89 protein-coding genes and 2 tRNA genes (2 of these 91 running past the window's edge) are annotated in these 115343 nt (G+C 44.1%); 54 read left to right on the top strand and 37 right to left on the bottom strand.

What is annotated here, in order from left to right:
* From rsmA to KO473_RS12360, 3 genes are all read left to right on the top strand, one after another.
* Positions 1 to 537: the 3' portion of a 16S rRNA (adenine(1518)-N(6)/adenine(1519)-N(6))-dimethyltransferase RsmA gene (gene rsmA / locus KO473_RS12350; RefSeq protein WP_122130274.1), read on the top strand. Its footprint begins 306 nt before the window's first position; the window shows 537 of its 843 coding nt (coding positions 307–843); its start codon lies beyond the left edge, outside the window; it ends in the stop codon at positions 535 to 537.
* 74 nt (positions 538 to 611) lie between these two features.
* Positions 612 to 1952: a magnesium transporter gene (gene mgtE / locus KO473_RS12355; protein WP_122130275.1), complete on the top strand. Its 1341-nt coding sequence runs from the start codon at positions 612 to 614 to the stop codon at positions 1950 to 1952.
* 118 nt (positions 1953 to 2070) lie between these two features.
* Positions 2071 to 3921 (top strand): DUF349 domain-containing protein, encoded by a 1851-nt coding sequence (locus KO473_RS12360; protein WP_122130276.1) that lies wholly within the window; start codon positions 2071 to 2073, stop codon positions 3919 to 3921.
* A gap of 192 nt (positions 3922 to 4113) precedes the next feature.
* Here KO473_RS12360 and KO473_RS12365 read toward each other — a convergent pair.
* A tRNA-Gln gene (locus KO473_RS12365) sits at positions 4114 to 4184 on the bottom strand.
* Between the two features lie 302 nt (positions 4185 to 4486).
* On the opposite strand from KO473_RS12365, the gene rsfS reads away from it, so the two are divergent.
* The 3 genes from rsfS to KO473_RS12380 are packed head-to-tail and all read left to right on the top strand — an operon-like array spanning position 4487 to position 7738.
* A complete protein-coding gene (rsfS, locus tag KO473_RS12370) occupies positions 4487 to 4846 on the top strand; it encodes a ribosome silencing factor (protein WP_122130277.1) in 360 nt (119 codons plus the stop codon).
* 48 nt (positions 4847 to 4894) lie between these two features.
* Positions 4895 to 6883, top strand: a complete 1989-nt coding sequence (ftsH, locus tag KO473_RS12375) for an ATP-dependent zinc metalloprotease FtsH (RefSeq protein ID WP_122130302.1) — start codon at positions 4895 to 4897, stop codon at positions 6881 to 6883.
* A gap of 15 nt (positions 6884 to 6898) precedes the next feature.
* Entirely contained in the window at positions 6899 to 7738 is an 840-nt protein-coding gene (locus tag KO473_RS12380) for a phosphatidate cytidylyltransferase (protein WP_122130278.1), read from the top strand.
* Positions 7739 to 7848: 110 nt separating this feature from the next.
* Here KO473_RS12380 and KO473_RS12385 read toward each other — a convergent pair whose 3' ends face one another.
* The 3 genes from KO473_RS12385 to surE form a co-directional block, all read right to left on the bottom strand.
* On the bottom strand, positions 7849 to 8589 hold the full coding sequence (locus KO473_RS12385) for a NigD-like protein (RefSeq protein WP_122130279.1): 741 nt from the start codon (positions 8587 to 8589) through the stop codon (positions 7849 to 7851).
* An 88-nt stretch (positions 8590 to 8677) separates the two neighbouring features.
* Positions 8678 to 9811, bottom strand: coding sequence for a lipid-A-disaccharide synthase (gene lpxB / locus KO473_RS12390; RefSeq protein WP_122130280.1), 1134 nt, complete (start codon positions 9809 to 9811; stop codon positions 8678 to 8680).
* A complete protein-coding gene (gene surE / locus KO473_RS12395; protein WP_005775478.1) occupies positions 9808 to 10575 on the bottom strand; it encodes a 5'/3'-nucleotidase SurE in 768 nt (255 codons plus the stop codon). The genes lpxB and surE overlap by 4 nt, the downstream gene beginning before the upstream one ends.
* A gap of 504 nt (positions 10576 to 11079) precedes the next feature.
* Here surE and KO473_RS12400 point away from each other — a divergent pair.
* The 5 genes from KO473_RS12400 to KO473_RS12420 all read left to right on the top strand — a co-directional run bounded on the left by KO473_RS12400 (position 11080) and on the right by KO473_RS12420 (position 17254).
* Positions 11080 to 11847 carry a ParA family protein gene (locus KO473_RS12400; RefSeq protein ID WP_005784850.1) on the top strand — a complete coding sequence of 256 codons (768 nt, stop codon included), beginning with the start codon at positions 11080 to 11082 and terminating at the stop codon, positions 11845 to 11847.
* Between the two features lie 8 nt (positions 11848 to 11855).
* Positions 11856 to 12746: a ParB/RepB/Spo0J family partition protein gene (locus KO473_RS12405; RefSeq protein WP_005775476.1), complete on the top strand. Its 891-nt coding sequence runs from the start codon at positions 11856 to 11858 to the stop codon at positions 12744 to 12746.
* Positions 12747 to 13616, top strand: coding sequence for a DUF5683 domain-containing protein (locus KO473_RS12410; RefSeq protein ID WP_005775474.1), 870 nt, complete (start codon positions 12747 to 12749; stop codon positions 13614 to 13616). It abuts the gene before it with no gap.
* A gap of 24 nt (positions 13617 to 13640) precedes the next feature.
* A complete protein-coding gene (locus KO473_RS12415; RefSeq protein WP_032537329.1) occupies positions 13641 to 14939 on the top strand; it encodes a lytic transglycosylase domain-containing protein in 1299 nt (432 codons plus the stop codon).
* Positions 14940 to 15007: 68 nt separating this feature from the next.
* A complete protein-coding gene (locus tag KO473_RS12420) occupies positions 15008 to 17254 on the top strand; it encodes a bifunctional (p)ppGpp synthetase/guanosine-3',5'-bis(diphosphate) 3'-pyrophosphohydrolase (protein WP_122130281.1) in 2247 nt (748 codons plus the stop codon).
* A 48-nt stretch (positions 17255 to 17302) separates the two neighbouring features.
* Here KO473_RS12420 and KO473_RS12425 read toward each other — a convergent pair whose 3' ends face one another.
* Positions 17303 to 17668, bottom strand: a complete 366-nt coding sequence (locus KO473_RS12425) for a MerR family transcriptional regulator (RefSeq protein ID WP_005784840.1) — start codon at positions 17666 to 17668, stop codon at positions 17303 to 17305.
* Between the two features lie 13 nt (positions 17669 to 17681).
* Positions 17682 to 18650, bottom strand: coding sequence for a M23 family metallopeptidase (locus tag KO473_RS12430; RefSeq protein WP_005818329.1), 969 nt, complete (start codon positions 18648 to 18650; stop codon positions 17682 to 17684).
* A 103-nt stretch (positions 18651 to 18753) separates the two neighbouring features.
* Here KO473_RS12430 and alaS point away from each other — a divergent pair, with 103 nt between their 5' ends.
* A complete protein-coding gene (gene alaS, locus KO473_RS12435; RefSeq protein ID WP_005818328.1) occupies positions 18754 to 21372 on the top strand; it encodes an alanine--tRNA ligase in 2619 nt (872 codons plus the stop codon).
* Positions 21373 to 21619: 247 nt separating this feature from the next.
* On the opposite strand, the gene KO473_RS12440 is transcribed toward alaS, so the two are convergent.
* Positions 21620 to 22474 (bottom strand): AraC family transcriptional regulator, encoded by an 855-nt coding sequence (locus KO473_RS12440; RefSeq protein WP_005818326.1) that lies wholly within the window; start codon positions 22472 to 22474, stop codon positions 21620 to 21622.
* Between the two features lie 149 nt (positions 22475 to 22623).
* Here KO473_RS12440 and KO473_RS12445 point away from each other — a divergent pair, with 149 nt between their 5' ends.
* The 8 genes from KO473_RS12445 to KO473_RS12480 all read left to right on the top strand — a co-directional run bounded on the left by KO473_RS12445 (position 22624) and on the right by KO473_RS12480 (position 38547).
* Positions 22624 to 23817: a multidrug effflux MFS transporter gene (locus KO473_RS12445; RefSeq protein WP_005818324.1), complete on the top strand. Its 1194-nt coding sequence runs from the start codon at positions 22624 to 22626 to the stop codon at positions 23815 to 23817.
* Between the two features lie 501 nt (positions 23818 to 24318).
* Positions 24319 to 26520 carry a GH92 family glycosyl hydrolase gene (locus tag KO473_RS12450; RefSeq protein ID WP_005818322.1) on the top strand — a complete coding sequence of 734 codons (2202 nt, stop codon included), beginning with the start codon at positions 24319 to 24321 and terminating at the stop codon, positions 26518 to 26520.
* A gap of 15 nt (positions 26521 to 26535) precedes the next feature.
* Positions 26536 to 27090, top strand: a complete 555-nt coding sequence (locus tag KO473_RS12455) for an RNA polymerase sigma-70 factor (protein ID WP_005818320.1) — start codon at positions 26536 to 26538, stop codon at positions 27088 to 27090.
* Between the two features lie 52 nt (positions 27091 to 27142).
* Positions 27143 to 28141 carry a FecR family protein gene (locus KO473_RS12460; protein ID WP_005818319.1) on the top strand — a complete coding sequence of 333 codons (999 nt, stop codon included), beginning with the start codon at positions 27143 to 27145 and terminating at the stop codon, positions 28139 to 28141.
* A 29-nt stretch (positions 28142 to 28170) separates the two neighbouring features.
* A complete protein-coding gene (locus KO473_RS12465; protein WP_122130282.1) occupies positions 28171 to 30438 on the top strand; it encodes a GH92 family glycosyl hydrolase in 2268 nt (755 codons plus the stop codon).
* Between the two features lie 336 nt (positions 30439 to 30774).
* Positions 30775 to 33045 (top strand): GH92 family glycosyl hydrolase, encoded by a 2271-nt coding sequence (locus KO473_RS12470; RefSeq protein WP_216035123.1) that lies wholly within the window; start codon positions 30775 to 30777, stop codon positions 33043 to 33045.
* Between the two features lie 330 nt (positions 33046 to 33375).
* On the top strand, positions 33376 to 36792 hold the full coding sequence (locus tag KO473_RS12475) for a SusC/RagA family TonB-linked outer membrane protein (RefSeq protein WP_216035124.1): 3417 nt from the start codon (positions 33376 to 33378) through the stop codon (positions 36790 to 36792).
* 21 nt (positions 36793 to 36813) lie between these two features.
* Positions 36814 to 38547, top strand: a complete 1734-nt coding sequence (locus KO473_RS12480; protein ID WP_122130284.1) for a SusD/RagB family nutrient-binding outer membrane lipoprotein — start codon at positions 36814 to 36816, stop codon at positions 38545 to 38547.
* 96 nt (positions 38548 to 38643) lie between these two features.
* Here the strand turns inward: KO473_RS12480 and KO473_RS12485 are convergent, their stop codons facing one another.
* Complete coding sequence (locus KO473_RS12485) at positions 38644 to 40062, bottom strand: ATP-dependent RecD-like DNA helicase (protein WP_032539586.1); 1419 nt, start codon at positions 40060 to 40062, stop codon at positions 38644 to 38646.
* Between the two features lie 96 nt (positions 40063 to 40158).
* Here KO473_RS12485 and KO473_RS12490 point away from each other — a divergent pair, with 96 nt between their 5' ends.
* The 3 genes from KO473_RS12490 to KO473_RS12500 are packed head-to-tail and all read left to right on the top strand — an operon-like array spanning position 40159 to position 42168.
* Complete coding sequence (locus tag KO473_RS12490; RefSeq protein ID WP_005810469.1) at positions 40159 to 40842, top strand: hypothetical protein; 684 nt, start codon at positions 40159 to 40161, stop codon at positions 40840 to 40842.
* 7 nt (positions 40843 to 40849) lie between these two features.
* Positions 40850 to 41644 (top strand): DUF3822 family protein, encoded by a 795-nt coding sequence (locus tag KO473_RS12495; protein WP_005810471.1) that lies wholly within the window; start codon positions 40850 to 40852, stop codon positions 41642 to 41644.
* Positions 41635 to 42168: an RsmD family RNA methyltransferase gene (locus tag KO473_RS12500; protein WP_032537232.1), complete on the top strand. Its 534-nt coding sequence runs from the start codon at positions 41635 to 41637 to the stop codon at positions 42166 to 42168. Before KO473_RS12495 ends, KO473_RS12500 begins: the two co-directional genes overlap by 10 nt.
* 17 nt (positions 42169 to 42185) lie before the next feature.
* Here the strand turns inward: KO473_RS12500 and cls are convergent, their stop codons facing one another.
* The 3 genes from cls to KO473_RS12515 all read right to left on the bottom strand — a co-directional run bounded on the left by cls (position 42186) and on the right by KO473_RS12515 (position 47171).
* Positions 42186 to 43625 carry a cardiolipin synthase gene (gene cls / locus KO473_RS12505; protein WP_005810475.1) on the bottom strand — a complete coding sequence of 480 codons (1440 nt, stop codon included), beginning with the start codon at positions 43623 to 43625 and terminating at the stop codon, positions 42186 to 42188.
* A gap of 156 nt (positions 43626 to 43781) precedes the next feature.
* The gene (locus KO473_RS12510; RefSeq protein ID WP_122130285.1) at positions 43782 to 46694 is read right to left on the bottom strand and encodes a TonB-dependent receptor; all 2913 of its coding nucleotides are present in this window, start codon (positions 46692 to 46694) and stop codon (positions 43782 to 43784) included.
* Positions 46695 to 46766: 72 nt separating this feature from the next.
* Complete coding sequence (locus tag KO473_RS12515) at positions 46767 to 47171, bottom strand: hypothetical protein (RefSeq protein WP_005810481.1); 405 nt, start codon at positions 47169 to 47171, stop codon at positions 46767 to 46769.
* 136 nt (positions 47172 to 47307) lie between these two features.
* Here KO473_RS12515 and aroB point away from each other — a divergent pair, with 136 nt between their 5' ends.
* The 3 genes from aroB (at position 47308) to KO473_RS12530 (ending at position 50282) form a co-directional block, all read left to right on the top strand.
* On the top strand, positions 47308 to 48369 hold the full coding sequence (aroB, locus tag KO473_RS12520) for a 3-dehydroquinate synthase (protein WP_122130286.1): 1062 nt from the start codon (positions 47308 to 47310) through the stop codon (positions 48367 to 48369).
* 445 nt (positions 48370 to 48814) lie between these two features.
* Positions 48815 to 48888: transfer RNA gene (locus KO473_RS12525), tRNA-Pro, on the top strand.
* Between the two features lie 305 nt (positions 48889 to 49193).
* A complete protein-coding gene (locus tag KO473_RS12530; RefSeq protein ID WP_005818312.1) occupies positions 49194 to 50282 on the top strand; it encodes an acyltransferase in 1089 nt (362 codons plus the stop codon).
* A gap of 521 nt (positions 50283 to 50803) precedes the next feature.
* Here KO473_RS12530 and KO473_RS12535 read toward each other — a convergent pair.
* From KO473_RS12535 to KO473_RS12545, 3 genes are all read right to left on the bottom strand, one after another.
* Positions 50804 to 52765: a family 20 glycosylhydrolase gene (locus KO473_RS12535; protein ID WP_122130287.1), complete on the bottom strand. Its 1962-nt coding sequence runs from the start codon at positions 52763 to 52765 to the stop codon at positions 50804 to 50806.
* Positions 52766 to 53042: 277 nt separating this feature from the next.
* Complete coding sequence (locus KO473_RS12540; protein ID WP_005810502.1) at positions 53043 to 54212, bottom strand: HAMP domain-containing sensor histidine kinase; 1170 nt, start codon at positions 54210 to 54212, stop codon at positions 53043 to 53045.
* Positions 54213 to 54223: 11 nt separating this feature from the next.
* Positions 54224 to 55099 carry an AraC family transcriptional regulator gene (locus tag KO473_RS12545; protein WP_005810504.1) on the bottom strand — a complete coding sequence of 292 codons (876 nt, stop codon included), beginning with the start codon at positions 55097 to 55099 and terminating at the stop codon, positions 54224 to 54226.
* 284 nt (positions 55100 to 55383) lie between these two features.
* On the opposite strand from KO473_RS12545, the gene aroA reads away from it, so the two are divergent.
* Positions 55384 to 56622, top strand: a complete 1239-nt coding sequence (gene aroA / locus KO473_RS12550) for a 3-phosphoshikimate 1-carboxyvinyltransferase (RefSeq protein ID WP_122130288.1) — start codon at positions 55384 to 55386, stop codon at positions 56620 to 56622.
* Between the two features lie 172 nt (positions 56623 to 56794).
* Here the strand turns inward: aroA and KO473_RS12555 are convergent, their stop codons facing one another.
* From KO473_RS12555 to KO473_RS12575, 5 genes are read right to left on the bottom strand one after another with little or no spacing between them, the layout of a single operon-like run.
* Positions 56795 to 60448, bottom strand: coding sequence for a glycoside hydrolase family 2 TIM barrel-domain containing protein (locus KO473_RS12555; protein WP_181996027.1), 3654 nt, complete (start codon positions 60446 to 60448; stop codon positions 56795 to 56797).
* Between the two features lie 18 nt (positions 60449 to 60466).
* Positions 60467 to 61918, bottom strand: a complete 1452-nt coding sequence (locus KO473_RS12560) for an alpha-L-fucosidase (RefSeq protein ID WP_122130289.1) — start codon at positions 61916 to 61918, stop codon at positions 60467 to 60469.
* A 28-nt stretch (positions 61919 to 61946) separates the two neighbouring features.
* Positions 61947 to 62900 (bottom strand): discoidin domain-containing protein, encoded by a 954-nt coding sequence (locus tag KO473_RS12565; RefSeq protein ID WP_181996028.1) that lies wholly within the window; start codon positions 62898 to 62900, stop codon positions 61947 to 61949.
* Positions 62901 to 62921: 21 nt separating this feature from the next.
* Positions 62922 to 64604 (bottom strand): RagB/SusD family nutrient uptake outer membrane protein, encoded by a 1683-nt coding sequence (locus KO473_RS12570; protein ID WP_122130291.1) that lies wholly within the window; start codon positions 64602 to 64604, stop codon positions 62922 to 62924.
* A gap of 13 nt (positions 64605 to 64617) precedes the next feature.
* Positions 64618 to 67803 (bottom strand): TonB-dependent receptor, encoded by a 3186-nt coding sequence (locus KO473_RS12575; RefSeq protein ID WP_122130292.1) that lies wholly within the window; start codon positions 67801 to 67803, stop codon positions 64618 to 64620.
* Between the two features lie 466 nt (positions 67804 to 68269).
* Between KO473_RS12575 and KO473_RS12580 the strand changes: the two genes are divergently transcribed.
* On the top strand, positions 68270 to 68452 hold the full coding sequence (locus KO473_RS12580; RefSeq protein WP_147346474.1) for a hypothetical protein: 183 nt from the start codon (positions 68270 to 68272) through the stop codon (positions 68450 to 68452).
* A gap of 131 nt (positions 68453 to 68583) precedes the next feature.
* Here the strand turns inward: KO473_RS12580 and KO473_RS12585 are convergent, their stop codons facing one another.
* The 4 genes from KO473_RS12585 to KO473_RS12600 all read right to left on the bottom strand — a co-directional run bounded on the left by KO473_RS12585 (position 68584) and on the right by KO473_RS12600 (position 75908).
* Entirely contained in the window at positions 68584 to 71250 is a 2667-nt protein-coding gene (locus KO473_RS12585; RefSeq protein ID WP_005818298.1) for a kelch repeat-containing protein, read from the bottom strand.
* 40 nt (positions 71251 to 71290) lie between these two features.
* Complete coding sequence (locus tag KO473_RS12590) at positions 71291 to 73576, bottom strand: GH92 family glycosyl hydrolase (RefSeq protein WP_005818297.1); 2286 nt, start codon at positions 73574 to 73576, stop codon at positions 71291 to 71293.
* A gap of 150 nt (positions 73577 to 73726) precedes the next feature.
* Positions 73727 to 74899, bottom strand: a complete 1173-nt coding sequence (locus tag KO473_RS12595) for a hypothetical protein (RefSeq protein ID WP_005784772.1) — start codon at positions 74897 to 74899, stop codon at positions 73727 to 73729.
* 7 nt (positions 74900 to 74906) lie between these two features.
* A complete protein-coding gene (locus KO473_RS12600; protein ID WP_005818295.1) occupies positions 74907 to 75908 on the bottom strand; it encodes a M28 family metallopeptidase in 1002 nt (333 codons plus the stop codon).
* 102 nt (positions 75909 to 76010) lie between these two features.
* Here KO473_RS12600 and KO473_RS12605 point away from each other — a divergent pair, with 102 nt between their 5' ends.
* From KO473_RS12605 to KO473_RS12620, 4 genes are read left to right on the top strand one after another with little or no spacing between them, the layout of a single operon-like run.
* Positions 76011 to 76433, top strand: coding sequence for a hypothetical protein (locus tag KO473_RS12605; protein ID WP_005775423.1), 423 nt, complete (start codon positions 76011 to 76013; stop codon positions 76431 to 76433).
* A 38-nt stretch (positions 76434 to 76471) separates the two neighbouring features.
* Positions 76472 to 77281, top strand: a complete 810-nt coding sequence (locus tag KO473_RS12610; RefSeq protein WP_005810522.1) for a metal ABC transporter permease — start codon at positions 76472 to 76474, stop codon at positions 77279 to 77281.
* A 14-nt stretch (positions 77282 to 77295) separates the two neighbouring features.
* A complete protein-coding gene (tsaE, locus tag KO473_RS12615) occupies positions 77296 to 77715 on the top strand; it encodes a tRNA (adenosine(37)-N6)-threonylcarbamoyltransferase complex ATPase subunit type 1 TsaE (protein WP_005784762.1) in 420 nt (139 codons plus the stop codon).
* Positions 77716 to 77726: 11 nt separating this feature from the next.
* Positions 77727 to 77951: an immunity 17 family protein gene (locus KO473_RS12620; RefSeq protein WP_005796270.1), complete on the top strand. Its 225-nt coding sequence runs from the start codon at positions 77727 to 77729 to the stop codon at positions 77949 to 77951.
* Here the strand turns inward: KO473_RS12620 and KO473_RS12625 are convergent.
* The 8 genes from KO473_RS12625 to KO473_RS12660 form a co-directional block, all read right to left on the bottom strand.
* Positions 77943 to 79253 (bottom strand): DUF58 domain-containing protein, encoded by a 1311-nt coding sequence (locus KO473_RS12625; protein WP_005784758.1) that lies wholly within the window; start codon positions 79251 to 79253, stop codon positions 77943 to 77945. The two genes, KO473_RS12620 and KO473_RS12625, sit on opposite strands and share 9 nt — an antisense overlap.
* A 2-nt stretch (positions 79254 to 79255) precedes the next feature.
* Positions 79256 to 80251: a MoxR family ATPase gene (locus KO473_RS12630; RefSeq protein ID WP_005818293.1), complete on the bottom strand. Its 996-nt coding sequence runs from the start codon at positions 80249 to 80251 to the stop codon at positions 79256 to 79258.
* Positions 80252 to 80314: 63 nt separating this feature from the next.
* Positions 80315 to 81562, bottom strand: coding sequence for a DUF4350 domain-containing protein (locus tag KO473_RS12635; RefSeq protein ID WP_005818291.1), 1248 nt, complete (start codon positions 81560 to 81562; stop codon positions 80315 to 80317).
* Positions 81559 to 82182, bottom strand: coding sequence for a DUF4129 domain-containing protein (locus KO473_RS12640; RefSeq protein ID WP_005784753.1), 624 nt, complete (start codon positions 82180 to 82182; stop codon positions 81559 to 81561). Before KO473_RS12640 ends, KO473_RS12635 begins: the two co-directional genes overlap by 4 nt.
* A 10-nt stretch (positions 82183 to 82192) precedes the next feature.
* On the bottom strand, positions 82193 to 83125 hold the full coding sequence (locus tag KO473_RS12645) for a hypothetical protein (protein ID WP_005818289.1): 933 nt from the start codon (positions 83123 to 83125) through the stop codon (positions 82193 to 82195).
* The gene (locus KO473_RS12650; protein WP_005784748.1) at positions 83106 to 84068 is read right to left on the bottom strand and encodes a stage II sporulation protein M; all 963 of its coding nucleotides are present in this window, start codon (positions 84066 to 84068) and stop codon (positions 83106 to 83108) included. Before KO473_RS12650 ends, KO473_RS12645 begins: the two co-directional genes overlap by 20 nt.
* A gap of 155 nt (positions 84069 to 84223) precedes the next feature.
* Positions 84224 to 84931 carry a response regulator transcription factor gene (locus KO473_RS12655; RefSeq protein ID WP_005775412.1) on the bottom strand — a complete coding sequence of 236 codons (708 nt, stop codon included), beginning with the start codon at positions 84929 to 84931 and terminating at the stop codon, positions 84224 to 84226.
* A 3-nt stretch (positions 84932 to 84934) separates the two neighbouring features.
* Entirely contained in the window at positions 84935 to 86287 is a 1353-nt protein-coding gene (locus KO473_RS12660) for a sensor histidine kinase KdpD (RefSeq protein ID WP_005818287.1), read from the bottom strand.
* A gap of 1128 nt (positions 86288 to 87415) precedes the next feature.
* Between KO473_RS12660 and KO473_RS12665 the strand changes: the two genes are divergently transcribed.
* From KO473_RS12665 to KO473_RS12710, 10 genes are all read left to right on the top strand, one after another.
* The gene (locus KO473_RS12665) at positions 87416 to 88657 is read left to right on the top strand and encodes a hypothetical protein (RefSeq protein WP_232303405.1); all 1242 of its coding nucleotides are present in this window, start codon (positions 87416 to 87418) and stop codon (positions 88655 to 88657) included.
* A 20-nt stretch (positions 88658 to 88677) separates the two neighbouring features.
* Positions 88678 to 89361 (top strand): hypothetical protein, encoded by a 684-nt coding sequence (locus KO473_RS12670; protein ID WP_232303403.1) that lies wholly within the window; start codon positions 88678 to 88680, stop codon positions 89359 to 89361.
* 254 nt (positions 89362 to 89615) lie between these two features.
* Entirely contained in the window at positions 89616 to 91142 is a 1527-nt protein-coding gene (locus KO473_RS12675) for an O-antigen ligase family protein (protein ID WP_232303401.1), read from the top strand.
* A 6-nt stretch (positions 91143 to 91148) separates the two neighbouring features.
* Entirely contained in the window at positions 91149 to 91346 is a 198-nt protein-coding gene (locus KO473_RS12680; protein ID WP_157195906.1) for a hypothetical protein, read from the top strand.
* Positions 91347 to 91477: 131 nt separating this feature from the next.
* Entirely contained in the window at positions 91478 to 91771 is a 294-nt protein-coding gene (locus KO473_RS12685) for a hypothetical protein (protein ID WP_005775404.1), read from the top strand.
* Positions 91772 to 91845: 74 nt separating this feature from the next.
* On the top strand, positions 91846 to 92397 hold the full coding sequence (locus tag KO473_RS12690) for a hypothetical protein (protein WP_065739787.1): 552 nt from the start codon (positions 91846 to 91848) through the stop codon (positions 92395 to 92397).
* Positions 92398 to 92958: a stage II sporulation protein M gene (locus KO473_RS12695; protein ID WP_005775402.1), complete on the top strand. Its 561-nt coding sequence runs from the start codon at positions 92398 to 92400 to the stop codon at positions 92956 to 92958.
* Positions 92959 to 93520: 562 nt separating this feature from the next.
* Positions 93521 to 94762: an ABC transporter permease gene (locus KO473_RS12700; protein ID WP_005823434.1), complete on the top strand. Its 1242-nt coding sequence runs from the start codon at positions 93521 to 93523 to the stop codon at positions 94760 to 94762.
* Entirely contained in the window at positions 94762 to 95841 is a 1080-nt protein-coding gene (locus KO473_RS12705) for an efflux RND transporter periplasmic adaptor subunit (RefSeq protein ID WP_005775399.1), read from the top strand. Before KO473_RS12700 ends, KO473_RS12705 begins: the two co-directional genes overlap by 1 nt.
* Positions 95842 to 95986: 145 nt before the next feature.
* A complete protein-coding gene (locus KO473_RS12710) occupies positions 95987 to 96718 on the top strand; it encodes an RDD family protein (RefSeq protein ID WP_005775397.1) in 732 nt (243 codons plus the stop codon).
* 230 nt (positions 96719 to 96948) lie between these two features.
* Here the strand turns inward: KO473_RS12710 and KO473_RS12715 are convergent, their stop codons facing one another.
* Genes KO473_RS12715 through dnaE form a run of 3 tightly spaced genes read right to left on the bottom strand, consistent with a single transcriptional unit; the run spans position 96949 to position 101479 of the window.
* Entirely contained in the window at positions 96949 to 97284 is a 336-nt protein-coding gene (locus KO473_RS12715; RefSeq protein ID WP_005810535.1) for a hypothetical protein, read from the bottom strand.
* A gap of 26 nt (positions 97285 to 97310) precedes the next feature.
* The gene (gene trxA / locus KO473_RS12720; RefSeq protein WP_005775395.1) at positions 97311 to 97625 is read right to left on the bottom strand and encodes a thioredoxin; all 315 of its coding nucleotides are present in this window, start codon (positions 97623 to 97625) and stop codon (positions 97311 to 97313) included.
* Positions 97626 to 97684: 59 nt separating this feature from the next.
* Entirely contained in the window at positions 97685 to 101479 is a 3795-nt protein-coding gene (gene dnaE / locus KO473_RS12725; protein ID WP_032530229.1) for a DNA polymerase III subunit alpha, read from the bottom strand.
* A gap of 163 nt (positions 101480 to 101642) precedes the next feature.
* Between dnaE and KO473_RS12730 the strand changes: the two genes are divergently transcribed.
* The 3 genes from KO473_RS12730 (at position 101643) to KO473_RS12740 (ending at position 103403) form a co-directional block, all read left to right on the top strand.
* A complete protein-coding gene (locus tag KO473_RS12730) occupies positions 101643 to 102329 on the top strand; it encodes a phosphatidylserine decarboxylase family protein (RefSeq protein WP_005823436.1) in 687 nt (228 codons plus the stop codon).
* Positions 102330 to 102339: 10 nt separating this feature from the next.
* The gene (pssA, locus tag KO473_RS12735) at positions 102340 to 103050 is read left to right on the top strand and encodes a CDP-diacylglycerol--serine O-phosphatidyltransferase (RefSeq protein WP_005823437.1); all 711 of its coding nucleotides are present in this window, start codon (positions 102340 to 102342) and stop codon (positions 103048 to 103050) included.
* A 62-nt stretch (positions 103051 to 103112) separates the two neighbouring features.
* Positions 103113 to 103403 (top strand): DUF4834 family protein, encoded by a 291-nt coding sequence (locus KO473_RS12740; RefSeq protein WP_005823438.1) that lies wholly within the window; start codon positions 103113 to 103115, stop codon positions 103401 to 103403.
* Positions 103404 to 103415: 12 nt separating this feature from the next.
* Here KO473_RS12740 and KO473_RS12745 read toward each other — a convergent pair whose 3' ends face one another.
* Both KO473_RS12745 and KO473_RS12750 read right to left on the bottom strand, forming a co-directional pair.
* The gene (locus tag KO473_RS12745; protein ID WP_005775390.1) at positions 103416 to 103853 is read right to left on the bottom strand and encodes a nucleoside deaminase; all 438 of its coding nucleotides are present in this window, start codon (positions 103851 to 103853) and stop codon (positions 103416 to 103418) included.
* 4 nt (positions 103854 to 103857) lie between these two features.
* Entirely contained in the window at positions 103858 to 104091 is a 234-nt protein-coding gene (locus tag KO473_RS12750) for a hypothetical protein (RefSeq protein ID WP_005784731.1), read from the bottom strand.
* Between the two features lie 82 nt (positions 104092 to 104173).
* Between KO473_RS12750 and KO473_RS12755 the strand changes: the two genes are divergently transcribed.
* The 4 genes from KO473_RS12755 (at position 104174) to KO473_RS12770 (ending at position 107023) form a co-directional block, all read left to right on the top strand.
* The gene (locus KO473_RS12755; protein ID WP_005810543.1) at positions 104174 to 104539 is read left to right on the top strand and encodes a YraN family protein; all 366 of its coding nucleotides are present in this window, start codon (positions 104174 to 104176) and stop codon (positions 104537 to 104539) included.
* A 5-nt stretch (positions 104540 to 104544) separates the two neighbouring features.
* A complete protein-coding gene (locus KO473_RS12760; protein ID WP_005823440.1) occupies positions 104545 to 104901 on the top strand; it encodes an MmcQ/YjbR family DNA-binding protein in 357 nt (118 codons plus the stop codon).
* Positions 104885 to 105640: a biotin--[acetyl-CoA-carboxylase] ligase gene (locus KO473_RS12765; RefSeq protein WP_122130294.1), complete on the top strand. Its 756-nt coding sequence runs from the start codon at positions 104885 to 104887 to the stop codon at positions 105638 to 105640. The genes KO473_RS12760 and KO473_RS12765 overlap by 17 nt, the downstream gene beginning before the upstream one ends.
* Before the next feature lie 69 nt (positions 105641 to 105709).
* Positions 105710 to 107023 (top strand): zinc-dependent metalloproteinase lipoprotein, encoded by a 1314-nt coding sequence (locus KO473_RS12770; protein ID WP_122130295.1) that lies wholly within the window; start codon positions 105710 to 105712, stop codon positions 107021 to 107023.
* 23 nt (positions 107024 to 107046) lie between these two features.
* Here KO473_RS12770 and KO473_RS12775 read toward each other — a convergent pair whose 3' ends face one another.
* On the bottom strand, positions 107047 to 107730 hold the full coding sequence (locus tag KO473_RS12775) for a lipopolysaccharide assembly protein LapB (RefSeq protein ID WP_005810547.1): 684 nt from the start codon (positions 107728 to 107730) through the stop codon (positions 107047 to 107049).
* 137 nt (positions 107731 to 107867) lie between these two features.
* Here KO473_RS12775 and KO473_RS12780 point away from each other — a divergent pair, with 137 nt between their 5' ends.
* The 5 genes from KO473_RS12780 to KO473_RS12800 all read left to right on the top strand — a co-directional run.
* Positions 107868 to 109187 (top strand): MATE family efflux transporter, encoded by a 1320-nt coding sequence (locus tag KO473_RS12780; protein WP_005775382.1) that lies wholly within the window; start codon positions 107868 to 107870, stop codon positions 109185 to 109187.
* 73 nt (positions 109188 to 109260) lie between these two features.
* Positions 109261 to 109971 carry a UMP kinase gene (pyrH, locus tag KO473_RS12785; RefSeq protein ID WP_005775381.1) on the top strand — a complete coding sequence of 237 codons (711 nt, stop codon included), beginning with the start codon at positions 109261 to 109263 and terminating at the stop codon, positions 109969 to 109971.
* 755 nt (positions 109972 to 110726) lie between these two features.
* Positions 110727 to 111575: a nucleotide exchange factor GrpE gene (gene grpE / locus KO473_RS12790; RefSeq protein WP_005823306.1), complete on the top strand. Its 849-nt coding sequence runs from the start codon at positions 110727 to 110729 to the stop codon at positions 111573 to 111575.
* Positions 111576 to 111614: 39 nt separating this feature from the next.
* On the top strand, positions 111615 to 113204 hold the full coding sequence (locus tag KO473_RS12795; protein ID WP_005775379.1) for an Hsp70 family protein: 1590 nt from the start codon (positions 111615 to 111617) through the stop codon (positions 113202 to 113204).
* Between the two features lie 27 nt (positions 113205 to 113231).
* Positions 113232 to 115343, top strand: partial view of an SH3 domain-containing protein gene (locus tag KO473_RS12800; protein ID WP_005810550.1) — the 5' portion only. Its footprint extends 684 nt past the window's final position; the window shows 2112 of its 2796 coding nt (coding positions 1–2112); the start codon lies at positions 113232 to 113234; its stop codon lies off the right edge, out of view.

Raw genomic sequence — 115343 nt, forward strand, 5'->3', positions numbered from 1 at the left:
ACCGGAAACTATCCATATAACATATCCAGCCAGATATTTTTCAAAATGTTGGATAACAAAGACTTGATTCCTTGCTGTACAGGAATGATCCAAAAAGAAGTAGCCGAACGCATTGCGGCCGGGCCGGGCAGTAAAACGTATGGCATTCTCAGCGTTCTGATACAAGCCTGGTATCATGTAGAATATCTTTTCACTGTAAGTGAACATGTGTTCAATCCACCTCCAAAAGTGAAGAGTGCAGTCATACGAATGACACGCAACGAAGTACAAGATCTTGGTTGTGATCCGAAACTATTCAAACAGGTAGTGAAAACAACTTTCAACCAGCGTCGAAAGACATTACGAAACTCCATCAAACCGATCTTGGGTAAAGATTGCCCGTTGACAGAAGACGTTCTATTCAACAAACGTCCTGAGCAACTCTCGGTACAGGAGTTTATAGACCTGACAAACCAGGTGGAGCAAGCACTGAAATCTCCGATAAAAACAACTTCTCCAAAAGAAAGCCAAAATCGGGAAGCCGGATTATCGGACTGAACAAACATAGTTAGGAAACGTAGTATACTAAACGTGTCTTCCTCGATTTACAGGAAGCAGGTAAGGATGCAATTATGAACGAAGAATACATTGACAACGTAAAAGAACTTATCGGAGAAAAAGATGCCGATAAAGTAAAAGAGCTTCTTATTGATCTACACCCTGCCGATATAGCAGAGTTATGTAACGAATTGAATCCGGAAGAAGCCCGCTTCGTCTATCGATTACTTGATAATGAAACTGCCGCGGACGTACTTGTAGAAATGGACGAGGATGTTCGTAAAGAGTTTCTTGACATCCTGCCATCAGAAACCATTGCCAAACGTTTCGTTGACTATATGGATACGGACGATGCCGTAGATTTGATGCGCGAACTGGATGAAGACAAGCAGGAAGAAGTACTTTCGCACATTGAAGACATCGAACAGGCAGGAGACATTGTCGACCTGTTGAAATATGACGAGAATACCGCCGGTGGTCTGATGGGTACGGAAATGGTAACAGTCAACGAAAACTGGAGTATGCCCGAATGCCTGAAAGAGATGCGTCAACAGGCAGAAGAACTTGATGACATCTACTATGTGTACGTGATAGACGATGACGAACGTCTCCGCGGAATATTTCCACTGAAAAAGATGATTACGTCACCCTCTGTATCCAAAGTAAAACATGTGATGCAGAAAGACCCAATCTCCGTACACGCAGATACACCTATCGATGAAGTGGCACAAATTATCGAAAAGTATGACTTGGTTGCTATCCCCGTTCTCGACAGCATCGGTCGGCTGGTAGGACAGATTACCGTCGACGATGTCATGGACGAGGTTCGTGAACAATCGGAGCGCGACTATCAATTGGCATCCGGTCTCTCGCAGGATGTAGAAACAGACGACAATGTACTTCGTCAGACTACAGCCCGCTTGCCCTGGCTATTAATCGGTATGATTGGTGGCATAGGTAACTCTATGATATTGGGTAATTTTGATTCTACTTTCGCCGCACATCCCGAGATGGCTCTTTACATACCGTTAATTGGAGGTACGGGTGGAAATGTGGGAACTCAATCATCGGCACTCGTCGTACAAGGCTTGGCAAACAGTTCTCTCGATGCTAAAAACACGTTCAAGCAAGTCAGCAAAGAAGCTGTAGTTGCCTTGATTAATGCCACAATCATCTCTTTACTGGTATATACCTATAATTTCATTCGTTTCGGTGCGACGGCCACTGTTACTTATTCGGTATCCATCAGCCTGTTTTCAGTAGTGATGTTTGCCTCCATCTTCGGTACTCTGGTTCCAATGACGCTGGAAAAGATGAAAATAGATCCTGCCATAGCTACAGGACCGTTTATTGCCATAACAAATGACATCATTGGTATGATGATGTACATGGGAATTACGGTGTTATTATCGTAAAAAACGGCTATAATGAAAAAAAATAAAGGAAAATAGTATGAAGTAATCATTTTATTTCATTAATTTGTGACCTAATGGATTTAAAGACAAATCCTGTTTTCCTAAAAACGAATATACAATGATGGACTCTCATGACACTAACCAACCTTTAAAACAAGGGGAATTAGAAGAAGAAAAAAAAGCAGTTGAGGTTTCTGAAGAGATTACAGAAACTCCGGCTGAAGAAACGATTGCTGAAAAATCAACCGAATCAGGTTCAAAACTGAACACAAAAGAAGAAGTGCTGTCCCGATTAAAAGAAGTTGCCCAAGATGCTGAAAATGCAAGTAAACAGGAACTGGATGGTTTGAAGCAGACTTTCTATAAAATTCATAATGCCGAACTCGAGGCTGCGAAAAAGTTATTCGTAGAAAATGGTGGTGCCGAAGATGAATTTATTGCACAGCCTAACGGCGTAGAAGAAGAATTCAAAAATTTAATGGCAGCCATCAAAGAGAAGAGAAGTGCTTTGGCTGCTGAGATTGAAAAACAGAAAGAAGAGAATCTTCAGGTCAAGCTGTCGATTATCGAAGAATTAAAAGAACTGGTGGAATCACCCGATGACGCCAATAAATCCTACAATGAATTTAAAAAGCTACAGCAACAGTGGAATGAAGTAAAGCTGGTACCACAGGCTAAAGTAAACGAGTTGTGGAAGAATTATCAACTGTATGTCGAGAAGTTCTACGATATATTAAAACTGAATAATGAATTCAGGGAATATGATTTCAAGAAGAACTTGGAAATCAAGACACACCTTTGTGAGGCTGCAGAGAAACTGGCTGACGAACAAGATGTAGTCTCCGCTTTCCATCAATTACAGAAACTACATCAAGAGTTCCGCGATACCGGCCCGGTTGCCAAAGAATTGCGTGACGAAATATGGAACCGCTTCAAAGCAGCCTCTACGGCTGTTAATCGTCGCCATCAGCAACATTTTGAAGCGCTAAAAGAGAGCGAACAACATAATCTGGATCAGAAAACAGTTATTTGCGAAATAGTAGAAGCAATCGAATTCGATCAACTGAAAACATTTGCTGCATGGGAAACTAAGACGCAAGAAGTAATCGCCCTGCAAAACAAATGGAAAACAATCGGTTTCGCTCCACAAAAAATGAACGTGAAGATCTTTGAGCGTTTCCGTAAAGCTTGCGATGAGTTCTTCAAGAAGAAAGGAGAATTTTTCAAATCTCTGAAAGAGGGCATGAATGCCAATCTGGAAAAGAAAAAAGCATTATGCGAAAAGGCAGAGGCACTGAAAGATAGTACCGATTGGAAAGAAACAGCCGAAATCCTGACTAAACTACAAAAAGAATGGAAAACAATCGGTCCTGTTTCCAAAAAATATTCGGATGCAGTCTGGAAACGTTTCATCACTGCATGTGATTACTTCTTTGAACAAAAGGGCAAAGCCACCTCTTCCCAACGTTCTGTAGAACAAGAAAACCTGGAAAAGAAAAAAGCAATCATAGCCCAATTAACCTCAATTGACGAAACAACAGACGCTGATGAAGCAAGCAAAGAAGTTCGTGAATTGATGAAAGAATGGAATAACATCGGCCATGTTCCTTTCAAAGAGAAAGATAAGCTTTATAAGCAATATCACGGTTTGATTGACCAGCTTTTCGACCGATTCAATATCAGTGCATCGAACAAGAAACTGAGTAATTTCAAATCTTCTATCGGTAATATTCAAAGTGGAGGTTCGCAATCTCTTTACCGTGAACGTGAAAAATTGGTTCGCACGTACGAGAATATGAAAAGTGAGCTCCAGACCTATGAAAACAACTTGGGCTTCCTCACTACCTCTTCCAAAAAGGGAAACAGCCTTTTGACCGAAATCAACCGTAAGGTAGAAAAGCTCAAAGCTGATCTGGAATTAGTATTGCAGAAAATAAAGGTAATTGATGAATCAATCAAAGAAGAATAAAAGAAAATAATTTTAAGTTTTATGTAAAGCGAATCTGAGAGCATAAGCCCCTTTGATTCGCTTTTTTCTCTGTCACCGAGAATGTCACCGAATAGCTGTCAACTTTCATCGGATAGGCCTAACCGGACAAAAAAAAATCCCCCTAAAACTACGGTTTTAGAGGGGGTTTCACTTGTTTATAAGGATAATATGTTGGGCTATCTGGACTCGAACCAGAAATGACAGGACCAGAATCTGTAGTGTTACCATTACACCATAGCCCAATGCTGCTTAACGATCTACATCCTTTGTTTCTCGTTTGCGGTTGCAAAGGTACAAAGTTTTTTTTAATCACAAACACTTTTCGCTCTTTTTTTGCAAAAAAATATCTAATACACCAGATTCCAAATAGATGCATCCCTAAAAAAAAACAAAAAATGAAATAGATTTAGCAGATAACTTTCCTTGATACAATAAATCAGCGTATATTTGTAAAAAATATCACGTTTATGACAGGAAAACAAAGAATACCCCTTCCTTGTTATAAACAGAAACTAAACATTGATTATTTAATTTCAACCTATAAATGAACGAAACGAAAGTATTAATAGAAAAGATAACCGAAGGTATACAAGAAAAAAAAGGTAAAAACATTGTCATAGCAGATCTGACAAACATTGACGACACGATATGCAAATACTTTGTAATCTGTCAGGGGAACTCCCCCAGCCAGGTCGTTGCCATCGTAGATTCCATAAAAGAATTTACCCGAAAAGGTGCCGGCACTAAACCCTCTGCCATCGACGGACAACGAAATGCAGAGTGGGTCGCTATGGACTTTTCTGACGTATTAGTACACGTATTCCTGCCGGAGGCCAGAAACTTTTATAATTTGGAACACCTATGGGCAGATGCCAAGCTAATTACTATTCCCGACATTGATTAATCTATCAGTATGGACAATAACAGCAAGAAAACCAACAATAAAGTAAATATGCCCAAGTTCAACCTGAACTGGATGTATATGATTATCGCCCTGATGCTTTTAGGGCTGTATTTCGCTAACGGAAACAGTTCTGTTAACAAGAACATCTCTTACGATGAATTCCAGCAATACGTACGTGACGGGTATGTCAGTAAAGTGATTGGCTATGATGATAACTCAGTTGAAATTTATATTAAACCACAGTATGTAGGAGCTGTATTCAAACAAGATTCTACACGTGTAGGCCGGAATCCGATGATTACCACCGAAGCTCCTTCACGCGAAAATCTGGATAACTTCCTGCAAAAGGAGAAAGAAGAAACACATTTTGACGGCTCTGTCAGCTATGATAAAAAGAAAGACTATTTCAGCGCAATACTTTGGAATGTGCTGCCGATTGTCTTTCTGATCGCCTTGTGGATATTCTTCATGCGCCGCATGGGCAGTGGTGCCAGTGGTGGAGCAGGTGGCGTATTCAACGTAGGAAAATCGAAAGCACAACTTTTTGAGAAAGGTGGATCCATCAAAGTGACATTTAAAGATGTAGCCGGACTGGCAGAAGCCAAACAGGAAGTAGAAGAGATTGTCGAATTCCTGAAAGAACCCCAGAAATATACGGATTTGGGAGGTAAAATTCCTAAAGGCGCCTTGTTGGTAGGCCCTCCGGGAACAGGTAAAACATTGCTTGCAAAGGCTGTAGCCGGTGAAGCCAATGTACCTTTCTTCTCTTTGGCCGGTTCCGATTTCGTTGAAATGTTTGTCGGTGTAGGTGCATCCCGCGTACGCGACCTTTTCAAACAGGCTAAGGAAAAGGCTCCCTGTATTGTTTTCATCGATGAGATTGATGCCGTAGGACGTGCCCGAGGCAAGAATCCTGCGATGGGCGGCAATGATGAACGTGAGAACACGTTGAACCAGCTGCTAACTGAAATGGACGGTTTCGGCTCAAACAGCGGTGTTATTATTCTGGCAGCCACTAACCGTGTGGATGTACTCGATAAAGCATTACTCCGTGCCGGACGATTCGACCGGCAAATTCATGTAGATTTACCGGATCTTAACGAACGTAAGGAAGTATTTGGTGTGCATTTGCGACCCATCAAGATAGACGATACAGTAGATGTAGATCTGCTTGCCCGTCAAACCCCCGGATTTTCGGGAGCTGACATTGCAAACGTATGCAACGAAGCAGCCCTGATAGCTGCACGACATGGAAAGAAATTCGTAGGCAAACAGGATTTTCTGGATGCTGTAGACCGTATCATCGGTGGACTTGAAAAGAAAACCAAAATCACCACGGAAGCCGAACGCCGCTCTATTGCTTTGCATGAAGCCGGACACGCAAGCATCTCTTGGTTATTGGAATATGCCAACCCATTGATTAAGGTAACCATCGTTCCTCGTGGACGCGCATTGGGAGCTGCATGGTATCTGCCGGAAGAAAGGCAAATTACCACCAAAGAGCAAATGCTCGATGAGATGTGTGCCACTCTGGGAGGACGCGCAGCAGAAGATCTCTTCATTGGCCGCGTATCCAGTGGAGCTGCCAATGACCTTGAACGTGTGACCAAACAGGCTTATGGCATGATCGCCTACCTGGGAATGAGTGAAAAGTTGCCGAACTTATGCTATTATAATAATGATGAGTATTCGTTCCAACGTCCGTATAGCGAAAAGACTGCCGAACTGATTGACGAAGAGGTGAAAAGAATGGTTAACGAACAATATGAACGTGCCAAACAAATCCTCTCGGAACACAAAGAGCAGCACAACGAATTGGCGCAGCTACTGATCGATAAAGAAGTGATCTTTGCCGAAGACGTAGAACGTATCTTCGGTAAACGTCCTTGGGCTTCCCGTTCGGAAGAGATCATGGCAGCCAATAGCAAACAAGAAAATACCGCCCACTCTACGGATGGAGAAGATACCGATACTCCACAAGCAACAGAGTCGCAAGAAGATAATACGCAACAAGAACCGGCGGCATCACAAAACTAAAAACGTAACAGCACCTTGAAGAACAACTTTTTACAACGCGCCATAACAGGAATATTATTTGTAGCCATCATAGTGGGTTGTATACTGTACGATCCACTGGCTTTCGGGACACTTTTCGTTATTGTCAGTGCTTTGACCATACGTGAGTTCGGCCATCTTGTCAATCAATCGGGGGAAGTAGCCATCAACCGGACCATCACCATGCTGGGAGGGGCTTATCTATTTCTTGCTCTCATGGGATTCTGTATCGATGCTGCCGATTCCAAAATATTCATTCCTTATCTGGTATTGCTCATTTACCTGATGGTAAGCGAACTATACCTTAAGAAAAAGAATCCGGTACTCAACTGGGCTTATTCCATGTTGAGCCAAGTGTATATCGCTCTCCCTTTTGCTTTACTGAATGTACTTGCTTTCCAAAATGATCCGGAAACAACCAGCGTCTCTTATAATCCGATATTACCGCTTTCCATATTTGTATTTCTATGGCTGAATGATACGGGCGCCTACTGCTTTGGCTCTCTGTTTGGCAAGCATCGTTTATTCGAACGTATTTCTCCGAAGAAGTCATGGGAAGGTTCTATCGGCGGCGGTATCGTAGCCATTGCCGCTTCGTTTGCATTTGCCTATTTCTTTCCGGTCATGACTTGGGCTGAGTGGGCCGGGTTGGCACTGGTCGTTGTTATTTTCGGAACTTGGGGAGACTTAACGGAGTCACTTCTGAAACGTCAATTGCAAATTAAAGATTCTGGAAGCATTTTGCCGGGACACGGTGGTATGCTCGATCGCTTCGACAGTTCGCTTATGGCCATACCGGCAGGAGTTGTCTACTTATATGCACTGACCCTGTTCTAAAATCGATAAAAAAATAATAGCCGCAAATAAAAACGGGCTACAAACGTAAAGCATCTCGCAGAATATAGCGAAACTTCCGTTTGTAGCCCGTCATTTACAACTCACCCTTTTTACATTACCTGAACTTCGTTTGAAAGCTCTATATTCTTTGCACCCTCGGGTATCGGCTGTTCTTTTACATCAAAGACTACCTCAACTTCTCCGTTTTCAACAGAATTCAGTTTCACTTTAATGCCTTTCTTACCAGTCAGATCCAACGAATTCAAATTAAAAGATACCGCACCGTTTAAACAACGCTTAGTCACATCACCATACGTATTATAACGATATTCCAAATGGATATACCCGTCATCACCATCTTTAGTCATGTTTCGCGTATCGCGAACCAGACTGAAGCGATGTTTTTCTTTGGCCGGTAAGCACTGGCGAAAAATGATGTTCAGATATCCGCCTCCAATCCACATCATATCTTTATATACAAGAACAGGGTCATTGCCTATTTCCGCTTCATTGTCGGCAGTCAGGTCCTCTATTTGTTTGGTCAGGACGTCATAGTTACACTCTACTTTTACCCCATGATCGTATCCTCCATAATTATCATAAAGAGGATTGAAATAAGTAATCACACGCTGTCCGTCTATCGGCCTATAGCCCGGAATCGCGGTCGCAGCAGGCCAAAGACTTCCCCAGTGGTCGGCATTCAGTGCATAAGTATCGCCACCGACTACCCGGACTGTAGCCCAATCTCTTGCTATATCACCCAATGAATAACCGCTACCGTCATCACACGACTGCAATGCCGGCAGTATCAGCATCAGCATTGCCACCCAAAGTAGTTTAACTCTTTTCATATCTATTCTTAATTTATTCCTTTTACCCTATAAATAAAAAAACCGGGCATTTACTGCACCGGTTTCTGTCCTATTATTGAATAAAAAACTATTTTTTAAGCAATTTCACCATTTCGCGGGCAGCATGCCTCGGAGCTCCTGCCGGTCCGAGCAACCGTGCCATTTCTTCATAACCATCCAACATTTTCCGTCGATAGTCTTCTTGAAACAACAAACGTTTCAGCTCGTTCCGCATATTCTCCACCGTCATCGTATCAGCTACCAATTCCTTGACTACTTCCCGCCCGGCAATCAAATTGACCAACGAGATAAACTTCACCTTCAAGATATGTTTCCGGAGGAAAGACACCAGCTTCCCTACGGGAGTATGATAGCAAACCGCTTGCGGTACGCGGAAAAGTGCCGTCTCAAGAGTGGCAGTTCCGGATGTCACCAAAGCGACATCCGCCTGTTGAAGCAAGCGGTAAGTCCGGCCAAAGATTACTTGCAGATTTGTCCCTTTTACGAATTCAGCATAGTATTCCGGAGAAATGCCGGGAGCGGCAGCCAGCACAAGCTGATAATCCGGAAAAGCCGAGGCTGCCCGGATCATATCGGGGAGATTATCCTTAATCTCCTGCTTCCGGCTTCCGGCAAGCAAAGCAATGATAGGCTTATCCGCTAACTCATTATCACTGATAAAATCGGCAAATGTTTCCGGATTTGCAGCCTTGAAAGCGGTAACTTCATCCACCGTCGGATTACCAACGTAATGAATCGGGTATTGATGCCCCTCAAAGAACTCAACCTCAAAAGGGAGAATGGAGAAAAGCTCATCTACATCTCTTCTTATATTTTTGATGCGATATTCTTTCCATGCCCAAATCTTGGGAGAAATATAGTAGTAAACCGGAATCTTCGTTTTCGCATGCACAAACTTGGCAATATCGAGATTAAAGCCCGGATAATCCACCAAAATAACAACATCCGGCGACCATGCCACGATGTCCTCCTTACATCTCTTCATGTTGGCAAAGATGGTTCGCAGATGCAGCAATACAGGAATAAAGCCCATGTAAGCCAGCTCCTTATAATGCTTCACCATCGTTCCTCCTACAGCAGCCATCATATCACCGCCAAAGAAACGGAATTCAGCCCGCGGATCCTCCTCTTTCAGTGCAGCCATCAAGTGAGAAGCGTGCAAATCGCCCGAGGCTTCGCCAACAATCAGATAGTATTTCATAATTCCCAGGATTTCAATTCGTCCATAAAATGATAAGCAGTCATATCCACTACCGTCGGTGTGATGGCTACATATCCGTTGGCCAACGCCCAATGATCGTTCTTCTCGTTCTCCGGTTCGTGATCGATAAACTCTCCGGTCAGCCAATAATAATTCGTATCGTCTCTCCGTGGACAGGCCTGCCACTCTCCGCTCCAGTGCCCTTTGGCCTGTTCGCAGATTTTCACTCCCTTCAGTTCCGGAGTATTGGGAAAATTCACATTGAGGCAAGTCAGTGGCGGAAGTCCCTTCTCAAGAACCATTGCCGCTATTTTCCGCACATAAGGTCCTGCAGCATCAAAATCAGCTCCGGGGGCATGGTCACAAATAGAAAACCCGATAGAAGGAATCCCGTTAAGGCAACCTTCGATTACAACCCCCATCGTGCCGGAGTAGTGTACATTGGTAGCAGAATTGTCACCATGATTAATCCCACCGACAACCAGATCGGGTTCACGGTCAAGTATCTGATTTCGCGCCAGTTTTATACAATCGGCCGGCGTACCGGAACACTTATAAACAGTCAACCCCACATCTTTCTTTAATAACTGATAATGCACCGGCTGTGTCACCGTCAATGCACATCCACTGCCGGAACGGGGAGCGTCAGGAGCCATCACTACGATTTCGCCCAGCGGACGAAGAAATTTAATCAGTTCGCTAATACCTTTTGCCATAATACCGTCGTCATTGGAAACGAGGATCAAAGGCCTTTTATTTTCCATACAATCTTACCTTATCTATTATTTTATGTTTTCGAAATGCACAAAAGTAGCAAAAAGAACTTGTATCGACAACAGAACCAAATAGGAAAGCGAAGGTCTATTAATATTGTACTCACAACAGATAAGAAGCAAGAGTGGAAAACATCCGGATGTTCTTCACAATAACATCCGGATGTTGTTAGATATAACATGGGGATCTTGTTATCAAAAACATGGGGATGTTTTATCAGCTAACTCTTAATGGAAGTCTTGAAACCATCTGATGGTTAGCCATGCAGACTACCCGTTTACAAATCTTAATCTTCTGCAAGTGAGTAAAAAAAGGAATTGATATTCAATTTTAATACGTATATTTGCGAGCTAAAAAGAGAAAAAATGCCCGTATCTCGCCTGGCAGTTATTAACAAAACAGGTGACTTATCAACAGATTAAGCAAAGTTTCTATTTTTTAGTAGGCGCTCTGAGGATTTATCACTTATTTCGCTGCCAATAAATTTAGATAATATGGGAAAAATAATTGCTTTGGCCAATCAAAAAGGTGGTGTAGGAAAAACAACGACTACGATTAACCTCGCAGCTTCGCTGGCTACGCTTGAAAAGAAAGTACTGGTTGTTGATGCAGACCCACAGGCAAATGCCTCTTCCGGATTGGGAGTCGACATCAAGCAATCCGAATGTACTATCTACGAATGCATTATCGACAGAGCCAACGTACAGGACGCTATTCATGACACTGAAATTGATTCGCTGAAAGTCATTTCATCGCACATCAATCTGGTAGGCGCCGAAATTGAAATGCTAAATCTCAAAAACCGCGAAAAGATACTGAAAGAAGTGCTGACCCCGTTAAAGGAAGAGTATGATTATATTTTGATAGACTGTTCTCCTTCGCTGGGATTGATCACAATCAACGCCCTGACGGCAGCAGACTCGGTGATTATCCCCGTACAGGCAGAATACTTTGCCCTCGAGGGAATCAGCAAACTGCTGAATACCATCAAGATTATCAAATCAAAACTGAACCCGGCACTCGAAATAGAAGGCTTCCTGCTGACGATGTACGACTCACGCCTGCGCCAAGCCAACCAGATCTATGACGAAGTGAAACGCCACTTTCAGGAACTGGTGTTCAAAACCGTCATCCAGCGTAACGTGAAGCTCAGTGAAGCACCCAGTTACGGACTGCCCACCATCTTATATGATGCAGAATCTACCGGAGCAAAAAATCACCTGGCACTGGCTAAGGAACTAATAAGCAGAAATAGTAAATAAACGAAGATATGGCAACACAAAGAAGAAATGCATTAGGCCGCGGGCTCGACGCCCTGCTCTCCATGGAGGAGGTGAAAACCGAAGGTTCTTCGTCTATTAACGAAATAGAACTGTCGAAAATCTCCGTCAACCCCAACCAGCCGCGTCGCGAATTTGATGAAACGGCACTGGAAGAGTTGGCCGATTCGATCAGGGAAATAGGAATTATCCAACCCATCACCCTGCGCAAAGTCTCGGACGACGAGTACCAGATCATTGCCGGGGAACGTCGCTACCGCGCTTCACAGAAAGCCGGACTGGATACGATTCCTGCATACATCCGCACAGCCGATGATGAAAACGTGATGGAGATGGCGCTGATAGAAAATATACAGCGCGAGGATCTTAATTCGGTAGAAATCGCACTGGCTTACCAACACTTGATAGAGCAATATGACCTGACACAGGAGCGGTTAAGTGAACGTGTCGGCAAGAAACGCACAACCATTGCCAACTATCTGCGTCTGCTCAAATTGCCTGCACCGATACAAATGGCATTGCAGAACAAACAGATAGACATGGGACATGCCCGGGCATTGATCACACTGGGCGACCCGAAACTACAAGTTAAAATTTTCGAAGAAATTCTGGAACACGGATACTCTGTCCGCAAAGTAGAAGAAATAGTAAAATCACTGAGCGAAGGAGAAGCCGTGAAGAGCGGAACCAAAAAGATTACCCCGAAGCGGGCCAAACTGCCCGAGGAGTTCAACATGCTGAAACAACATCTATCGGGATTCTTTAACACCAAGGTACAACTGACTTGCTCTGAAAAGGGCAAAGGGAAGATCAGTATTCCTTTTAGTAATGAAGAGGAACTGGAACGTATCATGGAAATCTTCGACTCACTGAAGAAATAAATGACGAAAAAAAGTAAAACATATCAGCTATACATTGCCCTGCTTCTCTGTTTCTTTCAGGTAGCAGGGATTGATGTGTATGCACAGGAGCCTGTAAAAACAGTCCAGGATTCCATCTCTCCGGTCCGCGAGGCCCCTAAAGCACGGGCACGCCGCCATCGTGAACCGGTAGTTTCTTCGCCGGTCGCCGACAGTGTGAAAGTGGATAAAGCGGTTATCCTCCCGCCGATAGACAGTTTGGAAAACCGGAAACCCGCCATTGTTACGGCAGACAGCCTTGAGGAAGTCAACCGGCAGAACCTGGAAAAGATAGAAACACCTATCATTCCGTCAGTCGTAAAGACAGATAGCCTGCCGCCTCCCATCATGCCTAAAAAAATGTTCGTACCTAACCCGACGAAAGCAACCTGGTATGCCATCGTGTTTCCGGGTGGCGGACAGATATATAACCGCAAATACTGGAAACTACCTATTATATATGGTGGATTCGCCGGATGCGCCTATGCATTAAGCTGGAACGGGAAAATGTATAAGGACTATGCTCAAGCTTATATGGATATTATGGACAATAATCCAAATACGAACAGCTATCAGGATTTACTTCCGCCGAATCACAATTATACCGATACCCAACTGAAAGATATACTCCGCAAACGGAAAGATACGTACCGCCGCTATCGTGACCTCAGTATATTCGCTGTCATCGGCGTATATCTGATTTCCGTTATCGACGCCTATGTAGACGCGGAGTTATCCAATTTCGACATATCACCCGACCTAAGCATGAGGGTGGAACCTACTATTATAAATAATAACCCGTTACAACCCGGCAGTAAGTCGGTAGGCGTGCAATGCAGCCTCAGATTTTAACCCATGAAGATTGAACAAATAAGAATGAAGAAATTAGCAAACTATTGCCCCCTGATTTTATTGTTTTTGTTTGCCACCCCAAAGGTAAACGCACAGAGTGTAGACGTAGTGATTCGCGACAACGGCAAAGAACGCCAGGAAAGCATCGAGCTTCCGAAAAGTATGACTTATCCCCTCGATAGTCTGCTCAACGACTGGAAAGCCAAAAACTACATTGACTTAGGAAAAGATTGCAGTACGGCGGAAATCAATCCGTTGTTCAGTGACTCCGTATATATCGACCGCTTATCGCGCATGCCGACCGTAATGGAGATGCCATACAACGAAATCGTACGTAAGTTCATCGATATGTATGCCGGCCGCCTGCGAAATCAGGTATCTTTTATGCTGAGTGCCTGCAACTTCTACATGCCTATCTTCGAAGAAGCTCTCGATGCGTATAATCTGCCATTGGAACTGAAGTATTTACCTATCATCGAATCGGCTCTGAACCCGTCGGCAGTATCACGCGCAGGTGCAGGAGGTTTGTGGCAGTTCATGATAGGAACCGGCAAAATGTACGGGCTGGAATCGAACAGCCTGGTGGACGACCGTCGTGACCCGATAAAGGCAACTTGGGCAGCAGCACGCTACCTGAAAGATCTATATGATATTTATCATGACTGGAATCTTGTGATCGCAGCATACAATTGCGGACCGGGCACCATCAACAAAGCCATCCGCCGTGCAGGAGGAGAAACCGATTATTGGAGCATCTATAACTACTTGCCCAAAGAAACAAGAGGATATGTACCGGCATTTATAGCAGCCAACTATGTAATGACCTATTACTGCGATCATAATATCTGTCCGATGGAAACCGATATTCCGGAAAGCACCGATACGATTCAGGTAAACAAAAACCTTCACTTCCAACAGATTGCCGACTTGTGCAATGTTCCGATGGATCAAATCAGAAGTCTCAATCCACAATACAAAAAAGAGATAATCCCGGGTGAAAGCAAATCTTATACTTTGCGCCTTCCACAAAACGCTGTAAGTTCGTTCATCGATCGCCAGGACACTATTTACGCCCACCGTGCCGACGAATTATTCAAAAACCGGCGTACAGTAGCCATTAAAAATGACAGTCCTGCTTCCAGAAGGAAAGGTAGCTCTGCCAAAGCAGGCAATGGTACACCCACATATTATAAAATCAAAAATGGAGACACCTTGGGAGCTATTGCAGCAAAATATGGTGTACGCGTAAAAGATCTTCAAAGTTGGAACGGACTGCGGGGAACTAACATTTCCGCAGGAAAACGTTTGAAAATATACAAATAAATCCCCTTTCGCTTGCCTGATGTTTAAATTTGATTATTTTTGCAGAAAAGGAACGAAAGGACTAAATTATGGACACTGAGAACCAGAAAGAAATAGCTGAAGAGCAGATGATTGAACAAGCTTTTCAAGAATTGCTGAACGATTATCTTGCTACCAAGCACCGTAAACGTATTGAGATTATAACCAAGGCCTTTAATTTTGCCAATCAGGCACATAAAGGCATCAAACGACGCTCCGGGGAGCCTTATATCATGCACCCCATTGCCGTCGCAAAAATCGTATGTAACGAAATCGGGCTTGGTTCGACTTCCATTTGTGCTGCCCTTTTGCACGATGTCGTAGAAGACACTGACTATACGGTAGAAGATATCGAAAACATTTTCGGAGCTAAAATCGCACAAATTGTCGACGGGCTAACTAAAATTTCCGGAGGTATCTTCGGTGACCGCGCTTCGGCACAGGCAGAGAACTTTAAAAAGCTCCTGCTCACCATGTCCGATGACATCCGGGTGATCTTGATCAAAATAGCCGACCGTCTGCACAACATGCGTACCCTCGGCTCTATGTTACCCAACAAACAGTATAAAATCGCAGGCGAAACATTGTATATTTATGCACCTCTTGCCAACCGCCTGGGACTGTATAAGATTAAAACAGAGCTGGAAAACCTCAGTTTCAAATATGAACATCCTGAAGAATATCAGGAAATTGAAGAAAAGCTGAACGCAACAGCGGCCGAACGTGACAAGGTATTTAATGAATTCACCGCCCCGATACGCGAGCAACTGGATAAGATGGGGCTAAAATACCGTATCCTGGCACGCGTGAAATCAATCTACTCCATCTGGAACAAAATGCAAACCAAGCATGTTCCTTTTGAAGAAATTTATGACCTGCTGGCTGTACGAATTATCTTCGAACCACGCAATATGGAGGAGGAACTGAATGATTGTTTTGACATCTATGTTTCAATCTCTAAAATCTATAAACCCCACCCCGACCGCCTGCGCGACTGGGTGAGCCACCCGAAAGCCAATGGATACCAGGCACTACATGTCACCTTGATGGGAAACAACGGACAATGGATCGAGGTCCAGATACGTAGCGAACGGATGAACGATGTGGCCGAACAAGGATTTGCCGCCCACTGGAAATATAAAGAAGGAGGAGGCAGCGAAGATGAAGGTGAATTGGAAAAGTGGCTGCGTACCATTAAAGAAATACTCGACGATCCGCAACCGGACGCCATCGACTTCCTCGATACAATCAAATTGAATTTATTTGCTTCGGAGATTTTTGTCTTCACTCCGAAAGGAGAGCTTAAAACCATGCCACAGAACTCTACTGCGCTGGATTTTGCATTCTCCCTGCACACAGATATAGGAAGCCATTGCATCGGCGCCAAAGTCAATCATAAACTGGTACCCCTAAGCCATAAATTACAAAGTGGAGATCAGGTAGAGATACTGACATCCAAGTCGCAACGTGTACAGCCACAATGGGAAGTATTTGCCACTACTGCAAGGGCAAGGGCAAAGATTGCAGCTATTCTGCGTAAAGAACGAAAAACCTTCCAGAAAGAAGGAGAAGAATTATTGAACGAATTCTTTAAGGAAGAAGAGATCCGTCCGGAAGCAGCTATCATCGAGAAGTTATGCAAACTGCATAACATGAAGAATGAAGAAGAATTCCATGTAGCCATCGGCAACAAAACCATCGTATTGGGAGACGCCGACAAGAATGAACTGAAGGAGAAGCAAAGCAGTAACTGGATGAAGTATCTGACTTTCTCTTTTGGCAACAACAATAAAGACAAACAGCAGGAAGAAAAAGAACCGCAAGAAAAAGAGAAGATTAATACCAAACAGATTCTTAAACTGACGGAAGATGCCCTGCAAAAAAAATATATCATGGCCGAATGTTGTCATCCCATCCCCGGTGACGACGTACTGGGATATATGGATGAAAACGACCGCATCATCATCCACAAACGCCAATGTCCGGTAGCGGCTAAACTGAAAAGCAGTTACGGCAACCGTATCATTGCCACTGAATGGGATACGCACAAAAAACTTTCGTTCCTCGTATATATTTATATTAAAGGGATAGATAATGTAGGCCTATTGAATGAAATCACACAAGTTATTTCACGCCAGTTGAGTGTAAATATCCGAAAGTTGAATATGGAAACCGACGATGGCATTTTCGAAGGAAAGGTCCAATTGTATGTGCACGATGTGGAAGATGTAAAAGCTATTTGCAACAACCTGCGCAAGATTCCGAATATAAAGTCGGTGACACGTGTAGAAAACTAATAAACAGTAAATAACGGGAAGAGGAGCAATGAGTGCTTAAACAGCCACTCATTGCTCCTCTTCCCGTCTTGTTGAAAACCCATCCAAAGCATCCCTCATTCCGATCAACTCTTGACGAATCTGCTTCAAACGGTCGATAATTTCAAAATTCCGGATCGTCGCTTCCCTGTTATCTTTCAGTTTCTGGCGAGCTCCGGGCAGAGTCATTCCTCTTTCTTTCACCAAATGATAGATCAGGCGAATGGTTTCCACATCCTCTTTCCTATACTGGCGCACGCCACGACTCCCTTTCTTTGGAGATATCTGCGGGAACTCCTTTTCCCAGAAGCGAAGCAACGACTCGTTGACATCAAACATTTGGGCAACTTCACTGATAGAGTAATATAATTTCAGGTCTCTCTCCGTATTTTGCATGATTTCTTCTCTTTTAGTCAAATACTTTACCGTGGTTCGCGGCAATCTGAATCATCCGTTCATAATCTTCCGCACTCAAATCCATAAAGTAATAGTTCACCGGATTGACCACCTGTCCTTTAACGTGCACTTCGTAATGCAAATGCGGACCGGTACTCTTTCCCGTACTTCCTACCCCGGCTATAACTTCACCACGCACAACCTTTTTGCCCAGTTTTGTACGAAACTCCTGCAAATGGGCATAGCGGGTACGATATCCGAAGCCATGGTCAATCTCAACAGTATTGCCATAACCGGTCTCCCATCCCATTTTCACAACCGTACCATCACCCGTAGCATACACGTCCGTACCCGGATGTGCCGAGAAGTCCATGCCGGCATGAAACTTCGTTGTTCCGTAGATGGGATCAATCCGTGTCCCATAGCCGGAGGCTGTCTTCCGAAGGTCCTTATTGGATATAGGCTGGATGGCGGGAATACACTTCAGCATCTGATCATGATTTTTACACATTGCCACTACATCGTCAAATGACTTGGACTGGATATAAAGCTGTTTACTCAGTACATCCATCTTTTGGGTAGTGTTGATCACCAACTTTGAGTTAGCCATATCCATCAGTTGTTCGTAACGGTTCGTACCACCATAACCGGCCTGACGAATAGCCTGTGAAACAGGATCGGCCATAAAAATCACTCTATAGAGGTTATCATCACGTTGCTGGATATCCTGAAGCACCCCCATCGCCTCGTCAAGACGACGAGAGAGTACGTTATATTGCGCCAAGAGTTGGCTATTTTCTTTCCGCAACTCCTTCTCCGAGGGAGAACCGAAAATCAGTAACAGAATGATGAAACTGCCGGCTCCCAGTCCCATTCCTATAAAAAGACGGCGGAGAATGCTCAGCGCCCGTTGTCGGACAGTCGGATAAATCCGGTCATAAGTCTGCGTTTGCGGATTATAGATGTAGTAAACTTTGCGCATCTTATAAATATTTCGCTTGTTAATACGGCAAAAATAATAAAAACAAGCTATCTTTGCACTGCTTTTTTTAGAATATTAACCTCAACAATAGATATATAGAAGTATGTTGACTGCAAAAGAAACCAGAGATTCGTTTAAGAATTTCTTCGAGTCAAAAGGACATCAGATTGTTCCTTCGGCTCCAATGGTGATTAAAGATGACCCCACCCTGATGTTTACCAATGCAGGGATGAACCAGTTTAAAGATATTATTTTGGGTAACCACCCGGCGAAATACCACAGAGTCGCGGACTCACAAAAGTGCCTTCGTGTAAGCGGCAAGCACAATGACCTTGAAGAAGTAGGACACGATACCTACCATCACACCATGTTCGAAATGCTGGGTAACTGGTCGTTCGGCGATTACTTCAAGAAAGAAGCTATCAGTTGGGCATGGGAATATCTGGTAGACGTCCTGAAACTGAATCCGGAACACCTGTATGCAACAGTATTCGAAGGCAGCCCGGAAGAAGGGCTGGAACGTGATAACGAAGCAGCTTCCATCTGGGAACAATTCCTTCCCAAAGACCATATCATCAACGGCAACAAGCATGACAACTTTTGGGAAATGGGTGATACAGGTCCATGTGGTCCTTGCTCGGAGATCCACATCGACCTTCGTCCTGCAGAAGAGCGCGCCAAGATTTCAGGACGCGACCTGGTGAACCACGATCATCCCCAGGTTATCGAAATCTGGAATCTTGTATTCATGCAATACAACCGCAAAGCCGACAGCACTCTTGAGCCGCTTCCGGCAAAAGTGATTGATACCGGTATGGGATTCGAACGTCTGTGCATGGCTTTGCAGGGTAAAACATCCAATTACGACACGGACGTATTCCAGCCGTTGATTAAAGCAATCGCCCAAATGGCCGGAACGGAATATGGCAAAAATGAACAGAACGACATTGCCATGCGTGTTATTGCCGACCACATCCGTACCATTGCTTTCTCAATCACTGACGGACAATTGCCGTCGAATGCCAAGGCCGGTTATGTGATTCGTCGTATCCTGCGTCGTGCCGTTCGTTACGGATATACATTCCTTGGACAGAAACAGGCATTTATGTACAAATTGCTTCCGGTTCTGATTGACAGCATGGGAGATGCCTATCCGGAACTGATTGCTCAAAAAGAGTTGATCGAAAAGGTTATCAAAGAAGAAGAAGAATCATTCCTCCGTACTTTGGAAACCGGTATCCGCCTGCTCGATAAAACAATGGCTGACACGAAAGCTAACGGAAAGACGGAAATCAGCGGTAAAGACGCTTTCACATTATACGATACATTCGGTTTCCCACTCGACCTGACAGAGTTGATTCTGCGTGAAAACGGTATGACAGTCAATGTCGAAGAGTTCGATGCCGAAATGCAACAGCAGAAACAACGTGCCCGCAATGCAGCTGCCATAGAGACAGGTGACTGGATCATACTGAAAGAAGGAACTACTGAGTTTGTAGGTTACGATTACACGGAATACGAAACTTCCATCCTGCGTTATCGCCAGGTGAAACAGAAAAACCAGACCCTGTATCAGATCGTACTGGACTACACTCCGTTCTATGCAGAGAGCGGTGGTCAGGTGGGCGACACCGGTGTATTGGTAAACGAATTCGAGACTATCGAAGTAATCGACACCAAGAAAGAAAATAATCTTCCGATACATATTACGAAGAAACTGCCCGAACATCCGGAAGCTCCGATGATGGCATGTGTAGACACAGACAAACGTGCCGCTTGTGCAGCCAATCACTCGGCTACCCACTTGCTGGACGAAGCGCTCCGTGAAGTTTTAGGCGAACATGTAGAGCAGAAAGGATCATTGGTTACACCGGACTCTCTGCGTTTTGACTTCTCTCACTTCCAGAAAGTGACAGACGAAGAACTCCGCAAAGTGGAGCATTTGGTAAATGCAAAGATACGTGCCAATGTTCCATTGCAGGAACATCGCAACATCCCTATTGAAGAAGCGAAAGAACTGGGGGCAATCGCCCTGTTCGGCGAGAAATATGGTGACCACGTACGTGTTATCCAGTTCGGCTCGTCCATTGAATTCTGTGGAGGTACTCACGTTGCCGCTACCGGAAACATCGGTATGGTAAAAATTATCTCAGAGAGTTCGGTAGCTGCCGGTGTACGCCGTATCGAAGCATATACCGGAGCTCGCGTAGAAGAAATGCTGGATACGATCCAGGATACTTTGAGCGACTTGAAAGCTCTTTTCAACAATGCTCCCGACCTTGGCGTAGCCATTCGTAAGTATATCGACGAAAACGCAGGGCTGAAAAAACAGGTGGAAGACTTTATGAAAGAGAAAGAAGCCGCCGTCAAAGAACGCCTGCTGAAGAATGTACAAGAGACTAACGGCATTAAAGTCATTAAGTTCTGCCTGCCGATGCCCGCCGAAGTAGTGAAGAACATCGCTTTCCAACTTCGTGGTGAAATTACAGAAAACCTGTTCTTTGTAGCCGGAACAGTTGATGCCAACAAGCCAATGCTGACAGTCATGATCAGCGATAATCTGGTTGCAGGCGGATTGAAAGCAGGTAATCTGGTAAAAGAAGCTGCCAAACTGATTCAAGGTGGCGGTGGCGGTCAACCTCACTTCGCGACAGCCGGCGGTAAGAATCCGGACGGACTGAACGCTGCTGTTGAAAAGGTACTGGAACTGGCAGGAATCTAAAAGTCCCGACTTTCCACGAGAAGGGAACCACACTATCCGAAAGTTTCCACATAAATCTGGAAGTCAGATCAAACATCATAGACTCTCCGAGTAAAGAGTCCGGTACTGCACCGGACTCTTTCTATTCATTCCCCTTCATCGAATGTCCATATCACAAACTCACTTTATCCCCCGGGAAAAGCAAGAATTATCTTTTTTATTCTACTCCCACTATTACAATAACGGAAAAGAGTGGGCAGACTCATCCTCATCCGAGATTCTTTATCGCCCGAAATTCTTTTGGAGAGATACCTGTATTCTTCTTAAAGAAATGTGTCAAATAGGATTGATCCGGAAAATGCAGTTGCTCAGCTATCTCTGTTACAGATAGACGGGGTTCATTCAACAGCACTTTTATTTCAGCCACCAACTGTTCATCAATAAGCTGCTTGGGTTTCTTTCCATCTAAATGCCGAACTGTAATTTTATGCAGGTAACGAGACGATATACAAAGTTTTCCGGCATAAAAAGCTACCTGATGTTCATGCATACTATATTCGCGGATCAATTGCATAAACCGATGGCAGAGTAATTGAGTACGGCTATATTGCTTGCTGACAGCCAACTTCTCCGGAATCGTATTAAACAGCCACATGAGCAAACTTTGCAAAAAATTGTGCTCTTGTTGTCCTCTGAACTGCGGCATCGGTTCGGTAAACAACATTTGTGCCATATCCATCCACAAATTGATCTGGCGCCAAGTCTTCTGACTTCGTTCGTCAGCAGTATGGCGGTAACAGGGATGTTCGTGAGTATAATTAAAGTAGGGTGTATCAATAGGTAACATGGCATTTAGAAATGCTTCTTTAGGAAACATCAACATTTTCACCTGCAAATCTTCGGAAGCTTCAAGCACTTGCAGCAAGCTACCGGTCAGGAAGATCAGTTCTGTCTGTTCATTAAATATATATTTCTGCACACCGGTAGAGACAACGGCTTCCCCCCGCGTACAAATCAGATAGATACCACACCGGAAATGATATGGAGTCGATATCAAAGAAGTCAGATCTGTCTCTTCATATCGGATCGTTTTCGTATCGGCAAGCAATTGGTCTGTTTTCATAAAAGTCTGTTTTAGGCAACAAATGTAGGTTTATTTTTTGTATTCGGACTATTTTGTTCTGAAAACAACATATTTTGTACAGATTAGCCTACGTCCGGTTCCTAACAAATGAAGTAATTTTGCGACTGTATTGATCAAAGAGAATAGCAATGACTGACAGACAGAATTCCAGACGGTTCTTATTATTATTTTTAGGTGTATTAAGTGCCTTCGGTCCTTTTATAATGGATATGTATTTGCCTACCCTGCCAGCTATGGCAGATTTTTTCCAGACTTCATCTTCCATGGTACAATTAGGACTCACCACCAGTATGATTGGTTTGGCTGCCGGACAATTAATCTTCGGTCCCCTGAGTGACAAGTACGGACGGCGTTCTCCATTACTTCTGGCTATGATTCTGTTCCTGCTCGCTACGCTGGGATGTATCTTTTCACACACCATTTCACTATTTGTGGTATCCCGATTCTTACAAGGCATTGCCGGAGCAGGTGGTGTCGTGATTTCCCGCTCCATAGCTACCGACGAGTATTCGGGACACCAACTGGCCGGTATGCTCGCCATTATCGGGGGAATAAACGGAATTGCTACAGTCGTTGCTCCCATCGGAGGAGGTATTCTGGCCCAGATAACAGGCTGGCAAGGCATCTTTATCTGCTTATTCCTTATGGGAGTGGCTCTCCTATCCGGAAGTCTGCGCCTGAATGAATCGCTTCCGACAGAACACAGACAGGCTGTGAGTTGGCAAGCCCTATACCATCGTTTTGGGGAAGTCCTCCGCAACCGCCGTTATGTAGGCTACGTCCTGCAATATGGCTTTACCATGGGAATATTGTTTGCCAATATCTCTTCTGCACCATTCATCATGCAGCAACACTACGGACTCTCTCCCCTATCGTTCAGCCTCTGCTTTGGAACCAATGCGATAGCAATGGTTATCTCTTCAGCAATATCGATAAAATTGCCTACTATGGAACGAGCTTTATATATAGGAAGCCGGGGCATGCTGTCAGTATCTGCACTGTTAATGGTGTTCTTACCTCTGGGTTGTGATTTTTGGATCTACGAGCTATTGATCTTCGCTCTACTCTCCATGATTGGCATGACTTTTACGGCATCCAACACGTTAGCCATGGAGTGTGAGCGACGGAATGCAGGCATTGCTTCGGCACTTTTGGGAGCCACCGGGTTTGCATTCGGAGGTATCGTATCGCCGCTTGTAAGCTTAGGAGATATGATGACCTCTACCGGAATATTGTTTTTAGCAGGTTCTGTTTGTACCTATGCGTGCACGCGATATGTATTGTCACGATCCGCTCAGCCCTCCGGACTGCTATATCATTGAAAACTTTCACATTCAAATATCTTTTCCTGACAAACGTCAAAAGGAAGTTCCAAATCCAATACGACTTACAGAAGATAAAGTCGAAGCGTAACATAAATTACAATTCACCTATAAACAGACCTTTAACTGCCCAAATATTAGTTTAAAAGCAAAAGGTCCTTCCTTTAAAACCAATGCCCCTTCGGTTTTAAACCAATGATTCCCTTCCTTTAAACCACCTATAGGAACTCTGCACAAATCACACTTATACATTCGATCGCCCAGTGGCAGCAATACTTTATCTATACATATCTATTTTCAAAACACAAAGAAGAGATAACCGAAACGGAAAATGTATTGTCTACACTCAGCAGTTTAGAATGGCAGTCCTCCTACCCAGTAATAACGAACCGAAAAACAAAAAGACGAATCAATCCACACACAAGTTCTTTCGTTTTACATTTATATTCTCTACCTTTGTACACTGAATCAATCAATTACTAAAATTCTAACCCAAGCCGCATGAAAGCATTTTTTCATTTATCATTTATTCTTTTATTCGTATTCACAGCCTGTACGTCTGCCCCCAAGCAGACAAGCACTGATTACACACAATATGTAAACCCATTTATCGGAACAGACTTCACCGGTAATACATATCCCGGAGCGCAAGCACCTTTCGGCATGGTTCAGCTTAGTCCGGACAACGGACTGCCCGGCTGGGACCGCATTTCAGGATATTTCTATCCCGACAGCACAATTGCCGGGTTCAGCCATACTCATCTTTCGGGTACGGGAGCCGGAGACTTATATGACATTTCGTTTATGCCTGTCACCTTGCCCTACAAAGAAGCAGAAGCTCCGTTGGGCATCTACTCGAAATTTTCCCATCAGGACGAAAGCGCCACGGCAGGATATTACCAGGTACTGCTGAAAGATTACGGTATCAACGTCGAATTGACGGCAACCGAACGATGCGGCATTCAGCGTTACACTTTTCCTGAAGCCAAAGCCGCTATCTTCCTCAACCTGAAAAAGGCTATGAACTGGGACTTCACCAACGACTCTCACATAGAAGTAATAGATTCGGTGACTATTCAGGGATATCGCTTTTCCGACGGATGGGCACGAAATCAACACGTATACTTCCGCACCCGCTTCTCCAAGCCTTTTGCTGCCGTACAGATGGATACTACCGCCATCCTGAAAGATGGTAAACGAATAGGTACCGCTACTGTAGCCCGTTTCGACTTTGACACGGAAGACGGTGAACAGATCCTCGTCAATACAGCGCTGTCAGGTGTAAGCATGGAAGGAGCCGCCAAGAACCTGACAGCGGAAGTGCCTGAAAATGATTTTGAAAAATACCGTGAGGCTGCCCGCAACAACTGGAATAAGCAGCTCTCTAAAATAGAAATCAAAGGTGATAACGAAGACGACCGGGTAAACTTCTACACTGCAATGTACCACAGTATGCTTGCCCCCACCATCTACAGCGATGTGGACGGTGCTTACTACGGACCGGATAAAAAGATACATCAAGCAGACGGATGGGTGAACTACAGCACTTTCTCACTGTGGGATACATATCGTGCCGCACATCCTCTATTTACCTATACCGAAACGGAACGGGTGAACGACATGGTGAAATCATTCCTTGCATTCTACGAACAGAACGGTCGCCTGCCGGTCTGGAACTTTTATGGAAGTGAAACAGACATGATGATCGGTTATCATGCCGTTCCCGTGATTGTGGATGCTTATCTGAAAGGTATAGGCAACTTTGATCCGGAAAAGGCATTGGAAGCTTGTGTAGCTACCGCCAATCTGGACAACTATCGCGGAATAGGTGCTTACAAAAAACTGGGCTATGTCCCCTTCAATGAAAGAGACAGTTATAATGCCGAAAACTGGTCATTGTCTAAAACACTGGAATATGCCTACGATGATCACTGCATAGCCCGTATGGCAGAAAAGCTGGGAAAGAAAGAGATTGCGGACGAATTTTATAAGCGGTCGCAGAACTATCGCAATGTGTATAACCCTGCCACCTCGTTTATGCAGCCACGTGATGACCAAGGAGAATTCCAGAAAGACTTTGAAGCAGACGCTTATACTCCTCACATCTGTGAAAGCAACGGCTGGCAATACTTCTGGTCAGTACAACACGATGTAGACGGACTGATCAGCCTGGTCGGAGGAAAAGAACGCTTTACCCAAAAGCTGGACAGCATGTTCACCTTCCATCCCTCGGCTGATGACGAACTTCCTCTGTTCAGCACCGGAATGATCGGACAATACGCACACGGCAATGAACCCAGCCACCACGTCATCTACTTATACAATGCAGTAGGTCAGCCTTGGAAGACTCAGGAGTATGTAGCCAAAGTGATGAACGAACTTTACCAGAACACTCCTGCCGGACTTTGTGGTAATGAAGACTGCGGGCAAATGTCTGCCTGGTATGTATTCAGCGCTATGGGATTCTATCCCGTCGATCCGATAAGCGGTAAATATGAGATAGGCACTCCCCTTTTCCCGGAAATACAAATGCACCTCGGCAACGGAAAAACATTCACTGTCAAAGCTCCCGCAGTCAACAAGGAAAACATTTATATCCTGTCAACCAAGTTGAATGGGAAACCCTATGATAAGAGTTATATTACACATGAACAGATCATGAGTGGTGCAACCCTTGAATTTGAGATGGGGAAAAAGAGGTAATCTGTAGCTAAAAAGATGGACGATACATTTGACATAACCTACAAAGCACTGTTTCGCAAATACTATCCGAACCTGATATTCTACGCCACCCGCCTGGTGGGTGACGAAGAAGCAGAAGACGTGGTTCAAGACGTATTTGTGGAACTGTGGAGACGAAAAGACTCCATGGTGATAGGTGACCAAATCCAGGCCCTCCTTTACCGGGCGGTATATACCCGGGCGCTGAATGTGCTGAAACATCGCAGTATAGAGGATGGATACTGCGCCGCTGTGGAAGAAATCAACCAGAAACGGGCTGAATTCTACCAACCGGACAACAACGAAGTTATCCGGCGAATAGAAGACCGTGAATTGCGGAACGAAATCTACGAAGCCATCAATGAACTGCCGGACAAATGTAAGGAGGTATTCAAACTGAGCTACCTGCACGAAATGAAAAACAAAGAGATAGCTGACGTAATGGGAGTATCTTTACGCACGGTAGAAGCCCACATGTACAAGGCGCTGAAGTTCTTACGCAGCCGTCTTAGCCATTTATGGCTTTTATTCCTATTATTTTTTATCAAATAGATAAGTGTTTTTAAAGAATTAGTTGTTTCTATTATATAATGAAAAAGAAAAGATGAATAATCTGAGCGAAGAAATATTGATGAGATATCTGACGGGCGAATGTTCTGACGAAGATTTTGCCAGAGTAAACGCTTGGATCAAGGAATCAGATGACAATGCCCGCCGACTTTTCCGGATGGAGGAGGTATATCATCTGGGCAGACACGACAGCTTCCCGGATCAGAAAAGAACAGCCCGGGCAGAAGCACGACTATGCAAAAAGCTGGCTCAGGAGGAGGCACATAGCCGCAAGGTTATCAGAATGCACCAATGGATGCGATATGCAGCCATCATCGTACTGGCTTTGATGGTCGGTGCCGGAGGCGGATATTTATATTACCAGGCTGACCCCACCCGGGATATGATAACAGCTTCATCTACGGACGGAAAAGTGAAGGAAATAGTACTGCCCGATGGCAGTAAGGTATGGCTGAATCAGTCGGCAACGCTGAGGTATCCACGAGAGTTCTCCAATACCGAAAGAGATGTATTCCTTGACGGAGAAGCCTACTTTGAGGTCACTAAAAACCGCCAATGTCCTTTCATCGTAAAAAGTGAAGCGATGCGCATCAAAGTATTGGGCACGACTTTCAACTTCAAGTGTGACAAAAGCCACAAACTGGCGGAAGCGACATTAATCGAAGGAGAAATAGAGGTTAAAGGCAACAATGAGGAAGGAATGATCATCCTTTCGCCGGGACAAAAAGCCGAACTGAATAAAACAACCCGCCGACTGGTAGTGAAGCAGGTAGATGCCAAACTGGATGCCGTATGGCACAATGACCTGATTCCGTTTGAACAAGCCGACATCTTTGCCATCACCCGGACACTGGAACGTTTTTATGATGTGAAGATCATTCTCTCACCCGATATAAAGTCAGACAAAACTTATTCGGGTGTACTGAAAAAGAAAGATAATATAGAGTCTGTACTCCAATCACTGGACAACTCTATACCAATCAGTTATAAGATCGTGGGAGATAATATTTTTATTTCTTCACGTAACAAGTAAACAACTAATTAAAATAAACATATAGTACCATGAGATTTAGAACATTCCTGGCGGGATGTTTAGGAGGCTTATTGTCTCTGAACTCCTGCACAAACTCGCCGGACATAACTGATTATGCAGCCTATGTCAACCCATTTATCGGTACCGGCGGACACGGCCACACTTTTCCGGGCGCTATCCTGCCCCATGGCATGATTTCACCCAGCCCGGACACCCGTATAGATGGGTGGGACGCTTGTTCGGGCTATTACTATGCAGACTCTACCATCAACGGATTTTCACACACCCACCTGAGCGGAACCGGTTGTTGTGACTATGGGGATGTGCTGCTGATGCCTACGGTAGGCGAACAGAAATATCTCCCAACAGGTTCACAGAGCCAGAAGATGGCTTATGCTTCCAGCTTTTCACACCAGAACGAGACTGCCGAACCGGGCTATTACTCCGTTTTCCTGGACACCTATCAGGTAAAGGCCGAACTAACTGCAACCAAACGGGCAGCCATCCACAGATACACTTTCCCGGAAAGTAGAGAAGCCGGATTCATCCTCGATTTTGACTATAGCCTGCAACGACAGACCAATAAAGAGATGGAGATAGAAGTCATCAGCCCTACCGAAATTTGTGGACGAAAGAAAACAATGTACTGGGCCTTCGACCAATACATCAACTTTTATGCAAAATTCTCAAAACCTTTCACTTATACACTGGTAACCGACTCGATGGCGCTTGACGAAGGAGGTAAATTACTGCCGACCTGCAAAGCACTGCTACACTTTAACACGGCAAAAGACGAACAAGTATTTGTAAAAGTCGGAATATCCGCCGTGGATATAGAAGGCGCACGCAAAAATGTGGAAGCAGAAATACCCGATTGGGACTTTGACGGAGTACGTAAGGAAGCACGCAAAGCATGGAACAAAACTTTGTCGAAGATAGATATCACCACGAATGACAAGGATGATAAGACCATTTTCTACACCGCACTTTATCACACTGCCGTCAGCCCAAACCTGTTTACAGATGTAGACGGACGCTATCTGGGCATGGACCTACAAGTACATCAAGGTGACACGCTTAATCCGATGTATACCATCTTCTCACTGTGGGATACTTTCCGTGCACTTCATCCGTTGATGACCATTATCGATCCGGACCTGAACAATGACTTTATACGTTCTCTGATCAAAAAGCAACAGGAAGGTGGGATTTTCCCGATGTGGGACATGGCTTCCAATTATACCGGTACAATGATTGGCTACCATGCTGTTCCTGTTATTGTAGATGCGTATATGAAAGGTGACCGCAACTTCGATATTCAGGAGGCTTATCGTGCGTGTGTACGTGCGGCTGAATATGATACGACAGGAATCAAATGTCCTGCCCTGGTGCTGCCTCACTTGATGCCGAAAGCAAAATATTATAAAAACTCGATCGGTTACGTGCCATGCGACCGCGAAAACGAATCGGTTGCCAAAGCATTAGAATATGCTTATGATGACTGGTGCATTTCAATCTTTGCCGATGCACTGAATGACTATGACACCCGGGATAAATATGCCCGCTTTGCGAAAGCTTATGAATTCTACTTCGACCCGGAAACCCGTTTTATGCGGGGACTGGACAGTAAGGGGGAATGGCGCACTCCGTTCAACCCACGTTCATCTACTCACCGCAACGACGACTATTGCGAAGGAACTGCCTGGCAGTGGACCTGGTTTGTCCCCCACGATATCGAAGGTTTGGTGAAACTGATGGGAGGTGAAGATGCCTTTGTCGGCAAACTGGATTCTCTGTTTACCGCCGACTCCTCACTGGAGGGCGAAACGATCTCTTCGGATATCAGCGGACTGATCGGCCAATATGCACATGGAAATGAACCAAGCCATCACGTGATTCACATGTACAACTACGTGAACCGCCCATGGCGAACTCAGAAATTGGTAGACAGTGTATACCGCAGTCAATATGCCAATACCGTAGACGGACTATCGGGTAATGAAGATTGCGGCCAAATGTCCGCTTGGTATGTACTGAACTCCATGGGATTCTATCAGGTATGTCCTGGTAAACCGGTTTATTCCATAGGACGCCCTGCATTTGACAAAGCTGTGGTCAATCTGCCTGATGGAAAGAAATTTATAGTAATAGCCAAGAATAACTCTAAAAAGAATAAGTATATCAAAAGCATGAAGCTGAACGGGGAACCGCTGGAAAAGCCTTTCTTCACACATGATGACATTGTGGCGGGAAGTACACTGGAAATTGAGATGACAGATCGGCGACCGCAACCCTAATCTCTCTCAGGAAGAGGGAACAGAGAGGGTGTGTCAAAACTCACCACAGAGGACACAGAGTAGCACAGAGGTGATTTAAGTTACTGATTATTAGCAAAAAGCTCTGCGATACTCTGTGTTACTCCGTGGTAAAAAGAGTTTTAACACAGCCCCATGTAATCATAGTAGATAGAAATTACATAATATTCATTTAATAAAAAAGGTCCGGAGCTATATCAAAAGCCTTTTCACCACAGGGTCGCACGGAGTGTTCATATGAATCATCCATGACTTTGCTTTTGCTCTGTGTCTTCTGTGGCAAGATTTGACACGTCTCCGAGACCTCTTATTCACACCATGAAAAAAATTCTTTTGACCGCTTGCCTTGTAGCTTGCTCATTGATGGCTAAGGCCAAAGACTGGACCCAATATGTTAACCCCTTGATGGGAACACAGTCCTCTTTCGAGTTATCAACCGGGAACACCTATCCCGCCATTGCCCGCCCGTGGGGAATGAATTTCTGGACACCACAAACCGGTAAGATGGGAGACGGATGGCAATATACGTACACAGCCAACAAAATCAAGGGATTCAAACAAACCCATCAACCCAGTCCTTGGATCAACGATTACGGACAGTTCTCCATCATGCCCATAACAGGCAAACCGGAGTTTGACGAAGAAAAACGTGCCAGTTGGTTCAGTCACAAAGGCGAGGTTGCCACTCCGGCCTATTATAAAGTATACTTGGCCGAACATGATGTCGTGACCGAAATGACCCCGACGGAGCGTGCAGTCCTGTTCCGCTTCACTTTTCCCGAAAACGAGCATTCGTACGTTGTTGTAGATGCGTTCGACAAGGGTTCTTACGTAAAAGTAATTCCGGAAGAAAATAAAATCATCGGCTATACCACCCGTAACAGTGGCGGAGTACCCGAGAACTTCAAAAATTACTTTGTCATCGAGTTCGATAAGCCTTTCTCTTACAAAGGCACTTTCGCTGATAAAAAACTGGAAGAAGGCAGTCTGGAACAGAAAGCCGATCATACCGGAGCTGTCATCGGTTTCCGCACCCGGAAAGGCGAAATCGTACATGCCCGCATAGCCTCTTCGTTCATCAGTTTCGAACAAGCGACTCAGAATCTGCAAGAGTTAGGCAACGACTCCTTTGAACAACTGGTACAGAAAGGGAATGATGCCTGGAATCATGTATTGGGCAAAATAGAAGTAGAAGGCGGCAATCTGGATCAGTACCGTACATTCTACTCCTGTCTTTACCGTTCTCTCCTGTTTCCCCGTAAATTCTATGAACTGACAGCGGACGGTCAACCGATTCATTATAGTCCCTACAACGGTCAGGTGCTTCCCGGATATATGTACACCGATACCGGATTTTGGGATACATTCCGTTGCTTGTTCCCATTCCTGAACCTGATGTATCCTTCGGTAAACAAAGAGATACAGGAGGGACTCATCAACACGTACAAAGAAAGCGGCTTCTTCCCGGAATGGGCAAGTCCCGGACATAGAGGCTGCATGGTTGGCAATAATTCGGCATCAGTATTGGCAGATGCTTATCTGAAAGGAGTGAAGGTAGATGATGTGAAGACCCTGTACGAGGGATTGATTCACGGTACGAAAAACGTGCATCCGGAGGTCTCTTCTACCGGACGTCTGGGCTATCAATATTGCAACAAACTGGGGTATGTCCCTTATGATGTGAAAATCAATGAGAACACCGCCCGTACATTGGAGTATGCCTATGATGACTGGTGTATCTATCAATTGGGTAAAGCATTGAACCGCCCCCAAAAAGAAATCGAACAGTTTGCCAAACGTGCCATGAATTACCGGAATGTATTCGACAAAGAAAGCAAACTGATGCGTGGCCGCAATGAAAACGGACAGTTCCAGTCACCGTTCTCTCCGCTGAAATGGGGTGATGCTTTTACAGAAGGCAACAGTTGGCATTATTCCTGGTCGGTATTTCACGACCCGCAAGGCCTGATCGATCTGATGGGAGGTAAAAAGATGTTTATCACAATGCTCGATTCCGTATTTGCCGTTCCGCCGGTGTTCGATGACAGTTATTACGGACAGGTGATTCATGAGATTCGTGAAATGACAGTGATGAATATGGGCAACTATGCGCATGGCAACCAACCGATACAACACATGATTTACCTGTATAACTATGCCGGACAACCTTGGAAAGCACAATACTGGCTTCGTCAGGTGATGGACCGCATGTATACTCCGGGACCTGACGGCTATTGCGGTGACGAGGACAACGGGCAGACGTCTGCCTGGTACGTATTCTCCGCACTCGGATTTTATCCCGTATGTCCGGGTACAGACGAGTATGTCTTAGGAGCTCCCCTTTTTAAAAAGGCAACTCTGCATTTTGAGAACGGCAATAATCTCGTGATAGATGCACCGGACAACAGTAAAGAAAACCTGTACATTGAATCGCTCCGTATGAATGGAAAGGAATCATCACGGAACTATTTGAAGCACGACGATTTGCTGAAAGGTGGAATCCTTGAGTTCAAGATGGGATCACAGCCTAATCTCAACAGAGGTATTAGCGAAGAAGACGCTCCGTATTCATTCTCAAAAGAGAAATAAGCAACTCCACTTGTCTTAGAGGCAGTCGATCCACCTCCATTTAAATGGTGGATCGACTCAACCCAATGGGAATGCCCCTACTCATTAGGCTGAATATCCTCCTACTCATTAAACTGAGTCGCCCCCATCCCATAATAAAGGGGAGAAAAGCCCCCTTCGAAAGTCCCTCCTAAATAAATCTCAAAAAAGTCAGCAACTGAAGTAAGTGTTTCTTTCGGGATACTTGTTTTATTAACATCAAGGGCACAAAAGCCACTTGATTTATATTATAAATACCATGCTTAAACCTTGTATGTTTTTAAAGTTAACTAATTAATTTAATTATAGTCAATGAAAAACAAAACTCTGTTTCAAAGACCCAAGCTGCTCAAAGCATCGCTGGTTATTCTTTTGGCTGCTGCTCCTATTCAGTGGTCATTCGCACAATTCACATTTTCGACTCCCCGCACTACATTGGGGCAAGTGATCAAGACAGTGCAATCCCAATCTAAGTATCAATTCTTTTATGACGATCAATCGTCGAACATGCCGATTGAGAATCTGGAAGTAAAGAATGTAAGTCTGGAACAACTGCTGAACGCTGCACTTAAAGGCAAAAACCTGACATACAAAATCGAAGATAACATTGTTTATCTGTCTCAGGCTGCCAAACAGCAGGATCCGGCACAAACCTCGGTCAAACGGCAGGTCAGCGGTACGGTTGTAGATGCCAACGGCGAAGCACTGATCGGTGTAAACGTATCCGTAAAAGGTACCAGCACAGGAGCCATTACCGATTTGGAAGGTAAATACACCCTGACGGTCAACGATCCGAAAGCTGAAATCGTATTCTCCTATATCGGATACAAACAACAAGTACTGCCCGCAAAGGGAAGCATCCTGAACGTAACCATGAGTGAAGATACCCAGATGATCAGTGAAGTGGTTGTGACGGCTTTAGGTATCAAACGTGAAAAGAAAATGTTGGGATACGCCGTACAGGAAATCAAAGGTGACCAACTGAACCAGACCGGAGACCCTTCGGTTACCAGTGCATTGCAAGGTAAAGTAGCCGGTCTGCAAATGAACACGGCCGGTACAGGTCTTGGCGGTTCTACCAAGATCACGATTCGTGGTAACTCGTCTCTGGCTGACAACAACCAACCACTCTGGATTGTAGACGGTGTGCCGTTTAGCGATAACAATAACTCGGATGCTACTTACTACGGCGGTGTTGACCGCGGTGGTTCTTCCGTCGATATCAACCCCGAAGACATCGAATCGATTTCTGTACTGAAAGGTCCGAATGCCGCCGCTCTTTACGGTTCACGTGCCGGTAACGGTGTTATCTTGGTTACTACTAAGAAAGGCAGCAAGAAAGACGGTTTCGGAGTGCGCTATAGCGGTAACTTCACTTGGAGTCAAGTAGCCGAAACCCTCGAGATGCAGGATCGCTATGGACAGGGACACATTGTGACCCAGGATGAGAACAAGAATCCGCTGTCTCAATATTACGCGAAATATGATCCGACAGACTCCTCAAGCTGGGGACCGGTATTGGACGGAAGCATGCAGAAAGCCTGGAACGGCGACACATACGCTTTCTCCAAATACGGAAACAAACTGAAAGATTATTTTGATACCGGCTTCGCACAGAACCACAATGTATCTGTAAGTAACGTTACAGACAAATCACATTTCCGCGCTTCTTTTGGTAGTTCAAACAACAAAGGCGTATTCCCGAACGAAAAACTGAACCGAATCAACCTTGACCTGAATGCCGGAATGGAAATGAACAAGTATCTTTCTATGGATGGAAAGATTTCACTTTCACGCACCAAAGCAGAAGATCGCCCCTATTTCGGTACATACGGAGCCATCGCTCAATTGATGGGTATTCCTAACAATATCCGTCTGGACGATCTGAAACAATACTCCACAGCCGGCAATGCACACGTGAACTGGACAGGGCCTACTGCCGGTATCCGCAATCCTTATTACGTTCTGAACCAACGCCACAACTCTGACGAACGTTGGAGAGCCTTCGGTTACTATGGAATGAAAATCAACTTTACCGACTGGTTGCACCTATCCGCCAAGTATGCATTCGACTATTATCGTACCCGAATCGAAGAAACTAATGCGGGTGACGGTATCAACGGCGAAAGCAGTATCAAAGATATCACAGACGATGAAATGAACCGTGAAGAACAGAACTTCTTCGAATCGAACGCGGAAATTGTATTGATGGGTGACAAACAATTGACGGACAATTTCCGTCTGGGCTTCACTGTAGGCGGTAACTTCATGTACCAGAACTACGAGTCACTGAATGCCGGTGTACGCAATATGCTTGATAAAGGACAGTGGATTTTCAATGCAGCCAATATGCTGAACACAGCGGGAGAAACGGGCCATGAACGTGCTACTAACTCTGTTTTCGGATCTCTGCAACTCTCCTGGAAAGAGTATCTGTCACTGGACCTGACTGCCCGCAACGACTGGTCGTCCACACTGCCAAAGAAGAACAACTCTTTCTTCTATCCGTCTGCCAATTTGAGTTTCGTCGTGTCTGATTTTGTCCGTTCACTGGACAAGACATTACCAAGCTGGTTAACTTTTGCCAAAGTACGTCTGTCGGCAGCACAAGTAGGTAAAGATACAGATCCGTATCAACTGTATAACACCTACGGATTCAAGTTCGAAAAGGGTGAACTGATCCCAAGCAAATCGAACGTGAAGATGAATGACCAACTGAAACCGGAAATCTCTTCATCCTACGAAGCAGGTCTGGATATGAAGTTCCTCAACAACCGTCTGGGATTTGACTTTACCTATTATTACAGCCGTACGAAAAACCAGATCATGAAAGTGCCTGCCGCAGCTCCTTGGAGTGGCGGGAAATGGGTAAATGCAGGTTTAATTACCAACAAAGGTTTCGAAATGATGATTTACTCGACACCGGTACAACTGAAAGACTTCTCTTTCGACTTAAATGTCAATCTGGCCAAAAACGTATCGAACGTAGAGAAACTGGCTGAAGGTGTAGATTACATCTATTTCAACGGTGACTCTAACTTCCCGATCAACGTAGGTGCACGTCCGGGTCATAAACTGGGTGAAATTTATGCTAAGACCCTTTACAAACGTGACGAACAGGGCAACATCATCATCAACAAAGAAAACGGTCTGCCTATGACTACTACTGACGCTGACGAACGCCTGGCAAAACCCATCGGAAATATCCAACCCAACTTGCTGATGTCCGTATCTCCGTCATTCACCTACAAAGGCTTTACACTATCGGCCATGTTCGATATGAAATTCGGCGGTGACATCATCTCTATTTCTGAAATGAACGCTACAGGCTCAGGTATGGCCAAACGTACCATGAATCGTGGTGAAAGCGACAACTTCATGATGATATTCCCCGGAGTATATGAAGACGGAACACCGAATACCCAAAAGATTTCAGCTTCCAACTATTACGGTGCTTTGAACGCGGAAGACTTTATCTATGACGCTTCTTTCATCAAACTGAAAGAATTGGCTATCGGCTATACGTTCCCTAAAAGCATGTTGAAAAAGACACCGATCAACTCGCTGAATGTATCATTCGTGGCACGCAACCTGGCTTATCTGTTGAAACACACTCCGGGAACAAGTCCTGAAGGTGGTTACGATACGACCATGTTCTCACAGGCCATCGACTTTATGGCCGTACCTTATACCCGTACATTCGGATTCTCAGTTAACCTTGGTTTCTAATTTTATAAATAAAGATATAGTATGAAATTCAAAATATATAAATCACTTGCCATGTGCACCCTCCTCTTAGGACTGGCTGCATGTAATGATTTCGAAGAAATGAATACCGACCCCTATGCGCCGGTATACGATCCGGAAATAATCGGTGCCACCCCCGACGGAATCGATATTGACTACGAACTGACACCAAGCGCGCTGAAAAGCCTTCAAGGAACGGAAAGTGCCATCGGTTCAGTATTTGCCAACCTAACTTACGAAGGAGTGTATAACGACTATCAGGTTACTACCAATCTGACCCATGACATCTACGCCGCTTACTTTGCAAACAATGTCAGCGGATTCGTAACCAACTCACCTACTTACGGATATAACGACGGATGGTCCAAAAAACGTTGGGAACACTTCTACGATAATCGTACAGTAGAAGAGTACAGCCAGTTGATCAAAACATTCTGGTTCTGTGGAAAGGAACGCTATCATAACGCATTCTATATCACTCGCATCTACTACGCATTCCTGATCTCTATGCAGACAGACACTTATGGAGCCATTCCATTGGAATACTACGTAAAGGGTGCAATGCCTACAGACGAAAAAGTGAAGTATATGGATCAGAAAGATGTATATGACGTCATCTTTAAGATGCTCGACCAAGCCATCACTGCACTCCATAACACCCCATCTGCCGCACAATACAGCTTGGGTGAAAACGATAAGTGCTTTGGAGGTGACAAAGACAAATGGCTTCGTTTTGCCAATACCCTTCGCTTACGATTGGCACTGCGTGTATCGAATGTAGATCCTCAACTGGCTAAAGAACAGGGTGAGAAAGCAATGACTGATCCTGCCGGATTGATGCAAAACGATGACGACAACATGAAGCAGACTCCCAAGTATTCATACATAACGGGTGGCAACGAAAACATCTACACACTTCTGTACAACTGGAGTGCCAACGTAGTGTTATCCAAAGAAATGGAAAGAGCTTACAAAGAACAATCCACCATTCTCGACCCGCGTTGCGAAATCTTGTGGTGGAGACCGACTGCCCTTGAAAATCTTAATCTAACCGAACCCAAAGAGGATATGACGAAAGATTTCAATGGTTGTGAAAATGGTGAAACTTCATTGGGAGGTAGCTATACAACCACTTATTCTCCGAGTCGCGTATTCATCAAGCAAGACCAGAAGAAACTCGACCGTAAACATTGGTGGTGCTACGCACGTGAAATTGTATGGCTGGGTTACTCCGAGAGTTTATTCCTTCGGGCAGAAGCCGCTCTCCGCGGATGGGCAGGTGCAAATGGAACAGCTGAAGAATTATATAAGGAAGGCATCGAAGCTTCCTTCAACTACTATCAGATTGGCGCTGACGAAGAAGGTCAGGAGAAGATCAACAAGTATATGGAAGGACTGAAAGGATTACAAGCTTTCAAGAGTGGTGACAGAGAAGCACAACTGGAGCAGATCATCACCCAGAAATGGATTGCCGTATATCCGAATGGCAATGAAGGGTGGGCAGAGTTCCGCCGTACAGACTATCCCCGCTACATGAAAACACCTAAAGGAGGCAACAACTCAGGGGGTGAAGTCGCAAACGGCAAGTTCATCAAACGCCTGAGATACCCGGATAGCGAAGTGTCCAACCCGAACCGTCCGAAAGATGTAGATACACAAGGAACTCGTTTATGGTGGGACGTAGCCGACACCAATGATAATGGAGGCAATTACGTTACTCCAAACAATTTCCGCTAAACAACGAGATTAATATTCATGCACTGACAATAGATTAGGTTACACAAGAGAAACAGGGAGCCCATTAAGGGTTCCCTGTTTTTATGTATACTCCTGTCACTCTATTTGTTCTTTCGGATAATTCACCAAATAGAGTGTCTTCGATGCACGTGTGAAAGCTGTATATAGCCAGCGGAAATAATCCGGCGTCAGATATTCATCCGACATATACCCCTGATCGAGAAAAACATTCTGCCACTGCCCGCCCTGTGCCTTATGGCAAGTCACTGCATAAGCATACTTTACCTGCAAAGCATTGTAATGCGGATCTGCTTTCATCTTTTTCATTCGCTCCCGCTTGACAGTAATATCCGCATAGTCCTCAAGTACGGAATAAAAAAGCCGGTCATTTTCTGTTTTGGGCAAGGCAGGGGCATCCGAATGGAGTGTATCCAGCAACAAGTTTGCTTCAATTTCAAAATCATTATAATCCGGGAATGAAAGAACCACTTCGGCAAACCGAAAACCATACAGTTCACGAGTACGTCTCACCCGGCGAACCACGGCAATCTCTCCGTTCGCTATGAAATCCATTTCTTTATACCTCTCAGTCCAGTAATAATTATTCTTCGCTATCATTAGCAAATCACCCGTATTCAGTTCATCTTCCCGGTAAAGAATCTGGGCACGTATACCTTTATTATATATATTGGCCCGCTTATTGGAACGACATACCACAATCGTCTCGTCCATGCCATCTTTTTCGTAACATCCGGTCAGGGTCTCAATCAGCTCGTCACCGGGCACTACCTTTATATCCGGAAATCCACTCACTTTTATCTTAGGCAACGAGTAACACTCCTCTTCAGCAATTAACCGGCGTATTTGAGTCGCATTCCATAATATACCAGATGCCTGTACCTGACGCACCACTTGTGTCAGATCGACCTCTGTCACATTCAGTCCGTATCCTTTCAATGCCTCTGTAACAAGTGCAGGACTTTGCTCTTCCCCTACCGGAGGCAGCTGGGCTGTATCTCCCATCAACAGCAAACGGCATCCTGCACCGGAATAAACAAACTCGACCAGATCATCCAAAAGCCGCCCCGTACCAAACATAGATCCCGACAAACCTTCATTCGAAATCATGGAAGCTTCATCTACAATATATAATGTATGGGTGGTAAGATTATCATTGATTGAAAAATTACTTACTTCATTCGAAAATGCCTGCTGTCTGTATATCTTTTTATGAATGGTAAAAGCCGGATGTCCCGCGTAAGCAGAAAATACCTTAGCTGCCCTCCCCGTAGGCGCCAGCAATACTGATTTCTGTTGTAACTTATCCATCGCTTTCACCAAGGCTCCGACAAGAGAAGTCTTTCCGGTTCCTGCATATCCACGAAGCACAAAAACCGTCTCATTAGCCGTAGAAAGTAGAAACTCTGAAAGAGATTTTACAGCTATTTCTTGCTCAAAAGTTGGCTGATAAGAAAAATTTTCCTTAATTTGCCGCTCTAAATAGTTATTTATCATTTTTGTACGAGAAAAAAGTTACAAGAACTATCGTTAATTAGATTTATTTATTTTATTTTTGCGCTACGAATATAAACTAAAAAAAACATATTTATCATGAAAACAGTATTTAATATCGTACTAGGTCTATGCGTAATTGCTTTGGTTTACATTTGCTATGCCAGCATCATGGGTCCTATCAACTTCGAAAATGCTAAAAAGCACAGAGACAAAGCAGTTGTTGCCCGCTTGATCGATATTCGTAAAGCTCAGGCAGAATATCGTAATATCTACAAGCAGTACACTGCAAGCTTTGACACACTGATCGATTTCGTTAAGACACAAAAGATTCCTTTCGTATCTAAAGAAGGCGTATTGAGCGACAAGCAGCTGGAAGACGGTATGACTGAAAAGAAAGCTATGGCTATGATCAACAAGGCTAAAAAGACTAACAACTGGAAAGAAGTTGAAGCTGCCGGCTTGATGGGCTTCAAACGTGATACAATATGGGTTGCCGTAACAGATACTATCTACGATAAGTCATTCAATGCAGACTCTTTGAGATACGTTCCGTTCGGTGGCGGTGCACAGTTTGAAATGTACACCAGAAACGATACAACTAAATCAGGAGCTCCTATCTTCCTGTTCCAGGCTAATACTCCGTATGATGTATACTTGAACGGACTTGACAAGCAAGAAATCGCAAACTTGAAAGATGTTCAAACCAAACTGGGTAAATATCCAGGCTTGATGGTAGGTTCTATTGACACTCCGAACAACGGCGCAGGTAACTGGGAATAATCCGAATATGCCCGATAGAGCAATTGCAGAAACGATTGACTTTAGTAAATCGGAACAATATACATTGTCCATCCGTCTTAGTACGGATGGATTTTCTTTTTCTATCTACAATCCGATTCACGATAGTTCGCTCTCTTTCTTTGAGAAAGAGGTCGAGCCTTCATTATCTCTTACAGCCAACCTCAAAAAGGCTTTTCGTGAATTAAACTTTCTGAATCATACTTACAAACGGGTAAACATCCTGATGGCGGACAAACGTTTCACACTAATCCCCCTTGAACTGTTTGAGGATGATCAGTCCGAAATGGTATTCTACCACAACCACACTCCCAAAGAAAATGAAACAATAAAATACAATATTTTAAAAAAGAATAATGCCGTAGTCATCTTCGGTATGGACAAAAGCACTTATCAATTCTTGTCCGATCACTACCCTGAGGCAAGATTTTATTCACAGGCAGCCCCATTAGCAGAATATTTTTCAACAAAAAGCAGATTAGGCAACAGTAAAAAGATATATGCCTCTATCCGCCACAATGCCATCGACTTTTTCTGTTACGAACGCGGACATCTGCTTCTTGCCAATTCATTTGAATGTCGCAAAACAGATGACCGAATCTACTATCTCCTCTATCTTTGGAAACAACTGAATTTCGACCAGGAGCGAGACGAACTTCACCTGACAGGTGTATTTGACGATAAAGAGAAACTAACGCAGGAATTACGTAAATACATTCAACAAGTATTCATAATGAACCCTGCAAGCAATATTGACATGCAAGCCTTATTAACATGCGAGTAATCAGCGGAATATATAAAAGAAGAAGATTTGATGTGCCCAGAACATTCAAAGCACGTCCCACAACAGATTTTGCCAAAGAAAATCTGTTTAACGTTTTATCCAACTACATGGACTTCGAAGACGGCATTGTTGCCCTTGACCTCTTTGCCGGTACAGGCAGCATCAGCATTGAACTGGTGTCGCGTGGTTGCGACCGTGTCATCAGTGTAGAGAAAGATGGTGCCCATCATGCTTTTATCAGTAAAATAATGAAGGAAGTGCAGACGGATAAATGCCTGCCTATACGTGGAGATGTATTCAAATTCATTAATGGCAGTCATGAGCAATTCGACTTTATTTTTGCCGACCCTCCTTATGAACTGAAAGAACTGGGAACAATCCCGGATCTGGTTTTCGAAAACAATATGTTGAAAGAAAACGGACTTTTTGTCCTGGAGCATGGCAAAAAGAATAACTTTGAGGATAATCCCCATTTCATTGAAAGAAGAGTATACGGTAGTGTAAACTTCTCTTTTTTCAGATAAACTGCAGAAGATACACTTTACAGCAAAGGAGCGAGCAAACGGACTACAGACTCCATCGCTTTCTGCCTCCAGGAACGCTTCTCCCAGTTCTTCAAGAAGATCTGGGTACTTTCCCGTTGATCCTGTAAAAAGATCTCCCGCATCTGTAGGGCAGTCTCCATATCGTACATAAAGGCATTTACTTCAAAATTGTGTTCGAAACTGCGAAAATCGAGATTGGTAGACCCCACGGTTGAAAGCATATCATCTGAAACCATCAATTTGGAATGCAGGAATCCCTTTTTATAAAAATAGACCTTGACTCCTGCCCGCAAAGCATCTGCCAGATAAGAACAGGAACCTAAGTGCGTCACTCGGTTGTCTGCATGTTCAGGCAACATCAACCGAACATCTACCCCGGCTAATGCCGCAGTCTGCATAGCAACCAGTATCTGTTCGGTAGGCAGGAAGTAAGGAGTCTGCATATAGAAATATTTCTTGGCACCGGATATGGCAACCGTCAATCCCTGCATGATTTCTTTCCAAGGGCCAATCGGTTCACTCGTTACAATCTGTACCAAAGAGTTGCCACAGGCCTCTATCTTAGGAAAATAACGTGAAGCCGTAATCAAGGTACGATCCACAAAATACCAATCCAGCAAAAAGGCAGTCTGCAGACCATGTACAGCCTTTCCTTCAAGCATTATATGCGTATCCCGCCAAATTCCCCAAGAGAAACCGCGCATATAGCGTTCGGCAAGATTCATTCCTCCTACAAATCCGATACGACCGTCTATCACTACAATCTTTCGGTGATTACGATAGTTGACCTTACTCGTAAATAGGGGAAAACGTACTTTCAGAAAACTCCGCACCTCAATTCCGGCATCACGCATCTCTTCAAAGAATCTATGAGGAACGTGCCAGCACCCTACATCATCATAAATCACACGTACCTCAACTCCCTCGCGTGCCTTCTCTATCAATACATCACGCACCAGACGCCCCACCGGATCATCTTCAAAGATATAATATTCCATATGAATATGGAATCTGGCCTTTTGCAGCTCTCGCAATAAAGCCTGAAGTTTAGAATATCCGCCAGTATAAATATCCACCCGGTTTCCTTCGAACGGAAAGGCTTGGTTCGTGTTCTGAAACAGTTGTATCAGACGGGCATATTCTTTCGGCGTTTCACAGCAGTTCTGTGCCAGATACTCTGCCATCGGCTTTTTGAGCAATCGATTGTAACTTTTCTTACCGATAATCTTCTCACGCCGCTGGCTACGCCCGAAAAAGAAATAGAAAACCAACCCTACAACCGGAAGGAACATAAGGATCAGAATCCATGCCATTGTCTTTACCGGATTACGATTGTCGAGAATCACGATGACAATCGTACCGATAATAGCCCCGAAATAAATAATATCAAAGGCAACGGTAGCTATTACGCTTGCTATGTAGTTCCAATCTATCATATTCACCCTCCGCGTATTATACAAACAACAAATGTATGGAAAATATCGGATACGAACAACAACTGTCCCGATTCAAAACGACAATCCCTCCGAACAGATGCAAAATTAAAGAGATTTTGCAATCTATCCGGAGGGAGTTATCAGGTCAGTCTTTTATTAAAAATGAGGACGTCCGCCTCCAAAACCGCCGGGACCTCTGCCGGGTCCGCCAAATCCTCTACGTCCGCCGCTATTCATCATCTTTTCACGGGCCGCTTTACTACCAAAGATATTCAGCCGATAAATGAAGTGTATCATACAGTAACTATTGATACCATTATATTCGGATACCGAACGCATATCGGCTGTCAACGAACGGCTGATGTTGCTCTGCTGCCTAAGGATATCATATACTTCAAAACTGATAGTACCTGCACCTTTCAGCAACGACTGCGCAAGTTGTGCATTCCAGATCAGTTCATTACGATTCATACTCGAATCACGATAACCACGACGGCTTTGATTAGTGATGTTAGTAGCCAAGGTCATCTTCCAGGGCATCGTTATATTGGTACTTGCCCCATAAGAATATGTATAAGGTTCCTGATTATTCTCCGGACGGAGTTTATTACGTTCTGCTGTATAATTGATTGAACCATTCAACGAAAACTCGAACCAGTCATTACGATAAGAGCCTGTAACCCTCTCGCCCAACATCAAACCGGTACTTGTATTTCTATCATTGTTTTTCGTATCCTGATTGTAGAGGAACGCTACATTATTCTGATAATTGATGTTGGTAAAAGTATTAATCGTATACTTCTTATTCCTCAAAGCTGTATTGAAACCGAACAAACCAAAAGCATTCCAGTTACCGTTAATATTTTCCGGACGCGTAATCAAACCACCGGTTTCTTCATTATAACGAGTACTATTGCTGATACTGTTCTGTGTAGCAGTAAAGCTGAAATGGGTCATAATTCCACGCTGTTTCTCTGCATTGTATGTATTGTAGAATAAACGCATCGTATGTGCAAAAGAAGGTTTCAACCCGGGATTACCCATACGGATATTCAATGGGTTTGAGTTGTCGGTTATAGGTAACAGATTCTCCATAGTAGGTTGACTGCTACGTCCCCGGTAGGTAAAGCGCAACTGACTCACCTTTGAGAAACGGAAGCGTAAATCCATATTCGGTGCAAAGTTAAACACAGTACGTGTCGTATCGATCATATAGTCTCCCTTTTTATAGGACAAAGTGGAATTCTGCGGCTGGAAAGACATACCTACATTCAACTGATACTTCTGACGAATGAAGCGTAAACCCACTGAAGCATCATGGTTATAGTAACGATATTCGGCATTCTTACTCAAGCTGTCCACTGCATGAGCTTCGTATCCGGAAGGAAGGGTCCCCCCGATAGTCCAATCGGGATAATCCAGTAAATCGAATGTGGTCTTGTCACTTTTACTGTATTTATACTGGAACTGGTAGCTGAATTGTAAGAAAGTAGCCTTTGCAATCGGTTCGCTATAAGTCACTTGTGCCGTATAGTTATAATTGTGTGTAGGAGTTGTAATATACTGATTACGATACAAGATGGAGTCACCCCCCAAATGATTCAACAATTGGTAATAACGTGTTTCGGATTGCGTATATTGGTCGTTATCATTATCACCATAACCGAAAACCCCACGGAAAGTCAGGTTACGTCCTTTATTATTCAATTTCCGGTTAACCTGCAAAGTGGCATTTCCCGACAGACTATTCCCCTTGGACAGCGAAGCACTGTTGGTAGCATTTACACGGATATCTTTCAGCGGATCATCGGAAAGATTGTCAAAATTCAGATAATCATTCGGATTTGCCACCAGATTGAAAGGATCTTCATTAAAGGTTCCCGACTCCGAAAGAGAAGCATTGTTGGTTCTTCCATAAGAAAAATTCGGGCGAAAAATAATATTTGTCAGCGTATCCGGTTTCCACTCCATACGGAAGTCGGCATTCACGTTTGTCCCCTTATTCCGGTTCTTATTATTCGAATTAGAATATGAATTGCCATTCTGAAGGAAGCGTTCGGAAGAGTTGATACTCGAAATATCTCCATCCTGGAAATTATAACGTACACTACCTCCCAGTTCAATCTTGTTGGTCTGAGTAGCAAAGGTAGCTCCTAACATTTTAGTGGCATTCAAGCCATTGTTGCTCCGCCAGCGCGGCCCTCCACCTCCACCGGAAAAACCCTGGTCGTTTACATTGTTTGCCGAACCAATAATCGAAAACTGAGTATTATCAATAAAGCGGTTCAGCATCATTCGTCCGGTATAACGGTCCTTAGTACCGGCTCCCAGATCTGCATTGCCAAACCATCCCTGATTCATTCCTTTCTTCACGGTCAGGTCAAGCACCGTTTCCTCTTCGCCATCGTCAATACCCGTCACACGTGCCAAATCTGATTTTTTATCATAAGTTTTCAGCTTATCGACCATGTCTACAGGAAGATTCTTTAAACCGGTTTTTACGTCTCCACCAAAGAATTCCTTACCGTCGACCATAATTTTTTTCAGTTCTTTCCCATTGATTTTGACATTACCATCATCATCTATTTCAGCACCCGGAAGCTTCTTAACCAACTCCTCCAACATAGCACCCTCAGGCGTACGATAAGCACTGGAATTATACATCAACGTATCTTCTACTACCGTCACCTGCGGAGCTTCGGCCACCACAACTGCTTCTTTAAGCATAACAGCATCGGTTGCCAATTCGATATTTCCCATCTTTTTGGCAGGAACATTAGCCGTCAACTGAACGGGGATAACTTTTGTGATGTATCCGATAAAAGATACTTTAAGCAGATATTTTCCCGGTTTCTGCTTGGATAAAGAGAAGTAGCCTTGTGCTGAAGTGGTCATACCCGCTACCTGAGCACTGTCGGGGAGAGATAATAACTGCACGGCAGCGAGTTCGACCGGTTCTTTCGTACCGGCCTCTATTACACGTCCCGATACGGTTACAATTTTGTTTTGCGCATAAGTGGATAGGGTAACTGTCAGCAGCAACACCATCCAGATCAATAGTTTCTTCATTTGCCTGTAGGTTGAATAATAACAATCGTTTGTTTGACAACCTTTAAGGCAAAAGGTTTAATTTAAACACGATTATCTTTTAAAGATTTTATCGACTTGTGCCTTTTTCATACCAAACTCAAGACAGAGCACATTGATAATGAGGAAAATAAGAAAGGAAGAAGTATCAACTGTCATGATATCTCCCGTTGCCACCCGATAAAGCATCCCCCCAAATAAAAAAAGTACTGTCAAAAAGATGGCGTTACGAGTCGCCTTGTTCCGTATAATCTCCGTTTCACGCCCTTCATTACGCGATAAAGCAAAGAGAATCATCACTGCTCCCAACATCATCAGCAGCTTGGTGCATTCCTTATAGAATAACAGGTTACTGTCTGTCACCATTCCTTGCATCACTAACAGGAACGGAATGAATAACGATACAAAAAGAATCACATATCCTAACGGACGGCAGAATACAGGTAATAATGCTTTCATTTTATCTAAAATTAATGTCACAAAGATAGCTTTTTCTCATAAACGAAACTCTATGTTTTACATTTTTAAGTGCTAAGTTTCACTATTTATCTCCGAACCCCTATCTTTGCAGTATATAAAAAAACATCGAACCATTATGAGTAAACAAGAAGTCATTCTTTGCGAGAATCTGGAAAGCAGTATAGGACGTGCCGTCGAAAACTGCCCACACGACCGCCTGTTCATTCTCACCGACGATCATACTCACCGTCTCTGTCTGTCACAACTGATGAATCTGCCGTTCCTGAAGGATGCGGTTGAAATCATTATCGGAGCCGGAGACGTTCATAAAACACTTGAAACACTGGCCTCCGTTTGGCAAGTGTTAAGTGAAAAAGGTGCTACCCGCCACTCACTCCTTATCAATCTCGGAGGTGGAATGGTGACTGACTTAGGCGGATTTGCCGCTGCCACATTCAAACGCGGCATCGCTTACATCAATATTCCCACTACCCTGCTGGCGATGGTAGACGCTTCTGTAGGCGGAAAGACCGGAATCAATTTTAACGGGTTGAAAAACGAGATAGGTGCCTTTGCACCGGCATCCAGTGTATTAATCGAAACAGAGTTCCTCCGTACACTCGATGCACACAATTTCTTTTCCGGCTATGCCGAAATGCTGAAACACGGACTGATCAGTAACACTGCTCACTGGGCGGAACTACTCGCATTCGATACGGAAAAGATGGACTATGGATACCTGAAAGAGTTGGTGGGACGTTCCGTACAAGTAAAAGAAGACATAGTAGAGCAAGACCCGTTTGAACACGGTATCCGCAAAGCGTTGAATTTGGGACATACCGTAGGACATGCTTTTGAAAGCCTGGCTCTTGCCGAGAACCGTCCGGTCCTCCACGGGTACGCCGTAGCCTGGGGAATTGTTTGCGAACTCTATCTGTCACATTTAAAAACCGGTTTTCCGAAAGACAAGATGCGTCAGACCATCCAATTCATAAAAGATAATTATGGCGCTTTCACGTTCGACTGCAAACAGTACGAACGCCTATACGGATTCATGCAGCATGATAAGAAAAACAATGCAGGTGTCATAAACTTCACGCTTCTGAAAGAAATCGGCGATATCAGTATCAACCAGACAACGGACAAAGATACTATTTTCGAAATGTTCGACTTCTACCGGGAATGCATGGGTATGTAAAGCAGGCATCGTGACAGAGGTATCCACTTCCGATCATGAATAAATGAAGTACCACATAAGAAGCATAAGACGAATCGGCAGGTTGCGAAAATCACAACTAATACGAATGACCACCCGCCTTTACAATCCCAAGGGGTATCAGGACATATTAGCATAATGCATTATTAACCAACCATTTAAATGGATAGTGATCTGTTCCCCAAACCTTTGTCTTAACATTGTGTTAAAACAAAGGTTTGGGGAATAAAAGACTTGTTCTCTAACGTCAAGAAACAAATCTTTTGCAAAGAAGAGTTTTATTATCTCATATTCAGATTAACAATGTTAATGGATCGTTTCACCCAAAGACTCTACTCTCTGAGCATGAAAAATGCTATAAAGGAGAAATAAATCATCCGAATATTTTGCTTATTAAAAATAAAATTCTACTTTTGCACTCGCAATTCGGGATGTAGCTCAGCCCGGTAGAGTACGCGTCTGGGGGGCGTGTGGTCGCAAGTTCGAATCTTGTCATCCCGACGAATTGAATGAAATAAGGAGTTAAGAATCAAACTTAACTCCTTTTCTTTTTATCTGATAGTTTGATTCCCATTTTCACTGTTACAACACCTACACTGCAAATAGAGAAAAAGCAGAACGTTGAATATTCAATGCAATTCCCCTGATTATTTCCACATGTTACTCAGTATCTCAAGTTTTTTTCTATCTTTGCCCCAAATAAAACAGCATCCGGAAAATAAACGGGGTATGTCCACTATAAATGGATACTTCGCATAAAAACACAAAATAAAAATCGTCTTATTAACAAGAAAACTCAAACAAAAATGAAACGCATTGTTTTTTTAGATTATGTACGCGTATTCGCGTGCTTCCTCGTTATGATCGTACACGCCAGTGAAAATTTCTACGGTGCCGCCGGATCCACAGATATGGCCGGACCACAGTCTTATCTACCCAGTGAAGCAGACCGGCTATGGGTAGCTGTCTACGATGGCTTTTCACGCATGGCCGTGCCGCTGTTCATGATTGTCTCAGCCTTTCTTCTTGCGCCGATGAAAGAAGGACAGACCACATGGCAATTCTACCGCCAACGCTTCATCCGCATCGTACCACCATTTTTCATCTTCATGATACTATACAGTACCCTGCCAATGTTATGGGGGCAGCTAAATGAAGAAACCTCCTTAAAAGATCTGTCACGGATATTCCTGAACTTCCCGACACTGGCCGGACACCTGTGGTTCATGTACCCTCTGATCAGCCTTTACTTATTCATACCCATAATATCGCCATGGCTGAAAAAAGCCACGGCAAAAGAAGAACGTTTCTTCATCGGATTGTTTCTGTTATCAACATGCATACCCTATCTCAACCGTTGGTGCGGTGAAGTATGGGGACAATGTTTCTGGAACGAATATCACATGCTATGGTACTTCTCAGGCTATTTAGGTTACCTCGTGTTGGCACATTATATACATACTCACCTTACGTGGAGTCGTTCGAAACGTTTCATCATAGGAACCATTTCAATGGTTATAGGAGCTGTATTAACCATCTATTCATTCTATAGCCAGGCTATACCTGGTGAAATTCTTTCTACACCCGTAATAGAAATAGGATGGGCCTTCTGTACAATCAACTGTGTACTGCTCACTGCGGGTACGTTCCTCATGTTTACATGCATCAATAACTCAAAAGCTCCACGAATCATAACAGAAATGTCAAAGCTCAGCTATGGTATGTATCTGATGCACATATTCTGGCTCGGATTATGGGCTACAGTCTTCAAACATACACTGGCATTTCCTGCTGTCGTTGCCATACCATGTATCGCTGTTAGTACATTCATCTGCTGCTTCGTAACTGCAAAGATTATCTCATTCATCCCAGGCAGTAAATGGATAATAGGATAAATATCCGCTATGGGAACTGTTACAAAATTGAATGTTGCAAATACCATAGGGTACAAATCAGATAACTAATAATCAGAGATATACAATTCTCTGAATCAGATCATTTTTTTATTCTAAAAACAAATAACAGTGAGCCCCTGTCCGGAATACACCTGACAGGGGCTCAACTCTGAATATATAAAGATAAAAAGTATAGATACTTCAGATTCCGTTTTCATCGCCTCATATTGCTGACGAGTAATAGCATCCCGTTCCAACATGTTCTGATAACGTTTATATTCGTGGCTGGCGGAAGAGCGGAAGTTGGGTTAGTATACCCTGAAAGGGCTCAAAACGGTGCTTTCTGTATTTCTGTTTCATTCGTCTCGTGGAACTTTATGCTCCATCCGAGGGACAAAGTTACCAAAAGCAAGATTCAGGTGGGAACGGAAGAGATTATTTTCTTCATACAGCCTCTCCGAAAACCAAGAAAGGGAGCCAAGCACGCAGCTAAACTCCCTCTCTTTATTCAGGTTACTGTCTTATTTCTTATAAACTTTCAAATTTGTTATCTTACTATCAAACTTCCCGGCTTTCTCTAATGGGAAAACCAAAGTACGGACATAATTCATAGAATCCTTTCCGGCATTATAGTAAAGTTTCTGAGTATTCATTTCCTCTACCACCTGACCGTTGATAAGTAAACGGGTCGACTTATTGTCACCACTGATACCGATGGTTGCTTTCTCACCTTTGTGAATACGGTGACTAAATGTATTCAAATAACCGTCGCGGGCAAAACCTAACATACCACGGATCGGATCGGAGAGATAGAATACGGCATCGGGCGAACGGAACAGTTCTGTACCCTTTGCTTCGTCGACTCCGTCAATATCGAATGTCACCAGATAGTCGTATCCGATTTCGCGATGGGGTGTCTTGCTGCCCGGGGCAACAGAGACCTGCTCGTATACCAACCCCGGTGCTGTACCGATACGCCCGAGTTGGTTCACACCCGGAGCCTCACTGATGGCATTACGTTGTCTGTCGAAGTCGGCATAAGGAACAGACGTATCTTTTCCTGTCCACATCTTCACAGCCAAAGTCTGCAAAGCCGGATAAACGCGGTGGTGAATATCTTTTGTCGAGATACCGTTGCCTACATGGTCGTTCCATACGGCAAACATACCACCCAGGACAGAAGGATCTTTCTCCGGGAAAACTGCTTTGCCGATGTGTACAGGGGTCCAGTTCTCATACAGATACTTCGTGTTCAGGTAGTCATAATAGTATCCGGCAGCCGGAACGATGTATACCAGTCCATCAGGAATACTGATCAACTTATATCCCTGTTCGATCATATCTTTCGGATTGGCATAGCCATTGTACCAGGCACTCATGATCACATTCTCCGATTTCACCGGTGTATCACCTTTGGCATGTGTCAGCGCTCCCCATACGCAAGCCTGTTTGCCAAAACTCTCTACATAACGGATATAGTGGTCGGTGAAAGCACGGAACTTCTCTACCACATCTTTCTTTTTATTAGAATATTCGTCAGTACCGATATGCACTTTCTTTCCACGGAATACCGGTTCGTCTCCTTCCAGATACTCCTTAAAGAGACCATCCATAAACTTATAAGTTTCAGGATTGAACAAGTCGAGGTGATCCATGCCATATTCTTTGCTGCCGATCTCCGGTTTATAATGTGTAAAGGCAAGAGTATGTGCCGGAGCATCGATCTCGGGAATGATCTCTACATAAAGATTCTCGGCCAGCTTTTGCAAGTCGATAAATTCACGTTTAGTGTAATATCCGTCTTCGGCAGTCAGTCCGGGATACGTATCCGACTCCAGACGGAACGCAGCATAAGTCTTCGACCAATCATGTTCAAAGTACTGTTTAAAGCCATTATCATTCAGGTGAATCTGCAAAGTATTCATCTTGTAATAAGCCATGATCTTCACATAGTCCTGAAGGAAAGCAAGAGGAATAAACTTACGTCCGCAGTCTATCATGAAGCCACGCACGGCATAGTCGGGAAAATCGCGCAAAGTTCCTTTCGGGAACTGGTGGTTTTCACTTTGTTCCGCGATCTGGAGCAAAGTACGGGTTCCCCAATATACGCCTATACTTTCGGGAGCAGTCAGCAAGATACGGTCGGTTACTTTTACCGTATAACCTTCTTTACCCAACTTTTTATCTGCGCGGATGGCAAGGATCACGTCGCCGGCTCCGCCTTTGCCCTGTACCACTTCGGGTTTATAGCCGAACATTGTTTCACAATCATCGGCCAGCATACGGGCTATGCGCAACAGTTCCGGCTGATTGGCGGGACAGACAATCTTTGTAGCTTCGGTAGGCACAAACGCTCCTTCGGCACCTTTCCACTCTTTCAGTTCGGGAATCACAAAAGGTTTGGGATTAACAACTGCACTGATGCCGGGACAAACCAGGCATAGTGCCACAAGAATCATAAAGAATCGGTTAACAAGTTTCATATCGTGTCGTTATAAAAGGGTTAATTCAACCGGACATCCGATTGCGGAACCAAAAGTAATGTAAATCTATCGATTGTACAACATTCTGTTCAAAATAAAAGAAAGTTGGCACCCCGGCAGACAAAATTACATATCCGCTGAAGTGCCAACGCGGGGTCTTTGTTTCCGCTGAAACGGTGACCTCATCACAAACAAAACAAACATCAAGCTGATGGCAAACACCAACTTGCTACAGAAGTCCTTTTCAGGGAACCTCACGGCCTCTCATCCGTAGATCTTAAATAAGTTTACCGGACAAATCGGGGAGAGTAAACCAGAAAGTCGATCCTTCTCCGACCTTTGAGTCCACCCCAATTGTTCCATGCAATCGGTCGACAATGATTTTGCAAAGGGGCAATCCGAGTCCCAGCCCCTGCACAAAGTCGTCAAGTTTCACAAAACGTTCAAATATAAGTTCCTTTTTCTCTTCGGGAATACCACATCCGGTATCCGTCACGTAAAACCAGATCCGGCCTTCCTCTTTCTTCCGATAACCTAAACGGACCGTTCCTTTCAACGTGAACTTTATGGCGTTACACAGCAAATGCTCCAATATCTGTATCAACCGGCCCCGGTCTGTGTAAATATGCGCCCCAAGTTGCTCTCCGTCCCAAGCCAGGACGAGGCTACGTGATTCCGCCTTGGGCCTGTATATCTGTTCAATCTCCTCCATTAACGGGTCAAGGAGAACATCCGAACCGGCCATATCCATCACACCCGACTCAATGTTAGAGAGGTCGATCACATCGTTCATCAGCCGCAAAAGATGTTCCGTATTGCTTTGTATCAAGCCGATATATTCCTGCTGCTCCTTCTCATCGTCCACAATGGAAAGAAGGGATGCAAAACCGACAATCGCATTCAAGGGGGTACGTATCTCGTGGTTCATGTTGGCAATCAATGCCGACTTCAGCCGGTTTGCTTCTTCCGCCCTTTCCTTGGCGGCTGTCAGTTCTTCTTCCAAGGCCTTCCGTTTGGAAATCGACATCAGCGAACCTTCTACCGTCAGCAACTTGCCATTCCCGTCGTACTTACCGGGGATGGCATGCATCTCCAACCACTCCAACACCAGTCCTTCTTTCTTTTTGGCCCAAAAACGAAGTTCGATAACTACTTTCTTGACTTTGCCATTCAGCAATTCGCGACAGGCCCTGACCACACGGAAGCGATCTTCCTTGTATATGCCCTCGTAAACACGCGTAATAGAAACCGGGAACAAGTCATTATGAATAATCTCCCACCCTTCGGGATCGTCCGACGGACGGGCATCAAACCAGACCATACGTTCCGCCAGTTCCCATTTCCATGGGAAAACCTCTGCAACCCCAAGTGTCATCAGCAGCTTGCGGTTCACTTCATTCAGCATCTGCTGAGTCCGCAACAGTTCGGTTTGTTCTTTTTGTTTCATTTATGCGTTATTTATTGATACATACGATATTCTGTGAGTGTCATCCCGGTATGCTTCCTGAAAAAACGTCCCAATGACGACTGATTCGCAAAATTTGTCTTGATGGATATCTCCTGTATATTCATGGTAGAGTTCTTCAACATGGCTTTGATCTCTAAAATGGTATACTCTACAATCCAGTCTTTCGCCGTCTTTCCGCTTGCTTCTTTTATCACCATCGACAGATATTTGGAGGTGATACACAATTTGTCGGCATAAAAGGCGACATCTTTATGTTCTCTGTAATGCTGCATTATCAAACAAAAAAAATCATGCGCCAACTTGCTCTTACCCAAGTCCGACTCTCCCTTTGCCAGATGAGATTTGCCATAATAATCATTGTAGATATCCAGATAAAAAATCCTTAATAATAGAAGCACGGACTCTCTCCTGAAAAAGTGGGTAGGATCTTTGGCCCGTTCTGAAAGCGATTCATAAAAACGCTTGAACCGTCCGGCCTCTTCTCCGGTCAGTTCGTACCAGTAATGGCTCCTCATATAAACATAGAAAAGAGGAGAAAAGCGACTGAACCCACTCAACGTATCATCAAAGAGCGCACGGGAGAGCACGACTATATCACAAAGAAAGTCACTGCTCAACTCGGTTATCGAAACCAATTGCCCGGGCAGAATAACTGCCAGCTCGTTCTTCGTAAGAATGTGGATATTGTCAAAGATACAAACCTTGGCGGTCCCTCTCAAACATAAAATAATCATTCCGGCTTCAGTGTAGGAAGGAGCAGAAGTCACACGAATGTGCTTCATATTCTCACAAACCATAAGTTCATCCCCCAATAAAGTCGTGGCATAACTATCTGTTATCAATTTCTCACTATCCCTGTTTGGCATCAGAATTCTTTCATTGTTGATACAAAAGTAAAATAACTATGCTAACCCCGTTACCGCACAAGACTTTTGGTATCATAATACGGAAATATGGGGGCTCTTCTTGACATTTTTTTATAAACAAAATGTCTATAAGCCTATAAACAACCTATTCCGCATCTGTTTGTTCGCCCTGTTAATGTATATTGGATTCCGTTCATATCTTTAATATTTTAAGAAAGGGATAGGGACGGAAAAGAATAGATTTCCTATTTTTGCAACCAAATATAACTATAGCAACAAAGATCATGCGTTATCTACTCTCAGCGCCTTCGCACATAAAGGCCACCATCCAGCTTCCGGCGTCAAAAAGTATCAGCAACCGTGCGCTTATCATCCATGCACTGTCGAAGGGCAATGACGTGCTTTCGAACTTGTCCGACTGTGACGACACGAAGGTCATGGTCAAGGCTCTGACAGAGGGCGGGGAAGTAATCGACATCCTTGCCGCCGGAACGGCCATGCGCTTCCTGACAGCCTATCTGAGCAGTACGCCGGGCACTCACATCATCACCGGGACGGAACGGATGCAGCAGCGTCCCATACAGATATTGGTGAACGCCTTACGGGAACTGGGAGCCAATATCGAATATACCCGCAACGAGGGTTTCCCGCCCCTGCGGATTGAAGGGGCACCGCTGGCCGGCAACGAAATTACACTGAAGGGCAACGTGAGTTCACAATACATTTCGGCCTTGCTGATGATCGGGCCGATCCTGAAAAACGGTTTGCAGCTCCGGCTGACGGGTGAGGTCGTCTCGCGTCCGTATATCAACCTGACCCTGCAACTAATGAAGGACTTCGGTGCATCGGCCCGGTGGACGTCGGACCAGAGCATCTCGGTCGAGCCGGAACCTTACCGCTGCGTCCCGTTTACCGTAGAGAGCGACTGGAGCGCAGCCTCTTACTGGTATCAGATGGCTGCCTTATCTTCCGAAGCGGATATTGAACTGACCGGACTGTTCCGCCACAGCTATCAGGGCGACAGCCGGGGAGCGGAGGTATTTGCCCGGCTGGGAATAGAAACCGAATATACGGAAGAAGGCATACGGCTGAGAAAAAACGGCAGTTATGTCAAACGGCTGGACGAAGATTTCGTCGACATTCCGGATTTGGCACAGACGTTTGTCGTGACTTGTGCGTTACTCGATGTCCCTTTCCGGTTCACCGGGCTACAAAGCCTCAAAATCAAAGAGACAGACCGCATCGAGGCCCTCAAAGCGGAAATGAAGAAACTGGGGTATGTGTTACACGACGAGGATAACAGCATTCTGTATTGGAACGGCGAACGCATAGAGCCGCAGGCATGTCCCGTTATAAAGACGTATGAAGATCACCGCATGGCCATGGCTTTTGCCCCGGCAGCGATTCATTATCCGACAATACAGATCGATGAGCCGCAGGTCGTATCCAAGTCATATCCCGGATATTGGGACGATTTACGCAAAGCCGGTTTTATGATTGAGGCGCATGTCACAGAAAGCTGAATACGGAAACATCTCCAGCCCCATCACAGAGCACCTCCCAAGACCGATTCCGGTAAAAAGTAAACCCTGCCTCCACAAAGTTCCGACTTCGGGAGGCAGGGTGCAATAACTTCAAGAATAATCAACATCAGGAGCTGCAGAGCGGTTTCTTTTGCAGCCGGACCAATGTTCATTATCTCAACGGCTCCATCCGGAAGGAATAGCTGTAAACCGTATCTTTCCGTATCTCATAATGGGGACGGGGTCCGGGTCCGCAACTGGCGTTGCCCAATCCCCTCTGAATGCAGTCCAGATTGAGAACAACCTCCGCACGGCGAATGTCGGGCAAATCGTGCCCATACTTCACTTGCCACAGATCTTTGTCCGTATAGTGCTGAGCACTGAAGTCAACCGCATCCGTTGCGGTGATCCTAAGCCCTTTCCCCCGGTCGTCGGTCAGTGACAACCAACGAGTATCCGTACGTCCACCCATTGTTTGCGCACGTGCATAATGTTCCGCCATATCTGTAACAGTCGTTTGGTAACGCCCGATATAGGCGGCATTCTTCCGGTCACGGTAATTCTCCATCGGCCCACGACCGTACCACTCGACTTGTTCTAACGAGGGATTGAGGAACATCTGCAAAGCCAGACGGGGAAGGTCAAAGTTACTACCTGTTGTAAAGTCGGCTGCCACATCGACCACACCATTACTGTAAACCTGATATCTGATGGTATAAGGAACGGTTACTTTCCCTACTTTCACTTCTATTTCCGAAAGGATGGATGCCGACTTTCCGTCCTCTGCCATCTTCCAGTCAAAACCACGCAGCGCGATCACCGGCTGAATCCATTCACGAGGATCATTGTTAATAGAACGATACCAGTTCAGTGACGGTCCTTGCTGCCGATGTATCAGGTTCCGCCCGTCATATCGGAGAGCAATCATCATGCCGGTCTTCGAATCAAACGACACTTCGGTTCCCGGAGCACGGAAACGGATATACTGCCGCTCTTCTATGACTTGCAAAGGCTCTGAAGGTTCCGGCATTTCGGATTTGCGTTTCTTCTCCTTCAGCAAGAACTGTTCCGTTGCCACTACATGTCCGGCTTTAGCCCATACGCAGTCACTTTTCAGTTTCACTTCCAGGTTAATGTGATAATCGGCATCTTCTGTCAAGTGGCGGAGGAAAGGAATATGAATCGTGCGGTGCTCGCCCGGCTTGCCGTCAGGCAACCCAAACTCTTCTTCCGCAACAGGCACCCCGTCTTTGAGGATGACATAACGCAGGTTGAAATGACGCATATTCAGGAATGAATAATGATTGCGCAACCCCACATTGTTCTCTCCCACTTCTTCAAAAGTCATATATTGGTATACCTTTTTCACTTCCCATAACTTAGGAGTAACCCTACGGTCGGGTGTCACCAGTCCGTTACAACAAAAGTCATTGTCGTTGGGACGATCACCGAAGCTGCCCCCGAAATAATAACGGTCCGGCGCTTCTCCGGGTTTGTTGATGCCCTGGTCCACCCAGTCCCAGATGCAACCTCCGATCATGCGTTTAGACTGATTGGCAATGTAGTCCCAATATTCTTCCAGGTTACCGACGGCATTTCCCATGGCATGTGCATACTCACATAGAAAGAAAGGTTTATTGCGCGGCTCGTTGTCCTGAGCTATCATACTTTCGATGGATGGATACATCCGTGAGTCCATATCGGCAACGTCATTCATTCCTTCATAATGGATGAACCGTGCGTCAATCTCTTTGGCAGCCTGATAAGCAGCCTCGAAATTGGGTCCTCCGCCCGATTCATTCCCCATCGACCAGAAGATAACGGAAGGATGATTCTTATCCCGTTCCACCATACGTACCACCCGGTCGACAAAGGCTTCTTTCCAACTTTCCCGCTTGGTCAGCATCATGTTGCCATGACATTCCAGATCGGCTTCGTCCATCACGTAAAGTCCATAGTAGTCAAACAGAGCATACATCTTCGGATCATTCGGATAATGACTGGTACGAATGGTGTTCAGGTTGAAACGCTTAAAGAGAAGAATATCCTCTATCATGCTTTCTACAGGCACCGCTTTACCGAAACGGGGATGAATGTCGTGACGATTGGCACCCTTGAACAACACCAATGCATCATTGATATACACTTTATTGTCACGTATTTCAATTTTGCGGAAACCATATTGTTGGGTAGTTGCCTCGAGCACCTTGCCGGAAGCATCCAGCAATTCCAGATTCACAGTATACAGATAAGGTGTTTCGGCGCTCCAGAGTTGGGGATCACGAATACTTGCTTTTGCAGGCAGACAGATCTCTTTTCCGGCAGCCAGGTTACCGACCGCAGTTGTAAACGTACGCAAAGTTTTGCCATCGGCATCCAGCAGCCCTATGCGTACGCAGGTATTCACAGCAGACTTGCCATAGTTCTTCACGTCTGCTTTGACACATAAGTCGGCCTTGTCGAAACGGTCACTGATGACAGAAGTAAGATGCACGTCGCGCAGGCGAAGTTTCGGAGTCGCCACCAGATAGACATCCCGGTGGATACCGCTCAGGCGGAACATATCCTGGTCTTCCAGATAGCTGCCGTCACTCCAGCGATACACTTCGACCGCCAATATGTTTTTACCCGGCTTCACATACTGTGTGATGTTGAACTCGGCATCATTGTTGGCACCCTGGCTATACCCGACTTTCTTACCATTGATCCACAGATACATAGCACTGTACACTCCATCGAAGTGGATAAACACTTCTTTATTCTTCCAGTCGGCCGGCAGAGAGAATTCCCTCCGATAGGAACCTACCGCATTAGGCTCTTTCTCTACCGTATATCCTCTCTGTCCCTGTATAAAGGGTGGATTGTTGCGTATCGGATAGGTGATATTGGTATAGATGGGGGTGCCGTATCCCAGCATCTCCCAATTGGAAGGAACCGGAATCTCTTTCCAGGCAGACACGTCATAGCCCGGTTTATAGAAATCCACCGGACGTTCAGAAGGTTGCTTTACCCAATGAAACTTCCAGTCACCATTGAGCAACAGATAACGGGAAGAGTGATTGCGTATCCAAGGACGGGTGTACGAAGGATCGCCCTTCATCTCTTCCATATCGGCGAAGGGGACAAACGTGGAACGCCCTTCTTCTTTGTTAACGGCAAATATCCGTTCATTCTCCCAGTCATTATCACTCCGGGTTTTAAAAGCCTCAGCCACCACTTTCAGATTCGATTTCACGATTTTCCATTGCTGGCTTATTTTCTGCGCATCCGGTTTGAGCTGGTAAACCGGCTCGGCCACAAGGCCGGCATCCGGGAAGCCCAGATTATAACCACTCGCTACACTGGTGAACAAATAATTCCCATTGGGTAAAGCCGTGATACGCCATTGCTGATTGGGATTTTCTTTATTTGGGTCCCATTGGATGACCGGACACTCCTTGCTCCCATTGCCGCTATTGTCGATTCCCAGTTCAGTGAGCGGACTGACAATGGAATAGCAGCCGTTACCGCAAGGAATCAGATTCCAGACCTGCGACTCTTTATGGGGTTCCTTTTTAGAAATAAATATCTTACCACCTAAATCCAGACTCTCCTGATTGTCCAGGACAAGCCCGTTCTGGGTATGGATCTCGTAGCTTTGCTTCGGATCGAACTCCTGGGCACGAACCATTCCTACTGTCGACCACAGAGCAACGCTTACCAGAAACAGATGTTTAAAATTTAGCATACTATTGATATTAAGAAAAGGCAGGGAAGAAAACCAAGGGCTGTATCCGCCAACAAAACGTATGTCTGCCTGTGTGATACAGCCCAAACCTATATTCAACCCAACTACCTATTGTTTTTACTGAAATAAAGCCGATTGTTTGTACACTCCGAATGTATGGATAGCAGGACAGGCAAATCCGTCGAGGATACGAAGACGTACCTGTTTGGCTTTTACCGGTTCGAAACGCACGATCCATTTATACCCCACCGTCTGCTTATCGGTTGCTTCCGGTATCGGGGTCCAGTTACGGCCATCATTAGAGTACTCCACACTCCACTTCGTCGTGCGGTGTCCCAATTCGATCACTTCCTGAATCATCAGGCAGTCAAACTCTGTCTGCCGGGGAAGGGTGAAAACGATGTCCGAGGTCTTGGCTCCGTCCCGGCCGGCAAAATAAGTTTCCTTATTGTTGTCCGTCAGGAATTCCGGACGGAATTTACCTCCGCGTCCGTTCGTTGCTTTCACCTTGGCCTTAGCCAGCAGATTGTTCCCGAAGGTTTCGTCCAATCCCTGCTTCAGCAAGGCAGCATGAAGTGAATCGGTAGGATGAATCAATCCGCGACGATCAGGTGGGAAGTTAAGCAGCAACACGCTGTTGTGACCGACAGAAGTACAATAAATGTCCCAAAGCTCTTTGACACTCTTCACACGGCTGTCTTCTTCGGCATGATAAAACCAACTGGGACGAATGGATACATCGGTCTCGGCCGGGATATAAGCGTCGCCGCCTTTTACTCCCTCGTTCAGTCCTTCGTAATTTTTCCACTCATCTTTGATGCAGACAGAGTCGGTAGTCGACCAGCAAGGATCACCGGCTTTGCCCGATTCGTTCCCCATCCAGCGCACATCTGCAAAAGGATACGAGTTCTTGGTCCCGAAAATGACACAGTCCGGTTGCTTCTCTCGCACAATCTTATACCAATGAGTATAGACGGGAGTAGTCAGTTCGTCTGCTCCGGCACCGTCCCACCAAGTTTCCCAGACTTTTCCATAGTCACCCATCAGCTCTTCCAACTGGTGACCATAATACTGCTTGTACTTCTCCGTAGTATAAAGAGGAGAAAGATGTTCGTGCCGGTCGTGCGGACCCAGATAGATGCCCGCTTTGATGCCATACTCCTCGCAAGCATCCACAAACTCGCGCACAACGTCTCCCTTTCCATTCTTCCAGGCAGAGTTCTTCACCCCATAATCCGTATATTTACTGGGCCAGAGGCAAAACCCATCGGCATGTTTGGCTGTAATGATGGCACTGGGGATACCGGCCGACTGAAGGGTACGCATCCACTGCCCGCAATCGAGGGCCGTAGGATTGAATATAGCTGCCGGAGCACGTCCGTCCCCCTCGTTTACATACTCCTCAAAGGTATTGATCCCGAAGTGAAAGAAAGCGATCATCTCACGGTTATACCACTCTACCTGTCGCGCACTGGGAGTCAGTCCGTAGGGTTCGGGAGCTTTTTGCCCCCATACAGGTCCCGCTACAGCAGCGATTCCCGCCGCTAAAAAGAAATTTCTTAGATTCATGTGTTCGTCTATTTTACAGTTTTGTATATCAGAATAAATTAAGTTCGCTGACCGTCACATGCGGTCCGCCGTTCACGGCCGTGATGGTTACTTTCAGGTAGCGTCCATCTACAGCAGCGGGCAGGAAGGATCGGAACTCACCTTGTGCCGGAATATCTTTAAACTTAGCGGTTACCGTCCAGGTGGCATTATCATCGCTCACTTCCACAGTCACCTCTTTCGGCCCGTCATATCCCTCTTCACGTGCCTGGCAAGCAAATCCCTGGATATGGGTTGTTTTCTTCAGGTCAATAACAATCCAGTGAGGTGGTTGCGGATGCTGAGTGCTCCAGTCGGTACCCCAGAAAGTATTCAGATCGCCATCCAGACAAGCTTCTTTCAGTCCGCTGTGTCCCCAATCGCCCTCTTTCGGTTCTTCGGACGAAGCACTCAATGCTTCCCATCCGGTGCGGTCGAGCAACTCCATATTGCTGGCATCCATCGATCCTCTGAAAATGAAGTAGATGGTCTGGCAACAATGATCGGCTGCCGCTCCCTCCACCGAAGTAATGCTTATGGGCAACAGATACTCCTTGAACGCCTCGATGTTACCTTTTGCATGAACCGTGATTGCGGCGTCCTCAGACTTCGGTGTCCCGGCTTTTACCAATACTTCTTCAGTCAGGTCGTAAGCGGCTTCCGGCAGCAGTTCATATTCGGTTCCGTTCTTCGCGTTATACTCGTCTACCTTACCCGGATCGGCTTGCAGATGTACCACAGCATCATTAGGCAGCCCGTATTCGGTCAGTTGCGGATAGGTTTCGGGAGTAACAGCCACATTAAAGGTCTGCACATACGGCTCGTCTTCAATGTAGAAATTGGCTTTCACGGCAGTTCCCGCATCGGGTATGTAGATGGTCAGGTCGCTGTCATTGTCACTGCATCCCACTGTGCAGCAGAATCCGGCAGCCAGAATGGCTGCCTTCAGTATGTTCTGTTTCATGATTCTTCTCATTTTAAATGTTTATTCCCATCCGGGATTATTGGGTAACAAATTCGGATTCATCGTTGTCTCGTCGATAGGCAACGGATGAAGATAGAGCTTATCGTCCCATTTACGGGTCGATCTGTCCGGATAAACAATCAGCAGGTTGTCCTCGGTCAGTTCCCGGGAAAAAGAATCGTACTGCTCTTTCAGCTTGTCCGATACTTTCATTCCGAGCATACTCTTGGGTGCTTCCAGCAACTTACCCGCTTTCCAACGTACAATATCATCCCAACGGAAATCCTCGCCGATCAGCTCGACCGCACGTTCGCGGCGGATCTCGTAAAGCAATGGAGAAAGTTCATAGCCATAATCCGGCCAGTTCGGGTCGGTAAAGCCGACATTCACTTTCAGGTGCGGCATCTCTACACGATCTCTGAGTTCGTTGATGGTCAGGTCCAATACATCTTGAGTACATTCGCCCAGTTCGGCCTTTGCTTCGGCATAGTTCAGCAACACTTCGGCATAACGGAAAATAAACACATCCAGTGTAGACTGTCCGATGTTCCACTGTTCCGGATCCGTCGAGTGATACTTCATTACATAATATCCGGTGGTACAATATTTGGTATCTATGACCGGAAGAGCATTAAACTGGCGGGTGCCGTCACTCAGCACCTTGAAAGGAAGCTCCGGATTATCAATAGTCTGGCGCAAACGCGGATCGCGCTGCATCAGTTCGTCCATCGGCATATCTGCCTCTTCGTATTCCGGACTGACAGCAGTGGGCAGACCGTCGGCACACAGGTATTGCTCAAACATGGCACGGCTCAAACCTGTATACGACTCTTCCATCTGGCGGGTATTGTTGTGCATCAACAGCTTGGTAATATAAACCCTCGGCATGATGCACTCACTATTGGAAGATAAATCTTCCTGTACAAACAGGTTATAATAGTCCAGAGTGGGGTTGTCGGTCTTATAAATCGCGTAGCCGCCTTCTTCAATCACTTGTTCCGCAGCCTCGGCAGCTTCACGGTATAACTCTTCATAATCGCCCAGCCCATGATATTTGCGGAAAGACGCCTCGTACAGACAAGCTCTCGATTTGAAAGCCAGCGCGGCATACTTGTGCATGTTACCGATCTTCGTTTCATTGGGTTTGGGAAGGTGTTCGATGGCAAAATCGAGATCTTCCAGGATGTGTGTAAACACGACTTTCCGCGAATCGCGCCCCTTATACAGTTGCTCGGAGTCCATCTGCAATTCTGTTTCATACCAAGGTACATCGCCGAAACGCTTCACTTTGTATACATACTCCCAGGCACGGAAGAAACGAACCACAGCCACCGAACGGTTTATCTGTTCCTCGTCACCTTGCACGCGTTTGTAGCGGTCCATAAAATAGTTGCAGGAACGGATATTTCCCCAGTCTCCGCTTCCCCATCCGCCACCGGAAGTAGGAATCGTTTCAAGGTTGAAAATCCAGGTCTTCGGTTTCTCGTTCACGTAACAGTCCGATTCGTCATCGGCACCGGGGCCTTGTGCTCCCGGCAGGATTCCGTAAAAGCCATTGGCATAAAGTTCGAGGTCCTGCACACTTGTCCAGAATTTAGGGTCGGAGAGAGAATCCTCAGGATACAGGTCCAGCAGGTCAGAGCAAGAGGTGAACATAAAAGTACATGCCACTGACGCCATCAGTAATATCTTATTCTTTTTCATAATTGTTATCGTATTAGAGGGTAATGTTTAATCCGAATGAAACAGACTTGGTCAGCGGATAGGTGCTGAGGCTCACTGTTTCGGGGTCGTATATGTCAAACAAGTGATCGAACGTCAGCAGGTTTTGTCCGCTTACGTAGAAACGTACATGGTCTATCTTCCACTTGCCCAGCAGTGCTTTCGGCAGCGAATATCCCAATGTAATGGACTTCAGGCGCAGATAAGCGGCATTCTGAAGGTAGCGGGTCTGCGTTTCGCGGTTACCGGTCACGTTGTCATAAGTAGAGCGGGGGAAGTAAGCATTGCGGTTATCTTCCGTCCATGAATCGAGTGCATGCTTGAAAGGTACGTGCCACTCGTTGCCGAAGCCCCAGAACTGGTTACCTCCCAACACTACATCCTTTTTACCGATACCCTGGAAGAATACATCAAAGTCAAAATCACGCCATTGCAATCCACCCTTAATACCATAGCTGTAACGCGGTTCACTGTTACCGATTATCCTTTGGTCACCCGGATCATCAAGCGTATTCTTTCCTTTATTTATCTTGCCGTCACCGTTCAGGTCTTTGTACTTCACATCGCCCGGATACCAACCACCGCCGTAGATTTCCGACTGGTCGGCATGGGCATTTACTTCTTCTTGTGACTGGAAAATACCTTCGGTAACCAGCCCCCAGATTTCGCCCCACTTCTTGCCAACATAGTGGGTTGAAAGCAGATTCTGCGGATTGTTGAACTTCGTGATCTCTGCCTGATAATCGGACAGTACGAAGCTTACATCATAAGAGAAATCCTTGTTTACGCGGTCTCTCCATCCCATTGAAAGTTCCCATCCGGTTGTTCTCAGATCGGCCGTATTGGCTTGCGGCGCGCCTGTACCCAGCACTGCGGGAAGGGGTGTACCGTTAGTCACCATATCGAGTGTCTTACGCATGTACCAGTCGAAGGTTCCGTAAAGACGGTTGTTCAGCAATGCCCAGTCCACACCTAAGTCTATCTGGCGCACGGTTTCCCATGTCAGGTACGGACTGACGATGCCGCCGGGACTCACACTGGCTATTTTCTTTCCGTCTACCAGATATCCCATCTCGCCATTGGTACCCATTGTGGCTATATAAGGATAGTCGCCGCCAACCGACTGATTACCCAACGAACCATAAGAAGCTCTGAGCTTGAGTTCGTCCACAATCTTCTTGGCCGGTTCGAAGAAAGCTTCGTTCGAGATTCTCCAGGCTGCCGAAACGGACGGGAAGAATACGAACCGCTTGTCTTTAGGGAATTTGGAGGAACCGTCATAACGTCCGTTCAACTCCAAAAGATAACGTTCGGCATAATTGTAGTTGATGCGGGCAAAATATCCCATAGTAGCCCAGGAGTGCTGGCCGCTTCCATTGTACTTCTCTCCGTAGGCCTGTCCCAGACCGGGGAGGTCATTACTGATAAGGTTTTCACGCTCGGCATTGAACCAGCGGTAACTTTTGGTTTCATAATTATATCCCAGCAACAGTTTTATGTTGTGTTTGCCCAAGGACTTGGTGTAGTCGGTATAGGCATTAAACGTCTGATAATAGTTATCGTCGGTGGTAAACTTCACACGGCTCGGAGTGGTATGCGGAAATACGGTTACGATATCCGGATTGGCGGTATGTTCCAATATCTCCTTGCCATGCTGTTTCTTTGAGAGGATATACATGTTATAGGTATAATCCACATTGATGGTCCAGTCTTTCAGGGGAGTGATTTTCAGACCTCCGGTCAGCCAAAGGTCATTCTCTTTGTTCTTACGCTCGCCGGAGATGGACTGAGTGGCTACCATATTGGTCCAACTGCCCTGTCCGGAGAAGTTTCCGTCCGGATGGTAAACCGGCATCATCGGACGAAGGTCGGCACCGTAGAAAGCACTGTTGATCTGTGCCGTCTCGTCACTGTTATTGCTTCCGTAGGGAGCATCCCGGAAAGTATTGTTATAGACGGTTTTTAACCGAACCTGTAACCAACTGGTAACGTCCGAAGTCAGGTTCAGGTTGACATTGAAACGACGGTACTTATCGTCGTAATGCTTCAGTGTTCCCCCTTGGTCGAGGAAACCTATCGAACCGTAATAGGCCGTCTTACCCGAACCTCCGTTGAGAGACAGGGTGTACTGTTGCATCAGGGTGTTGTCTTTGATGGTTTCATCTATCCAGTCGGTGTTGCCGCAATACAGATACTTATTGGGATTGGACGGATCGATGAATACCGGCAGATTGTGCTTCGGATCGGTATAATAGGCATAAATATGATCCATATAGTTCTTATCGTAGTAATCGCCTCCGCCCGAGTTGCGGTTGGTCAGATTATGGAAATTGGCAAATGTCCACGAATCCATGTACTCCGGTTTGCGTGTAGGCGAATTGACAGACCAGTTGGACGAGAACGAGATCTTGGCTTTTTCGTCTTTACCTTTCTTGGTGGTAATCAACACGACACCATAGGCTGCCTGTGTTCCGTAAATAGAAGCCGAAGCCGCATCCTTCAATACCGATACGCTTTCCACATCGGCCGGATTAATCATGTTGGGATCCATCTGCACGCCATCGACCAGTACCAAGGGTCCGGAAGAGTTTATAGATGTAGTACCACGGACGTTGAACCCGTATCCTTTGCCCGGCGCACCGTTGTCAGCGGAAATGTTCAGGTTACCGATCATACCCTGCAGTCCCTGGCTAAGATTGGTGATAGGGCGACTCTCCAATGCCTCTGCCGAAACACTGGCTACAGCTCCGGTGAGGTTGGCTTTCTTTTGTGTACCATAACCCACCACCACGACTTCGTCCAAAGTTTTATTGTCTTCTTTCAAGGTGATTTGCAGACGGGTCTTTGCGGAAACGGTCACGACTTGTGTTTCCATTCCAATAAAAGAGATTTCAAGTTGCTCTCCCTGTTCCGCTTCAACCGAGAAGTTACCATCCATATCGGTGATTGCTCCACGTCCGGGAGCACCCTTTACCAATACAGAAGCCCCGGGAAGCGGAGAACCCGTGACGTCAAGAACACAACCGGTTATTTTCTGTTTCTGCTGTTCTACCTGCACCACTCCGGCAGATGCTGCATTGTAGTCGTGAGAAGCAAGGCAAGGTTGAAGTCCCATACCCGAAAGAAGGACAAACATCCCTGAAATCCTTACGGCTCTTTCTACTAATTTTCGTTCTCTCATAATAATAATGAATTAAAATTAACATTAGGAATCAAGCAAGGCGTTGCTGACTCTTTTTAACTAAAGACGAAAGCAAAGGTATCTTCATGGTCTTAAGAGAGGGATTAAATAAGGGTTAACGGAGTAATTAACCTCCCATATTTCTTGTTAACCCGGCACTACAGTCCACCGAACACAGAATTCTGTAAGTTAAAATATGCACAAAGATAGTATAAAGAAATACTAAGCTATCAGAAAGACAGCAAACAGCCTTTTTCGCTGACTGCACCCTTTACAAAAAAGGAGCAACCGGAAGAAACGAGCACCCCCAACCGGGCAAATGGAGGTGAAAAACCGGACTTTTTCTCCTCAAGAGCCTTGGTCGGGGGTGAAAAGAGCCGGGCTTTTCCGAAAAAGAAGTAAGCATTTGATCGAAAAGAAGTAAGCATTTCCGGAAAATGCTTACTTCTTTTTCAAATATCTCTATATGTTTTGGCCGATAGCATATATTGTTACGGAAACAGAGAGCCTGCGGGCGCTATTTTACTTCTGGTTGGATGACCGGGAGAAGGCTTCCCGAAGTATCGAAAGGACAGGTATTCCGCCATTAAGCGGACAGGCGACACGGAATGGCTTCACATCTGGTTCCCCATTGACTGAAAACAGGTAGAATTACTGTCGGAAAGATAAACGGATAAACAAAATGACGGCGTTTTTTCGCCTTTGCTTTATCCAGTGGTCGAAATAACGAAAGCCAGGAGGCTTTCGTTAGCATTTTGACAAATTGACAACCGGACCGGATTAAACTTTGATATCTGCGAGAGCTATGCCATACTCCTCATTCATCACCCGCTTGTAGTCTTTTGTAAACGCAGCATAACGCCTGATGGCTTCCTCCTGATTGTTCTGCTTCCGAAAGGCACAAATGGTATAGGCAAGCGCCATATCCGACAAAGGATCGGCTATAAAGAGGATATTACAAAGACGGATGACGATACTGAACCGGGCATCCCGGTAAGCAAGTTCCAGTTGCTCGGGCAAAAGAGAATAAATCAGCGTTTCCACTTTTTGTTTATAATAGTCGAAGAATCCGGATTCGGCAGTAGGTATAAACTTTCCTCGTAAAAGTATCTCCAACCACTCTGCACGTATGGCACCGGGAGTCTCTTTCTTTTTTTTATCCGGAGAAGTAAGATTCATCAGACGGATGTAATCACAATAAAATTCTTCGCCAAACACCATACAGAAGTATCCGTTGCGGAATACGAGTTCAATACCATCTACATCCTGCAATATCTTCCTCACATGATTCATGGAAACTCCTTTGAGGTTCTTCACATTGCTACCGGATTTATCGGGCCAGAATATCTGATTCATATCAGACGAAAGAACTCCCCTCTTACCTACACTGTTCAGCAGAATATACAAAAAGATAGTACGCAGCTTGGGGCTGAGCATATAGGTAATATCACGTCCGGCATTATCGAGTATAGTAAACATGCCGAAAAGGAAAACAGCATTCTTGTCGGGTGGCAATACGGCCGGCAATTCTTCCCAGTCGGAAGTTTCTTTTCCACCTCCTTCTTCTTTCACTTCAGGCGATTCCATAACCGGAACTTCCGGGATAGCAGATTCTCCCTCCGGAAGTACTTCGGCAAATGTAGTTTCTGCAAATGCCTTATCGTGCTTCCGCCTATAGCGCATAATGCCCCATATACAAGCCGCCAACAGTAATATCCCACCCATTACGCCTCCCAGAAACCTGGTATTCAAGGCATTCCTCATCCGGCTGTAATATTCCACATCGTCCAATGTAACCGGCGGAGCAGACAGAGAATACAAACGGGTAGTCACTTGACCATGCTTCTCAAACTCTTGGATAGAGCAATAGAATTCATCTAATTCTTCATTGAAATAAAGATTAGCGTTGGTAGCAATCTCTTCCGAAACAATCGGGATGCTGTCTCCTACCGCTTCGCATTCTCCGTCACGTACAGACAACCTATATAATTGCAAAGTGGAATTGGGCAGATATTCCGGATATCCCAGAAGAAACAGATATTTTTCATCCGCAGAGAGTATCATGTTACGGGACACCACCCGGTTGACCGCCGGCGCTTTCGTTTCCCAGAGTTTCTGTACCGAACGGGTTTGCATATCTATCCGGTATAAATCATACAGATAATTGCGCCCTACATTCTGATCACCTGCCTCGTTGCCCATGCCTCCGTAGAGGTATATCCGCTTGTAATCATTGCTCACAGCCATGCCCGAGAAGTAACGGGGAATCACCCGGTCACCGGAGAAGACCAGTGTATCCCAACGACAGGTATTCAAATCGTATGCCAGAAATGTATTGCTGTACCTACGGCTTCCGTAACCGCCAAACAGGAAGAACTTTCTTTCGCCCGGATGAAAGAATCCGCAATGATGATGGAGCTGCTGGCAAAGATAGTCGGAACTGGCCGGACGCCACTCTTTGGTAGTAAGATCCAGCGCCGCCACCATGGCATCACCATGCGAATCGGCCACTTCATAAGTATACAGCTTGCGGGATGCCTCATCCAGAAAGTTCATCCCCAGACGAAGCTGAACCGGAAGAGGAGTCTTATAAGATATCTTCGATAATTCGTGCGTGTAAAGGTCGAACGCGGACAGAGAATCCTGATTAAAGAAGAGGATATTCTGGTGTGTCTTGTCAAAGTTAAGACCGGAAGGCGTGGAAGAATAGGCCGTAAAGAGTTCTTTCCAGTAGTAGGACTGATTAATCAGCCACACAGGATTGGTGACCTGTCCCACAACATGTCCCCGGCTGTCGTGCACATCTTCTCCGCTGCTCTCGTTCAAAGGAAATATCATGATCTCTTCACCGTCGGTAAGAGACAAGTTACGGATGGCATACGAAGCCACATCCAGGATGTATTCGCATTTACCAAAATAAATATGCGGTGAGAATCCTGTCGGCTCCAGTCCCAGGTTGGAGATCTCCTTGCTCCGCTTGCCAATCGTAATTCGGGCACAGTCTGCGGGTATATCCAAAGCTATGGAAACAGGCAACCAGCGGTGATCATAGTCTTCCTTATCCAGTTCGAAAGTACAAAAGATACGTTTGCCGTCTTCGTTGAAGGAGAAAGAACAACGGTCGCCGGGTTTGTGCAGATACGTAAAACTATAAGTTTTCCCGGCATCCCGGTCTTCCAGATAAAGGATGTAACCGGGACTCTCCACATTCCGGACCAGATAATCAAAGGAGATACGGAAAGCGTTGGTGAAAGTGCGCTCGTGCCCTTCACGCAATACAGAATAGGTGGCACGCTCACTAATCCGCTTTTCGTTCCCATAGAAAAGAAGTCCCTGCGAAAAGCAATCGACTATGCAAAGCCACATCATTCCGATAGCAAACAAACATCCCAACCTTCTCATATACTGTTCTTCGATAAATGCGTCATCCGTTTCATAGTGCAACAAAAATACGAAAAATTATAGAATTGGCAAACGTATGCGCCGATTAGTGCTCGTTGGAGTAAGAGTAAGGCAAGTCTTTCTTCTGAGTACCGCGCCGGGAATCGGGCACGCTGTCCATCCATAACACCAGCTCTCCTCCGGAAGTAAGCTCACGGTGCGTCAGGTAGTTACGGGTAAATTCACTTTCATTGAGCAGGGCTTTCCCGATATACCGGTTCGCCGGGCTATTGCCTTCCGCCTTCACTGTGAAGTTCTTTCCGTCGGGCAAATGTAATGTCAGTTTCGGGAAGAGCGGAGATCCCATGGCATACTCCGGAACACCGGGACAAACCGGATAGAATCCCATGGCGGAAAAGACATACCAGGCGGAAGTCTGCCCATTATCTTCGTCACCGCAGTAGCCTTTGCTGCCGGAGTGATAAAGCTTATCCATCACTTCGCGGACGTGCTTCTGGGCCTTCCAGGGCCGGCCGATATAGTCGTATAGATAGATGGCATGTTGCACAGGTTGGTTGCCATGTGCATATTGCCCCATGTCAAGAGCCACCATCTCGGCTATCTCGTGGATAACAAAACCGTAAGTACCGTAATTATAGGTATTGGGAGCTGTAAACATAGAGTCGAGACGGGCTTCCATCGCTGTATGTCCTCCCATCAATCGAGACAAGCCTTCGGGATCATGCAGCACACTCCACGTCCAGTGCCAGGAACTGCCCTCCGTGAAAGGGCCTCCCCATTCCGTCGCGTCAAAAGCGTCTCTCCATTTCCCATTGGCATCTTTTGCCCACATGAATCCATAGTCGGGATAGTAAAGGTTCCGGTAGTTGAGGGCTTTCCGGTAATAGGTATCGGCAATCTCTTTCCGGCCAATGGAGTCGGCAAAACGTGCGACACACCAGTCGGCGTAAGCATATTCAAGGGTCTTGGCCGTGGCCTCGTGCACTTCGGGATAGGGAACATAGCCTAAACGGTCATAGTAACCGAATCCGTCACGTCCCACCGAACTGATTCCGGGATGCCGGGCCTCGGTCTGATGAATCATTGCTTCAAGAGCTTTCTCCGGACAGATAGTACGAATACCTTTCATCCATGCGTCTGTCAACAAGGAGATGGAATTATTACCAATCATACATTCCCGGTGGCCTGGACTCGCCCACTCGGGCATGAACCCACTTTCATCGTAAGCATTGAGGATGGATTGGGTAACCCGCTCGGAAACTTCCGGATATAATAAGGTAAACAAGGGATGGACGGCACGGAACGTATCCCAGAATCCATTATCGGTATACATATAGCCATCCTGTATCTTCCCATTGTAAGGACTGTAATAGACAGGTTTCCCCTGAGCGTCGAACTCATAAAATTCTCGGGGGAAGAGCAGGGTCCGGTAGAGGCAAGAGTAAAAGGTACGCAATTGCTCCTCACTGCCTCCCTCCGCTTCAATTCGTCCCAGATAACTGTTCCATTGTTTTCGGGCTTCTTCTCTCACCTGAGCAAGGCTCTTGCCTCCCACTTCGCGACTGAAATTGACAAGCGCCTGTGCAGGACTTATGAACGAGGAGGCGGTACGGACGGTTAATTTCTCTCCCGCCGACACATTAAACCTGAGGTAGGCACAAGTATAATCACTCTCCAACGTCGGCCGATGGCGCATCAGTGTATCTCCGTCATATACGCCTTCTTCTGCAATGGGATGGCTGAACTCTATTCGGAAATAGTTGGCAAAGTTATCCGGTACCCCGCCATTGTGATTACGCGCCACACCGGTCACGCACCGATTCTCCCGGTCAATCGTCAACGCACTTCCACCGTTGTAGGCATCCACAACGATATACTGGGCAGAGTCCTGCGGAAAGGTGACTTCGAATACCGCTCCGCGTGAAGTAGCGGAAAGTTCTGTCCGGAGTCCGTCGGCAAACGTAACGCTGTAACTGTAGGGAGCCGCCTCCTCTTGGGTATGTGAGAAAGGTACTCCCCGCTCTTTATGATCCATTTTCAGCACACCGGACAGCGGCATAATAGAGAAAGTACCGTAATCGTTAATCCACGGACTGGGCTGATGGGTCTGGCGGAACCCCCGTATCAGGCTGTCGGTATACGTGTACATCCAGCCGCTACCGTTCTCTCCGGTCTGCGGACTCCAGAAATTCATTCCCCAGGGAACCGCCACCGCAGGATAAGTATTCCCATGTGAAAAAGCATAAGTAGACTCCGTCCCCATCAGAGGATTCACATAGTCTACAGGGCTGAAAGACTCTTTTTGTTGTACACACGAAGCCAGTAAAAGGGCTGCACCGACAATTAGGATAGTTGAAAAATTCTTCCTCATAGCTTAATTTTATTTTCTAACAGAGGCTGTGGTGAAAAGAGTTTCAACACATCCCCCTTGCATTTTATTTAGGACACAAAACTAATGAGGAAGGGTTAGGAGGAGGGTTAATTCCCGGTTAACCTTCTTGCGAAAAGTCATTAACCGGGACTATTTTCTTCTTGCGACCTGCAAATTGGATTGCCGTGCATAGCCAATCCTGAAATTAAGAGGTTTCGGATCACCCAGTTGATAGGCATCGCGCAATTCCGGCTGAAGATACTGAGAGAAAGTGGAGATCGGCTTGTAGAAGGTACCGTACAAAGTAACCGACCACACCTCCGGATCAAAACAGGACAACGGAATGGAAGAGTCATCTTGTACAATAGCAGACGATTTCTGAAGAATCGTCTCGCGTATGCGCGAAAAAGCAGGTTCGTGCATCAGATAGGAAGCCGACTTGACAAATGTTGCTGTGGTCTCCGCATCAAAACGGTCCATAAACGCCTGTAACGGTCGGTTGGCTTGCAACCCCTCGTTACTGATATCTGTACAGAAATAATAGAGGGTCTGCAATCGGGAAGCGCCCGGACGGAAAAACCGGACTTCCATCCCTGCACTGCATGTGTTCCGGATGGTATCCCCCTCTTTTCTTTCGAAAAGATCTCCGGTTTCCGATAACCACACTTCCTGAATGCTGACTATCTTACGGTTCCCCCGGGCCATCAATAACGAATAGATGGGGACAACCCCGTCGATGGTATCATTGGCCAGTTCCTTATCCATATCGTTAAAGAAACTCAGATTGAGTACGTTCGATACGGCATTCTGATACAACCGGTAAGTTTCGGCAGAAGGATGCTTCACTTTCGGAGCAGTGCCGGCAGGTTCCAACCCGATCAGTACATAAGTGTCCATCTCGGGGAAGAACGCATTGGCAAACAGAAAGTCAGGACCGCCGAAAGGATAAAACAGAGTATGGCAACGAGTATTGATGTCTTCCAGTTCCGTCTGTGAGAAAGCTACCAGCCGGGGAGCCGTCTGCCGGAAAACATTCCATATCTGATCCATGTAACGGGCATGGTTCTTCCATTCCTTGGTCCGAGTCAGTGCGTAAAGCTTTCCGCTTGCTTTATCAACCGGCAAACCTGCAAGTACGCAAGACGCATCATTCAGGGCTTTATCAGGAACCAGCTTCGCAGAGTCATTGGAAGCAATCCTCACCCGGGAAGCATTTTTTCCTGCATTGCCGGAAGAGGCCGCCCCCTGACAACAAGCAAACAGCACTCCCAGCATAAAAGAAAGTAATACGGTTTTTACACAATTAGTTAGTTTAGTTTTCATTTCGTTCTTAATAATCCTTTTCGTTAGCCAGATTCCAGACGTTAAGGAAAGAGGCCTTAGATATTTCAACCACTTTATCCCAATTCAGACGGTCTGCATGGTCAGAAGGCTGATGGTAATCGGGATGACCGTCGGTATGATACCAAATGATGGGAATACCGGCTTTGGCAAACGAGCCGTTATCACTTCCGCCCACCGGCTTGTCCCAAGGGCGGTAATTGGGTTTTAACTGCAAGCCGTACTTCTTAATGTCTTCTTTCAGCCAACGCCCGAAAGCCGGATTGGCTTCTGTATAGAAATAAACCACATGCTTGGGATTTTGCGGCTGATTGTTACGACCAATCATATCAAAATTCAGATATCCTTTTATCTGCTTGATGAACGGACACTCCTGCACAAAGTATTTCGATCCGAGGAGCCCCTTCTCCTCTCCGTCCCAAAAGGCAAAGATCACATTCCGTTCCGGCTGCTGGCCACTTGCCACAAAAGCCTTGGCTATTTGCAGTACGGCCGATACTCCGGAAGCGTTATCATCGGCACCATTGTAAATCTGGTCACCGTCCAGGGCAGGATCAATACCCAAATGGTCAAAATGCGCACCGACAATCACATACTCATCCGTCTTCTTTCCGGGAATCATACCCAATACATTATTCATTGACAGTTTCTGATGTACCACTTGTTTCAGTTTGGCTATCGAGTCCGGATGCACTTCCAGACGTCCCTTCTGCTGGCGTTCCTTGCGATAAGCATCGAACGGCTGATAGTAGCTTTCACCCAACGGGCGGACTCCCATCTCTTTCAGTAGGGAAACGATGTACCGGGCAGCCACACGCGAACCGTGGAATCCGGCTTCACGTCCCTGTAATTCATCATCGGCCAAAAAGCCGATATAAGCCTCGGCAGCCTGACGGTTAATACTTTTCAGCCCCTTTTCGACCGGGGTCTGGGCACACAAAGTAGTGGCGACACACCACATAAAGACAGTAATCAGGTGTTTTCTTTTCATGATCGGGATGTTTCTGTTTTAGTTCATTTAGCACATTGCAAGGACAAATATACGGAATAATACAAATTAATAAGTACCTTTGCGAAAATTTGATTCGTAATTATGTGGATACTTATAGTTGGTCTGGTGTTGCTCGCCATCGTGGCAATGATTGCTGGGTATATCCGCAACAAAAGGCTGCAAAAGAAAATAGATAACGGAGAACTGGACAGCTTCCCGGAAGTAAAGGAAGTCGACGTAGAGTGTTGCGGACAGCATGAAGTTTGTGAACGGGACAGTTTGCTGGCTGCCGTCAGTAAGCAAATAGAGTATTACGACGACGAAGAACTGGATACATTTATCGGCAGGGCCCCCGAAGAATATACACCGGAAGAAGCTGATAAATTCCGTGATGTCTTTTATACCATGCAAGACACCGATGTAGCCGGATGGGTACGCAGCCTGCAACTGAGAGGAATCAGCCTTCCCGATGAAATAAAAGATGAAGTCTTTCTGGTAGTAGGCGAACGGAGGATACATCCTTAACCCGCCCGTCTGCCTCACGTTCCTAACAGCTGAACCGTATGGATTTACTACAATATACCTTTTTTCAACACGCTCTCCTGGGAAGTCTTCTGGCAAGCATTGCCTGTGGCATTATCGGTACGTATATCGTAACTCGCCGCCTGGTATTTATCAGCGGAGGTATCACCCATGCCTCATTCGGCGGCATTGGACTGGGACTGTATACCGGCCTCTCTCCCATTCTTTCGGCAGCCGTCTTTTCCGTCTTATCGGCTTTCGGAGTAGAGTGGCTCAGCAAACGAAAAGACATGCGTGAAGATTCGGCCATTGCCATGTTCTGGACACTGGGTATGGCATTGGGAATCATGTTTAGTTTTCTGTCCCCGGGTTTCGCTCCCGATCTTTCGGCCTACCTGTTTGGCAATATCCTCACCATTACACAGACCGACTTGCTGATGCTGGGTATTCTTGCCATCCTGCTAATCCTGTTCTTCACCTTGTTCATCCACCCGATTATATACATCGCTTTCGACCGTGAGTTTGCCCGTTCGCAAGGCATTCCGGTCGTAGTGCTGGAATATATCCTGATGATGTTCATTGCCCTGACCATCGTTTCCTGTCTGCGCATGGTGGGGATTGTACTGGCAATCTCGTTACTGACCATTCCGCAAATGACAGCCAACCTGTTTACGAACAAGTTTAAACGCATTATCTGGTTATCGATTGCCATCGGCTATCTGAGTTGCCTGGGAGGTCTGCTGATCTCTTACCGCCTGAATGTTCCTTCGGGAGCATCCATCATCTTCTTTTCTATTCTTATCTATATTGCCTGTAAGATAGGAAAGAGCCTTTTCAGAAAGAAACAATAAACCAACATACAAGTATGGAAATCAAGATTCAATCACTGGAACAAATTCACGAAGCTGCCCGCGAGTTCATCTCAGCCATGGGCGATAACACGGTCTTTGCACTCTACGGAAAGATGGGAGCAGGTAAAACGACTTTTGTCAAGGCACTTTGCGAGGAGCTCGGAGTATCGGATGTCATCACTTCACCGACTTTTGCCATTGTAAACGAATACCGTTCGGACGAGAACGGAGAACTGATCTATCATTTTGACTTCTACCGGATCAAGAAGCTGAGCGAAGTATACGATATGGGATACGAAGACTACTTCTATAGCGGTGCACTTTGTTTCATCGAATGGCCGGAGCTGGTAGAAGAATTATTGCCGGGAGACGCCGTGAAAGTAACCATTGAGGAACTGGAGGACGGAACAAGAAAAATAGTGATCAACGACTAATCATCCGAAGAATGGCCCCTCAATATTTTGTACAGGGAATATTTGCCACCGCAGGGCTCATAGCCCTGCTGGCATCTATACTCAACTGGAACTGGTTCTTCACCGCTCAAAATGCACAACTGATCGTACGGAATGTCGGCAGAGGACGTGCCCGGCTGTTCTACGGACTACTGGGAGTCATTATGATAGGTATGGCTGTCTTCTTCTTCCTCAATACGCAACCCGTATCAGAGTAACTGGCGCGATTTCATTTCCAGATATTTATTGATCACATCAATCGACAGCTTATCAGGAGTTGTCAGCAGCGAGTAAATGCCATGCTGTTTCAAAGTTGACACAATCAGTCTCTTCTCGAACGCAAACTTCTCTGCGATGACGTGACGGTAATAGTCCTCGGTAGTCACCGACTTGCCCGCTATATACTCTTTCAGATCGGCATCCTCAAAGAATACAACCAATACTCTGTGTTGCCGCGCCAATTGTTGCAGGTAAACTAATTGCCGGTTCAGGCTGGTCATATTACTAAAATTGGTATAAAGCACCAGAAAGCTACGTTTATTCACATGCTTGCCCAAGTGCCCGCATAAGGCAGAAAAGTCCGTTTCACCAAATGTTGTTTCCTGTTTATAGAGGTTCTCAAGCAAAGTCTGCATCTGACCGACTTGTTTGGAAGCAGGAACAAACGTATCGAAATACTCGTTAAACGTAACCAGCCCGGCTTTATCGTCCTTCCGCATAGCTACATACGAAAGCACCAACGAGGCATTGATGGCATAGTCCAGCAATGTCATGCCACGGAAAGCCTGCTGCATCACACGCCCTTTATCGATCACGCTGTATATCTGTTGACTGCGCTCGTCTTGATAGACATTGACCATCAACTGATGACGGCGTGCACTGGCCTTCCAGTTTATGGTGCGATAATCGTCTCCCTTTACATACTCTTTGATTTGTTCAAACTCAGTCTGATGCCCAGCCCGACGAATACGCTTGATACCGAGTTCAGTCAGGTTATCGCTCATAGCCAGCAGCTCGTATCGATGGAGCATCAGGTAAGAAGGATATACCTTAACGGTTTCAGGTCTGCCACAGGTAGCCCTGCGGGATATTAATCCGATTCGGGTAGTCGTAAAAACGCGGATGAATCCGAAACCGTATTCTCCCCTGCGAGTCGGCCTCAACCGATAGGTAAGCGTCTTTCCCTCATTAGGTAAAAGCGACAGCTCGAAGTGTACATTCCTTTGCTGAAATATGACCGGCACTTCATCTATCACGATCAAACGGACGGGATAGGAATAACGGCTCTCTATACGCAGGCTGACTTCGTTATCATCACCGTTAGAAAAACGTCCGGCACACTGACGGAAAGCCTGGATACCCTTGGTGCGATACAACAGATATCCATCGAAAGCCAGAGCAAGCAGCAGCGCAAGCAGCCCTAACTGTCCGATGATAAACAGAGAACCGAACAGGTATCCGCCACCTAACAAGAGGATGACGACAAGGACGAGTATATAGAAACGTTTGGTCAGGAACATAATTATTTGGGTACTTCCACTTTATCAATCAACCGCTGAGTCACCTTGACAGGCAAATAACCTTCCATCTCTGCTTCCGCAGTCAGAATCAGGCGATGCTGCAACACATAAGGTGCTACAAACTTAATATCCTCCGGCGTTACGAAGTCACGTCCCTGTAAGAGAGCATAGGCTTTGGATGCCTGCAACATAGCCACCGAAGCACGGGGAGAAGCTCCCAGATACACAGCTTTACTGGTACGGGTTTGTTGGGCAATCAAGGCAATGTACTGAAGCAGAGTACGGTCAACAAATACCTTTTCCGTCAATCGACGAAGAGAAAGCAGTTCTTCACGGGTAATCACCGGTTGTATCTCTTCCAGTTTTACCAAGGCGGCATTAGTGTGATGGCGTTCCAGGATATTGATTTCTTCATCAAGTGACGGATAGTCCATGGTAATCTTCATCAGGAAACGGTCGAGTTGGGCCTCAGGCAACTTATAAGTTCCCTCCTGCTCCACCGGATTCTGGGTTGCCAGAATAGTATATAGTTCTCCCATCCGGTAAGTTGTTCCGTCGATACTGGCCTGACGTTCTTCCATGACTTCGAAAAGAGCGGACTGCGTTTTGGCGGGTGCACGGTTAATTTCGTCTACCAATATGATATTGGCAAAAACAGGTCCCCGATGGAAATCAAATTCATTGGTTTTCATATTGAAAACAGTCGTACCCAGGACGTCACTCGGCATCAGGTCGGGTGTAAACTGTACACGGCTGAAGTCGGCATCTATCAAACGGGCTGTCAGGCGGGCAAGTAAAGTCTTGGCTACTCCCGGCACTCCTTCTATCAAGACGTGACCGTTAGCCAAAATAGCTGTCAACACCAAATCGACAGTACGTTCCTGCCCCACAATAACGGAAGCGATCCGGCTTTTCAGTTCCTGCATCTTCTCTGAAAAAAGAGTCAAATCGGTACGCGGAGTTTCTTCTCCATGCATATCATTCATATTTTCTTCCATATTCTTTTTATTTATCAAATTCATATTTCATTCCTCCCACAGCTTTCTTCTTCCGAAAAAAGGTCAGGGTTGAGGCTTTTCTATCTCGTTCATCCCGTCAATCAGATCTTTCATCAACGTCTCGCCGACTTCCTGCTGCCCGCGAATCACGGGACGGAGCTTACGGAACAGATTCCGGACTTTTTCTTCATCAGTCCCTGTTTTCCGGGAAATCCGCCTAGACAAGGCATTGTCATCACTGTCATCTTCCACATCCACCTGAATATTCCTCCGCAGGCTCTCAGCAAAGTAAATAAACTTTTTGCGCACAAGATCAGCATGATTCTTCTTTTGATAATATAAAGTACCGATCAACTCGGCAAACTCAAGATTACGGTTTGCAGGCTCACGAATCACCGGAATAGCCCTTTGCCTTCTGCGGGCGGTAAATACCATAAAGAGCACCAATACCAGCATCGTCAGGTAAAGCGCCCACTTCAGAGGACGCTGGGAAAGGAAGTAACGAAAAGGAGATACCTCAACCTGTGCTCCCACCCCATAGGCTTCGGTACGGACTACCGGTAAACCTTTCAAATGAGAAAGCAGACGGAAAAGGTAGGCTGCATTGTCGCCATCGAGCATTCCATAGTTGGTAAACAATAACGGAGTAGTGACCAAAACAATCTCTCCGCTCCCTATCGGACGACTAAGGGCCACGGGCGGAAAACAATCCGGCAAACTGTCATTGAACATTTGCATCGAATCAATCCGGCTGGTAGCTAAGGGTAGAGACAACGAATCGTATTTTGTGAAGTAAATGCCACATAAATGAGGATAAAAACGAAAAGTACGCTTATCATATACTGCTGAATCCCCAATCCAGCAGACACTGTCACGCTCCAATAAATTGCCCGCATACTCTTTCATCCGTCTCGGATTAAAATAAGCATACGAATTGTCGAATCCCAACGTATCAGACAGTGAAGTACTGAAAGAGGAAGCGGCTATCAATATCTTGTTTCCCCTTTGGGCCAGATCGAGCAAAGCATTGAGATCCGCCTCCACCAGATTGACATGTTGAGTAATGACAAGAATACTCCGGCAGGAGTCACTGTCAGCAGCGAACTGATAGAATGTCTTGCGCGAAAGAAAATATCCATCCGGAAGAGAGGACTTCAAGACATCATCAAACACGGCACACCCCAGTGGCTGGTGATCATGTTGTGCAAAGGTGGGATTCCAGACGAATTTCTTCGGCAGATGAGATTCTACCACAAACATGATCAGCAAAAAGAGAACGATCCCGATAATAAACCAACGACTGCTTCTCATACATCCCCTCCCTTCCTGATTTGAGTTTGCAGAGCTGCCAGCTCTTCAAAAAGAGACTCGGAAGCGGGAAAATTACCATAACGTACCCGTAAGAAACCATGGGTCAGATTCCTGAAAGGAGTACGAAGTATCTCCTGCTTTACCTCATAAATATATTCTGTAGGAGTCTTATAAAGTTGCCAATCTATCCGGCCGTCATCGCTCAACAGTTTAAGGGTCTGCAAATAAAGCAGACGGATGGCCTCCCGGTAATCCTTGCGGTCTATGGCACGCCTGATCTCTGCATCAAAATCGACTCCGTAAATGGTATCTTCGTGGACACTATAGTTTACAGGACCTCTGCGTGAACGCATAAAAAGCTCGGGACGCTTTTTATAAAGAAACCAGAGGATCAGCAACAGGATAAGAATAGCAATAATAATCAGGATAATGCCGGAATACTCCTCAGCAAAACGACTTCCGAAAATGGCACGAAGTAACTTGGAGAGCTGCATACTGAGCCACCCGTAGATATCAATCTCAGGAGTCATCAGTTCACGGTTATAGTCATAATCCGGATTGGATTGCCAAAAAGCAACCCTTGCGGTATCGCAGACCAATGTATCAGCTTGCAACGTCATTTAAAGTCGATCATAATTGCTCAAATTTATCTATCTCGCTTTCTACCGAAATGCTATCTACCACCTCACTGGCATGACCGTATTGATATACCATACCAATCAAAGAAAATATCATAGAAAGATAGGCACCAAAAGTCTGGACGATAGCCAACAGATAGACCATGAAACTATATCCGGCAGAGATGGTCAGTTCATTCTGTGTATCGCTCAGCATAAAGAAGTATTTTACGATAGTGGCAATATACCACGGAGTCGTAGTAACTCCCTGCAATACACTGGATATCAAACCCATGACCAGAGATACTAAAAAGACACCGCCCCATGTGGCAAATCCCAGACGGAAAGTTTTCCAGAAAGCTGCAAGAATGCCGATCTCCTCGAACAAGTAAATCGGAGTAAACAAGGCTAACGGCACTGCACAGGCTATCAGCAACGGAATAGTAAGCAAAAGCGTGAACGGAGAAGCTACAACCAGAATCCCCATAACAATGCCCACCACTATAGTAAGGCCTATACAGAACAGTACCATAACCAGCAGCCGTCTTATATTCTTGAACAGAAAAGGTTTCAAGTCGGCAAACGTCACACCGGCCAACCGTTCTTCGCGCTGATTATAAATCTGCATCAGTCCGTAAATAATAGAAGTCAGCAATATAGAACCTACCAGATAGCAGAGAAACATCAGTCCGTAATTTACCCAGAATTGCATTCCGATGGCCGCTAAAGAATTGGTCCCGGCCTCTTTGGCAGCTGCAATTCCCATTGCTCCTCCCATAATTCCATTCATGCTGATGGCTTGAATCAGACATAACGGCAGAATCAAATAGGTACAGAACTTCAACATCGGTTTCCAGTTCTCTTTTATAAAGTCCATGGTCGCATTCAGTTTATCACCAAAAGGACGCTTCACATATAAAGCAATTTTAGGTTTTTGTGATTCCATGAGTTTTTCTGTTTGGTAAATAAATATAGTAATAGATAATAAATGACAGTGACAATAGAATGATGCCCAACCGCAAAACATCGGGTAATTCGGTATGACGCGTGATAAAACCTTCGATAAATCCGGCCATTATAAAGATAGGAACTGTACCTACTATAATTTTCAGCCCTTTCTTGGCTCCCCTCATAAAAGACTCTTTACGGGAATAAGTTCCGGGGAACAGCCACCCGTTTCCTAAAGCCAGCCCTGCAGCACCGGCTACGATAATGGCCCATATTTCCAAAGTCCCATGCAACCAGATCGCAAGCATGGATTCGCCCAACAAACCATGTTTAAAGAAAAAGGTCTGAAAAGCACCGAGCATCACTCCGTTATTAAACAGTAACCATCCTGTTCCAAAGCTGGTGAGCAACCCCATTGCAAAGACATTGAAAGAAACCATGATATTATTTAAAGTAATACCCAGAAACATAGGTACCTCTTCCGAACCGTTGTACACAGCCATCGGCTCACCACGCGCTATGTTATCAAGTGTCATATCCACATAGCCGTTGCCCAGAATCAGGCGGACGAAGTTATCATCATTCGCTGCTGAAACAATGCCCACCAATACGCTGGCCAAAAAAATCAGGACCGAAACCAACAACTCTTTACGAGCATGGTACATCGTTTGCGGAACCTCTTGCGTCCAGAAAGTAAAGATACGGGTCCATTTCTCCTTCTTATTGCGATAAATCACATTATGAAGAGCCGAAGCCAGATTATTCAGATAAATAGTAATGCGGGAAGACGGATAATGAGTTTGTGCAAACGCGAGATCTGCCGTAAGTTCCGTATAAGCATCGGCAAGACGGTCAGGAGTCAGTTTATCTGCCTGCTCCACCACCTTCTCAGTCTCTTTCCATTTCTCAATATTCCGACGTATAAACGTTACCTCTTTCATCCAACCGGTTCGGCTCCGGATAAGTTTTGTCCGAAACCGGAAGCAAAAGTAAGAGAATTATGATATATTTGCAACCAAAACTAAAAAATGTTTAACCGGAAATGACGGAATCGACTATGATTGTCACACTTTAGAAGAAATCGGATTAACTCTGCTTAAAAACAGTCACTCACTCTTCTCTTCTGTTTTTCTAATTTCACAGAAAGCCTATATCCGCTCCTCGGTATCGTTTCAAGTGCGATGTCGGGATCAGCAACAAGGTATTTTCGTATCTTGGATATTAAATTATTAGTACTCTGTTCATTTCCTTCAGTATTTCCCCATAACTCCATTTCTATTTGCCTTCTGCCCACTATGTGGTTTTTATAAACAAGTAAAAGCCTTACTAACTTATATTCGGATTCACTCAATTGTTTAATAACTGTCGAGTCATCAGCAAATAAAATCCTGGTTTCGGCGTCAAGCGACAAGGAACCTATCCGAAGTTGGGACGGACGTTGTACAGCAAACCTTTCAACATACGCAATTAATTCTTCAGCGTGAAAGGGCTTTTTAAGATAAGCCATCGCACCCGCTTCCAAAGCCTGTACAACCCAATGGCTCTCCGTATGAGAAGAGATAAACAGAACAGGAACATTCGGTGCTATCACTTTTATTTCCGGAGCGACTTCAATGCCATTCTGATTTCCGATCTCCACATCAAGTACAATGATATCCGGATGAGCTTCTGTTATGCAAGCTTTGGCTCCGTTTAAAGTAGTCTGATAAAAGACTTCGTAGCCTTTTTCCTGTAAGATGATGGTACAAATACGTCCAAACGTAATATCATCATCAATAAAAAGAATTTTAATTTTCTCCTCCATACTTTATTTTTCCGGAATATAAAACGTAAATACACTTCCTTCATTCTCACGGCTCTTGAATTGGATTTTGCCACCATGCGCCCGGATAATATGCCGGACATATGCCAATCCGATACCATATCCTTTCTGCATTCGCAATGCTTCCCGGGGGACCTGATAATACTGATTGAATAGCTTTTTTTGATACTTCGGGGCAATTCCCCAACCATTATCTATCACTTTAATCTGTATTTCTTGTGAGATTTTTGTTATTTCAATCTGTATTTTCACTCCATCATCGGCATATTTCAACGCATTTTCTATCAAGTTCTTCATCACGTTTTCTAAATAACCTCTGTCTGCCGGACACGTCAATCCGGGTGCTTCGTTTATAACCTCAATACTATGTGGCTTAGCTTTCAATTCAACACAGATGTCATCAATTGCCGCTTGTACTATTTCTTCCGGATTTATTTCGGTTTTGTTCAGAACAATGGGTTGCGCCGTTCCTCTGGCACAGACCAATATAGACTCGATTTGCGCCGCTTGGTGTCCGGCACGCTTTATAACTTCAGCCATCAATTCTTTCTTCCGAAAATCTGATTCCGTTTCCATAAGCCAGCCGGTTAAAGTGACAAGTGCATTCAATGGTGATTTGAGGTCATGAACAATCCCATTCACACTCACTTCACGCCTCTCTAACAGTTCATCTTTTTGACTAATAACTCTTAACTGATGGATAAGACATCCCACAACAAACGTTATAATCAATGCAAAAACAAGAAGGGAATAAAACATTTTGGACAGGATAGCGTCATAGGGCAGTTTGGACTCTATTTGCATATAAAGCAGCCCCTTCGTCCCGATAGCTTCCCGTATTTTGATAACCCGACGCTCCCCCCGCAAAGAAGTGTTCCCCAAAGAATCAACCATTTTTCCCTCCTTATCATATAAGGACAGGTAATGGTCTGTTTTCAAACCCGATAACTCTTCCCGAAGAAGACTGTCTATAACAGGTAATACAGGAAATATCCGATTAGAGAGTAATTCGTCTTGCTCTAATTGTGCAAGAAATTCAGAAACATTCCGAACTATGTCATTCTGTTTTAAAAGTACTAAATCAATGGTGTCACCTTTGTATCCGGCTCGTTCCTTTTCAGAGACACATCCGGCAGACTTGATAAGAATAGGGGTCTTAAATTCCTCTACATACCTGAATCTAAGCTCTACTTCTTTTCCAATAGCATCTAAGAAAGCTTTATTTACTTGTTCGGTATATTGCTCCTCATATCTCTGGTACATACGAACTATCCAAAAGGCCTGAAGAAAAATAAAAGCTACAGAAACGAAAACAGTAAATAATAGTTCTTTCCTCATAGAATTAAGTCTGGTTATTTCTTTTTGACAAATATAAGGGAAGTTTTCAATATAACAAAGAATTCGTAATTTTAAGGCCGTTTTTAAGTCTTGTCCAATACCTGTTTGAAGGTTATTTAAGAATGTTGTTTCATTTTACGCCTCTCTAAAAGCAAGATGACAAGCCATCCCCAAAGGGAAATCTTACATTCTGACAGTTGCATTCCATACTGGCACTTTGTATTTTAAAAGGAGGCTGTATACGTCTATTTCCGTCCACAATGACGAAAGATACAAAAGAAGCCTGTATTTCACCGTTAGTCTAAATCAAAAAGCAAACCATTCCACCTTATTTCGGCCACTATGAATAAATAAAAGCACATTCTGCAGACATTTTATTTAAATAAGTTCCATCTCTCTGTCGGAAAGTTACATCAGCAATATCCATTTCGAAATTCCAAGTAGCTTCAAAAAACACCATTTTCATCTCTCCCTTTTACGAAATTAACTTCCTACGGATAAAACATTAACTTCTTACAGACAAAAGACTAACTTCTTATGCAGAAAACATTAACTTCTTTCGGGAAAAGAAGTTAATGTTTTGATGACAAAACCGGAATATTTAACCGAAAAGGTAAGAAAATTCGCATACAAATACCCTATTTATGTATTTTACTCCTCTATTAGGAAGATTTCGAAAAAGATCGCGTTATTAAAAGAGAGATAAAAATATCCTTTTCATGCAAAAACGCAAATAAACAAATCTATTTGCACAACCCTTTCCCTCTGCGTACTCGTGATAAAATTTATCCATATAACCAAAAGACATGGATTTGATTATAAAAATATTAGGTATTGATTATAAAACATTTGAAAGCCCCACACTACCTTTGCGGTATAAGTTAACCTACTGAAACTGATATGAAAAAATCACGATGTATAAAGTCTCCTATATGGGTATCATTCCTTTTAAATACTCTTGTCTTGTCCGGTTGTATACAACCGAACAACAGCAGATACCCAGATAAGATTCACGAAGTTCTCAAGTTATCTCATAAAAACAGAGAAGAGATAGAGAAAGCTCTGGATTTTTTCATTAATCAGAAAGACTCTTTGAAGATCAGATCCATATTCTTTTTGGTTGGGAATATGGCAGATAAATACAGCCTCATTCCAGCCAATGAACAAGATCCTTTTCATTCCATTATCTTAAATAATCACATTAAAGAAAAAGAAGCGTGGGATCCCGGCAAGTCTCGATTAGGGATGGCATTGGATTCCGTATATAAAACATGTACTGACCCTCCGCGCCCCAAAATAGTAAGAGACATCGAAGTTATAACCGGCAACTTCCTGATCAACAATGTAGAAGAAGCGATCAAAGTCTGGCATCGCACTAAAAAGTTTACGGAGTGCTCTTTCGATGATTTCTGCGAATATATTTTACCCTATCGTATTGGAAACGAATCACTGAGTGATTGGAGGGAACAGGCTTATCAAAAATTCTCTTACCTGTTGGATTCAATCAGCGACCCTTTGGAATTGACAAAAGCAATTGTGCAGGTATCCGGCATTTACTATAACGCCGGAATGAGTAAATACCCTTTTTTCCCGACTTTCAGTGAGTTAGATCAGTTACATTGGGGAAGTTGTGACCACTTGACCGCATATCTGACCTTGTCACTCAGAGCCATTGGCATTCCTTCTACCATCGATGTGGTACCCGCATGGGCAAACAGGAGCGGCGGACATGCGTGGAACGTGGTGATGAACAAAGACGGGAGGTTTGTGGATGTCGGATTTAACGGAGAGGGACACAACAGCATCTCATATAAGATTCCTAAAATCTACAGAACCAGATATTCAAGCAATAAGGGCGGCATTGGTTACTTAGATCCCCTTTGGAAAGACGTCACGGGAGAATACCCGATGCCTGTATCAGATATTGCCTTATCCGGTTCGGATCCCGACATGAAAGGTGACGTGCTGTTCTTATGTATATTTAATAATAAAGATTGGATACCCGTAGCCGTTTCCGCAACTGAGAATAAAAAGATAATAACTTTCGGAAACGTAGCGCGGGGAATCCCGTTCGGCGACAACAAGATCGCCGGATATCAAAATGAAGGTAAGGGCATCGTTTATTTTCCGGCATCCGTGCGAAACGGCGTGATGGCTCCTTTCGCGACACCTTTTATTTTAAAGGAGAATGGAGATGTACATGGGTTGACTCCCGATCATTCCGCCCTCCGGAGCATTTCTTTATATCGCAAATACCCTAAATACGGGCATATCTCAGTTTATGCCGCAAGAATGGCAGGCGGCTGTTTTGAAAAAGGAGTTGAAGAACGCATTTTTACTTATATGAATAACGAACAGATATGGTGGTGACAAAGATAAAAATAACAGCGATGATTTTGGCGTGCATGTTGTATAATGCCCTGAACACATGCGCACGAAGCGTAGACATTTCCCATAAAGGATGTAAGTATAGCATAGATCTCCCTTCCGGATGGGATACCATTCCCCATGACACTCTCAAAAAGATATTTCCACGGCTTGATCTCGACATGGGGCTATATCCGATATCTCAAAAGGAATATTTTACTGGAAATTATGCTTTGGTTGGTTTTATGCCTGTTTTGCAGTCCCTCCATTCATATTCTTTCGACCGGATCGTTTCGGACATGAAAGAGATGAATGACCGGACAAAGAATATGTGGAACAACGATTCGATATTCACACGCCTTGACAGCATCGTTCCGGTAAACTCCGCCCCGAACTACCGGATAAACAATTATCTCACAATCCGGAGAGATTCCATACTATTGAAAGGATGCCAGTCTTTGTATATATCGAAATTCGGATACATCACACTGATGCTTTATCAAAAGGGAAATGACGCTCTCCCGATAGACTCACTTCTTGGCGAGTTCAGCGATCCGGGCTGCATAAAAGTGGACCAAGAGTACAGATACATCCCTCCGCAAAAAGAGGGGCTTTCATTCACGCATTTCTTATATGCCTTGGGTATAGGTGGAATTGTCTATCTGCTCATCGCGTTTTTCTCAAAACGTAAAACAAATCGGCAATGAAAAATAAAGTCTTAAAAATAACAGCTGCGCTATTATTCCTATTACCACATGCAGGCCTGGATAATAACAGATTTCCGGTAATGCTCTTTTTGTTCTATATATGCTCTTTTGTCTTTTTCGCAACGACATGGAGCGGGATGAAAGAAGATTGGAGCAGAAACAGCCGCGCCTGTTTTATTGTCTCCGGCATTGTCCTAAGCCTTTTTTTACGGTATGTCTCAGGAAATATATATGGGACCTATCGTTTATATACGATGGCAGTACTATGGACATTGTTCTTCTCTTTTTTTGCCACACAGTCCCTGCCCGGGAAAAACAGACGCTTCTTTGCCTGGGTAGTCATAGCAACCGTCGCGGTGGAGACCGTTTTTGGAATCGCCCAGTCCATCGGTCTATTGGAGAATAGCGACCCGCAGTTCATCATAGGCGGGTCTATGGCCAACCCGGGAGCCTACGCCGGTTATCTTGGGGTGACGGCCCCGTTGATTCTTTCACTATTAGTATCTTATAGAAAAAACAAACGGTTCGATAATATTTGCTACATCTTGGGCGGGCTTTTTATCTTGGTATGCTATCTGTTAATACTCAGTCGCTCACGCGGAGCATGGATCACATGTGGCGCAGGCTGTCTTTGCGTACTTTGCTACCGGTACGCCCGATTGCTACGCGGTACCAACTATTGGAGTAAAAAAGCGATTCGGACCCCGGCAATCATTCTGTCAGCCGTTTTAATCATCGCAAGCGGATTCTTTGTATTCAAAATGAAAGAAGATTCCGCTTTGGGCCGTATATTGGTATGGAAAGTAACTCTATCCACTCCTCATCCCCATGCGAACTTGTTATGGGGAAACGGAATCGGTTATTTTGAATCTCAATACGGAAAGTGGCAAGCCGACTACTTCCGGGAAAAAGAAGGTACCGAGAAAGAACGTCACATCGCGGGATATGTAACCACCGCATACAACGAATTCCTTGAACTTGGCCTTGAGCAAGGGATTATCGTGACAGCATGCATCGCGGCCCTTTTGGTTATGGCAGTGGGCACCGGTTGGAAAAACCTATCGACCATTGAACTCGGAGCCAAAGCATCCATCGTTTCCATAACCATATTGATGTTCTGTTCCTATCCTCTGAAGGTACTCCCCACCACCCTTTATCTGATGTTCTGCCTGTCGGTGGCTCTTTATGGAAAAAAGCGGTTGCTTTCCACCGCACATCGCATGATAAGCAACGGGGTAAGATCCCTCGCAGGCCCCCTGATTTGCGTATTCGCACTTGCCGGCATGATAAACGCGCGAGGATACTATTTCTTTCATCGGGGACAACAACGAGTAATGCGCCATGACCTGAAAGGAGGTATAGAGATGTATAAAAAGGCGCAAGGCATTCTCAGGAACGACGGCATCTTCCATTTTTATCTTGGATCAGCCTATTTCTTATCGGCTGAATATCAAAAGGCGATTAAAGAGCTGTCAGTTTCCTGCGCCCAATGTTCCAACCCTAACAGTTTCATCCTCTTAGGAAACGCATACCGAGAAAACGGAGATACGGCTAAAGCCGTCGATGCATATACAACAGCTGTCTATATGCAGCCATCCAAGTTATACCCCAAGTATTTGTTGGCTAAACTATACGAAGCTGCAGGCGATTACGGGAGCGCCGGAGAATGGGCTTCTAAAATATTAGCTACCGACGAGAAAGTGCCAACCACGGCAGCGAAAGAGATAAAAGAAGAGATGAGACTACTGTTGAAACAGGTATGTAATAAAAACAAAAAATAGATGATTATGAATGAGAGACACCGTAAATGGTTGCCAACAATTATAGGAGCAACAACAGAAATTGTAACTGTCCTATTTTTATCAGGATACCTTTGGCCTATAGAAAAACCTCAAGACGGAGATACTGCTGTAATAGGGATATGCATCATTATATTTATTCCTTTTTGCATAGGAGCATTATTACGACTCCTCCAAAAGAAATAAAAGTTCAAACTTTAAATCATATGAATATGGACGGATAGAAAAAATTGCAATTGAAAACGGGACTATTAAGTTATAGGCTGTTTTCACGAGAATCAAAAAAAGAGTTTTAAACATTTAAATCTTTACAGTAAATGAAAACAAATAAAAAAGCAGTTTTAGGAATGCTGGTTGCTATTGTTATCTCTTTGGGTATAATGGGAGGAATCAACGAAAATAAATGTGATTATAACTTACAAGAAGCAACTGTTGCAATGACTTATGCTGCCGGAACTGGTGAATATGGTCCTGAAGCATCAGGAAAGTTAGCTGTTGGAGCATTAGCAATGGGAAAAGTAACAGAAACATTAGGTACTTGTGCTGTTGGTCTAGGCTGGTGTCCGGCAGGTTGGATAGCCGGAGTAGGAGCCGCCGCAGCAGGATTATAAAAAAATAATTAACTAACAGAGGTTGCTTTGCTCTATTTCATACAAAGCAACCTCACAAATAAAATAAAAATATTATGAATAATTTCTTATTAAAAAAAATATTATATTGTTTAGTTTTACTTCTACTAACCTGTATCATTACTTTATCTCTTTCAATATCCGATCATATAAAATGGGAATTAACAGGTCTTTACTTTACTATTGGAATCATTACAATAGCCTTATTTTATATTTTACAAAAGAATAACTTATCAGGATCTATTATCAATTTAACGACTAAAAGGAATAAGATACTATTAAATACACTGAGTCCTATTTCTATCATTCTATCAATATATGTAATTCCAATACAGTATTTTCCGTTATCTGCCATTCTTATATTATTATCAATAATAGCCTCTATCTTAATGCAAAAAATCTTGGTAATAAATCAAAAAGGAATACGTTATATAATGCACTGGGATTTAAAATGGAGTAGCATTGATTGCTATAATTTTGATAAAAAAAATGGTATTCTACACATTCAACAGAAAAACGGCAAACATAAACAAATTATAGATATAAGTAGTGAATCCCATTTAACGATACAAATCAACATTAACAAATATTTAAATAAGAGTTCATAAATGGTTAACAAATATTTTTTCATTGCTGCTTTTTTATTTTGGTTGTTACCAGCCATAGTACGACTGTGTGCAATAGATATTTCTGAAATAGCAATAAGTCATACGACAACTTTTGAAATCAATAGTCCCGCCAACAAAACCTTATATTTTTTGTATAACAAAGATAAACACAGTGCATTTATTACCATTTTAAAAAACAATATGCAAGGTTGCATCCTAAATGTATTAGGAGGAGGGTTATTAGGAATAGGTACACTTTTTAACTTGTTATTAAATGGTTTTTGTTTTGCGGATGTATGTTGCCGAACATACAAACTAGGCATGAGTATAACCGATATTTTCGCTTTAACCTTGCCCCATAGCTTTGAACTTATCGGTTTTTGGATATCAGGAGGAATAGGACTTTATATAGCTTGGAATATTATTTTGTTTATGTATACAAATAAAATGCCTACATTTAAATTTTACAAGAACATAGGCATCAATTTATTGATCATTTTCATAATTATTCTTTCAGCTGCCTACATCGAAACTTATGTATCAATAAATATGTTAACATGAAAAGGATAATCAATACACTTGAGAAGATGCCTAAATGGTATGGCTTTTTAACTATATTACTATATAGTTTATTACTCGCAGAATTTTTGATAACTACTAATCATCTTGTGAATAATAACAATTTAGAGACTGATAGATTATTTGTAATTCTGGCACGGATGAGTTATATTATAATAGTCTTGTCAGCTATTGTAATATGGCTTATCTCCACTTTTCTCTTTCACCTAACAGCCATACTCTTTAATGGTTATGCTCCATTCAAACATCTTTTATATATTTCGTCTTATTTCTATATTATTCCTGCCATTTCTGTTTTTATTTCCATCTTCCTTCTTAATCAGAAAATGGAATATAGTACTTCTAATGCGGTAACGACCTTACAAAATAATTATTCTCTTGGTCTCCCCATAATGTTGGTTAACTATTCTTTTATCCCCTATTATTTGCTGTGCATGATATTAATCCATCATTTATATAAGGTACGGCTGCGGTATGCCATTGCCTCCGTTGTAATTCCCATTCTGTCTGTTTGGGCTATTACGAAACTCTTTACTCTGCTATAATGGAAGTTCTATACGAGATTTATCTTTCAATCAGGCAGAATAAGATCCGCACCTTTCTTTCCGGATTCGGCATCTCGTGGGGAATCCTGATATTGGTTGTGCTATTGGGTACAGGAAAAGGATTTCAAAACTCTGTGATGGATATATTCAGCATCTTTGCCCAGAAAAGCATGTATGTATATGGAGGAACCACTTCTATGAAGTATAAGAATATCAGAGAAGGGGAACAGTTGCATTTCGATTTGCATTTTCTTAACCGCGTGAAGAAACAGTTCCCGGGAATAAAAGCTATTTCTCCTGAAATAACAGGGTCTTATTCGCAAGTGATGAATAAAGCTAAAAGCGGACTTTTTAAGATTATAGGAATCAATGAAAACTATATGGGAATTAAGATACTTAAAATCAACGAAGATGGACGATATTTTAATAAAGGAGATGACGAGAATACGCGTAATGTTGCCATTATCGGCGAAAATGTCAGTACGACCTTATTTAATAATCAAAAAGCGTTGGGTAAGTCGATCAACATTGCCGGTATTGATTTTAAGGTGATAGGCGTACTAAAGAATGATGATATTTTCAGCGCTTCGGAAATCAATTCGGTATATGTGCCCTTTTCAAGTTACATAAACTGCATTGACAATAAGACTCCATTGCGCGCTTTCTGTTTATATCTGAACAAAGAAGTTGATTCCAAGCGATTTGAGAATGAGCTGAGAGCCTTCATCGCTAATAAATACCAATTTGCTTATTCTGATAAGCAAGCTTTGCAGATAATCAATTTTGAGACACAAACGTCTGCTTTTGAGGGGCTCTTTGATGGATTGAAGATGTTCATCTGGATCGTAGGAATTTGTTTTCTGATAAGTGGTATTGTTGGAGTAAGCAACATCATGTTTGTTGTGATCAAAGAAAGGAGTAGCGAAATAGGCATCCGTAAGGCTGTAGGGGCAACCCCTAAATCCATTCTTGTGTTAATGCTGACGGAATCTGTCATCATAACTGTGATTTCCGGTATCATCGGATTGATATCAGGTGCAGGTATTCTTGAGATTATAAATTGGTTGCTCGAAAGCGCCCGTCACGCAACGATGATAAAGCATGTAGAAATAGATATAAATGTAGCTGTTCTCGCTTTGGTTGTCTTGATTCTGTCCGGTGTCATTGCCGGAGCATTTCCGGCAATGAAAGCATCTGTTATACAACCCATTGACGCTATTAGAAACGAAAATATAGGATAATGAAGACATTTAAGATTATATTGATTTGCATCTTTTCCTCCACACTGGCATTTGTTGCTTTTCGTTCTTCGCTAAGAGGTACAAAGGCAATTTACGAAACTACACAACCACAATATCGCGAGATCAAAGAGGAAATAAACATATCCGGCAATGTTTTTCCGATGAAGGAGATCGAAATAAAATCGCAGATATCGGGAGTCCTGGACAAGATTAATGTTTCGATAGGAGATAAAGTGTGCATAGGAGATCCTGTCGCCTCCATCATGCTGGTCCCAAACGCATCGGATATGGAACGACTGGAATATAACTTGAACACTGCCCAAATTGAATATAAAGCCCGACTGGAAGATTATAAACGGGAACAAAAATTGTACTCAAAGAACCTTGTGGCACAGGCAGAGATGGACTCTTACACACAGGCATACGAATTATCTAAGGAGAAACTCGCCTCTGCCCAAAATCAATTGAACATCTTGAAAGAAGGGCGTATCTCTCCTGAAACGGCATCAAATATTGTAAGATCGAGTATTAGCGGCGTTATTATTGATACCCCTCTGGAAACGGGGGCCTCTGTAATAGAGCGCAATAATTTTAATCCGGGAACAACGATTGCCGTTGTGGCGGAAATGTCTCGGTTTCGTTTTAAAGCTCTTGTCCCTGAAAAATATCTGAAAGATATCGCTTTACAAGACACGATTTCACTCTTATTCAATGCCTATGATAATTTACAAACCCGGGCAGTAGTAACAAAAGTTTCATCCAAAGGAAATGCGGAGAACGGAATTATGAAATACATGCTTGAGGCAGAATTTCCCGTCTCGGAAAATATGCCTGTTATAAGATCGGGATATTCCGCAACAGCTACTATGGTGATAAAACAGAAAAAGCACACTTTATCCATTGATGAAAAATATGTCTTATACGAGAATGACTCTACATACCTCTATCTGCTGGATACTATGACACAACAGAAAACAAAACAAATCATCAACATCGGTATTTCAGATGGAAATTATGTGGAAGTGATAAAAGGGATTTCATTAAAGGATAAAATAGTAACTAACTCAACCGATAAATAAAATTAGAATCCACATTACGACCTATAAGCGTTACCTCTTTTATCCAACAGGTTCTAGTTACGGATAAGTTTTGTCCGAAACCGGAAGCAAAAGTAAGAGAATTATGATATATTTGCAACCGGAACCCAAATGTGTTTAATCAGAAATGGCAGAATCGACTATCATCACCGGACAATTCGTACGCATCAGCCAAGTACCCGCCAGCCTTGGCGAACGGATATTGGCTCGTATCATCGATTATTTCCTGCTGTTTATTTACATTCTTGCCACTTCTTATGTATTGGGGAAACTCAATATACACGCTTTTTCCGGAAGTACTTTTTTCTTGTTGTTCCTGTTTATCTATCTGCCCGTACTATGTTACTCGTTACTTTGCGAAGTTTTTAACCAAGGACAAAGTATCGGAAAAAAGGTCATGAATATCCGTGTGGTAAAAGCAGACGGTACGACACCCAGCCTGAGTGCATATCTGCTAAGGTGGTTGCTCTATGGGATAGACGTAACTATTACCGGAGGATTGGGGGTACTGGTCATACTATTAACCAAAAACAGCCAACGTTTGGGTGATCTTGCGGCAGGAACAATGGTAATTAAAGAGAAAAATTACCGCAAAATACAAGTAAGCCTTGATGAGTTCGATTATCTGACCAAAGGATATCACCCCAGTTTTCCATTAGCTGCCGATCTGTCCTTGGAGCAAATAAATGTGATCAGTAAGGCGTTAGAACTGCATCATAAGGACCGGGCAAGGCATATCTCACAATTGGCACCCAAAGTTCGTGCACTGCTTTCTGTAGACCAAACAGACGTAAATGATGAAAAGTTTCTTCAAACCGTTGTAAGAGACTACCAATACTATGCGTTAGAAGAAATTTAGTAGATCTTATTTCGTAAAAACAGAGTAAGCTGGACTTTTATTCATCCTATTTTCAGGCAGATATCCGGACTCCTATACACATCCGATACTTCCGAGGGCCGAAAAACAAAATGTATTTTTAGCAGGAGGAGAGGAATCAAGACAAAGTAAACTATCATACATATATGCAACAAAAGAGCGTGCAGAAGTGTTTCTGCACGCTCTTTATCTTTTGGTTTACGAAGACTGGCTTATTCCACCTGTCCCAGAGAATTTCCGTATTCCATTTCTCCCTGCACCACAAACAAGATTTCTTCCGGGTCGTATTCACCCACTTCATCTTTCTTGGCTTCTTGCACGATATATTCCACTACCTGCTCCAGATCGATGTCTACATAACCGTCAGCATCGGGCTGAGCATCAAGGATTCCGCTTTCAGAGTAATACTCATCGATCAGATCGAGGAAATAATATAACTCGTCTTCTGAGAATTTATCCTTCAACTCCTGAGGCAAATAGTTCCGGATGAACTCGATGGTCTTTTCATCATCGGCATCACTTAATAAAAAATCGTCTTCCAGTCCCATAAACAAATATTTTTAATGAAAGTATATTATAATAATTTCTCAACTTTCTCTACGAATGCAGGTTTAGCTACGGCACCGACTTGTTTATCCACTAATGCTCCGTCTTTGAAGAAAAGCACCGTAGGAATGTTACGAATACCGAATTCTGCAGGAAGATCAGAGTTTTCATCTACATCACACTTACCCATAATCACTCTTCCTTCATATTCTTTAGCTAACTCGTCGATGATAGGACCTACCATCTTACAAGGCCCGCACCAGGGAGCCCAAAAGTCAATAACAACCGGTGTTCCTTTTGCAAGGATTTCCTTAAAGTTGTTGTCAGTAATCTCTAAAGCCATTTCTTTAATTATTAATTGTTAGTTATTAAGTATCCATCACTGTTATGGGGCAAAGATAATCAATTTATATGAAACGCAAGTTCGGGACGTTCCTTTAAATAGGAAATTAATTCTCTACCTACCGAAAGTTTAACGGGACGAGAAATCAAGTCTACATACATCTTTCCATCCGTATCTGTTACCTTAAAATAAAGTTCTGTATTTCCTGGAGACTCTTTCGTCAAAGTGGCAAGTTCCGTAACCAAGTTCGAATTAAGTTCGGCAAGCGGAATCAGAATTGTGATCTTCTCTACCAGTTGTTCCTTGACGTCGGGCAGCAATTCCATCGAAGTAATCTTAATATCAAGTTCATCGGGACGCCATTGTTTAGGCTGGCAACGAGCTTTGATAAACAGAAAAGTCCCTTCACCTAAATAGCCTTGAAAAGTAACCCAATCGTTTCCGAAGAAAGGTATCTCGGCAGAACCGGAGTAATCTTCTATTTTGGCTATGCCATAAGGATTACCATTCTTACTTATACCTCGACGCACGCTGGTAACAATACCTCCCATCGTTATTTCTCTTCCTGCCAAAGCAGCTTTATCATCAAGTTCGATCATACGGGTATTGCATACATGTTCCAACACAATGGCATATTCATCAAGCGGATGAGCCGACAAGTAGATACCGACCAATTCTCTTTCTTTATTTAACCTCTCCAAATCATTCCAACGTTCTGCCGGAAGAATTTCGGGAGTCGCTATGTCAATCACATTGTCTCCTCCGAATAATGAATTAACGGCAGCAGCTTTATCCGCCTGATAACGGTTACCATAACGCATCAATGTTTCAAGAAAAGTTTCGCCTTTGGCATTCACCGCAAAATACTGTTCACGTTTCAGCTCAGGAAAACTATCGAATCCGCCCGCAAGAGCCAGACACTCCATATTCTTCTTATTACAAGCATTCAAATTGACACGCTGAACGAAGTCGAAAATACCTTTAAAAGGACCATTTTCCCTTCGTTCCTCCATGATGCTTTGCACAGCAGCTTCACCTACTCCCTTTACAGCCCCCAGCCCGAAGCGGATATTTCCATTCCGGTTTGCCGTAAACTTCAGGTTACTTTCGTTCACATCCGGACCAAGCGTCTGCACTCCCATTGCTTTGCACTCGTCCATCAGTTTGGTGATATCAGTAATATTCGACAAACTTCGGCTCATGACAGCTGCCATATATTCAGCCGGATAGTTAGCCTTCAGGTATGCTGTCTGGTATGCAACCCAGGAATAACAGGTAGCATGTGATTTATTGAACGCATACGAAGCAAACTTCTCCCAGTCCGCCCAGATTTTCTCAAGTACCTTCGGATCATGGCCGTTTTTCCTTCCACCTTCAACAAACTTAGGTTTCATGTGATCCAGCTTATCACGCAGTTTCTTACCCATCGCTTTACGGAGGGCATCCGACTCCCCACGGGTAAAATCGGCTAAAAGGCGTGACAGAAGCATGACCTGTTCCTGATAAACCGTAATTCCATACGTATCCTTCAGGTATTTCTCCATGACAGGAATGTCATATTCAATAGGCTTACGTCCATGTTTACGGTCGATAAAGTCAGGAATATAGTCCATTGGACCCGGACGATAAAGGGCATTCATCGCGATCAGATCCTCAAAAGTAGACGGCTGCAACTCACGTAAGTATTTCTGCATACCGGCAGATTCAAACTGGAATGTACCGATAGTCCGTCCATCACTATAAAGTTTATAAGTTGCAGGATCCTCAATTGAAATAGAATCAATATCCAGCTCCATGCCTTTACTCAGACGGATGTTTTCGACGGCTTCTTTGATAATAGACAAAGTCTTCAGCCCCAGAAAGTCCATCTTAATCAGTCCGGTATCTTCAATCACCGAACCTTCATATTGGGTAACCAGCATCTTTTCGCCGGTCTCCTTATCATCAGCCGTACTGACCGGCACCCAGTCAGTAATATCATCACGGCAAATAATGGTACCACAGGCATGTACACCGGTTCCCCGCACGTTTCCCTCAAGCATTTTGGCATATTTCATCGTATCCCTTACCAATGGATCAGGTGACGCTTCGGCAGCCTGCAATTCGGGCACATATTCTATGGCATTCTTTAAGTTCAGTTTTTTATCAGGAATTTTATCAGGAACCAGTTTGGCCAAACGATCCGATTCGGCAAGCGGAAGCTTTTGTACACGTGCAACATCTTTGATAGCCAGCTTTGTTGCCATAGTACCATATGTAATGATATGTGCTACCTTCTCCTGCCCATACTTCTCCGTCACCCAACGAAGCACTTCGCCACGACCATCGTCATCGAAGTCAATATCAATATCCGGCAATGAAATACGGTCGGGATTCAGAAAACGCTCAAACAGCAAATCGTATTTAATAGGGTCTATTTTGGTGATCTGCAAACAATAGGCCACGGCTGACCCAGCAGCCGAACCACGTCCCGGTCCAATGGATACCCCCATATTACGTCCGGCAGCAATGAAGTCCTGCACAATGAGGAAGTAGCCCGGAAAACCCATCGTCTTCATAATATGTAACTCAAAGACCAAGCGTTCCTTTACTTCCGGTGACAACGGATCGCCATAAAACTTCTTGGCTCCGTCGAAAGTCAACTTCTTCAGGTAATCGGCCTCCAACTTGATACGATACAGTTTATCATATCCTCCCAAACGTTTTATTTTATCTTTAGCTGCTTCTTCACTCAACACCACGTTGCCATTTTCGTCTTGAGTGAATTCATCAAAAAGATCCTTTTCCGTATATTTTTGCCGATACCCTTCTTCTGTTCCGAAATCCTCCGGAATAGCAAAAGTAGGCATAATCGGTGCATGATCGATCGAATAATATTCTACCTTATCCAGAATTTCTAAAGTATTACTTAATGCTTCAGGCACGTCGGCAAAGAGCTCGTTCATCTCTGCTTTCGTTTTCATCCATTCCTGCTTAGTGTAATACATCCGGTTGGGATCATCAAGGTCTTTTCCCGTACTCAGACAGATTAGCCGGTCATGGGCTTCAGCATGCTCTTCGTTGACAAAATGAACATCATTTGTACAAATCAACTTGACATTATACTTTTTGGCGTATTCTATCAAATGCTTATTTACATTCACCTGCAATGGATATGCTTCATGATTAGCTTTCGGCACCGTTGCTTTATGACGCTGCATTTCCAGATAATAATCGTCCCCAAACAGATTCTTATACCATTGAATAGCTTCCTCTGCCTCCGCCAACAATCCCTGAGTTATCTTTTTGGGAACTTCACCACCCAAACATGCCGAACAGATAATCAAGCCCTCATGATATTTCTCCAATTCATTCCTGTCTGTACGGGGGCGCATATAATAGCCTTTGGTCCATGCACGTGAAACCAATTTGATCAGGTTATGATACCCCTTCTCGTTTTTGGCGAGCACAATCAGGTGGTACCCGCTTTGATCGGGTTTTCCTTCCTTTTTATCCATAGTCCGGCGGGCCACGTACATTTCGCAACCGATAATGGGCTTGAACAACCGCCCCTCCGCCTCCACTATTTTAGCTTTACAATCAGCAATCTCAGCCTCTTTATCCGCACAGTCCACTTCACCGGCCTCAATGGCTGCAATCCGTTTCTTCAGGTCCTTGATTTCTCCTTTCGGCCCCCCGTTTTTCTTATTCACATAGTTCGTAAACTCTTTGATGGCGAACATGTTTCCATGGTCCGTAACGGCAATACCTTTCATTCCATCCTTTATGGCCTTATCGACAAGCGCACTGACACTGGCTTGACCATCCAGAAGAGAATATTGCGTATGGACGTGTAAATGAACGAAATCCTGCATAGTTATAGGTTGATAATTTGAAGCCATAAAATTACAATGTCTGTAGCTACTAACAAAGATAAACTCCAAAAAGTTATCAACATAAGTCATTTCTATCTGCAAATGCTTGCTGGATTTTTAAAATAAGTATACTTTTGCGGATAATTATCATTAAATAGCGCAAATGGGTCGACTTAAAAAATTAAAAAAGATAAGAATTCACCGTGAAGGAACACATATTTTATGGGGTAGCTTTTTTCTGCTACTAATTATAAATGCAGCCCTTTACTGGGGAATTGATTGTAAAATACCATTCTACCTGATGGCTCTGGTCAGTGTTATAGTCTATCTGTTGATGGTTAACTTTTTCCGTTGCCCGATCCGCCTGTTCGGACAAGATACTGAAAGGATCGTAGTTGCACCGGCCGATGGGAAAATCGTAGTTATTGAAGAGGTAGACGAACATGAATACTTTCATGACCGCCGGATCATGGTATCCATTTTCATGAGCATTCTAAACGTACATGCCAATTGGTACCCGGTGGATGGAGTCGTCAAAAAAGTCTCTCACGAAAACGGCAAGTTCATGAAAGCATGGCTTCCGAAAGCCAGCACAGAGAACGAGCGTTCAATGGTTGTTATTGAAACTCCCGAGGGTGTAGAGGTCATGGCACGGCAAATAGCCGGTGCAATGGCACGCCGCATCGTAACATATGCCGAGCCGGGTGAGGAATGTTATATTGACGAACATCTGGGCTTTATTAAATTTGGTTCCCGTGTAGATGTATATCTGCCATTGGGCACTGAGATTTGTGTTAGTATGGGACAATTGACAACCGGTAACCAAACCGTTATCGCCAAATTAAAATAAAAAACGAACAATGGCAAATGCTATTATCCGCCATATACCCAACACAGTGACCTGCCTGAATCTCTTTTCAGGATGCATTGCTTGTGTTATGGCCTTTGAAGCCAAATACGAATTGGCTGTCACTTTTATCATCTTGAGTGCTGTCTTCGATTTTTTCGATGGTATGTTGGCACGTTTGCTTCATGCCTACTCTCCTATTGGTAAAGAATTGGACTCTTTGGCCGATGATGTCAGTTTCGGCGTAGCTCCGGCCATACTTGTTTTTTCATTCATGAAAGAACCCGGACTTATGTATCCCGACTTTCTGGCAGGCGTAAAAGAGTATATTCCTTATCTGGCTTTTCTTATTTCGATATTCTCAGCTCTCCGTTTGGCCAACTTTAATGTAGACGAACGCCAAACGAGTTCCTTTATCGGTCTTCCTGTCCCTGCCAACGCTTTATATTGGGGTGCACTTATTGTAGGAGGCAAAGAATTCTTACTTGCTCACTGCAATGTTATATACCTTATTATAATGGTAATGCTTTTTTCATGGTTGCTGGTAGCTGAGATCCCCATGTTCTCCCTAAAATTTAAAAATCTTTCTTGGAAAGACAATAAGATTAGTTTCATATTCCTGATAGTCTGCATTCCACTGTTGCTGTTCTTGGGTATCAGCGGATTCTCAGCGGTTATTGTATGGTATATCATTCTTTCACTTTTAACAAGAAAAAATAAATAAACAATCCTTCTGGCACGTTTGTTGTACTACAAATTTTAAACAATGCATAAAACAAATAGCCTATGTTTCACATTTTAGGATTTTTATTCATTATCGTTATCGCCGTTATCATTATCGGACTGGCCCTTGTAGGAAGTGTGTTAAGAGCCATCTTCGGACTGGGGAAACGCTCATCTGCCTCCGGTTCCGGAAGCCAGAATTCGACACACAGTAATTCGGGGCAAAGATACTATCGTCCGACACAAGCTAACGATAAAGAGGAAATCATTACTGAAACCGGAGCTAACAAGCACAAAAAACTTTTTGATGACAATGAAGGAGAATATGTGGATTATGAAGAGATAAAAGATTGATAATATAAAAATTCACCTTCTTTTAGACGCAAAAAAATTTTTCATCAGATTGGCACATTCATCGGCGAGTATCCCTTTGACAACTACAGTTTTGGGATGAAGGGACTTTGGAGCATATCTCTGGTACCCCCTTTTTTCGTCTTCAGCACCAAAAACCAATTTACCAGTTTGTGCCCAGGCAATAGCACCGGCACACATCACACAAGGTTCTACAGTAACATACAACGTACATTCATTCAGATATTTTCCTCCAAGGACATTGGCTGCCGCAGTAATAGCCTGCATTTCGGCATGGGCTGTCACGTCATTCAATGTTTCAGTCAGATTGTGTGCACGAGCAATGATCCGTTCTTTGCAAACGACAACTGCTCCCACTGGGACTTCTCCACGTTCGCCGGCCTTAGCAGCCTCAACCAGAGCTTGTTTCATAAAATAAGAATCGTCCAACATAATCTTAACGCCGCATATCGTGTTCACCAAAAAGAGTCGGATAATCTTCCTCCATATTTTTATGTATAAACATGAGAATCGTTTCACGAAGCCAACGCGATTTATTCGTTATCTTATACTTATCCAGATAACGATCTACAATCTGCTGCTCATCTTCGCTCAGCAATATGCTCATCCGTCGTTCCCGCTTAGGTTCGTCCGGAGTTGCCTTATTACACTTTTTATCTCTCTTTCTCATATTCTTTGCAAATTTACTTTTACTTCTGTAATTTCAAAGAATAAAAAGAGTAAATTTGCAGAAAATAGTATGCTAAAAGTATATGGCAGAACATAATCTGTTAGGAAAGGCCGGAGAGGATGCTGCCGTTCAATATCTGGAGCAGCACGAATATACCATTCGTCATCGGAATTGGCGCAAAGGACATCTGGAACTGGACATTGTGGCAGCCAAAAACGGTGAACTGATAATTGTGGAAGTAAAGACACGTACCGATACGGACTTTGCATTACCTCAGGATGCTGTTACTCCACAAAAAATCAGGCGAACCGTAATCGCAGCCGATACATATATTAAGCTTTTCCAAATAGACGCATCTGTAAGATTTGATATTATTACTGTCGTAGGTAAAGTAGGAAATTTCAGAATTGAACATATAAAAGAGGCGTTTTACCCGCCATTATTTTAAATCGTATGAATATAGAATTAGCCAGAGAATACTGTCTTCAGAAAAAAGCAGTCACCGAATGCCTCCCATTCGATGAATACTCACTTGTACTGAAAGTGATGGATAAAATGTTCGCACTTATCGATTTGGAAGGAGCCAATATGATTGCTTTGAAATGTAATCCTGATTATGCCATCGAACTACGTGAACATTATTCAGCCATCGAAGGTGCTTATCATTTCAACAAGAAATACTGGAATCAGATTTTCTTTGACCGGGATGCCGATGATAAATTGATAAAACAGCTGATTGACCATTCTTACGAAGAAGTATTGAAGAAATTCACTAAAAAACTACGTGCCGAATATGATGCCCTTCCCTGAGTCTTTTCCTGTACCTTTGATTTATATCGAAGAGACAGACTCCACCAATCATTATTTAAACGACCTGTGCAATAAGCAAGATGTCAGTGAACTAACCACGGTAGTAGCTAACTACCAAACCTTGGGCAGAGGACAGCGAGGAAACAGTTGGGAATCGGAGAAAGGTAAGAATCTGATATTCAGCCTCGTACTTTATCCCACTTCTTTAGAAATCCGCAGACAATTTCTTCTATCTCAAATCATCTCTTTATCCATTAAGGAAGAACTCGACACATACATTAAAGATATCTCTATTAAATGGCCGAACGATATCTACTGGAAAGAAAGAAAAATCTGCGGAATATTGATTGAAAATGATTTGATGGGAGTACATATCAGCCAAAGCATTGCAGGGATTGGTATCAATATTAACCAGGAAGAGTTTTTTAGCCCCGCCCCCAATCCTGTATCACTTAAACAAATCACCGGCCAAACTTACGAACTCTCCAGAATATTGGCAGGAGTTATGCAACGAATTATAGAATATTACAGCCTGCTTCAAAAAGGGGAGCACACTTATATAGCCCACCGGTATCAGAAGGCGCTTTTCCGAAAAAAGGGTATGCATAAGTATTCCGATGCGAACGGAGAGTTTATAGCCAGAACCATAGAAGTTGAAGCCGACGGTCATCTTGTTTTGCAAGACGATACAGGCAAAATACGCCGATACGTATTTAAAGAGGTACAGCACATTTTATAATACTTCTTCTTTTTTTAGTTTAAAACATTACCTTTGCAATATTGTTTTAAATATAAAAACGTTTAATTTATGAAAATCAGATGCCTACTGTTAATATCCATATTAACACTACTGTTTGTCAGTTGTGAAGACTCCAATACCGAAAATAATTCAAAACTTGAGTTGTCGGAGTCATCTTTTCAAGATATTGACAGCGATGGAGTTACTCTAACCGTAAATATCACCAGCAGCGATTCGTGGGTAGCAGCAAGTTCTTCAACCTGGTGCAAGCTCGTACCCAATAAGGGAGCAAGTAATCAGCCACTCGGCATTGTTGTAGAGACTAACCTTGAAACGACTGAAAGAAGTGCAACGATTGCGGTAACTTCCAGTGGAATAAAAAAGGTCATAACCGTCACACAATTGGCAGCTGGACATTCAACCGATCCCGAAGCGTACCACTATGAACTTCCCATAATCTTCCACGTGCTATATAAGAATAGTTCCGACCCCAAACAGTACATTAGTCCAGACCGTTTAACTGACATATTAAAAACGGTCAACAAATTATATAAAAACAAGATTGGAAGCGTAGATATGAACCTGACTTTTACACTTGCCTCTACGGGTCCTGACGGAAAAGATTTAACTACTCCGGGAGTGGAATACACCCTTTGGCCGGAAAGTTATCCCATCGACTGCGATGCATTTATGTCCGACAATACGCGAAAATATGTAAGTTACCTTTGGGATCCTAACCAGTATATCAATGTGATGATTTACAACTTTACCAATGACAATTCCGGCTTTACAACATTAGGTATTGCCCACCTTCCCTTTTCTACCAAAGGCAGTACCTTTTTGGAAGGGCTCAATCCGGTAGAAAGTCCCTATTTGACGCTAAATAATTTAAAGTTTCCCTATTGTGTATCAATTAACAGCCTTTACATAAATGAACAATCATCGGGAAACTCATATAACTCAGCAGACGTAACCGTTACTATGGCTCACGAATTAGGTCATTATTTAGGTCTGCACCATGTGTTCTCCGAAGATGATAACGGCACTTACGACGGATGCATTGATTCGGATTATTGTAAGGATACTCCGACATACAATAAAGAATATTATGATCAGTGGTCAAACACTCAATTAGCTTTAGGAGTACATGCCTTGTCTACCCTCGCCTTAAGAGAAAATTGCATGACCGATCAGACATTTACATCCCATAACATCATGGATTACGCATATAGCTATTCTGACCAATTCAGCCATGACCAGCGCAACCGTATCCGCCATGTCCTGACCTACAGCCCACTAATTCCGGGACCGAAAAAAGGACAGACACAAACCCGCACAGCAGCCGAAGGTCCTTTGGATTTGCCAATACTTATAAGAAGATAAGAAAAAAGAGGTGAACAGCCTTACTATCTGTTCACCTCTTTTTCTATCAGTTTTATTCTATCTAATGTCTTCTTTGCTTCAGTAGAAGGAAACTGGCTGACCACCCTCTCTAAATATCCTTTTGCCTTTATATATCCGGTAGTAAGTATCTGGCTGAGTCCCTCCCGGTAACGGGCATACTGCATCCGGGTAGGAGTGTTTATTTTCTTATAATCATTCTCTATCTTCTGCTTTTCCTGTTCAGCCTTCAGGTAATAGTAGTTACCGACAAAGATATTAGCAGCCAGATTATCTGCATCCAGCGTCAATATCTTCTCGTAAGTCTTCAAAGCTTCTGCTTCCTTACCCCGGCAAACCTCCATCTCACCACAAGAAGCTAAACAGTTCACATCGTTCGGTGATTTTTGCAGCAATTCTTTATAAAACAGGTATGCCTTATCATAGCTGCGTGACTTCTTATAGAATGAAGCCAACTCATTAGCAAACTTCGAGGCTACATCTGTATTCTTATCCACCCCGGCCCAGTAAAACATCTCGGCCTTTTCCACATTCGTATTCACGGCCTGACGGAACAGACTAATAGCTTGTTCCCACTGTTTATTATCAATGGCGGCTGATACTCTCTGCAGCATTTCTCCTGCCGATTGTGCTGAAAGCGCAAACGGAAGCGAAAACAACATGGAAAGAAATAAAGTCAGAGCTTTCATCTTATTCATACTTATTTAGTTAGGTTCCTACAAAGATAGAAATTATTCCGACTCACCGGTCGCTAAAAACCAATTAAATAACGTTATTGTTCTCTTCATTTTCAGATTCACCTTTTTTCGTGTAACTTTGCCCGTCCATGGATAAAATCTTTCATCTCAGCAGTGGTAACAGACGGATTCTGCAAATAGCCGTCCCTTCCATCATCTCCAATATAACCGTTCCGTTATTGGGGCTGATCGATGTTACTATTGTAGGTCATCTGGGGTCAGCAGCCTACATTGGTGCCATTGCCGTGGGAGGTATGCTGTTTAATATCATTTATTGGATATTCGGTTTTCTGCGGATGGGTACCAGTGGAATGACTTCTCAGGCATACGGCAAGCGCGATCTTGACGAAGTGACCCGACTCCTATTACGGTCGGTCGGTGTAGGACTGTTCATTGCTCTCTGCCTGATGCTTCTGCAATATCCCATACTAAAAGCGGCATTTACTTTTATCCAAACCTCCGATGAAGTGAAACGTCTTGCTACACTTTATTTCTATATCTGCATTTGGGGTGCTCCCGCCATGTTAGGGCTTTATGGCTTTGCCGGATGGTTTATCGGTATGCAAAACTCCCGTTTCCCGATGTACATCGCCATCACTCAAAATATAGTCAACATCGCAGCCAGCCTATGCTTTGTCTATCTGTTGGGTATGAAAGTAGAAGGCGTTGCGCTGGGTACTCTGATTGCCCAATATGCAGGTTTTTTCATGGCATTCCTGTTATGGCACCGATATTATGGGCAACTGCGAAAACGCATCCAATGGAAAGGCCTGCTGCAAAGACAGGCCATGTATCGTTTCTTCCAGGTAAATCGTGATATCTTTCTCCGTACTTTATGCCTGGTGGCGGTAACGATGTATTTTACCTCTGCCGGAGCAGCACAAGGAGAAGTTGTCCTGGCCGTAAACACACTACTTATGCAACTTTTTACTCTGTTCTCATATATCATGGATGGTTTTGCTTACGCAGGCGAAGCATTGGCAGGACGCTATATAGGTGCCGATAACCGGACGGAACTTCACCGCACTGTCCGCAGATTATTTGCCTGGGGTACCGGCCTTTCAATCGCTTTCACCCTACTTTATGGCATAGGAGGACAATCATTTCTCGGCTTACTCACCAACGAAGCGTCTGTTATCAATGAAGCAGAAACCTATTTCTATTGGGTATTGGCTATTCCTCTTGCCGGATTCTCGGCATTCCTTTGGGACGGCATCTTCATTGGTGCGACTGCAACACGCCAAATGCTCTATTCCATGTTTATAGCTTCGGCCAGTTTCTTCATTATCTATTACACATTTCATAACTCAATGGGTAACCATGCTCTATGGATGGCATTTATCGTCTATCTCTCTTCACGGGGATTCATACAAGCACTGCTCGCCAGAAAGATAATGCAACAAAAATAACTCTCAAAAGAATCTCGCTTTAAAACTATTCGTTTATCTTTGCAAAAAAAGAAATCATTAACAACCAACTCGTATGGCAAAATACAAAAGAATCCTGTTGAAGCTCAGCGGTGAGAGCCTGATGGGAGAAAAGCAATATGGCATCGATGAAAAACGATTGGCCGAATATGCCGCACAAATCAAAGAGATTCACGAACAAGGCGTACAAATAGGTATCGTCATCGGTGGTGGCAACATCTTCCGCGGACTGAGCGGAGCCAATAAAGGTTTCGATCGGGTAAAAGGCGACCAAATGGGAATGCTGGCCACTGTTATCAACAGCCTTGCACTCAGCTCGGCATTGGTTGCTGCCGGGGTGAAAGCACGCGTACTGACCGCAGTACGTATGGAACCCATCGGTGAGTTTTACAGCAAATGGAAAGCCATCGAATGTATGGAAAACGGCGAAATCGTGATCATGTCGGCAGGAACAGGAAATCCATTCTTCACTACCGATACCGGCTCTTCCCTCCGCGGCATCGAGATAGAAGCAGACGTAATGCTGAAAGGCACCCGTGTAGACGGTATCTACACTGCTGACCCGGAAAAAGACCCGACTGCTACAAAATTCGACACCATCACTTACGACGAAGTGTTGAAACGCGGATTGAAAGTGATGGATCTCACAGCTACATGTATGTGCAAGGAAAACAATCTGCCCATCGTGGTATTCGATATGGATACGGTAGGCAACCTGAAAAAAGTAATCACAGGAGAAGAGATTGGCACATTGGTACACAATTAGTCAATTCTCTAATCTGAAGAAATACGAATGGGTTAATAAGTGGACAGGATACGTTCACTTATTAACCCATTCATATTTCTTCTCCAGTTTCCATTTCATCAGATAATTTCCCATCCTTCTCCAACAGTTCACGAGTCAGCAACTCTTCCGGGAAATAATAATGAAAAGGTATCCTATGACAATGTTCTTCTTTTAGCCTCTTATTCAGCCTCCTTTCAGGAAGTGTATTTTCTTTTACCTTAAAACAGAAGCATATGATTCTTAAAATTTCATGTCTTCAACCCGTTTCTTTCATTAAAAGAGGCAGATCTCCGGACATGCATCCGGATATATTCCGCGCATACATACAGGATATACTCGGATATACGTCCGGAAAGACACTTGAATAAATCAAAGAGAACCTATTGTTTTATGAATACCAAGTGAAACATACTTTCCATTATTTTGCCTTAATAGCATATTAATGATATTCAATATAGAATATTAAATTAATGTACTAAAAACATGACCGATCATCAATATAAATCAAAGAGGTTCTTTACTAATTCCAATTTTGTACCGGATATCCGGTACAAAATCATTTTACAACAATTTTATAAAGCAATATGTTTGATTTTCACAACTACAAACTATATATTTGCGAGACAAGATTGAAAAAGACACAGTTATTCGTTATCTGATCTAATAAAAAGTATTCATACTTTATGTAAAACCAGAAATAAAAATCTATATATTAATCTATAAATACACACAACATGGAATGGCCCAAAAGTAAAAATAACAAAATGGAAGAGCTATTGGAAAGAATGAGCCAATTTGAAGCTAATCTTGCTCAATTAATCTCAACCGGAATGCCCAATCACACTCCCTCTCCAGCTACCGATGAGGAGACATCCTCCCCCAATGAACAGGAACAACTTTCTCCCGAACAAGAAGAAGAAATGAAATTAAAAATCCAGGAGCTTCAACAAAAAGAAGAAGAGTTGAATCTACGTGCTGAAAAGTTGGATAAATTAGCAAAAGAACTTGAAGAACGGCAGCAGAACCTGGAGAATAGGAATCCAAACGATGAACGCTCCATAGAGCCTGCGACGCATCCCGATCACTCGTTCCCTTCTCAAATCGGAGATCAAATAAATGCATTAAAAAAACTATTGGAAGATTCTTCTTACAAAGATAAAATCATTAAGGATCTTCATGAAGAACTGCAAAGTCATAACCGGGATCTTCATGCGGAAATCGTAAAACCTCTTCTGAAAAACATGATAAAAATGCATGAACGACTCACGAAAACTTATAGGTTTTATGAAAATACGGAAGCTAAGAGTTCCCCTGAAACTTATACGAGATTATTGAGAGAAGTGGAAAATTGTAAACTGCATATTCAAGATATTCTGGAAGACGAATACGACTTAGAGTATTTTGAACCGACCATAGGCAGCGCATATTCACCTAAAGAGCAAACAGCCATCCGGACAGTGATCACTGATACTCCGGAACAGGCCGGCACTATTAAAGAATTTCATTACGGAGGCTTCCGAAATACTACCACAAACAAAATATTTCAACCCTCAACAGTCACTGTATATAAAAAATCAGAATAATCAACTCATCTAAAAAAAACTCTAAAAAGATAAATAACTATGGACAATACCAGAAGTGTATATGGTATCGATTTAGGTACCACCTACAGTTGCATTGCACAAGTAGATAAATTCGACCAAGCCATTGTTCTCCGCAATTTCGAAGGAGATGCCACTACTCCATCCGCTGTATATTTTGAGGATATGGACCATGTTGTCGTAGGAAAAGAAGCCAAAGGTATGTTGGCCACTGAACCTACCAAAACGGCAGTATTCATAAAACGCCATATAGGTGTAGATGACAGTTTCGATAAAAACACAAACGAATTTCCCTATCATTACGACCCAACAGAAATCTCGGCTTTCATCTTAAAAAAGCTGGTTAAAGATGCCAACGATTTAGGAGATAATCCGGAACCGATCAAAGATGTCGTTATCACTTGTCCGGCCTATTTTGGAACCAAAGAGCGTATGCAAACCAAGCAGGCCGGAGAAATAGCCGGCTTAAATGTACTTTCTATCATCAATGAGCCTACGGCTGCCGCGATCTCTTACGGTGTAAAGACAGATCAGAAAAAAACGGTTTTAGTATACGACCTCGGAGGCGGAACATTTGACGTTACCCTGATTAATGTGAACGGTGGTGCCATTAAAGTAATAGCCACAGGTGGAGACCATCATTTAGGAGGAGTAGACTGGGATACCGCATTAGCTGAATATATGCTGGCAGCTTTTAACGAACAAAATAACACTTCTTATTCGTTCGAAGACCGATTAGACCTAAAATATGAGTTGTTATTACTTGCAGAAGACAAGAAAAAAGTATTGACAGCCAAGCAGACAGCGAAAGCAACTTACCAATATGAAGGCAATTCCGCACGTATAGAAATTAGCCGTGAGTTATTCAATTCGCTGACAGAAAGGAAACTGGACGAAACGATTGATGCCACCAAGAAGGTCATTGCCATTGCCAAAGAAAAAGGTTACAATAATATTGATGAAATACTGTTGGTGGGAGGTAGTAGCCGCATGCCACAAATAAAGGAACGGGTAGATAAAGAATTCAATTGTGATGCCAAACTAACCGACCCGGATGAATGTGTAGCCAAAGGAGCGGCAATTTATGCTATGAATGCCGCCTATTCACAAGCAGTTCGCGACTATGAAGAAGGAGAAAGTGATGATAAACCGGCTCCTCTCCGTGGAGATCGTACCACAGTGGTCAATGTCACCAGTAAAACATATGGTACCGACGTAATCATTGAAGGACAAAGCATGGTGCAAAACCTCATTTTTGCAAATAGTTCGTTACCCACAAAACGAATTGAAACCTTTACTACTTCTATTCCTAACCAACGAGGTGTATCTGTGAAAGTATTTGAAAGTGATTTCACAAATATGGAAACAGAAAGTATCGTGGAAGAAAGATTCTGCACACTAATTGACGACCATACGCTTAAACTGAGCAAAGACTGGCCTCAAGGTACCCAAATTTCAGTTACATATCAGATTGACCAGGAAGGTATCTTGCACGGATTAGCTTATGTAGAAAATGATAAACTTGAATTCGATCTCAAAATCACCGGTGTAAAATGTGAAGAAGAACTCAGAAAATCAAAAGCAATCATCGACAAAGCATCAGTAGAGTAAAAAACAGAACAAAGCAGAACCCTATAAATGGATAAGACTTTATTAAAACTGGAAATCGGCAAGTGGAACGAAGCTTGTCGATTTCTTAAAAGCAAACAAACAGAACTCTCTACAGCAGAATGGACTGCTATAGAGACACTGGCCGACTATTGGCGAAAAAAATTTGATCCGGATGCTACCAGCGAATGCATGGACCTGATAAGCACTCTTGAACAATCGGATAAATTACACAGCAATAATAAAGAAATTATTGTATGGAGTAAAGAGTTTCGTACGATCGCCAGGAAATATTACACTAAAGACGAAACTACATTTTTAGTATTCCAAAATGCGTTAAAGGAATTATATCAGAGTTCTGCACCCCGCTCTTCGGCTCCTCTTCAGACACCTGCCAACAGTGAATCTCAAAATATCATATTAAAACAAAATGCCAAAAAATGGGCAAGTACTTATTCGCAGTTATACGAGAATCAGAATGAACTGGACCGAGATGAATGGAATGCTGTCCGTTTCTTAGCCAATTTCTGGAAAAACGGTACATTTAACGAAACGTCCCGAAAAGAATGTGAGCAGTATATCTCCATTCTAATCGCATCAGACAAATTGCATAGCAATAACAAAAACATCATTACCTGGAGCAAAGATTTTCGTGGAATAGCCAAAACATATTATACAAAAGATTCTAAAACTTTTGAGGACTTCAAAAAGTTCATGACGAAATATACCCGCGAAAACCCGATACAAGAAAGAGCCCCTCAGGAAAGAATACCACAAACTCCTCCCCGGCAAACCTCCCCTTCCATTGAAATAACCGGATTGGTAATTGCCAATACTGACGAAAAAGGTGATCCCATTCCTTCGAATCAGGCCGAGCTCGATACTCGTAGCTGCTATTTACAGCCTCGAATTGATTATCGAGTATTAAGAGGAGGGAGCAGTGTAGATATATGGTACAAATTATACGCTCCCGACAGGACACTCATGACAGCCAGCAACAGCAAGTCCGGTTATACGTGGTATGGCAATGTCCCTCTCACAGGTTCCCGATCTGCATATCCCTTGAATGGCTTCGGAAGTATGTCTGGAAATGTATTCTCCGCTGGCCAATGGATTATTGAGTTCTTTGAGAATGATCTGCAAATTGCAACGTACACATTCACAATCAAACAATACCGGGCCTCTACCCCGCCCCCGCAGTCACGGGTAACGCCGCCGCCTCCTCCAAGAACCCCATCTAACCGACGAACATCTACAGTTCCGCCTAAAAAGGGGCACGGAGGTTTGTGGTCGTTCCTGATTATCACCGCTATCATAGGCTTTTGCGGCTATCAATATTGGTATAAACCTATGGCCATTGATCGGGACGCAGAGCGTACCTATGTATACGTATCCAGCTTGCTGCAACGTTCCGATAAAAATGCAAATGTAGAATATAATCGTATCCAATCTCTGCCCTATGGTTCGGAGCTCATCACTTACCAAAAAGAAGGAGATGGATGGTCATACATTAAAGCCAATGAGAAAAAAGGATATGTATCTACCAATTACACCCTAAGTAAGGCTGATTTTGAATTGTTGAATAACTTATGGGGAAGCAAAGAAGCTATGGAAGGAGCACCGACAGCAAAATGTCGGCTGGCACTCGTAGACTTTATAAAGAAAAACAACTATAAAACAGGGACGGGACAATGGCAGTTGTTTGCACAGCCCATAGAAGTCAAACCTAACGCAGTACTTTACCCCCGCCTGGCTAACGGATATACGAAGTTTACAGAATTTGCGTTTATCTTATCCAACACCTCCACACACGAAGGCGTACTGGCTATTTATTCGTTTGCAGATGACGAAACTCCCGTTTTTATATATCAAGAGCAAACAACAGAAAATGCCCAAATAAAAGATATTAAATATTATCCATGGAAAACAGATAAATATAAAGTTATCTATGCTACCCCAAATGCTACGGTTAGTCGCTCGCCTCAACTCCCAACCAACCAGCAGCCGTCAAAAACAAAGAGCGAGAACGGACTAAAAATAACGAAGGCACTTTTTGGAAACACTGATAAAAGTTACAATGTTCTTACTCAATTTGGGACACAGCTCCCCACCACCACTCAGTACTTGTCTCCACGTATTTTC

This window comes from Bacteroides sp. HF-4919, assembly GCF_018860125.1.

Bases quoted from the DNA above. Each gene is read 5' to 3' on its own strand.
- KO473_RS12530 (WP_005818312.1), top strand. From the start codon at position 49,194: ATGAAACGCATTGTTTTTTTAGATTATGTACGCGTATTCGCGTGCTTC.
- KO473_RS12515 (WP_005810481.1), bottom strand. From the start codon at position 47,171: ATGAAAGCATTATTACCTGTATTCTGCCGTCCGTTAGGATATGTGATT.
- KO473_RS12560 (WP_122130289.1), bottom strand. From the start codon at position 61,918: ATGAATCTAAGAAATTTCTTTTTAGCGGCGGGAATCGCTGCTGTAGCG.
- KO473_RS12405 (WP_005775476.1), top strand. From the start codon at position 11,856: ATGGCAACACAAAGAAGAAATGCATTAGGCCGCGGGCTCGACGCCCTG.
- KO473_RS12630 (WP_005818293.1), bottom strand. From the start codon at position 80,251: ATGGAAGAAAATATGAATGATATGCATGGAGAAGAAACTCCGCGTACC.
- KO473_RS12640 (WP_005784753.1), bottom strand. From the start codon at position 82,182: ATGACGTTGCAAGCTGATACATTGGTCTGCGATACCGCAAGGGTTGCT.
- KO473_RS12795 (WP_005775379.1), top strand. From the start codon at position 111,615: ATGGACAATACCAGAAGTGTATATGGTATCGATTTAGGTACCACCTAC.
- KO473_RS12590 (WP_005818297.1), bottom strand. From the start codon at position 73,576: ATGAGGAAGAATTTTTCAACTATCCTAATTGTCGGTGCAGCCCTTTTA.
- KO473_RS12410 (WP_005775474.1), top strand. From the start codon at position 12,747: ATGACGAAAAAAAGTAAAACATATCAGCTATACATTGCCCTGCTTCTC.
- KO473_RS12660 (WP_005818287.1), bottom strand. From the start codon at position 86,287: ATGAGGAAAGAACTATTATTTACTGTTTTCGTTTCTGTAGCTTTTATT.
- KO473_RS12420 (WP_122130281.1), top strand. From the start codon at position 15,008: ATGGACACTGAGAACCAGAAAGAAATAGCTGAAGAGCAGATGATTGAA.
- KO473_RS12770 (WP_122130295.1), top strand. From the start codon at position 105,710: ATGAAAATCAGATGCCTACTGTTAATATCCATATTAACACTACTGTTT.
- KO473_RS12445 (WP_005818324.1), top strand. From the start codon at position 22,624: ATGACTGACAGACAGAATTCCAGACGGTTCTTATTATTATTTTTAGGT.
- KO473_RS12730 (WP_005823436.1), top strand. From the start codon at position 101,643: ATGGGTCGACTTAAAAAATTAAAAAAGATAAGAATTCACCGTGAAGGA.
- KO473_RS12755 (WP_005810543.1), top strand. From the start codon at position 104,174: ATGGCAGAACATAATCTGTTAGGAAAGGCCGGAGAGGATGCTGCCGTT.
- KO473_RS12775 (WP_005810547.1), bottom strand. From the start codon at position 107,730: ATGAAAGCTCTGACTTTATTTCTTTCCATGTTGTTTTCGCTTCCGTTT.
- KO473_RS12610 (WP_005810522.1), top strand. From the start codon at position 76,472: ATGGATTTACTACAATATACCTTTTTTCAACACGCTCTCCTGGGAAGT.
- KO473_RS12695 (WP_005775402.1), top strand. From the start codon at position 92,398: ATGGTTAACAAATATTTTTTCATTGCTGCTTTTTTATTTTGGTTGTTA.
- ftsH (WP_122130302.1), top strand. From the start codon at position 4,895: ATGCCCAAGTTCAACCTGAACTGGATGTATATGATTATCGCCCTGATG.
- KO473_RS12625 (WP_005784758.1), bottom strand. From the start codon at position 79,253: ATGTTCCTGACCAAACGTTTCTATATACTCGTCCTTGTCGTCATCCTC.
- KO473_RS12475 (WP_216035124.1), top strand. From the start codon at position 33,376: ATGAAAAACAAAACTCTGTTTCAAAGACCCAAGCTGCTCAAAGCATCG.
- trxA (WP_005775395.1), bottom strand. From the start codon at position 97,625: ATGGCTTTAGAGATTACTGACAACAACTTTAAGGAAATCCTTGCAAAA.
- KO473_RS12415 (WP_032537329.1), top strand. From the start codon at position 13,641: ATGAAGAAATTAGCAAACTATTGCCCCCTGATTTTATTGTTTTTGTTT.
- KO473_RS12680 (WP_157195906.1), top strand. From the start codon at position 91,149: ATGAATGAGAGACACCGTAAATGGTTGCCAACAATTATAGGAGCAACA.
- KO473_RS12545 (WP_005810504.1), bottom strand. From the start codon at position 55,099: ATGCCAAACAGGGATAGTGAGAAATTGATAACAGATAGTTATGCCACG.
- aroB (WP_122130286.1), top strand. From the start codon at position 47,308: ATGAGTAAACAAGAAGTCATTCTTTGCGAGAATCTGGAAAGCAGTATA.
- KO473_RS12750 (WP_005784731.1), bottom strand. From the start codon at position 104,091: ATGAGAAAGAGAGATAAAAAGTGTAATAAGGCAACTCCGGACGAACCT.
- KO473_RS12360 (WP_122130276.1), top strand. From the start codon at position 2,071: ATGATGGACTCTCATGACACTAACCAACCTTTAAAACAAGGGGAATTA.
- KO473_RS12500 (WP_032537232.1), top strand. From the start codon at position 41,635: ATGCGAGTAATCAGCGGAATATATAAAAGAAGAAGATTTGATGTGCCC.
- KO473_RS12675 (WP_232303401.1), top strand. From the start codon at position 89,616: ATGGCAGTACTATGGACATTGTTCTTCTCTTTTTTTGCCACACAGTCC.
- KO473_RS12490 (WP_005810469.1), top strand. From the start codon at position 40,159: ATGAAAACAGTATTTAATATCGTACTAGGTCTATGCGTAATTGCTTTG.
- KO473_RS12650 (WP_005784748.1), bottom strand. From the start codon at position 84,068: ATGAAAGAGGTAACGTTTATACGTCGGAATATTGAGAAATGGAAAGAG.
- grpE (WP_005823306.1), top strand. From the start codon at position 110,727: ATGGAATGGCCCAAAAGTAAAAATAACAAAATGGAAGAGCTATTGGAA.
- pssA (WP_005823437.1), top strand. From the start codon at position 102,340: ATGGCAAATGCTATTATCCGCCATATACCCAACACAGTGACCTGCCTG.
- KO473_RS12425 (WP_005784840.1), bottom strand. From the start codon at position 17,668: ATGCAAAATACGGAGAGAGACCTGAAATTATATTACTCTATCAGTGAA.
- KO473_RS12700 (WP_005823434.1), top strand. From the start codon at position 93,521: ATGGAAGTTCTATACGAGATTTATCTTTCAATCAGGCAGAATAAGATC.
- KO473_RS12485 (WP_032539586.1), bottom strand. From the start codon at position 40,062: ATGATAAATAACTATTTAGAGCGGCAAATTAAGGAAAATTTTTCTTAT.
- lpxB (WP_122130280.1), bottom strand. From the start codon at position 9,811: ATGAAATACTATCTGATTGTTGGCGAAGCCTCGGGCGATTTGCACGCT.
- KO473_RS12540 (WP_005810502.1), bottom strand. From the start codon at position 54,212: ATGAAACAAAAAGAACAAACCGAACTGTTGCGGACTCAGCAGATGCTG.
- KO473_RS12765 (WP_122130294.1), top strand. From the start codon at position 104,885: ATGATGCCCTTCCCTGAGTCTTTTCCTGTACCTTTGATTTATATCGAA.
- KO473_RS12605 (WP_005775423.1), top strand. From the start codon at position 76,011: ATGTGGATACTTATAGTTGGTCTGGTGTTGCTCGCCATCGTGGCAATG.
- KO473_RS12645 (WP_005818289.1), bottom strand. From the start codon at position 83,125: ATGGAATCACAAAAACCTAAAATTGCTTTATATGTGAAGCGTCCTTTT.
- KO473_RS12570 (WP_122130291.1), bottom strand. From the start codon at position 64,604: ATGAAAAAGAATAAGATATTACTGATGGCGTCAGTGGCATGTACTTTT.
- KO473_RS12760 (WP_005823440.1), top strand. From the start codon at position 104,545: ATGAATATAGAATTAGCCAGAGAATACTGTCTTCAGAAAAAAGCAGTC.
- KO473_RS12600 (WP_005818295.1), bottom strand. From the start codon at position 75,908: ATGAAAAGAAAACACCTGATTACTGTCTTTATGTGGTGTGTCGCCACT.
- KO473_RS12400 (WP_005784850.1), top strand. From the start codon at position 11,080: ATGGGAAAAATAATTGCTTTGGCCAATCAAAAAGGTGGTGTAGGAAAA.
- KO473_RS12635 (WP_005818291.1), bottom strand. From the start codon at position 81,562: ATGAGAAGCAGTCGTTGGTTTATTATCGGGATCGTTCTCTTTTTGCTG.
- KO473_RS12510 (WP_122130285.1), bottom strand. From the start codon at position 46,694: ATGAAGAAACTATTGATCTGGATGGTGTTGCTGCTGACAGTTACCCTA.
- dnaE (WP_032530229.1), bottom strand. From the start codon at position 101,479: ATGCAGGATTTCGTTCATTTACACGTCCATACGCAATATTCTCTTCTG.
- KO473_RS12440 (WP_005818326.1), bottom strand. From the start codon at position 22,474: ATGAAAACAGACCAATTGCTTGCCGATACGAAAACGATCCGATATGAA.
- rsfS (WP_122130277.1), top strand. From the start codon at position 4,487: ATGAACGAAACGAAAGTATTAATAGAAAAGATAACCGAAGGTATACAA.
- KO473_RS12495 (WP_005810471.1), top strand. From the start codon at position 40,850: ATGCCCGATAGAGCAATTGCAGAAACGATTGACTTTAGTAAATCGGAA.
- KO473_RS12460 (WP_005818319.1), top strand. From the start codon at position 27,143: ATGAATAATCTGAGCGAAGAAATATTGATGAGATATCTGACGGGCGAA.
- KO473_RS12745 (WP_005775390.1), bottom strand. From the start codon at position 103,853: ATGTTGGACGATTCTTATTTTATGAAACAAGCTCTGGTTGAGGCTGCT.
- KO473_RS12690 (WP_065739787.1), top strand. From the start codon at position 91,846: ATGAATAATTTCTTATTAAAAAAAATATTATATTGTTTAGTTTTACTT.
- KO473_RS12710 (WP_005775397.1), top strand. From the start codon at position 95,987: ATGGCAGAATCGACTATCATCACCGGACAATTCGTACGCATCAGCCAA.
- mgtE (WP_122130275.1), top strand. From the start codon at position 612: ATGAACGAAGAATACATTGACAACGTAAAAGAACTTATCGGAGAAAAA.
- KO473_RS12665 (WP_232303405.1), top strand. From the start codon at position 87,416: ATGGCAGATAAATACAGCCTCATTCCAGCCAATGAACAAGATCCTTTT.
- aroA (WP_122130288.1), top strand. From the start codon at position 55,384: ATGCGTTATCTACTCTCAGCGCCTTCGCACATAAAGGCCACCATCCAG.
- KO473_RS12595 (WP_005784772.1), bottom strand. From the start codon at position 74,899: ATGAAAACTAAACTAACTAATTGTGTAAAAACCGTATTACTTTCTTTT.
- KO473_RS12705 (WP_005775399.1), top strand. From the start codon at position 94,762: ATGAAGACATTTAAGATTATATTGATTTGCATCTTTTCCTCCACACTG.
- tsaE (WP_005784762.1), top strand. From the start codon at position 77,296: ATGGAAATCAAGATTCAATCACTGGAACAAATTCACGAAGCTGCCCGC.
- alaS (WP_005818328.1), top strand. From the start codon at position 18,754: ATGTTGACTGCAAAAGAAACCAGAGATTCGTTTAAGAATTTCTTCGAG.
- KO473_RS12670 (WP_232303403.1), top strand. From the start codon at position 88,678: ATGATTTTGGCGTGCATGTTGTATAATGCCCTGAACACATGCGCACGA.
- KO473_RS12470 (WP_216035123.1), top strand. From the start codon at position 30,775: ATGAAAAAAATTCTTTTGACCGCTTGCCTTGTAGCTTGCTCATTGATG.
- KO473_RS12385 (WP_122130279.1), bottom strand. From the start codon at position 8,589: ATGAAAAGAGTTAAACTACTTTGGGTGGCAATGCTGATGCTGATACTG.
- KO473_RS12480 (WP_122130284.1), top strand. From the start codon at position 36,814: ATGAAATTCAAAATATATAAATCACTTGCCATGTGCACCCTCCTCTTA.
- KO473_RS12455 (WP_005818320.1), top strand. From the start codon at position 26,536: ATGGACGATACATTTGACATAACCTACAAAGCACTGTTTCGCAAATAC.
- surE (WP_005775478.1), bottom strand. From the start codon at position 10,575: ATGGAAAATAAAAGGCCTTTGATCCTCGTTTCCAATGACGACGGTATT.
- KO473_RS12465 (WP_122130282.1), top strand. From the start codon at position 28,171: ATGAGATTTAGAACATTCCTGGCGGGATGTTTAGGAGGCTTATTGTCT.
- KO473_RS12450 (WP_005818322.1), top strand. From the start codon at position 24,319: ATGAAAGCATTTTTTCATTTATCATTTATTCTTTTATTCGTATTCACA.
- KO473_RS12565 (WP_181996028.1), bottom strand. From the start codon at position 62,900: ATGAAACAGAACATACTGAAGGCAGCCATTCTGGCTGCCGGATTCTGC.
- cls (WP_005810475.1), bottom strand. From the start codon at position 43,625: ATGATAGATTGGAACTACATAGCAAGCGTAATAGCTACCGTTGCCTTT.
- KO473_RS12430 (WP_005818329.1), bottom strand. From the start codon at position 18,650: ATGCGCAAAGTTTACTACATCTATAATCCGCAAACGCAGACTTATGAC.
- KO473_RS12780 (WP_005775382.1), top strand. From the start codon at position 107,868: ATGGATAAAATCTTTCATCTCAGCAGTGGTAACAGACGGATTCTGCAA.
- KO473_RS12715 (WP_005810535.1), bottom strand. From the start codon at position 97,284: ATGGGACTGGAAGACGATTTTTTATTAAGTGATGCCGATGATGAAAAG.
- KO473_RS12740 (WP_005823438.1), top strand. From the start codon at position 103,113: ATGTTTCACATTTTAGGATTTTTATTCATTATCGTTATCGCCGTTATC.
- KO473_RS12685 (WP_005775404.1), top strand. From the start codon at position 91,478: ATGAAAACAAATAAAAAAGCAGTTTTAGGAATGCTGGTTGCTATTGTT.
- pyrH (WP_005775381.1), top strand. From the start codon at position 109,261: ATGGCAAAATACAAAAGAATCCTGTTGAAGCTCAGCGGTGAGAGCCTG.
- KO473_RS12620 (WP_005796270.1), top strand. From the start codon at position 77,727: ATGGCCCCTCAATATTTTGTACAGGGAATATTTGCCACCGCAGGGCTC.
- KO473_RS12535 (WP_122130287.1), bottom strand. From the start codon at position 52,765: ATGAAACTTGTTAACCGATTCTTTATGATTCTTGTGGCACTATGCCTG.
- KO473_RS12655 (WP_005775412.1), bottom strand. From the start codon at position 84,931: ATGGAGGAGAAAATTAAAATTCTTTTTATTGATGATGATATTACGTTT.
- KO473_RS12580 (WP_147346474.1), top strand. From the start codon at position 68,270: ATGTTTTGGCCGATAGCATATATTGTTACGGAAACAGAGAGCCTGCGG.
- KO473_RS12575 (WP_122130292.1), bottom strand. From the start codon at position 67,803: ATGAGAGAACGAAAATTAGTAGAAAGAGCCGTAAGGATTTCAGGGATG.